Genomic DNA, 115,343 nt, shown 5'->3' on the forward strand with positions numbered 1-115,343 from the left:
TTTATAATGAAGAGGAGTTACAGAAGTTCAGAGATGGTTCCGACCCCTACGGTTATCCTAACACGGACTGGAACAAAGAGGTATTGCTCCCTCGCGCCTGGCAACAGATGCACAGCCTGACGGCAAGCGGCGGTTCTGATAAGGTGAAATATTTTGCAGGATTCGGCTATGTGAAACAGGATGCCCTCTATGGTGACACACGTACCAATGAATCGACCTCCGGTTTCAACCGATATAACGCACGTGTGAATATAGACGCCAACATTGTGGACAAATACCTGAATCTATCGGCAGATATGGCCTATCGCCAGGAAGACAGAAACAGTATTGCCGGCAGTACTTCCGATGTATTCAATAATATGCACCGTAACCCGCAGACAGATCCGGGACGCTTTCCGGACGGCAACTTAGGTAAAGTGTCACTGGGTGTCAACCCTATCGGTCTGGCTACCGAAGGAGGTTGGGTCAAAGATCGTAAAAGTGTATTAAACACACGCTTCATGTTGGATTTCAATGTCCCGGGACTCGAAGGCCTGAATCTGAAGGGTATTTTCTCCTACGACAAAATATTCAACAGCATCAAGAGATGGACCACTCCGGTAGACTTCTATGTGTGGAACAAAATTACAGGAGAATATGACGGACACTCACCGAACCGCGAAGGTGCGGAACTGAAACAAACGTACTCTACAAGTCAGGCCATAACGTTTGAGTTCCAGGCAGCCTATAATAAAACCATTGCGCAGGATCATCAATTGGGAGCATTATTTGTATTCTCACGTTCGGAAGGAGCCGACGAAAACTTCTGGGCCTCACGTACCAAATATCGTATTTATTCCATCCAGCAACTGTTTGCCGGACCAGACAAAGACAAGGATAATAGCGGCAGTGCTTCCGAAACCGGTAAGATCGGTTCGGTATTCCGTCTGACCTACAACTATAAAGAGAAATACATGCTGGAAGCGAACGGACGCCTCGATGGTTCGGAAAAATTCCCGAAAAACAAACGTTATGGCTTCTTCCCTTCTGTATCGGCTGCCTGGCGTATATCGGCAGAACCTTTTATGGAACCCTTCTCGAAAGTGCTTAGCAATCTGAAACTAAGAACTTCATGGGGACGTGCCGGCACAGACAACATCGGACAGTTCCAATATATGTCTGCTTATGGTACAGGCGGCGATGCCGTATTCGGCGGTCAGAATCCGGAAATCGCTCCGGGATATACTGAGACCCGTTTCCCGAATCCTAACATTACATGGGAAACTTCTGAAATGTTCAATATCGGTATAGATGCCTCGTTCTTCAACGGAAAACTCAATCTGGAAGCGGATTGGTTCTATAAAAAGACAAACGACATCCTGCGTGAACGTACAGATATGCCGGCTATCCTGGGATATAAATTACCGGCTGCCAATGTAGGTAAAGTAGACAACAGAGGTATCGACCTGAACATTACGCATCGCAATCATCTGCGCGATTTCAATTATTCCGTTGCAGGTAACCTGACCTGGGCCAGAAACAAAGTGATTGACCTGCTGGAACCTGCCGGAGAGAAAAACAACCCGAGACAGCGCAGTACCGGACACTCCATGAGTCAGTACTTCGGTTACGAAGCACTGGGACTGTTCCAATCTGACGAGGAAGCCAATAACTGGCCTCAACCGCAATTCGGCAAAGCCAAGGCAGGCGACATTAAATACAAAGACCAAAACGGAGATGGCATCATCGACGCAGAAGATAAAATAGCTATCGGACGCAGCAATTATCCGGAATTGGTATACGGACTAAACCTGAATGCCGAATGGAAAGGTTTTGATGTAACCTTCTTCTTCCAGGGGGCAGCGTTGGCAGACTTTTACTACAATGGTTACCTGGCCTTCCCATACATAGAGGGACGCGGAGGAGCTTTGCTTGAACATCACATCGGTAACACCTGGACACCAGAGAATCCGAAAGCGGAATTTCCACGCCTGTATTACGGAGGCAACGCCAATAACCAGTTGTTTTCTTCCTTCTGGATGCGTAATGGTTCATACCTCCGCCTGAAGAATGTAGAAATAGGTTACGACTTCAAGAAACTGCTACTGTCCAAGGTATCCGAAATTCAAGGATTGCGTCTTTACTTCAGCGGTTCTAACCTGCTGACCTGGTCGCAAATAAAATATTTCGACCCTGAGTTGCGCTCTACTGACGGAAGTGCTTATCCTCAAATGAAAACCTTTGTGTTTGGTGCTAACATTACATTCTAAACTTAAAAATTGAAACGTGATTATGAAAAAGATAAATACAGCCCTGTTCTGCATATTTGTATTGCTCTTCTGTTCGTGCGATGTATTGAACAAAGCTCCACTGGACGAAATCGCCGACGATTCTTTCTGGTCGGACGAAACACTGGTGAAATATTACGTAAACGATCTATATAGTGAAATTTCCGTAGACGGACTGCAATTACAGGAAAACCGAAGTGACAATTCTGTCTCAGCACAACGGGATAAATATCGTGCAAGCTGGTTCAAATTCAACTATGATATGGTCAGCGCTTCCGACCCTCAGGATGACGATGTATGGGAAGATTATTACGTAAAGGTACGTAAATGCAACCGTTTTTTCGAACGAATCGGTACGTCTACCATCGAAGAAAGCGAGAAGTCAAGACTTACGGGAGAAGTTCACTTCTTGCGTGCCATGTTCTATTTCGAAATGGTAAAGCGATATGGCGGTGTCATTCTACTGGATAAAGTACTCACCATGGAGGATAACTGGGAAATTCCCCGTTCGTCCGAGAAAGAATGTTATGACTTCATTCTGGACGACCTCAAAAAGGCAACCGAAATGTTGCCGGCGTCTTATGGTTCAAGAGAAAAGGGACGTGCCACCAAAGGTGCTGCTTATGCACTGAAATCAAGAGTGGAACTGTATGACAAACGCTACGAAGACGTGATCAAGAGTTGTGCCGAAGTATACAAACTGGGATATGAACTGGTAGATGGCACTACTCCGGAAAAATACCGCTCTATCTGGTGGACTACCAACAAAGATAACAAAGAAATCATCTTCGACATCCAATACAAAAGCCCGGATGTCTACAACAACATGATGGTGTGCAACATGGTGACGTATATCAACGATAAATATGGTGATCGCGGATGGGGTGGCCTCGGCCCGACCCAAGAACTGGTTGACGCATTTGAAATGGCAGATGGCTCACCTGCCACGCAATACTCACAGGCTCCCGCCGATCAGGTATTCGATATCAATACTTGTGGCATCTATGAAGGACGTGAACCAAGATTCTATGCCAACATCGTTTTCCATGGTTCCCAGATTTTCTTCAATGCAGATAAAGGTGCTGTAACTGTAGACCGCTATCTGATGGATACTCCTGATAAAGGCGATGGTTCACTTACCGGATACAATGTTTGGAAATGGATCGATTATGATAACTATAACTATCCGTACGCAGGCGCCAGCAGTCCGGACTTCAGTACCAACTGGATCATCCTCCGTTACGCAGAGATTTATCTGAATGATGCAGAAGCGCGCCTTGAAACCGGTGATGTAGAAGGTGCACGGAAAGCCGTCAATGTGATTCGTCAACGAGTAGGCTTACCTGCGCTTACCGAATCCGATCCGGCAAAATTGCGTGAACTGATTCGGAAAGAGCGCCGCATCGAGTTTGCTTTCGAGGAACAACGTTTCTACGACGTACGCCGCTGGAAAGTCGGTCCCGAAACCCAAACGACCCTGCATGGAGTGCGCTTTGTCTCACCGACGGAATTTAAGATAACCAAAACAGACATCCGTACCTGGAATGACCGTTTGTACCTGACACCGATTCCTCACGACGAGATTGTCCGCTCCAGCGTACTGACACAAAACCCGGGATATTAACGATTGATTTCATCACATTTTAAATATAGCATGATTATGAATAAAATAATTTCTATACTGATTTGCTGCTTTGTTGCCGGCTGCCTTTTTGTCTCGTGTGAACAACCCGACATACCGGACGTACCGAATTATGACAAAACGGAAATATTGACTTTTAAAGTGTATAACCAGGATAAAGAAGAGATCGGTACCCCTGTTATTCTTTCGGATGAAGGTATCGTCTCCATTACCGTAGAAAACGGCACTGACCTGTCCAACGTCTTTGCCACCTGCACACTCTCTTCCGGAGCCACCCTGTCTCCTTCACTCGGAGGCTATCAGGACTGGAGTGGACTGAGCAAAGAGTTTACTGTAATTTCGGCCAGTGGTAAACGTTCAAAACCATGGACCGTGACTTTCAAAACCAAATAAATTCATAATGAAATATGTAATAATATTCATCCTCTGCATCTGCTGCTCCCTGCAGATGCAGGGTAAACTTCCTGCCTCAAAAGGCGGGAAGTCTAATCTCGCCCTCTGCCTCGACGGGAAAGACAATAACGTACGGACAGGTATGGGAATTCTGGAACCTTCGTGGACCTTGGAGTCCTGGATTAAAGGTAACGACTGTAAATGGGACAGTCTTGAAGTTATCATCGGAGGAGGTGAATACAGTGAATTGAACTGGGTGGACTATCTGCCTTTGGTCGTAAAAGAAGGCAAACTTCACTCTACCCGTGCCAATCTTTCGGCACCGGAAGCATTGGATGACCAATGGCACCATGTGGCACTGGCTTGTGACGGAAAGCAGACCATACTTTATCTTGATGGAAAACAAGTGGCCAAAGCCGATACGGCAATTTCCATCCTTCCCGGTGCTATCGGAGTTCACGATGTATATTATACTTTCGGCGGATTGATTGATGAAGTACGCATTTGGCGCAAAGCTTTACCGGAACAAACGATCCGTCAATGGATGAATCGCCCCGTAGAAGCCAGTCATCCCGCTTTTAAATCCTTGTGGGGATATTATAACTTCGACGACCTGAAAGAAGAAACATCCATCAATTGGGTAGGCAAAGGACATCAGGCTTACCATATCCGCAATGGGCGCAACAAATACAATGGAAAAGCTCCGCTGGCTTATGCAGTCTCTAACGATAATACCGCATTTAAAGAGTATGACGGAAAACAACAGTTATTCAATGCAGTAGTCATCCAAAGTGAATGGGATGTTGATCAAGGAAGCAAAGACGACCAGGCACTAAAACTGAGAATAGCCGTACAAGGTTCCCGGAAACCGCTGAAACTGACAGAGCTGAAACTCGATTTCACCGGCACGACCACTCTTGCAGATATTGAGCAAATCCATATTTATTCTACCGGAAGTGAGGCACGATCCGTGCAACGCAAAGAACTGTTTGGCAACGGGCATACCCCCGAACAGTCAATGACTCTCTGCCCGGAGCAGGGAGAAGAGATCCTGTTACAACCGGGGATCAACTATTTCCTTCTTACATTCGACGTCAGAAAAGAGGCAACTCCCGGACATACATTATATGCCTCCGTACCTTCTTTCCGCCTAAACGGAAAACAGTATATTCCCGAAACAGCTACCGAAGAGGTCCGTAAACAAGTGACTTGCAACAACCAAACACATTCCAATATAGTAAAAGTGCTTCAATGGAACATCTGGCATGGAGGTATTCATCTGGGTAACGAGGGGCAGCAGCGAGTATTCGACCTGATCCGAAGCACCCATGCAGACGTGGTCATGATGCAAGAAGCATATGGCATCCAACAAATGCTGGCAGATTCATTAGGGTATCATCTCAAAACCCATTCTCTTAAAGACAACCTGGCCATGTACAGCCGCTTTCCGTTGGAACCCATAGCATGGCGGGAACCCTTCAAATCGAACCCAGCCAAAATAACCTTACCAAACGGTAAGCGAATAATGCTTGTAGACTGTTGGCTTCGTTATGCCTACCGCCCGGAATATACAAGTGGTTACGCTGAGAAAGGACTGGATCCTTCTGTCTGGGTCGCTGAAGATTCCATATTGGCACTGCCCGATATCCGCAATATCTATACAAAGGATATTGTACCGAACCAGGAAACAGACATGCCGGTCATTATCACCGGTGACTTCAACTCATGTAGCCATCTTGACTGGACAGAACGAGCCAAACCATTGCATCACGGATACGGTCCGGTGGCTTTCCCCGCTTCCCGCTATATGTTGGAAAATGGTTTCAAAGATAGTTTCCGTGAGAAGAATCCTGACGAAGTTGCATATCAGGGAGGCACTGTTGCCGCCATCTACGGGCAAATGCAAATGTCCCGTATCGATTTCATCTATTATAAAGGAGGGCTGAAAGTATTATCATCCAAAATAGTACGTACGGCTCCCGAGATAGATTATGTGTGGGCATCAGACCATGCAGCGGTACTTACCGTCTTTGAGGTTGAATAAAATGATAGGCACGGATCGTGCAGATTCCACAGAATCAAGAGTATCTGTTTATCTGTCACATCCGTGCCTAAAATAAATCAATGCTGTAGAGCAGGCTACAATATAATGCGTTTATAGGGTTCCTTCTGATAATCTTTAATCTTTACTTTCCGCCAATCCCAGCTGCTTCCATTGCTTGGTGAAATAACTCCGGCATCCGGATATTTATTATAAAGATCGATTGTTTTTACTTTCTTTGGCAACTTCGGGAAAACGAGTGTCAACAACACAGAACGTCCTTCACAGCCTTCTACCCACAGTAATTTATTCATTTCAATGCCATGCGCCTCTTCCAGAATCGGATATTCATCACCTGTTCTGGAATCAACAAGACACAATCCCTTACCTATGACCAACCAATGACGGTCAAAATGAATAGGTATATTCAAGACAACCAACGTCTTCTCCGGTAAAGTTTCAATTTTCTGAATTCGAGACCTTCCGTTACCCCGGCGTGAAGAAACGGCTAATTGACTTGCATTAAGAGTTACTTCTTCCAATTTATCGGAACGCAGTGGACGCCCCTCTCTATCATACTCAGCTATTCGGGCGGCAGTCGGAAGGAAATCGTCAACTTTCAGATTCTCCAACCTCCATGAACTGCCATTGGGAGGTGTCAATCCCCTTTCTTCCGGGAAACAATCGCGGATACTAATCTTTTTTACCTTTCGGTCAAGAGGAGGAAAGACCAGTGTAAATTCCAGCATTTGCTTTTCTTGTCCCACAACCCAATAAGTCTGATTTAGTTCAATTCCGCGGGTAAGTGAACGAATCTTATAAACATCTTTCGTATCTTCGTCTACTATGGACAATCCCTTTTCGAACTGTAACCAGTGCCGGTCATAATATATCGGTATAGCCAAAGTAACGCGTGTATCTTCTTTCGTCCGTTCAATAAAGCGTACATATATACTTCGTTTATACGGTGCACGCGACAATACAACCTGATCTGCAGGTAAATCGACGCCAACAGTATAATCAGCCTCTTTTCCGTGCAGAGAAGTCTGATTCGGTTTCTCTTCCGAGAGCGTATCCAGCACTTTCGATACAGGAGTTGTAACCTTAGCAAGTAGTTGACTGGATCCGGATTTAACTAAATGCGCCTCTCCCGACTGTATGTAATGAACTATCTTTGGGGAGTCCAAAAGCAGAAAACACTTTTCATCACCTACGCTATCCATCTTTTTTTCGTTAGATACGACTTCGGGAGTTTCTGCTTTCATCGAAACAGATACCATCGGCAATACAGGTTCAATCAGAACCGGCTTTTCCGTAAAAGAAAATAAAGCCAATACACCCGCACACAAAGGAAGCAACGCTATTTTGCGCACTCCGGCGAAACGTTCTTTATATTGATGTTTCATCATGATAAATCGTTTTTTAATTAATGAATTATGAAAACCATTTGCAACCTTCGGGCTGTATCCCATCAACTCTTCGAATAAGATGCTTTGATATTCAAATAATTCAATCTCACCGGAAAGCAAACAACGGTCCACTTGAAATTCATGGAGAGCCCGCAGTTCACGCTTTACCAGCCAGACAAACGGATTAAACCAACATAAGATGGATAAACCTTCAATAAATAAAGTGTCCCGATAATGATGATTACGAATATGTGCCTTTTCATGGAGCAGAACTATACGCAACACTTCTCCTTCTAACTTCCGATTGATAAAGATCATCCGGTAAAACGAGAATGGTGAAACGACTTCATTGTTACGCACGATACAAATCCCATCAGCCTCCATCGTACAACTTCCCCAACGCTTCAAACGCCAGATACGTGCCATTTCGACCAATAAATGCATCAAAAGGACAAATACTCCCAATCCATATACGATCCAGACTATTTGCCAGTAATCCCACGAAGCATAAAAAGGTTCTTCCGCTATTTCTTCTTCCACTCGGGGTACAATTGCTTCACTAACCTCCGCCTGCACTGCTGCGAGCGTATCCGGTTGTATCCCATCATTTTCTACTTGTACCAATGAAGTCTTATCCATTTGTGTTTCTTGCTTTACAACCACCCGTTCCATCTTTATCGGCCGCACCACCTCCACCGGATAAACCGGGATGCGTACCACCGATACAGCTCCGGCCAGCAGTACCGAAAAAAGCAAATAATTCCGGCACTGGTTAAACGGGGCTTTCCGATCGAACAACAAGTAATAGCACAGCCATAACACAAATGAAGCTCCTATGAAACGAAGAATAGCCCATTCGCTACAATCAATATCGATCATACCTTATTCCTTTTTGTTTTCCTTCAACATTTCAATCAGTTCGTCGATCTCCTGTACCGACATCTTTTCTTTTTTGGTAAAGAACGAAACCATCGCCTTCACCGAACCACTGAAAAAGTTATCTACGACCCGGTTCATAAAACGATTCGTATAGCTCTCTTTTGAAACCAACGGATAATACTGATAATTCTTTCCGAAACTACGATAAGCTACAAAGCCTTTGTTTTGCAATACACGCAGTACGGTAGACACTGTATTATACGCCGGACGCGGCTCTTCCAGATCCTGTAAGATTTCATTCACAAAAGCATTTTCTTTCCGCCAAAGCACCTGCATGATCTGGAGTTCTGCTTTTGTCAATTCTTTCTGTTCACTCATACCAAGTAATTTTAGATTATACTTCTATTCATCAAGTATTTGGGATACAACCTGAATGGAATGGCACAAATATATAACTATAAATATAGACACAAAACTATATTTATAGTATTTCACATTAAAAAGCAAGTATTTAACAATAAATAGATCATTTTATCCACATAATAAGAAAAGGCCACCTTTAAACAAAGGTGACCTCTCCATTTTAATCGAGCATAAAACGCAATTACCCCATCATTTCTTCGGCAGCTCCTTCAACAAGCAATCTACCGCAGCTTTCAATTGTGCATCTTCTCCCTTCAACGAAGCAGAAGGTTCATTATAAATCAGCACATCCGGTTCGAGTGTCTGATTTTCCAGATAGTTACCCTGCATGTCCATGCAGCCTACCTGCGGAATACCAAATACAAGACTCGGATCAATCTGGCGTTCCCACCATACAGCTGTCATAGTTCCGGCTACAGGAGTACCTACCAGTTTACCGATACCTAATGTCTTATATACATAAGGAGTACCATGCGCATTACTGTAATTGTCTTCACAAACAAGCATACATGAGGGCTTCAGCCACTTATTGAACGGATCGCTACCTATATATTGTCCGCGAGGAACAAAACGCTGATATTCTTTGCCACTAAGGAGAGTCACCACATCGTCGTGCAACCAACCACCACCATTGTGGCGAACGTCTACAACTACGGCTTCTTTGTTACGGTAACGCCCCAACAGTTCGGAGTACATCTTACGGAAACTCTGACTATCCATGCCCTTGATATGTACATATCCCAAACGCCCGCCTGATAACTCTTCTACTTTCTTGCGATTGCGCTCTACCCATCGTTTATATAGCAATTCGCGCTGCGCACCGTAACTAATCGCCTTCACTGTCTCTTCAAAATGCTTTTTTGTAGCAGGATCGTAAACAGAAAGCAGCACTTTACGTCCTACTTTTCCTTCAAATAACGGGAAATAATCTTCTCCTTTTTTGATTGGAGTACCATCTACTTTTTCAATGATACAACCCGGCTTTACATCTGTTTTCTTCAAAGTGAAAGGACTCTGCTCTATGATTTCCTTTATTTTCAACCCGTCACCGGTATAAGTATCGTCATAAAATACTCCCAATGAAGCTGTAGGTAACGCCCCTCCTACACCAGAGTACCGAGCTCCGGTATGTGAAGCATTCAACTCTCCGAGCATCTCGCTCAGCAGTTCGGCAAAGTCATAATTATTGTTGATATGTGGCAGGAACTTTTCATAAGTCTTCTTATACAAAGGCCAGTCTACTCCCTGCAAATCCTTCACATAGAACTTATCGTCTACCTGCTGCCAAACATGATCAAAAATGTAAGCACGTTCACCACCCGGCTGATAGTCGAAGAAAGATTCAAATGCGATAGGCGTTGTCTTGCTACCGGCTATTTCAATTTTCTTCATACCTCCACCGGTACACATAAAGATATTCTCACCTTTCTTATCGGGCAACAGCGAACCGCCTCCGACACCTTTCAACAGAATCTTTGTTGAATTCTCTTTCAAATCGTGTTCCCACAAATCATAACCGCTTTCAAACGCTGCCAGATAATAGAGCTTATCACCTTTCGGAGTCAAAACAGCATCACCCATGAAAGAAGAGTTGACAGTCAGACGCACAATACGATCGAATCGATTATCAAGATCGAATTTCAGTGGCTTCACTTCCTCCTTCTTTTCTTCCTCTCCATCCTTCTTACCTTTGGCGTCTTTTTTCTTATCACCTTTTTTATCTTCTTTCTTTTTCTTCTCAGCTTTTTCTTTCTCAGCCTTTTCCGCTTTCTCGGCTTCTTCAAGCAAAGCAAGGTCTTCCTTATTCATGCGGAAACGATCGTAAGCATCTACATCAAAAAACATGATGTAAGCGTCATATTGAGCACCCCAGCTGCCATGACTACGGTATCCGGCACGGTCACTGAACCAGACCATTGCTTTGCCACCCAGAACCCATTTCGCATTTCCGTCTGAGTAACCGCTTTCGGTCAGATTATGCATTTCTCCCTTACCGTCGGCGTTCAGCAGCACAATATCTTTATTGTTCCAGCCACCGATACCAATAAATTCGGAAAGAATCCATTTACTATCCGGACTCCACTCAAACCACTGGTCACCATCACTGTACGAATACTGATACTGGGCATCCATTACCGTACGTACCTTCTTAGTTTTGAGATTGATGACGCGAATTGCCGTACGGTTTTCAAGGAAAGCAACTTCTTTTCCGTCCGGGCTATACTTCGGATTGAACGAAGCTATATCCGAATTGGTCAGACGTTCTTCTTTTAACTCTGTAGCATACGTGAACTGTTTCTCATCTTTCCGCACGATACTTGAAGTATAGAGCTGCCAGAGTCCGCCACGTTCCGAAGCATACACCAAGCTACGCCCGTCGGGTGCAAAATCGATTCCACGTTCCTGGCAAGGAGTATTCGTTATCTGTTTTGTCGTTTTATATTCTACCGAAGTCACATACACATCTCCTCTCAAAATGAAAGCAACCTCTTTACCATCAGGAGATACAGCCATTTCAGTAGCCCCACTGGTCTTTATCTGGCGAATCAAATCTTTATCATTTCTGTCTGACAGAATTTTCACAGATACTTTCTGCGACTTACCACCGGGAGTCAACGTATAAATCTCACCATCAAAACCATAACAAAGATTACCATTGGAAGCCATACTGAGGAAACGTACCGGATGCTGCGTGTGATGCGTCACCTGCTTGGATGCATTCGATCCCGGAATACGCTGGTAGATATTGAACGAACCATTCTCTTCACTCAAATAGTAGAACGACTTTCCGTCCGGTGCCCATACCGGTTCACGGTCTTCACCGATGAAAGTGGTTTGTTTTTCATAGCGTGGAGTCTGTCCAGGCTGAAGCATCCATATATCACGGGCAATCGGTGACTTCTGGTGCTTACGCCAGTAATCCTCATATCCTTTTTTATCTTGATAAAGAATAGCCCCTTCCTTATTAATGGAGATGCACTCCATCGGCATAGATGAAAACATCACAGGACGTCCTCCTGTAACCGGAATCTGATATATCTGCTGGAATTGTCCGTTCGAAGGAAAACCGGCATCTTCGGCAGAAGGCATGATGTCGGCAGTAAATAAGAGCTGTCCCGCATCACTGAAAGCTACCGGAGTTTCACTGCCCGAGAAAGTGGTCAGGCGGCGAGGCTCGCCTCCTTCTTTCGACACAATGAATACATCCAGACTTCCCATACGGTCGGACGCAAATGCAATCTGTTTACTATCGGGACTCCAAATCGGGGTTGTATCAAAAGCCGGATTGGTAGTGATCTGTGTAGCTTTGCCACCGGACACCGGTACTGTGAAAATATCACCTTTATAGGTGAAAGCAATGGTAGTTCCATCGGGAGAGATAGCACAATGACGCATCCACAACGGACCCTCTTGTGCCCAAAGTGCTCCGGCAAACAAAAGGGCCGCAGCACTCATGAAGAGTTTTCTCATAATGTATTATTTAAGTATATTAAAAAGCAAACCTCACAGCCCTTTTGAAAAGAGTTGTGAGGTCCGCATATTCTATTTTCAGATTAAGAATCCGGCATTCAAATTAGAGAGCACCAACTTCTTTCAGAGCTGCGTTAGTTCCGTGAACAGCCTTTGCGCTTGCCGCAAATTTTGCTTTTTCGTCAGCAGTCAATTCCAGTTCAACGATTTTCTCGATACCGTTCTTACCCAAGATTACAGGAACACCGATACAAAGATCAGATTCACCGTATTCACCTTCAAGCATTACTGAGCAAGGAATCATCTTCTTCTGGTTGTGGATGATAGATTCTACGACATAAGCTCCTGCCGCACCCGGTGCATACCATGCAGAAGTGCCCAGCAACTTAGTCAGAGTAGCACCACCTACCATAGTAGAAGCAACTACTTCGTTCAGTTTTTCTTCACTCAGCAATGTGCTGACCGGCTGTCCTTTGTAAGTGGCCAGACGAGCCAACGGAATCATAGTAGTGTCACCATGACCACCGATCACCATACCTTCTACTTCGTTTGCGTTGCAACCCAAAGCCTGAGACAAGAAATATTTAAAACGTGAGCTATCCAAAGCACCGCCCATACCGATCACACGGTTTTTCGGCAATCCGAGTGATTTCAATGCCAGATAAGTCATTGTATCCATCGGGTTAGAGATAACTACGATAATAGCATTCGGAGAGTATTTCAAAAGATTTTCTGCTACTGATTTCACGATACCGGCATTTACCCCGATCAGTTCTTCACGAGTCATGCCCGGTTTACGAGGAATACCAGAAGTGATCACAACCACGTCAGAGTTAGCAGTCTGAGCATAATCATTTGTGCAACCAACGATTGTTGTGTCGAAACCCAACAACTGAGCAGTCTGCATCATATCCATTGCTTTACCTTCTGAAACGCCTTCTTTTACGTCCAGCATTACTACTTCGTCTGCCACTTCATTGAAGGCCAGTACATTTGCACATGTAGCACCTACGTTACCTGCGCCTACTACGGTTACTTTTGACATAATACTTATATTTTAATAAAGTTGATAATTAGTTCGTATCGTTTTCGTGACGGCAAAAGTACAACGATAATCGAAATTAAAGAAATTTTTCCATAATAATTTTAGTTAAAGAAAAGTGAATAGACTGTGTTACTCTGTATTGAAATGATTACTTTTGCAGCGTTTTATCATTCAACCTTATAGAATATGAATAAAAAGAATCTGCTGATCATTGCCGTATCTGTTCTGGTGCTCGCGCTCATCGGTCTTACTTATCTGTTATTCTCCGAAAAACAGACTAACCGTGAACTGGTTCAGGAATTCCAATTGGATAAAGAAGATCTTGAAAATGAGTACACTCGCTTTGCACAGCAATATGACGAACTGAAACTGACTGTATCGAACGACTCTTTGGCAGACTTGCTGGCTCAGGAGCAGGTCAAGACGCAACGCCTGCTTGAAGAACTCCGTACGGTAAAGAGCAGTAACGCCACAGAGATAAGACGCCTGAAAAAAGAATTGGCAACACTGAGAAAAGTAATGATCGGTTACATCAATCAGATTGACTCGCTGAATAAACTGACCGCCCAGCAAAAACAAGTGATAGCAGAAGTAACGCAGAAATACAATGCGGCTTCACGCCAGATCAATAATTTGTCTGAAGAAAAGAAGAACCTTAATCAAAAAGTTACATTAGCTGCTCAGTTGGATGCAACCAATATCTGGATTGAACCTCGCAACAAACGTGGCAAAAAAGCTAAAAAAGTAAAGGATATCGTAAAACTGGCCATCGGTTTTACGATTGTCAAAAATATCACTGCCGAAACCGGAGAACGGACACTCTACATCCGGATAACGAAACCGGATAACGATGTATTGACCAAAAGCCCGTCAAACACATTCCCTTATGAAAACCGTACGTTAGGCTACTCTATCAAAAAGTACATCGAATACAATGGGGAAGAACAAACTATTAACGTATTCTGGGATGTGGAAGAGTTTCTGTATGCCGGCGACTATCGGGTAGACATCTTTGCTGACGGAACGATGATTGGATCGCAGAAGTTCACATTGGACTAAAACTTTAAAACCATATACTTTAAAAGAGGATGCGCCAGAATGGTTACTAAGTAACCGGCTTCTGGCACATCCTCTTTTTTATTACTTCAATTCTATCTTATTGAATGTTTTCCATTTCAATAACTCATGATAGTGGTGATACGATTATTTTGTTCCCTTCCACTATGAATCTCGCAATTTGCAAATCATTCAAAACATTTAATATTTCCCCGACAGGAAGATGACGACTGGCAGAAAAATAAATCCGTTCCTCCAGCAAAGAATGGGAACGGAAAACAATATTTGTGTTATACCATGCCCCAATTTCCTGCATAACATATCTCAGAGTGACATTATCAAAGATAAATAGACCTTCTGTCCAACTCTTTTGCATACAGATATCAGCCTGAGAAATACAGATATCACCTACTCTAGCCAGATAAACCTGTTCACCCGGCTTTATCTTACAGACTTGTGTGCTGGCTTTATCACTGACTTGCACCGAACCTTCATACAGGACAACTTTAGAAGTAGTACCACATCCATAAGAATCAACATCAAATACCGTACCCAATACACGCGTCTGTAAACTCCCGGTCTCTACAATAAAGGGATGTAGAGCATCTCTTTGAACATTAAATCTCGCAGCACCTTCCAACATTACCTGCCGAAGATCACCGGTAAACACTTTCGGGTATTCCAGGCGGCTATTGGCGTTCAACAGCACTTCAGTACTGTCGGGCAAATAAATGGTAACAGTGGTAGCGGGTGGTGTTCTGACTGCAATGATCCCTTTAGCCTCTGTCATCATCAATTTATCAGGCGAATTTACAGAAGCAAACACTTCGACTTCTTGTGATAAAAAGTTTTCCCGGGACAAACCCAAAAACAAAAGTAATGCCACGGAAGCAACTGCTGCAAAGCCGAATAACAAAGTTCGGACTCTCTTCTGCCGTCGGCGAGAGGCAAATGCCTGCCAAGCGATTTCTGTCTCTTCGACAGAAGGCAGGTCACCAAGAGCCTCTCCGAAAAGATTTTCGAGCCTACGGGGGGCTACATCGTTTTTATTATCCTCTCTCTGTTCCATTTGTTTCCTCCTTTCCGTTCATTTCATTACGTAAAATCCGTAAAGCTTTCGATATATGTTTCTTCACCGTATCCGGACTTATTTCCAACCGTTCTGCCACTTGCCTATAGGTCAGTTTCTCCCAATAACAAAGTCTCAAAATGGTACGCGTCGGTTCGGGCAGGCTGCAAGCAATAGTTTCCGCTTGCCGTAACTGTGCCTCATGCTGTCGATATCCGGTATTCACATCCATCCGGGTAACCTCACGTAAAGCATCCAAATGCTGTTGTTCCACGCGCAGATGCTTTAACCGATTCAAGCACGTATTACGTGTAGCTGTATAGAAATAAGCATTCTGCGTTTCTGCTTCCAGTCTATCAAAACATTTCCAAGCCTCTTCCATCACTTCGCCAACAATGTCCTTCGCTTCTTCCCGATCGCCCATTAACTGAATGGCATAACGCACCAGACGGGGATATATCTCCACAAACAATTGCCTGAAGCGTTCTTCCCGTGAAACATGTCCACGAAACCGGAATATCGTTAATTTTGCCATAAGCCGACAAAATTAGCAATAATTCTTTTATCAGGCAGATTAAAGGCGCTGCTTTTCACTCTGTCCCGCACCGGTACCTTTATACTTACTCTTGGTTGCATTAAATTTATAAGATATCTGAATACCCAAACGTTGATTATCATTATATGAACGGGTCAGTATATGACTTCTGACTCCATATCCATCCATATAATGATAACGGGTATGAAAAATATCATCGGCTGTAAGTGTTATCATCAGAGCATCTTCCAGAAATGATTTCGACAGACGGGCATTTACCGTACCCTCTCTGTGGCTCAAAGAATAACTTTGTTTGGCTGCTGTCGAAATATTCCCGTTCACATTCAAAAACCAACCATCAGGAAAAGTAAAACTATTGTCAAGCTCAAAATAAAACTGAGGTTCGTTCCAATGCTGGGTTATCCCCAAAGAACGAACATCGGCATCATAAAAATACATGCCTCCATTCAATTGCGGCTGCCAACACCCGATTTTAGGAGAAACATTAAAATTCATTCCATAAGTATCTGTAGTAGGTATGGAGGCCATGGTAAACAACAACACCCCCGGATGGGTTTCATCATTATAAGGTTTGAGGAACCTCGTATATAAATCCAATGTCCTATCAAAAAAGAGATTTACAAACGCCCATCTCGATCCGGCATCCAATATAAAGACATGGTGTTTTTGTGGAACCAGTAAGGGATCTCCGCTACGATACATATATTTACTTGAATATGTAATTGAGCTTGAAAGCATGTGATAGTCGGGATTATTCCTTATTAAGCGATAAGAAAGGGATGCATGCCAGCCTTTATCCTCATATCCTACTAAAGCGACAGGAACTATATCATTATACACCGGACTTTGTTCATCTTGATGAACCCCATATTCATAATAATCCGTTTTTTGATGTTCATAACGCAGCCCCACATCAAAATTGAATTTATCCAAGTGCAGCGAGTAATCGGCAAACACAGAATAAATAGACTGTTTGATATGATCATCGGCGTTGTCAGAAAAACCACTTTGAACAAATATGTCGTGTCTGTTCGTAAACGTTTCCTCCGTACCCAACGACAATGTCCCTTTTCTGAAAGAGCGTTTTACAACCATACGCATAGCATACAAATAGTTTCGGACTTCATTTTCTGATTGGGCAGCTTTATCATCGTTGTTGAGAACTTCATTTGTGGAATTATTCTTTCCCAATAAATAATCAGCATTGAAATCCACATTCCATTGACCGAACGCTCCATTATAGTATCCATTCACCGAATGAGTCCAGGTAGGATAAGTATGTGCATACTGCGAAGAAGATATTTCTTCTGTCTTTTCACCATCCTTATACACAAAATTGTTGCCAAGGTTAGTCTGATTCACAGAACCTACATTCGTACCCGGCATATAACGAGCACCCAAAGAATTCTTGTCATCTAACTCATAGTTGAAACCTACCTCACCGGAGAAATAAACGGCTTTACGAAAACTGGTAGTTCCTCCTCGGACCTCCCATCGGGAAGAAGCGTCAGTTTCCTGATTTAAAATTGATTCCTGGTAATAATTTCCATGTTTCAAGTCACCTTTCACAAATAGATCCAATCCACCCGTACGGTAATTCAAATATAGATTCTCACTGGCATTATAGTCATGTCCCTGAGAAAAAACACCTCGAAAGCCGCCGCTTATCCCTTGTCCTCGCTGACGGATCGTACGGATACGAATGACTGAAGATACATCCGAACCATATTCTACTCCTGGTGTAGTAATCACTTCCGCCGATAAAATATCGTCAGCACGCAAACGTTCCAATTCTCCCTGATCACGTACCTTACGGCCATTGATATAGATAACAGGAACTCCATGTCCCAGAACCATGTATTCCCCCACCCCTCCCGTTACAAAAGGGAGATGGGATATCATTTCCGCAGCAGAGCCCATTTTAGCTAAAGGAGTACCAACGACATTAGCCAATAAACCATTATCTTTATGTACTATTAAAGGATGATCGACACTAATAACCACTTCTTTCATTAATTGGGCATCGGAAAACAAACATACTTTATTCATTGCACCGCAAGGTTGGACTTTGGTCTGATAACCTATATAAGACGTTTTCAAAAGATAATCTTTCCCTTCTTCACCCGGTATCCGGAACGAACCATCCTGATTCGTAACCACTCCGCTCACAAATGTGGAATCAATTCTATTCAGCAGTAGCACATTGGCGCAAACCAAGGGGTTATGTTCCTCGTCATTAACCGTACCTTGAATAATTACCAGACGTTTGTCTATCCCTGCTTTCTGAATGACAAAATAGTTTTCTCGTTCTTTATAGATGAACGGGGTACTTTTCAGAACGATGGAAAGTGCTTCCGATTCGTTTTTTTGATGAATAGAGGCAGTAACATGGTAAGTCTCAGTCTCGTTATAGGAAAAAATAATATGCTTCTCCCCTGCTTTCTCAATCAATTTCAAAACAGCAGGCAGTGGCTTGTCTCTAAGCTCCAACGTGATTTGACCGGCATTCTGAGCCGAAAAAGGATATGCGCACAATAATAATATCACAGCCATCCAGCCTCTTCTGTCGTGTATTCCCCAATTCATTGTTTTTCTATTTTTTAATTAGTTGTTTATTATACTACAACCAAAGTATGCAATCGGGTACGCAATATTACGAAAAAAATAAAGTAAGCGACAATCGTACATAAATTAGAATATTCCAAGATGTTTCATAGCCTTGACAATGTTCCTCAAACCGGTTTGTTTCGGAGAATGTTCAAGTATCAGTTTCATTGACAGTACATGCATTCCTGCCATCCATAACAGGAGACAATATTCCATGAAAGTATGCAAAGACATAGCAAAAAAAGGTAAGAGTACAATGGGGGCTATATCGGCTTTAAACTTCATTTATTGTGTATGAAAGAGGAGAGATTGTCAACGTTGTGCTGACCGGGGCCAATGTTGACGATCGAAACAAAAATGTAATTGATACGCTGACAAACAAGATGTTTGGAAAGCTTTATACCGACAAGGGGTCTCTCTCTCAATCACTTTTTGGGAAACTTTTTAATGATGGCATTCATATCGTCACCGGTCTTCGTTCAAACATGAAGCAACGCTTGATTTCGATTTATAACAAACTAATGTTACGTAAACGGAGTATTATCGAATCACCCAACGATACATTGAAAAATAAAAACAATTTATACACATTCACCACCGTAGCGTACATAATTTTCCGATGAACTTGCTTTCTGCAATGGAGGCATATTGTTTTTTCAATGTCAAGCCGGAGGTTAACTTCGACTTTGACATAGCCCCATCAGACGGACAGCTTACCATTTGGAATTAAGTCAGTAAGACAATAAAGATTCGGGCGGTCAAAGTATGGTCGCCCGAATCTTTATTGTCTTGTGATTTTGAGGATTAAAAGGAAATCTTAACCCGAACTCGCGTTCAATAGGGAGTTTACGTAAAAAAACTGTCTTTATAATAAATCAATATTAAACCTGCTTCATATATATTGAAAGAATGATAAAATATTAACTTCTTTTTCATGTTTCGAGTTGAGTACGGTTTTAGTATGAATTGTATTATATGTAACATGAACTATTAGTTTTTAATAGATTCTAATTAAAAACAAACGAGTGATTGTGATTAAGAAAAATATTATAAACAGAAAAACAGACATGAAAAAAGTGAAAATCAATTTATTTTTATTTCTTTTTTTCTCTATCATCTTAGAAGCATGCTCCGACGATTATGCAACTTACAACAACGAACCCACTAAAAATGTAACAACAAGAAACGTCAAAAGCAAAGAACAATATATGGAGCGATTTGCTGAAATATTATCAAAAGCCGTTTTCGAAGAACAAAGTGTCAGGCACTTTTTAAAAGAGGAAGCTTTAAAGAAAATAGATAACGGATACAATATTTTTTATCCCATTGCCAAAGATGGGCAAATAAACAATTGTTCTTTCCGAGGTATATTAATAAAGTACGCCAAAGATAAAGAGGAAATAGAGAACATCGAGGCAAATGTACCTTTACTAAATATCCACATACCAGAATACGGGAATCTTTTAATAAAAGACATGGATGATGGAGACTTTGAAGTACCGGTTCTATTAGATAGGACATTATACTATAATGGAGTCATAGTAGATACAATTGCTGCTAATGAAATACCTGGATTTAATTTGTTTGTAGTTTGTGAAAGTGCCAGTATAAGAAAAAAACATATACAAACTCGAAATCTTTCAGCTTACCCTTTAAATGAAAATTATGAATTTGTTGATCAGTCTTTTGATCCTACATACTCCGAGAGGACTGCAGGAGTAACACGTGCTTCGGCATATGAAGAGCTTAGTGAAAAATATAAAGATGAAGGCTATGTCCCAATAAAAGATATAGATCCATTGTTGGTGGCAGCCTATAATAAATCCTCCCAAAAGCCCAGGGCGACGAGATCACTTATATACTATGGCTTAAATAGTATAAGCGAAACTCCCAAAGAAATTCGTCCAGATATCAAAGATTGTATTTTTAGATTTAAGATTGCAGCAGATGCGTTTTCTCGCTTGGAGGATATAGCAACAGGGCAAAACAAGCCATTATTCTATGATAAAGTACAGCAGAAAAAAGGCTCTTTAAGCAGAGAAGAAGTTTTAGGACGTATCTTAACGGGAAGAGCTTTCTGTTTTCTTTTCAGGATCGAAGGAAGTGTAAACGGAAACAACGTAATATCTGAAGGAATGAAGATTTATGTTACCCCTGAAAAATTATTCAATCTTAAAATCAATGAACATAGAAGACATAAAACGATGTTTAGACGTACAAAGTATACCTATACAATTGATAGAAATGGTATTAAGTCCAAATGGTTCTATCCTTTAGATTACGGACACGATACAAGATTGAATGAATGGAACATAGCTAAAGATCCCATTAACAAAAAGGTTGTAGTATATCTTATTAACCCGGATGAAGGAACAACCGCAAAAATCACAGAAACATATTCTTTAACTTATATATCCAATAAAGGAATAGATGGAAGCATTTCTGCTCCAATCATTAAAGGAATCACCCTAGGAATAAATGGAAAATTAGATAATACAACGACAACTCAAAAGACAGTAACAACAGAATATTCTATCACCCAAAGTAATGAACGTATTGACGAGTTCTACTTTGATTTTTTTAATGACTATCCCATTGAATCTGTTTTATCCAATAACGAGTACGTAATTCCTATTAGAAAAGGTAAAGGAATAATAGAAACAAGTATTTTACCAATATCAAATAGTTTCTTTACATTTAAACGATTTAAAAGATGAAAAAACAAGTAACTTTCTTTATCTGCACAATTATTTTGTTGACTTTGTCGTCTTGTCATAAGGAAGCAGATTATTCTTTAAATAATTCAATCTGGATACATCAATTTCAAGCTGAAGAACGGGTAGAAGGTGGTGTAAAAGCAGTAGGACTTTTCTTCGGAGCAAAAACAATTGAAAAGTATAGCCTTGATAAAGACTACAAAGCATTAAAACTTTTGAACACATTTAACTATGTAAAGGAAGGTAATGAAATTATAATCAATGGTGCATTCAGACAAACAGTGGGAGATAATTATCTTACTTTTGGTGATGGAATGTACTATCGTTCAGAAAAAAGCAAGGGCTCTTTTTTCCAAAAGTAATAAAGAAGGAGGGAGCAATTAAGAATAGGTATTGAAGGAGCAGAGAATAAATAATTCCTCTGCTCCTTTTAATTAAATATTCGTACTACTGCCACTTTTGATCCGAACCATATCAGTAAATCGGGTAAATACCCTCTATTGGGTTGCTCCCGGTCCAGTTATGCGAAGATGCTCAAAACGCAATCTGGAAATCTCCAGATATAAGAATAAAAAGGTTATTGTCTACTATTGCCACGAAACTTTCCTTTCTGCTTCTCTGTTCGTGTTATTGAAAAACAGAAACCTTAAATAAGGCTTTTGAACCAGTAAGCTAAATACCAATTCGCAATAGTTGTTTATTATACTACAGCCAAAGTATGCAATCGGATACACAATATCACGAAAAAAATGATTCGGAAAGACAGGATCAATCCATAGTTGATAGATAAGCAAGTATACAGGTTTTCAGCCCGCTAAGTCTTATTGGATAGAAAAAGACACGATGATACTTAAACAGATGAAAGACAAGACATTCAAAGTACTAAACTCTCGCTGGGAAAAGACTTGCTTTAACACAGTGTTAAAGCTTGCTCTTTAGATTCAAATAACAAGTCATTTAAATGCAAAAGGCTTGTTATTTGCATTTGGAAAAGAAGAAGCCCCAGGATGCGATTAACAATGTTAATTGAAAAAGCGAGAATACATCGCCCGGTATTCAAACATCAGGCCTAAATAACAAAAAAAATTAAATCGTTTTGCTTTTTAAGATTAACCCTTTATATTTGCATCGTTGTTTATGCAATTATTGTTTCTTGTCCTAACAAGGATAACAAGAACAAAACCGGATAAACAAACAACCCGCAAGCATTGTTCTTTAAAATGAAGTATTACCTTTATAATGTATAAGATGCGATGAAAAAAATCCTGTTTCTGTTTTTTCTCCTGACAACTACTTTCTCTCTGAAATCACAGGGAATCCTATCCTTAGATAGTTGCCGTGCATTGGCCATTGCCAACAACAAAGAGTTGTTGATAAGCGGAGAGAAAATAAATGCTGCACACTATCAAAACAAAGCAGCTTTTACGAACTACTTACCCAACTTCTCTGCTACAGGGGCCTATATGCGTAACCAAAAAGAATTCTCGCTGCTCAACAGTGATCAGAAAGCTGCCCTATCGGGCTTAGGAAACAGCATAAGCGGACCACTGCAGCAGGCTGCACAAGTCATCGGACAGCTCCATCCTGAACTGGCCCCGGCTTTGTCGCAACTGGGAGGGGCTATCGTACCGGCCTTGAACGAAGCCGGAAGTTCTATTGTAGACGCATTCCGTACCGATACCCGCAATGTATATGCAGGAGCCATCACCCTGACACAGCCATTATACATGGGCGGCAAAATCCGGGCATACAACAAAATCACTAAATACGCTGAAGAGTTGGCTCGCCAACAGCACAATTCGGGTATGCAAGAGGTGATTCTCAGCACGGATCAGGCCTATTGGCAGGTTATCTCGTTGGTCAACAAGAAAAAACTCGCGGAAAGCTACCTGAAGCTATTGCAGAAACTGGACAGTGATGTAGAAAAGATGATTGCCGAAGGGGTAGCCACTAAAGCGGACGGACTCTCGGTTCGGGTGAAGGTAAACGAAGCCGAAATGACACTGACAAAGGTTGAAGACGGGCTAAGCCTTTCGCGGATGCTACTGTGCCAACTGTGCGGCATCGACCTGAGTACCCCCGTCGTATTGGCCGACGAAGACATCGACGACATTCCTTTAATGCCTGTTACTACCGACTTTGAGGTTGAAACAGCCTATGCCAACCGGCCTGAAATACGGAGCCTGGAACTGGCAACCAAAATTTATCAACAAAAAATAAACGTAACCCGCTCCGAGCATCTTCCGTCTTTAGCACTGATGGGAAACTATATGGTTACTAACCCTTCCGTATTCAACAGCTTTGAAAATAAATTCAAAGGAATGTGGAATGTAGGCATCATGCTCCAATTACCCATCTGGCACTGGGGAGAGGGCCTCTATAAAGTAAAGGCAGCCAAAGCAGAAGCACGCATCGCCCAGTATCAACTGGAAGATGCCAAAGAAAAAATAGAGTTGCAGGTCAACCAATCGGCTTTCAAAGTGAACGAGGCAGCAAAGAAACTGACCATGGCGAAAAAGAACCTTGAGAAAGCTGACGAAAACCTACGCTACGCCACCCTTGGATTCGAAGAAGGAGTAATTGCTCCAAGCAACGTACTTGAAGCCCATACTGCCTGGTTGTCGGCCCAATCGGAAAAGATCGATGCACAGATTGATGTGAAGTTAACAGAGATCTACCTGCAGAAGTCATTGGGAACACTGAAATAAAATGAATAAGTAAATTTAGAGAAAGCCAATCTCAATCGTAAATCGTAAAATCGTAAATAAGATGACATCACAAAAATCACAGAACAGCAATATGCTGCTTGCATTCCTCACTCTGCTGGGAGTTATTGTACTGGTTGCAGTTGTCGGTTTCTTCATGCTCCGCAAAGGTCCGGAAATTATTCAGGGACAGGCCGAGGTGACCGAATACCGCGTTTCGAGCAAAGTTCCCGGACGCATTCTGGAATTCCGTGTGAAAGAGGGACAAACAGTACAAGCGGGAGACACTCTCGCCATACTGGAAGCTCCGGACGTAATGGCAAAAATGGAACAGGCACGTGCAGCTGAAGCCGCTGCTCAGGCACAAAACGAAAAAGCAATCAAAGGGGCACGTCAGGAACAGATCCAGGCAGCTTATGAAATGTGGCAAAAGGCGATAGCCGGTGTCGATATAGCAGAGAAATCATACAAGCGTGTTAAAAATCTGTTCGACCAGGGAGTCATGCCTGCGCAAAAGCTGGACGAAGTCACTGCGCAACGTAATGCAGCCATCGCTACAGAAAAAGCAGCAAAGGCCCAATATACCATGGCTAAGAACGGTGCCGAACGTGAGGACAAAATGGCTGCCGCCGCTTTGGTAGACCGTGCCAAAGGAACTGTTGCCGAAGTGGAATCGTACATCAAAGAGACTTATTTGATTGCTCAGACAGCCGGAGAGGTTTCTGAGATATTTCCCAAAGTGGGCGAGTTGGTAGGCACAGGTGCACCGATTATGAACATTGCAGTGATGGATGACATGTGGGTGACATTCAATGTGCGCGAGGATTTATTGAAGAACCTGACAATGGGATCTGAATTTGACGCTATCGTGCCCGCACTGGACAACAAAACGATTCGCCTGAAAGTATACTACATGAAGGATCTGGGTACTTACGCTGCCTGGAAAGCAACTAAAACTACAGGACAGTTCGATCTGAAAACTTTCGAAGTAAAAGCTACTCCGGTTGAAAAAGTAGACAATCTGCGTCCGGGAATGTCAGTCATCCTTAAAAAATGAAAGAAAGAGAAAAGAAATATATAGCCCTCTGGCTGGTCATGAAGCGCGAATGTCGCCGTCTTGTGTCCCGTCCGCTCTATCTCTTCTGCATGGTGATAGCCCCGTTATTCTGCTATATTTTCTTCACCACGCTGATGGACTCGGGGCTACCCACCGACATGCCTGTCGGCGCTGTCGATCTGGACAACTCAACCAGTTCGAGAAATATCCTCCGCAATTTGGATGCCTTCGGGCAAACGGCTATCGTGGCCCGTTATGGAAGTGTGAATGAAGCCCGCACTGCAATGCAGGAAGGCAAAATTTATGGGTTCTTCTATATTCCCAAAGGGTTGTCGGCCGATGCTCAAAGCCAACGACAACCCAAGATATCTTTCTATACCAACAACTCGTACCTGATTGCCGGCTCACTGCTTTTCAAAGACATGAAGATGATGTCCGAGCTTGCATCAGGGGCAGTCAGCCGTTCGGTACTGTACGCTAAAGGTGCAACAGAGGACCAAGCCATGGGATACCTCCAACCGATAGTCATCGATACACACCCGATACAGAATCCATGGTTGAACTACTCGGTCTACTTGTGCAACACCCTTGTACCGGGAGTACTTATGCTGATGATATTCATGGTAACGGTATTCTCCATCGGCGTGGAAATCAAAGACCGTACCGCACGTGAGTGGTTGCGTCTGAGCAATAACTCCATTTATATCGCATTGGCAGGTAAACTTCTTCCACAAACGGTAGTGTTCTTCATCATGGGTATATTTTATAATGTATACCTGTACGGATTCCTGCATTTCCCATGCAACAGTGGCATCCTCCCTATGCTGCTGGCCACTTTGTGCCTTGTACTGGCTTCACAATGTTGTGGCATCGTGATGATAGGCACTTTGCCTACACTCCGCCTCGGATTGAGTTTTGCATCATTATGGGGAGTCATCTCTTTCTCCATATCGGGGTTCTCTTTCCCGGTAATGGCTATGAATCCGGTATTGCAGGCATTGAGCAACCTGTTCCCACTACGGCATTACTTTCTCATTTACGTAGACCAGGCACTCAACGGATACAGTATGGCTTATTCCTGGTCCAATTATATGGCGTTATTGATTTTTATGTTACTTCCTTTCTTCGTGGTTCACCGGTTGAAGGAAGCTTTGATATACTATAAATACATGCCCTAATGAAAGATATAAAATTAAAAGATAAAATAGCACAAGGAGTCAACGACCTGTTTTATATCTGGAAACGGGAGTTTGGAACCACCTTCCGTGACCAGGGAGTATTGATTTTCTTCGTACTCGTGCCATTGGTATATCCGTTGATTTATAGCTTCATCTATACCAACGAAGTGGTGCGCGAAGTGCCCGCAGTGGTAGTAGACGATTCACGCTCTTCACTCAGCCGCGAATATCTGCGCAAAGTGGACGCCACTCCCGATATAGAAATCGTAGCGTATTGTGCCGATATGGAAGAAGCCAAACAAATGCTGAAAGACCGTCTGGCTTATGGTATCATTTATATTCCGAAAGAATTTAGTGATAACATAGCACAAGGTAAACAGACTCAGGTAAGTATTTATTGTGATATGAGCGGACTGCTATATTACAAAAGTATGCTTCTGGCTAACACAGCCGTATCTTTAGACATGAACGAAGATATCAAAATAACCCGTTCGGGCAATACCACCGACCGCCAGGATGAGATCACAGCCTACCCCATCGAATATGAAGACGTGGCAATGTTCAATCCGACTAACGGTTTTGCCGCTTTCCTGATACCGGCAGTACTAATCCTGATTATTCAGCAGACTTTACTGTTGGGTATCGGACTTTCTGCCGGCACCGCCCGCGAAAACAACCGCTTCAAAGATCTGGTGCCCATCAACCGGCATTACAACGGCACGCTGCGTATTGTAATGGGTAAAGGACTAAGCTATTTCATGGTCTATTCGCTCGTATCTGTTTACGTACTTTGTGCGGTTCCCCGCATGTTCAGCCTCAACCAGATCGGACAACCGGGTACATTAGCGTTATTTATCCTTCCCTATCTGATGGCTTGCATCTTCTTTGCCATGACTGCGTCCATTGCCATCCGTAACCGGGAAACGTGCATGCTGATATTCGTCTTCACGTCTGTTCCGTTACTGTTTATTTCGGGAATCTCCTGGCCGGGAGCAGCCATACCGCCGTTCTGGAAATATTTCTCTTATATATTCCCGTCTACTTTCGGCATTAACGGATTTGTGCGGATCAATAACATGGGGGCGACACTGAGTGAGATCCCATTTGAATATAAAGCATTATGGATACAAACGGGATTCTACTTCCTGACTACCTGTTGGGTATATCGCTGGCAGATCATCAAGAGCCGTAAGCATGTCATTGATAAATACAAAGAAATGAAAGGCAAAGGAAAACCTATTCTTTCATAATCACATACACATATTTATTCCGGATTTATCCGGAAATACCTGCTATTGCAATTCAACCCGAAAATATATCGGACAGCTATTGTCTGAAACAAAGATAATTAGTACATTCGAGGCGTTTATATTTTCAAGTGGAAGATGTAAACACAACACATACAATAATAAAACACATGTTATGAAAAGAAAAATGATGTCCCTTTTGCTCGCATTGGCAGTAATAAGCGGAAATAGCGTGTACGCTAAAGTGATTGACATAATGTCTCCCAACGGAGCCATTAAAGTATCGGTAGATATCAAGGACCGAATCTACTATTCAGTGTCTTATGATAACAACCAACTATTAAAGGATTGTTATCTCAACCTCCAACTGCAAAATGAAACACTGGGGGACAATCCCAGGCTGCGGAGCACGAAACGTGGAACCATTGACGAAAGTGTGAAACGTGAGATACCTTTTAAAAATGCTATTGTAAAGAACCACTGTAACACGCTGAGGATGAACTTCAGCGGAAACTATGCCGTTGAGTTCCGGGTATTCGATAACGGTATGGCTTACCGTTTTGTTACAGACAAAAAAGAGGATAACATTGTAATGGGAGAAGATTTCGCAATTAATTTTCCTGCCAACTACAAAGCCCACTTATCACAACCGGATGGTTTTAAAACCTCTTACGAATATCCATATACTCATATAGATACGGAAAACTATGCTGCCACCGATCGTATGAGTTACCTGCCCGTACTGATAGAAACGGACAAAGCATATAAAATCCTGATATCCGAAGCTGACCTATTCGATTATCCTTGTATGTTCCTCAAAGGCACCGGCAAGAATGGGATGCAATCTCTTTTCCCAAAAGCACCTTTGGCATTTGGCGAAGATGGTGACCGTAGCCTCAAGATCACTAAAGAAGCTGATTATATTGCCAAAACAACCGGAAAGCGTTCATTCCCCTGGCGAATGATGGTAATCTCAAAAGAAGACAAAGAGATTATTGAAAACGAAATGGTATATAACCTTTCTACTCCTTGTGTCCTTGAAGACTACAGTTGGATCAAGCCGGGGCAGGTGAGCTGGGAGTGGTGGCACGATGCACGTCTCTATGGGGTAGATTTCCGTTCCGGCTACAACATGGATTCGTATAAATACTACATTGACTTTGCTTCCAGATTCGGCATCCCCTACATCATCATGGATGAAGGCTGGGCCAAAAACACACGTGATCCGTTTACTCCCAATTCTACTATCAACCTCCCTGAGTTAATTCAGTACGGAAAAGAACGAAACGTGAAAATCGTACTCTGGCTACCATGGCTTACTGTCGAGAATCACTTCGATCTCTTTAAGACTTTTGCCGACTGGGGCATCGCGGGAGTAAAGATAGACTTTATGGACCGCAGCGATCAGTGGATGGTAAACTACTACGAACGTGTAGCCCAAGAAGCAGCTAAACATAAACTATTTGTGGATTTCCATGGTGCCTTCAAGCCTGCGGGACTGGAACGGAAATATCCGAACGTACTCTCTTACGAAGGTGTATTGGGCATGGAACAAGGTGGCAACTGCAAACCCGAAAACAGTATCTATTTACCCTTTATGCGTAATGCTGTGGGTCCGATGGACTTCACTCCGGGGTCAATGATTTCCGCTCAGCCGGAAGACAACCGTTCTACCCGCGCCAACGCCATGGGCTCAGGAACACGTGCTTTCCAAATGGCTCTTTTCATCATCTTCGAAAGTGGTCTGCAAATGTTAGCCGACAACCCGGTTTACTATTACAGGGAACTTCCCTGTACCGAATTTATCGCAAGTGTTCCCGTCACCTGGGATGAAACCAAGGTCCTTTATGCTAAAGTAGGTGAAGCAGTCGTCGTAGCCAAACGAAAAGGAGAACAGTGGTTCATCGGAGGTATCACCGGCAATCAACCACAAAACATCGAGATCGACCTTGGATTCCTTCCGGCAGGACAATCATTCACGTTAACCTCATTTGAAGATGGCATTAACGCTGACCGTCAAGCAATGGATTACAAGAAAAAGGAGTCTACCGTGAACAATCAAACCCGCATGACATTGAAAATGGTACGCAACGGGGGATGGGCCGGAACAATTAAAATGAAATAGAATATAAATCAAGTTCACCACAGAACACACAGAGTCTTCATCTCTTGCTAATGGAATATTTATGAAAAAAGTTTCTCTGTGGGACTCTGTGTCACTCTGTAGTGATATAGCATATTACAAAAATGAAAAAACAAATAATACACCGCTGGATGCTGATGGCTGTCTTCTGCCTCGGAGCATCATTTATAGGAATCAATGCCCAAGAAAAAGACTGGGCCAGCCTGCAACGCTATGCGCAACAAAATGCCGAACTCCCCAAGCCGGAGAAAAATGAAAAGAGAGTAGTCTTCATAGGCAATTCCATCACGGAAGGATGGGTTAACACACATCCTGATTTCTTCAAAAACAACGGTTATATCGGCCGGGGCATCGGTGGACAGACTTCTTACCAGTTCCTGGTACGTTTCAGAGAAGATGTGATCAATTTATCCCCCGCATTAGTAGTGATCAATGCCGCCACCAACGACATTGCCGAGAATACAGGAACGTACCATAAAGACCGGACTTTTGGCAATATCGTTTCGATGGTGGAACTGGCAAAAGCCAACCATATAAAAGTGATATTGACTACCACTTTACCGGCTGCTGGCTTTGGCTGGAATCCGTCCATCAAAGATGCACCACAAAAGATAGCCTCACTCAATGCACGCCTGAAAGCATACGCCAAAGCAAACAAGATTCCGTTTGTAGACTATTATTCATCGATGGTAAGCGGTAATAACAAAGCTCAGAATCCGGTCTATACTAAAGATGGAGTACACCCTAATTCTGAAGGGTACGACGTGATGGAAAAGCTCATCCAGCAAGCCATAAACAAAACGATACGCTAACCATTGAAATTAAAATCATGAAGTCATTTGTCTCCTTCTGCCTTTTATTGAGTATCTGCATAAGTAAACTATATGCGCAAGACATTAACATAGTATACATAGTTTACATCATTTAACACACTTCGCTTTGTTTAGTTACGACCGTTTCGTAGCTTTGTGATATAAACGTAATTAAACATACTCCATGGAAAAGTTGACAATGCAAGAAGAAGAAGTGATGATTTACATCTGGGAACTGGAAAGTTGCTACGTGAAAGACATCGTTGCCAAATTTGAGCAACCCGTACCTCCTTACACTACGGTGGCCTCCATCGTGAAGAATCTCGAACGGAAAAAATATGTAAAGGCACAGCGCGTAGGAAATACGTACCTATACACTCCGGCTATTAAAGAAAGCGAATATAAACGAAGTTTCATGAGTGGAGTCGTAAGGAACTACTTTGAGAACTCTTACAAAGAAATGGTTTCTTTCTTCGCAAAAGACCAGAAGATATCGACCAACGACCTGAAAGAAATCATCGACATGATCGAGAAAGGAAAAGAAAACTAATCGCTAATACCCTGAAAAACATGACTCCCGAACTGGCATACTTCCTGAAGATAAATATAGCAATTGCTTTATTCTACGCCTTCTATCGGTTGTTTTTCTACAAAGACACCTTTTTTCAGTGGCGACGGACTGTATTGCTTTGCTTCTTTGTCATTTCTCCACTCTACCCGGTGTTGAATATTCAGGAGTGGATCAGATCGCACGAGCCTATGGTAGCAATGGCCGATTTATACGCAACCATTGTATTGCCCGAAATTGAAATAACTCCTGAAGTTGCGACTACGGATTGGCAAAACATTATTTTATCTACAGTAAATATCATCTATTGGGCAGGAGTCGTATTACTTTTAATACGCTTCGTTGCCCAGTTTGCCAGTATTTTGCGGTTGCGTTTTCATTGTCAGAAAGATCAGATAGAAGGAATTCCTGTCTATTTGCTTGACAAAGAAAGTGGTCCGTTCTCTTTTTTCCATTGGATCTTCATTCATCCGCAAGCACATCCGCACAATGAGTTAAGCGAAATCCTTACTCACGAAGGAACGCATGCCCGGCAAAAGCACTCCATAGATGTTATCATCAGCGAACTGATGTGTATCGCCTGTTGGTTCAACCCGTTTGCATGGTTGATGAAACGGGAAGTACGGAACAACCTGGAGTACATGGCCGACAACCGTGTACTGGAAGCCGGGCATGATTCAAAATCTTATCAGTATCACTTATTGGGATTGGCCCATCAAAAAAGTACAATCACTCTCTCCAACAGTTTCAATGTGTTGCCACTGAAGAATCGCATCACAATGATGAATAAAAAAAGAACCAAAGAGATAGGACGGACCAAATATCTGTTATTTCTCCCGCTGGCTCTTGCCCTAATGATAGTAAGCAACATTGAAGCCGTGGCACGTACTACTAAAAACATCGCAAAAGAAATGATGCAAACAGTAGAAGAGCAGATTGAACAGAAAGTTCCGGCTGAAGAAAATACCCCATCCCATACGGCAGATGCTCCGCAACCTCAAACGGACAATACAGCCGGACAAACAACCTCCCAAAAACCAAAAGAACAAACTGTCTTTGAAGTAGTTGAGCAAATGCCGGAATTTCCGGGAGGAGTGACAGAAATGAAAAGGTTCATCAGCAGTCACCTCCGCTACCCCGCTATCGCTCAGGAAAACGGAATACATGGGCAAGTCGTTACCCAATTCATAATCCGGGCAGACGGAACGATTACCGACTGTACAGTAGCAAAAAGTGTGCATCCAATACTGGACGCCGAAGCATTACGTGTAATAAAAGAAATGCCTAAGTGGCGTCCCGGAAGACAAAGAGGAATAGCTGTAGCCACCAGAATGACCGTCCCGGTACGGTTTCACCTGATAGATGAGGCGCCCGATCCGGCAAGTACTTCCGATAAGAATCTTGAAAATAAAATTTTTGATGTAGTTGAACAGGCTACGGAATTCCCCGGTGGAATGAAAGCTTGTTTAGCATATATGTACAAAAATATAAAATATCCTACAGCTGCACAGGAAGCGGGCATACAAGGGCAGGTTGTCATACAGATGATTGTTGATAAAGACGGGCATATAAGAGACCCCAAAATAGTGCGGGGAGTATCGCCGGAACTGAATGCCGAGGCACTCCGCATAGTAAGCGGTATGCCCAAATGGATACCCGGGAAACAAAAAGGCAAGAACGTAGCGACCCGATTCACACTCCCCATCCGGTTCCGTCTGACCTAACCGTACTCCCAACCTGAAAATCACTTTAATAAAAATAGTATGAGAAAAATCACATTTATTGCCATTCTCTTGTTGTGCATCTGCAACCTTGCAAAGGCCAAAGAAAAAGTCATAGAACAGCCGCCATTCATAGCTTGGAGCAGTACCTCGATTCAAGTAGAAAAAGTCGTCCTCAGCGACACGGCTACAGTACTTTATATCAAAGCATTCTATCAACCCAAACAATGGATCCGGATTTCCGGACAAAGTTTCCTGAAAGACAATAACGGGGAAACCTACGTTTTACGTTCGGGGATCGGTATTAAACCCGACACGGAATTCTGGATGCCCGAATCCGGTGAAGCAGAATTCCGTTTAGTTTTTCCGCCAATACCGGCCTCAGCCACTTCTATCGATTTCTCCGAAGGGGACAATGTTCAAGGGGCATTCAAGATATGGGGCATTCAACTTAAAGGAAAAGCTCTCCCCGAACTTTTGTTACCCCAAGAAGCCATTGTGCAGAAAGTAGATATAAATAATACATTGTCCGAACCAAAATTCGAATACAAGGAAGCCACTTTCAAAGGAAAGATTCTGGATTATCGCCCGGGACTCATCTCCAAAATAACACCGATTGTATTTGACCCGGTAAAGGGTGCCTACGAAGGAGCGGAAGTAAAAATAAACAATGACGGCACATTTACCACTCAAATAAAAGTACCTGCCACTACTTCGGTCGCCCTCCGTATTTTCGGTAAAATGATCTCTTCCTACGTGGTACCGGGCGAAGAGAGCAGTATCATTATCAATACCCGCGAACTATGCCGGCAACAATCCAAGTTCCATAAGGACGACAAACCTTATGGCGAAGCTGTTTACTTTGGCGGCGCATTAGCCGGGCTGTCACAGGAATCTTTTAAATGTAACCTAAATCCTTCCGTTATGGATAATTACCGTCAACTATTCCGTGACATAGCAGGAATGGATGCCCAAGCCTATAAAGACTTTATTTATGGCAAACGGGCTACTATTCTTGAATCCATACAGAAAGCCCCAATCAGTCAAGCACTCAAAACGGTATTAATCAATCAGGTAGACGCCGGTACTGCCCAGGCTATCTCTTTAACGGAAATGGCCATCAAGCAGGCTTATGCCATGGAGCATAAAATGAAAAACGAAGAAGCCAGGGAATACTTTAAAACGACTCAAATAAAACTGCCTGAAAACTATTACGCGGATGCTTTCAGACCACTTGGCTCCCTCAACACCATGGCATTACTTTACAATCCCCGGTTGACCGAACTGGTTCCGTATTACCTGCGTCATTGGAGAGATGAACTGGTTAAAGCATGGGGAACCGACAAAGGAGTTTATTTCGATATTAATAAAGCAAACGAACTCTATTCATCTATCAAAGACTTTACACCCCTGACCGCCGAACAGGAAGTCCTGCTTGCCACTCTTCCACCCGCTTGCCAAAATGAACTGCGGGAGGGCAATGAACAACTTCTGAAAACCATTGAAGCCAATAAAAAGAAAACCGGATATACTATTCATGAAGTAGGGGAAGTCAGTGATGAAAACCTGTTTACATCCATTATCTCTAAATTCCGGGGTAAAGTAATCCTGGCCGATTTCTGGGCAACCTGGTGTGGCCCGTGTCGCATGGCCAATAAAGCAATGCTGCCGCTAAAGGAAGAGTTGAAAGGAAAGGATATCGTTTACCTTTACATTACCGGCGAAACTTCACCCCTGAAAACATGGGAGAACATGATTCCGGATATCCACGGTGAGCATTTCCGTTTAACGGATGCTCAATGGAGTTTCTTAGGTGATAAATTCGACATAAGGGGCGTACCCACCTATCTCATCATCGATCGGGAAGGAAATGTCAAACACCAAAAGACAGGATTCCCGGGTGTAGCCCAAATAAAAGAGGAATTGATGAAAGTATATGATTAACCCTCCGGACAACAAACAATAAACAAAGAACGATCGGCTCCTGCCTATGGGACAAGGAACCGATCGTTCATCATTTAAAAGCGCTTATCGTTACTTATGCAACTCTACAATCTTCGTGGGAGCCATTTCCACATTCCGTTTGTCCACCTGTCGGACTACACTGGCAGCCAACGAAAGAAATGCACGGCCGGTAACCGTATTCTCATCCAAAGCAACAGGGGTACCGTTATCGCCGCCCTCGCAGATACTCTGTACAATCGGAATCTGTCCCAACAACGGAACATTCATCTCTTCAGCCAGCTTCTTGGCACCTTCTTTCCCGAAAAGATAATACTTATTCTCCGGAAGTTCTGCCGGAGTGAACCAAGCCATATTTTCCACCAGACCAAGAATAGGAACATTCACCTTATCATTAGTGAACATGTTGATCCCTTTACGTGCATCGGCCAAAGCCACAGCCTGCGGAGTACTAACCACAACGGCACCGGTCAAGGCCAATGTCTGAACTACGGTCAGGTGAATGTCACTTGTTCCCGGTGGCAGATCGATCAGGAAATAGTCCAGATCTCCCCAGGCAGCATCTCCGATCAACTGCTTCAGCGCATTGCTCGCCATCCCCCCACGCCATAAAGTAGCTTGGTCAGGATCGACAAAGAAACCGATAGAAAGTAATTTTACACCATACTTTTCAACAGGAATAATCATATCGCGTCCGTCTATTTTTTCAGCGTACGGACGGGCATCTTCTACCTGAAACATTTTCGGCATGGAAGGACCGAAAACGTCGGCATCCAGTAAACCGACTTTATAGCCCAACTTAGCCAACGCTACAGCCAGATTGGCCGACACGGTAGATTTACCCACCCCTCCTTTACCGGAAGAGATACCTATGATATTCTTTACCCGGGGTAACAATTTACCGACTTCGGGACGTGCAGCCTGTACGGTTTTCACACTGATATTTCCAGCTATCTCCACGTCTTTGCTCACATGGGTAAGAATAGCTGTTTCAGCAGCCTTTATCACCGACTTCATAAACGGATCGGTCGGTTTTTCAAAAATCAGGGAGAATGAAACCTTCATTCCCTCTATACGAATGTTATCCTCCACCATACCGGCCTCCACAAGATTCTTTCCGGTTCCGGGATAACGCACTGTAGCCAGTGCATCGAGTATCAATTTAGGATAGATTGTCATAGTTTGTATTATTTAGATGTCTGCAATCCGCTCCGCTTGCTACGGTTATAGCTCCGGTACGAATCGAGTTCAATTTCAATATCCGGTTCTCTCAATTCTCCTTCCTGCGGTAACAGGAATTTGATGTATTTAATGCTTAAACCACGATCGAGCCATTGTTGTTCATAATAGGTCTTGATGCCCAGAATGTCATCAACGAGATCGGAGTGATAAAGATCTTCGGTGATAAACTCCACCGGCAGTTTGTTCTCCTCAATCATATATTTGGTATAAGTGAACATAAAGTTACTGTCTGTCTTCAGATGGATAATTCCGTTGGACACCAAAAACTTACGATAACGTTCCATAAAATAGGTAGAAGTCAGGCGTTTGGTCGCTTTCTTCATTTGCGGATCAGAGAAAGTCAGCCAGATCTCACTCACTTCGCCTTCCGCAAAAAAACGGTCGATGATCTCAATGTTGGTACGCAGAAAAGCAACGTTCTTCATGCCTGCCTGAAGAGATTCGGTGGCCCCCGTCCACATGCGGGCTCCCTTAATGTCTACCGCAATAAAATTCTTATCAGGGAACATCCGTCCCAGTCCGACGGTATATTCGCCGCGCCCGCAACCCAACTCAAGTACAATCGGGTTATCGTTCTTAAAAAACTCTTTGTGCCATTTTCCCTTCATGTCAAAAGGCACATTGTCCACTGCCGAGTAAGGATACTCAAAAACATGCGGATAACTTGCCATATCGGCAAACTTCTCTAATTTATTTTTTCCCATTCAAAAAAGTTAAATCGTTTCTACCCAACCGGTATAGTTATAAAACACCCGGTCGTTAAATTGCTGGCGGAACAACGCATATTTGTCAATGCCCGTACAATGGCAGACTCCCAGACGTTTGGGAAGCTTCATGCCCAGAAAAGCGGAAATCACATTGAACTTTTCTATGCCTGCATTATGGATATGAAAGCCTCCCATCACCAGTTTCAGTCCCAATCCCGGAAATGCAGTCTGCACGGCACGAATAATATTGGTAATCCCCCGGTGCGAACAGGCGCTCAGCACTGAAAGGGATTTTTCACTCTTCAATATCAATGCCAGTTCATCTTCAAAGGTATCGGGACGCATCTCGCCTCCTATCTCCACGAAGAAATGCTCAAAGTGCGTGTCGTTCCTGTCTACTATCCTGACATCCGGAAACGCAAATACACCCGGTACAATCTCCGTAGTTTCGTCGATCAGCCAAAAGCGGGACTTATCCAATGCTTCGGGATGCAACATTCCGTTTTCACGTTCATTCTTGAACTTCCTGCGGAACACTTCTTGTTTACATACCACCTTTGCCCTGCTGTTCATTTTCAGGAAAGTATGCAATCCACCTGTATGGTCACGATGTCCGTGGGACAGTATTACAAATTCCACATCGGTCAGATCGACTCCCATCAAACGGGCATTCCGGATAAACAAATCCGAAGCACCGGTATCAAACAGCACCTTGTGTTCCCCCGCTTCAACAAGCAGGGAAAGCCCATGCTCTCCCTGTAATCCCTTACCGTAAACACTGTTTTCTGCGAGGGTTGTTATTTTGTAGTTCATTTATCGAACGTTTATTCTACAATGGTCACCCATCCGTGAGTGTCGGGCTCGTCACCGTACTGGATACCACGCAGCTTGTTGTAGAGTTTCTCACAAACAGGACCCGGCTTTCCGTCTTTCGAAATTACGTATGATTTACCATTCTCAAGGTCATCGATGCGTTCGATCGGACTGATGACAGCAGCAGTACCGCAAGCTCCTGCTTCTTCGAAAGTGCTCAGTTCTTCTTCCGGTACAGGACGCCGCTCTACTTTCATGCCCATATCTTCTGCCAACTGCATCAGGCTCTTATTGGTGATGGAAGGAAGGATAGAAGTAGACTTCGGTGTGATGTATGTATTGTCTTTAATACCAAAGAAGTTGGCTGCTCCGCATTCATCAATATATTTCTTTTCTTTGGCATCCAGGTAGAACTCACAGGAGTAGCCCAGATCGTGCGCTTTTTTGTTGGCACGCAGGCTGGCTGCATAGTTACCACCAACTTTGTAGATACCGGTTCCGTGGGGAGCGGCACGGTCGTACTCGCGGATAATGACATAAGGATTGGTAGAAAAACCACCTTTGAAATAAGGGCCTACCGGTGTGACAAACACGACAAACATGTATTCATCTGCCGGATGAACCCCTACCTGGGCACTGGTTCCGATAAGCAACGGGCGAATGTACAAGGACGCCCCACTCTCATAAGGCGGGATGAAGCGTTCGTTCAATTTCACTACTTTCAGAATAGCTTCCTTAAAACGTTCGGTCGGCAATTCTGCCATCATGATGCCCTGACAGGTGGATTGCAGACGTGCGGCATTCTCTTCCAGACGGAAAATACGTACCTTACCGTCTTTACCACGGAAAGCTTTCAAGCCCTCGAAAGCCTCCTGGCCATAGTGAAGACAAGTGGCAGCCATATGCAGATTCAGCACTTCGCTGCTGCTTATCTCAAGTTCACCCCATTTGCCGTTACGGAAATTGATTCTCACATTGTAATCTGTCTTCATATAGCCGAATGACAGATTGGCCCAGTCTATTTCTTTCATATCGTTAGTTATTAGTTATTTTCGATTGAGCAACAAAAATAACCTTTATTCTTCAGATAGCCTCCTTTCTTGCAGTAATTTTTCAATTTCCCGATCCGCCTTTGTCAGCTTTCCGGCGCAGAAAGCTATTATTTCATTGGCTTCTTTTATTTTTTCACTCAGTTCGTCAATCTCCAGTTCGTTACTGTCAATCTGGCGAACGATCTTTTCCAGACGTTCCATGGCCTGTGAATAGGTTTCTTTTTTCTTTGCTGGCATATTTATCATTATAAAGGAATACTTTCTACTTTCGATTTCACTTCACCTTCGTAAAGACGGGTAATCAACTCGTCTCCCGGTCGCAGACAGGCAGCATTCTTCACCGCCTTCCCCTCTTTCAGCGTTATGCTGTATCCCCGTTTCAGTAGTTTTTGTGGTGAAGCATCCGCAATGCGGTTTTGTAAAAGTTCCAACCGATGATGCTGACGGGCCAATAAGGTCTCAGCAGCATGAGAGAGGTTGCTCTTTGCCATTTGCAACTTTATCCGCGATTCCGAAAGCTTGCGCATCACTTGTGAAGGAATGCGCGACTGTAACAGTGAAAGTCTCTTTCGCTCTTGCTCCAAACGGTGATAGATGCGGGCATGCAATTCTCCGGCCAACTCTTCAAGCCGATCCGCGGCCTCTTCCATCCGGTTGATTAACAATTCGGCCGCAGCTGTCGGAGTTTTCACCCGGGTATGTGCTACGGAATCGAGCACGGTATCGTCCCGTTCGTGCCCGATTCCCGTTATAACAGGCAGCGGAAACTGGGCACAGGCAGCGGCCAGCAGGTAGGTGTCGAATCCGGAAAGATCGGAAGTTGCCCCTCCTCCACGAATAATGACAACTACGTCGAACTCTTCCATCCGGGCATTTACTGCATCGAGAGCGGCCAATACGGACTCTTCCACCTGATTGCCCTGCATCAGAGCGGGGAAAAGTTCCGTATTGAAGTAAAATCCACGGGAGTTGTGCTGCAATTGATGGCAGAAGTCACCATACCCCGCAGCCGTAGCCGAAGAGATGACCGCAATGCGTTGCGGCAGCAAAGGCATTTCCAGTTCTTTGTTCAGCGTCAACACTCCTTCTTCTGCAAGTTGCCTGAGTATTTCCCGGCGCCGGCGTGCCATATCCCCCAATGTATAGGTAGGATCGATGTCCTGCACAGTCAGACTGTAACCGTACAATTCATGGAAAGCAACGGTCACTTTAACCAGCACCTTAATGCCGGAAGTAAACGACTGCCCGGTGGCTTCTTCGAAATAGGGCTTCAGCAGCCGGTAGATATTGGCCCAGATCGTTCCCCTCGCTTTGGCTATCAGATTATTGCTGCGGGGATCTTTCTGGACAAACTCCAGATAGCAATGGCCCGTACTGTTTGTACGGACATCGCTCAACTCCGCCTGTACCCAGTATTCATCGGGCAGGCACTGTTCCAGGCTCCGCCGGACCAAAGCATTCAGTTCGTGAAGAGAAAGGGTGTCTTGCATACTTTATTTTTTCTTAGAAGCAGATTGATAGGCCTTCCACAGATCGGGCACTCCGTATCCATAGATGTTATCGGGGAAATCCACCCGGTCGCCGGATTGGCGCACCAGTTCGATGATTTCCTTAGCAGTCAGTTGCGGACAAGCTTGCCACAGGCAAGCCACCATGCCGCACAGGATCGGTGAAGCAAACGAAGTTCCGCTCGCTTTGCGCAAATTACCGTTTGTCCCCATCACATCCGAGTTCAGTCCCACGGCAACCACATCGGGTTTCACGCGATTATCGGCTGTGTTGCCGATAGAAGAAAACGAAGCCAACACACCTCTACGGTCGATAGCACCTACCGTCAGCACATTCTCCGCATCACCCGGTGCCGTGATCTTCTTCCAGGAGGAGGCGCCCGAGTTACCGGCACTGCATACCAGTACGATTCCTTTATCTGCCATTTTCGACGCCTGGCGGGACATCAGTGCATGGTGTCCGTCCAGGTCACGATATTTATAGTTCTTGGTAGAATCATCGAAAGTGAAATATCCCAGCGAAGTATTCACCACATCCACTCCCACACTATCGGCAAACTCTACGGCCGCCGCCCAATAGTCTTGCTCTACCAGGTGTTCGGACGCTTCATCTTCACTGCGAAGCAGCCAGTAGGAAGCTTCGGGAGCCGTACCCACCATCACGTAAGGTTCGTTCATTGCCATGCAAGACAAAACGGCCATCCCATGCGAGCCTTTGGCATAGATATCGCTTCCCGGTTCGACAAAGTCCTTTGTACCCAGGATACGGATATTCTTCATCGCATCAATCTTGTCTACGTTATGGTATCCGGCATCGATCACGGCGATGGTCATGCCTTGCCCCTTGAATCCGGCTTCATGCAGTTTCTCGCCATTGCTGGTCTCTATTTGCCGGAAAGCGGGACCATAATAGGCTTCGCTCCTGGCCGGACTGTTCACCAGAGAGTCGCGTTTATCTTCCGCAGCAGGTTTCGACGGGGCAACCCACACCTTCTCCGTAGCGCGCACAAAAGGCAGCACAGCTATTTCGCTTATCACAGTACTGTCGTTGCAAGATACGGTGACGAAATTATCCCATTTTCCAGTGACTACGATCTTCACTCCCTTGTCGCGGATGGCATCCACATACTGACGGCATACCGGCAAATCAGTCGAATCGATGGGCAACTGTTGACGTTGGCGGCGGGCAATCGCCTTTTCTGACAGAAACTTCTCGGGATGCTTCAGTGAGTAGGTTGTGGCAGCCTTATCTTTCAGGCTGATGCGATACTTCAACGTATCCTGTTGTGCCGATGCCTCCAAGGCTACGAAGGCTAAGGCAATAAGTGCTAATTTTTTCATTTCGTATTTTTATTTTTCCGTTTTTATTCCCAGTTTTTGTTTTGTTCTATCACCAATCCGATGCCGCGTTGCGAAGCGATAAATGCTCCACCTATCACTCTCCGTCCGTCATAGAACACGGCCGACTGTCCCGGAGCAATCGCCGAGGCTTCTGCAAGAAAACGAACCAAAAGGCGTCCGTCTTCAAGCCTTTTCACCCGGCAAGGGATCGGACGGCTACGGTAACGGATACGTACTGCGAGTTCCGGGCACGAAAACAGTTCGTCCTCATCCACAATATTATCTTGTTCCGCCACCATATATCCGGCTTTCAACTGTTCGGCATCCCCCAGCATGACAGTGTTCTTCTGCGGATTAATTTTCAAGACATAAGCCGGTTTGCCCAGTGCGATCTCGAGTCCTTTACGCTGGCCGATGGTATAATAAGGAAAACCCCTATGTTGCCCCAGCTTCACGCCTTCGGAACTGACAAACCATCCCGGACCGATCTCCGCATCAAGTTCCGGGCACTGTTCACGAAGAAAGTCCCGATAATCACCTTTAATGAAGCAGACTTCCATGCTTTCCCCCTCTTTCGACTTGGCTTCGTAACCTTTCTCACGCAGATAGTCGCGCACAGTCTGCTTGGTGTAGTTGCCCAAAGGAAAGATACAGCGTCGCAGGACGTCCTGCCCCAATCGCCAGAGGAAATAGGACTGGTCTTTCTTTTCATCATCACCGGCAACAATATAGATGTACCCGTTCCGTTCTTCCAATCGGGAGTAATGTCCGGTGGCTATCCAATCGCAGCCCAGTTTGTCAGCCCATTCTATCAACATGCGGAACTTAAATAACGGATTGCACATCACGCAAGGGTTCGGCGTACGTCCCTGCCGGTACTCGTCTATAAAGTTTTTGACAATAGTATCTTTAAAAGGAACACGTTCGTCGGCCACATAATGTTCTATCCCCATACGTACCGCCAACTCTCTGGCGTCCTGCGGCTCATCGCCCCAGACACGCATGGTGACACCTACTATCTCGTATCCCTGCTCTTGCAGCATCAGGCAAGTGGCGGTACTGTCTATTCCCCCGCTCATGCCGACAAGAACACGTTTATTGGATTCTTTCATATTCATTCTCTTTTTACGAAGAATGCAAATGTACGAGATTCCCGGCAGAATACAATCAATTGGACAAGTTAGTATACAAACTTTAAAACTAAAGGATGTATGATCAATGCGATACCATGAGGGTGTGTCGAAACTTCTTTCACCACGGAGTAACACAGAGTATCACAGAGTCTTTTTATTGATAATCAACAACCTAAAATCATCTCTGTGTACTCTGTGGTGAGTTTTGACACAGTCCCCTTTTGTCTGTTTGTCAAATTGATAACAGAACCTCTCCACGTTTCAGTTTTTCGAAGCTCCGGCAAGGTTCATGGAGAAAAACGGCTTATTTCCGGTTAGGAGATTATCCTTTTAGCAGGGAATCAGGAAAGAGGTAAGCCGTGAGACAGAAAAAGAAATAAAACCGGAACATAAGGACAGTGTAACAAGAGATACAGGTTCTTTTTATTACTTCAGTAAGTTCTCTTTTCCACTGACAACCAGAGAAGATTCAAACACTTCGGAGGCCAGATTCCGGCACAATAGGAGTTATTAGGAAAAACATATAGAGATATTTGGAAAACATATAAGCATTTTCGAAAAATGTAACCGTCTTTTGGAAGAAATGCTTCCTTCTTTTCCGGAAAACCAACCGTCTTTTACCCCCAAACCCCGGCTCTAATCTTTCAAAACCCCGGCTTTCCGTCATCAAAAGCACCGTTCTTCCGCCCCGTCCCCTCCAGTTTGCAGTTCCGGAAGGAAAGGGCTGTTAGCAAAAACAGCATTATCATTACTTTTTGCACACAAAACAGGCTGAGATATATCAAAATCACAATTTCATTTAATCAGCGCAGACAATGGTCCTCTTCTCCGTCATTTCCATCTGTCACTGCCGTGAAGCTCCAAAATGTTATTACATTATCTTCACTCTTTCCGCAATAATAAAAGAGATACAAGAAATACGAAGAATAAAAAAAACAGCTAAAACCATTTGCTTTCTTCAAAAAGAATCTGTATATTTGAGTAATAAGAAGCTCAGATATGGCAAACCCAAAACTACCGGGAATACCCGAAGCTGAACAAGCTCTGTTGTATGCCAAGCTGAATGAATACAACCGGGGCCGCATGTCCTACAAAGAGGCAGGAGCCTACTTTGTGGTTCTGCCGAGACCGGGACATCCCACCTATTCGGTTTGGGTTTACTCTCCCTCACTTGAAAAGAACAGACTTCTGTTTATCCACGAGCTTTCCGCCGACATCAACGAATCATTACGGATGGCAAGTACACTGTTTTTCTTCTCCAGACGCTGTCTGCTGATCGTGGAATACAATGAAAAGAGAATGCAAAGCAATGGAGACGACATTATATCGTTCGGCAGATATCACGGACATTATTTACACGAAATCCTGAAAATCGATCCGGCTTACCTGAGTTGGATAGCCTACAAATACACTCCTAAAATCCCGAAACAGGAGCGTTTTGTTGCAATCGCACAAGTATACCACTCGGTGCATCTGGACATCATGCAACGAAAAGCACGCCAAAAGCGCGAAACCAGCCGCTTTCTGGGTAACGAAGGGGAAAAATTAGAGAGTCTGAATCTCAAAGTAGTGAAGGTACGGCTTGAAGACGATCCATATAAAACAAGAGTCGTGGGAAGCGCCGTTCAGTTCTTTGTACGGCAGATAGTGACACTGACCGACCCATCGGGAAATCTGGTGATCATGAAGATTTCCTCAAAGACACCCAGTCCTGTATCTTGTCAGCTCCCGGCCCTGGAACATGAGTTCCGTCCGGGTGAAATAGTCCACATCGCCTCGGCAAGGGTAGCGCGCACTTACGAAAGTTACGGCTCAAAGTATACACGTTTGAGCCATGTGAAGTTTCGTCAGGTAAGTTAACGCTTTGTCCAGTCGTCTTTTACATAACTGGACGGATAGGAAGTAGAGTCTACTATCCCGCCTTTCTGACGAATCCAGGTATCAAACGTACGGCTACCTTCGTTCAACACAATAATGCGCGCACCATTAGGCAAATGATTGTACTCTGTATTACCACCGGTAAAACGACCGTAGGCCAAAAGGATGTTCTTCCACATCACAGCATAATCGTTATCGTGATCGTGTCCTACGAAAACACCCATCACATCGCCCGCCTCTTTCATGGCAGCAAACATACCGGTATTCAATTTCGGTGCGCAGGCTTTCTCCATACGGGTACCACGAAGAATGGCATTTTCATTGGCAGCAGCTTCATTATACTCCGGAAGGGGAATATGGAAAAAGGCCAGTGCCGGATAAGGTTTGCCACCGTTCTGCGCTGTATAAGCGGCGCTTTGATCACGATACCACGAGATCTGACCGAAAGTCAGCCATGCATATCCGTCTACATCCTTGAGTGAAGAGTAAGAATGTGAGTCCATACAATAGAGCAATGCGGCATCCTTTACGGCATCGGCAGAGGATTTCACTGTCAGTACATAGTCGGGCGAAGGAGAAGCGCCACGATCGGGCAACAAATTGCCGGGTACACCACGAATCAGGTCATAGAGTTCGGCACGGGTCTTTCCCTGTTCATTATCATGGTTGCCAAAAGTAACAACGAACGGAAGCTTACGGCGTTCCACTTGTTCAAGTACCTGGAGCATACCTTTATCGGCAGGAGAAGAATAAACAACATCACCGGTGAAAATTACGAGATCGGGATGTTCGGCATCCAACACTTCCCCTATACGCTCGAGGGCTATATCTGAGGCCGGGTTGCCATACTTAAAATGTACATCGGTAAACTGGACGATTTTAAATTTACCGTCTTTATTGAATCGTAAGACGGAACTTTGGGCAACACCATCATTTATTGCCATGAAAGAAAACAAAACGGCCAATAAGGTCCCAAGAATCTTTTTCATACTATATTACGTTTAGGAGTTGAATTTAATCACACGCGATTGATCAGCACGGTTGCATAAGCGGAGATGCCTTCTTCCCGCCCGGTAAAACCGAGCTTCTCGGTAGTAGTGGCTTTAATCGAGATATCATCCGCATCAATGCCCATCACTTCGGCAAGCACCTGCTGCATAGAAGGGATATGGGCTTTTAGTTTAGGACGCTCCGCACAGATCGTTGCGTCGATATTACCTATTTGGTACCCCTTGGTGGCGATCAGTTCCACTGTTTTCTTCAATAAAATCTTGCTGTCTATATTCTTATACTCACCGGCATTGTCGGGGAAGTGATAGCCGATATCGCGCATATTGGCAGCACCCAGCAAGGCATCGCAAATAGCATGTACCAGTACATCGGCATCCGAGTGTCCTAACAACCCTTTTTCATGTTCCAAAAGAATGCCCCCCAACCAAAGTTCACGCCCTTCTACCAACTGGTGGACGTCGAAACCAAAACCTACTTTTATTTTCATAAGAGTTATTTTTATAGATGAATAAAGGAATTCCCGGATTTACCGGATATAGAAATCGAGCAACTTCTCTGCTTCAAGATACCCCTCCAAGTGCTGGCCGATACTGACCGGACCCACTCCCACAGGAGTCCCGGTAAAGAGCAAATCGCCGATTTTCAGGGTCACAAAACGACTGACATAAGCAATAATATCATCTATCTTAAACAGCATATCAGCCGTATCCCCCTGCTGCACGGTGTTTCCGTCTATATCCAGATGAAAACGGAGATTCTGCACATCGGCAAAGCGTTCTACCGGTACAAATGTACCAATCGCAGCGGAACTATCAAAACCTTTGCACAACTCCCAAGGATTGCCGGCTGCACGGAACTGACGCTGCAAATCCCTCGCAGTGAAGTCGATACCGACCGTTAGTGCATCGTAGTAACGATGAGCGAAGCGCGGAGCAATATTCTTCCCCAAGCGGTTGATACGTACCACCAGCTCGGTTTCATAATGCACTTCATTTGAGAAATCGGGAATAAAGAAAGGCTTTCCGTCTTTGAGGATAGCCGAATCGGGTTTCATGAAGATTACCGGCTCTTTATTCTCCAACGTATGTCCCAGCTCTTCGTTGTGCCGGGCATAATTCATTCCAACAGCTATAATCTTCATGATCTATTCTGTTTCATTAAAGTTCAAACGGTTAAACATGACAGCAAGATGGGCATAAAGTGACGTATTCTGCACCACAATATCTTCCGGGACGCGAATACGGAAGGGAGTAAAATTCCAGACGGCTTTAATACCACCGGCTACCATCGTATCCGTAATGCATTGGGCAATCTCGATGGGCACAGTCAGCACACCGATGTGTACACCATACTCTTTCATCTTCTCCAGAAAATCATCGGAATGGAAAATCGGAATGCCATTAAGCGTAGTACCTACCAATGTCGGGTTCACATCAAAAGCTGCCACAATCTCCAGACCGAAATGGCTAAGACCGGAGTCACGTAGCAACGCTCCTCCCAGACTACCCACACCGAAAAGGAAAGCCTTGTGCATATTCGTAAAGCCAAGAAAATCTTCCAGAACAGCAATCAGCGCATCTACCTCATAACCCACACGAGTACGGCCGGAAATATTAACATACGACAAATCTTTCGCAATCTGTGAAGCATCGATGTTTATTTCTTTAGATATCTGAGTGGAAGAGACATAGCGTTCGCCTTTCTGCTTCAGCAACTTTACATTCGAAAGATACCAAGGCAACCTACGTAAAGTAGGCTCCGGAACCTTTGTACTGTCTTTATGCTGTATCTGATTATTCATAGTCACTTCATTCTGCTTTTACATTAGCGATTGACAAAATTACACTATTTTTTCCGAAATGCCATAAGGATGTCATAGAAGCTTAACATAATTTCTACATACAAAAACGCCCGGGGACACTTAAGAGTTTGCAAGGTTCGGAACAATATATTATTTTTGAGCTTAATTAATAGACTGGAAAAATGAAGAACAGCGATTGGAAAGACCGGCTGAACGTGGTTTACTCCACTAACCCGGATTATAATTACGAAATGGATGATGACGAAGAGCAAGTAACCCTGGAACCGCCACAACAGAACTTACGGGTACAGTTGGACCGGAAGAACCGGGGCGGTAAAGTCGTGACCCTGATTACCGGCTTTGTCGGCACCGAGAACGATCTGAAAGATTTGGGAAAACTCCTCAAGACGAAATGCGGAGTAGGCGGATCGGCCAAAGACGGAGAGATGATCATACAGGGAGACTTCAAACAAAAAATAGTAGAACTGCTGAAGAAAGAAGGGTATACGAAAACAAAAGCAGTAGGAGGATAAATCCATTCACTTTATGTACAAAAGCACTGTCCCGGATTCTGTATAAACAGAGAACCGCAACATTATGGACAGCTACAAAAAAACGGCCGCTACAGAGTTTCTGTGCGGCCGTTTCTATATACTTGATTCCTTGAGATTATTCAGCTCTCAAAGTGAAACGTTTGAAGTCAACGACCTTCAATTCAGGATCAGCTTCTTTCAACACTTCTCTTACTGTCTTCTTGGCATCCATGATATCTTCCTGGTTCAGCAAGCAAACTTCCTTTAAGAACTTGCCCAAACGTCCTTTAGCAATGTTCTGAATCATTTGTTCAGGCATATTTGCAGCCTTTTCAGCAGAAACAGTAGCAATGATTTCTTTTGCCTTCGCAACATCTTCGGCTGTAATCCAGCCTTTAGCCATATTGCTTTCCATGTGGTCTTCGCTGTCCACATGAGTCGGATTGATATTAGCTTTCTTCAAAGCAGCTTCTACAGCCTTCTGTACCTGTTCAACTTTTGTCTTCTCAATGGCAACTTCGATTTCCTTCTGCTTCACTTCTTCAGAAACACCATCCTCGTCAACTGCAATCGGATTCATAGCGGCAACCTGCATAGCCACTTGCTTAGCCAGCTGTTCGTCAACATTCTTATTGAAAGCAACCATAGTGCAAAGGCCGTTTCTGTTCATATGGTTGTAAGCAGAAATTGTAGCACCTTCCAAAACCATGTAGCCATCCAGTTCCATCTTTTCACCGGTAATACCGCTTCTGTCTGTTACAGCCTGAACAACAGTAGCGTCACCCATCGGAAGAGCCAAAACTTCTTCCAGAGTTTTGCACTTGTTAGCTACAGCAGCGTCCAGAATATCCTGAGTAAGTTTCACGAAATCAGCATTCTGAGCAACGAAGTCGGTTTCGCACTTCAAAGCGATGATAGCACCAAAGCCATTTTCAACTTTTACCAGAACACAACCTTCAGAAGCTTCACGGTCAGAACGTTTTGCAGCAACTGCCTGTCCTTTTTCGCGAATAATCTTCATTGCTTTGTCGAAATCGCCCTCAGCTTCAGTCAACGCGTTCTTGCAGTCCATCATACCAGCACCGGTCATTTTACGGAGCTTGGTTATATCAGCCATTGTTACAGCCATAATATCTTTTATATTTTAAAATGAATAATCGTTTGAATAAACAAAATGTGCCAATCTGCCAATCAAAATGCCAACACCCTTACAGGTGCACCGGCACATTAGCAAATTGGCACATTATTATATTAAGCCTCTTCGTCTTCCTTCAGGAAAGCAGCAGCTTTAGCTGCATTGATTGCTTCTTCGTCAGATTTATCGAGTCTTGCCTTAGCTGATTTCTTCTTGCCTTTGTTAGCAGGAGCTTCACCGGCAGCTTCCATATCGATCTTCTCAGCTTTTCTTTCTTCCAGACCTTCGATCATTGCAGCGCAGCAAGCATCGAGAATAACTTCTACTGATTTAGTAGCGTCATCATTTGCCGGAATAACGAAGTCGATGTTTGTAGGATCTGAGTTAGTATCAACGATACCAAATACAGGGATGCCCAAACGGTTAGCTTCGCGAACAGCGATATTTTCTTTCATTACGTCGATAACGAACAGCGCAGACGGCAGACGAGTCAGGTCAGCGATAGAACCCAAAGTCTTGTCCAACTTAGCACGCTGACGAGAAATCTGAAGAACTTCTCTCTTAGACAAATTTGAGTAAGTACCATCAGCTGTCAGCTTGTCAATTGTAGTCATCTTCTTCACTGCCTTACGGATAGTAGGGAAGTTAGTCAACATACCACCCGGCCAACGTTCGATAACATAAGGCATGTTTACAGATGCAGCTTTTTCAGCAACCACCTGTTTAGCTTGTTTTTTAGTAGCAACAAAAAGGACTTTCTTGCCTGATTTTGCAATCTGTTTCAAAGCTTCTGCAGCTTCGTCAACTTTTGCAACAGTTTTGTGGAGGTCAATGATATGGATACCATTGCGTTCCATGAAAATATAAGGAGCCATTGCAGGGTTCCACTTTCTTTTAAGGTGTCCGAAGTGGCAACCGGCTTCCAGTAATGTATCAAAATTTGTTCTTGACATCTTGTTTTTTCTTTAAATCGTTTACTTTCTTTTTTGTTTTTTCTAAACCAACCGCCGGGTAGCCTGTTTAAGAGTCCCGGTAGTTTAGATACTAAACATATTCCGTCAGACAGCCCATTAACGCTTGCTGAACTGGAATCTTCTACGAGCTTTCGGCTGACCCGGTTTCTTACGTTCAACAGAACGCGGATCACGTGTCATGAAGCCTTCCGAACGAAGAGCTGACTTATCTTCAGCGTTGATCTTAACCAGCGCACGGGCAATAGCTAAACGCAAAGCCTGAGACTGACCAGTGAAACCACCACCACACAGATTAACCTTAATGTCATACTTCTCAGCAACACCAAGTTTGTTCAATGGTTGTTTAACAACATACTGAAGAATAGTTGATGGAAAGTACTCTGCAAGGTCTCTCTTGTTAATAGTAATCTTTCCTGTACCTTCGCTTACGAATACGCGTGCAATCGCACGTTTACGTCTGCCTAATGCATTTACTACTTCCATTATATCTTATTTAAGTGAGTTTATATCAATTGCTTTCGGGTTCTGAGCGTCGTGCTTGTGTTCGCTACCAGCGTATACATACATATTGCTCAGCAACTTAGCTCCCAATCTGTTTTTAGGAAGCATGCCCTTCACTACTTTTCTCAGTAATCTGTCTTCACCGTTAGGTTTGGCAATCAAACGAGCAGGAGTCATTTCTCTCTGACCACCGGGATAGCCAGTGTAAGACAAATAAACTCTGTCATTCCATTTATTACCACTTAATTTTACTTTGTCTGCATTGATGATAATAACGTTATCACCGCAGTCTACATGAGGAGTAAAGTTTGGTTTATACTTTCCTCTCAACAGTTTCGCAACTTTTGCTCCCAGACGACCTAATGTTTGGTCTGTAGCATCAACGATAACCCATTCTTTGGTTACAGTTGCCTTGTTTGCAGAAATGGTCTTGTAACTTAAAGTATCCACTCTTAATTTGTTTTTTAAATGTTACTACTAAAAATTTTCTTCACCACTTATCAACCTTCCCCGGACAAAGGAAGATTAACTTGCTATGAATTAATCTCTTATCCTTTTGAGATAATAATCGGCTTGCAAAAGTACGGCTTTTCTTTGAATTGGCAAACTATTTCTGCCTTTTTTTGGATTTATCCGATTGATAACGAGCACCAAGCTATCGACTATGAACAGCAGCCGGCAGACAAAAAAAGAGACTGCAAGTAACAATTCACCACTCAATCAACGCCACAAGGCATAATCGGCAGCTTGCTACCTGCAGTCCGTAAATCCGTTGTTATAATCTGAATTATCTTACAATATCATCCGGGAATTTATCAGGCATCTCAATGCGTTTCCAGGTTTCATTATACCAGCAGTTCAATTCATTGCCATTCAGGTCCTTCTCTATAAAGTATTTAAGATGCAAGATTTTATCATCGATAAGTTCAAAAGTAAGAACGTTATCCTGATTATCGAGCATCGGCAAATGAATATTCTTTTCAATACTTTCAGCATAAGTATGGTCTGACAACTGTTCATAGTTGCCATAGCCGGTTATAATAGCATCCGATCCCGGACGAATCGTAAAGTTCACAATTCTTCCATCATCACTCAGCACTTTGAAAGTGTTACTCGGTTTAAGCACTCCCGGAGCATCCGGACTCTCTGAAACATAATGGCACAATTGCCAGATTCCTTTCAGATTAGCAGGTTTAAAGTTACCTTTTTGTGCCATCACATTCGTTACCGCAAACAGCATTGCCGCCAGCATGGTAAAAAAATAAAGTTTTTTCATATCTGTACGATTTTAGTTAACACTTTAATTCGTCTGTCTGTCACAAATATAAAGATTTCTTTTATAAAATAAGCAATCTTAAGACATAAAAAAACTCGCATAATCAAAAGAATATGCGAGTTTCTTATCATTTGTATGAATATTCAGGTATGATTCATCAAAAATCGGCATTACGCGGAGTACGCGGGAATGGAATTACATCACGGATATTAGACATCCCGGTTACAAAGAGCAATAAGCGCTCAAATCCCAGTCCGAATCCGGAGTGCGGACAAGTACCGAACTTACGGGTATCCAGATACCACCACATATCCTTCATCGGAATATGCATCTCTTCGATACGTGTCATCAACTTATTGTAATCCGACTCACGCTCCGAACCACCGATAATCTCCCCGATCTTCGGGAAAAGCACATCCATGGCGCGTACAGTTTTGCCGTCTTCATTCTGTTTCATATAGAATGCCTTTATTTCCTTTGGATAGTCGGTCAAGATCACCGGACGTTTAAAGTGGTCTTCCACCAGATAACGTTCATGTTCAGAAGCCAGGTCAACTCCCCAATAAACCGGGAACTCAAACTTATGTCCTTTGGCAACAGCTTCTTCCAGGATCTTGATACCTTCCGTATATGGCAAACGCACAAAGTCTTCTTTCAGTACACCTTCCAGACGTTCTATCAGCCCCTTATCGAACATATCGTTCAGGAACTTCACATCGTCGGCACAGTTATCCAAAGCCCACTTCACACAATATTTAATGAACTCTTCAGCTAAATCCATATTCTCCTGAATTTCATTGAAAGCCACTTCCGGTTCGATCATCCAGAACTCGGCCAAATGGCGCGGAGTGTTAGAATTTTCTGCACGGAAAGTAGGACCGAACGTATAGATGGCTCCGAGAGCAGTGGCAGCCAATTCGCCTTCAAGCTGACCAGAAACAGTCAAGCTGGCCTGTTTGCCAAAGAAGTCGTCATCGTATATGATAGAGCCGTTTTCATCTTTTTTCAGGTCATACAAGTTCATGGTAGTCACTTGGAACATCTGTCCTGCACCTTCACAGTCAGATCCCGTAATGATGGGGGTATGAAAATAGAAGAATCCCTTTTCATGAAAGAATTTATGGATGGCAATAGCCATATTATGACGAATACGGAATACTGCTCCAAAAGTATTGGTACGTGGACGCAAATGAGCAATCTCACGCAAGAACTCCATTGAGTGACCTTTCTTCTGTAGCGGATATGTATTGTCACAAGCACCCAGCACTTCAATCTCACGAGCTTGCACTTCAGCCTTCTGACCGGAACCTACCGACTCCGTCAATACACCGTTCACGCTCAGACAAGCGCCGGTAGTGATTTGCTTCAGCATCTCTTCATTAAAGTTTGCCAGATCGACTACGACCTGCACATTATTTATTGTAGAACCGTCATTCAGTGCGATAAAGTTAACTTGTTTGCTACCTCTGCGGGTGCGAACCCATCCTTTCACATTGACCATAGCGCCAAAATCTTCACGCTTTATCAGGTCGACAATTTTTGTTCTACTAATCTTTTCCATAAAACTATTTTATATACATTATTATATATAGTAGTCAGAAGCCAGTAGCTGGAAAACAACAAACACCAGACTATCGGCTTCCGACTACCATCTTTTAAATTCCTTTATTATTCAAAAGATCCCATCCGGAGGAAGTTTACTTCCTGTTCCGTAAGGTAACGCCACTCACCGCGACGCAATCCTTTCTTAGTCAGTCCGGCAAAGAATACACGGTCGAGTTTCACCACCTTGTAGCCTAATGATTCAAATATACGGCGTACAATACGGTTCTTTCCCGAGTGGATCTCGATACCCACCTGATCGCGTTTCACTTCATCTGAATAACTGATAGCATCTGCATGAATCTCGCCGTCTTCCAACTGGATACCGGCTGCAATCTGATCCATATCCGCCTTTGTCAGGTTCTTGTCCAGATATACATGATAAATCTTCTTCTTCAGGTATTTCGGATGTGTCAACTTCGATGCCAAATCACCGTCATTGGTCAGCAGCAATACACCTGTTGTGTTACGGTCCAGACGTCCTACCGGGTAAATACGTTCAGCACAAGCTCCTTTCACCAGATCCATAACAGTCAGACGAGCCTGAGGATCATCCGAAGTAGTCACACAATCTTTCGGTTTATTCAGCAACACATACACTTTGCGTTCAATACTGACTGTTTCGTCATGGAACTTCACCACATCGGCACGCTTGATCTTTGTACCCAATTCTGTAACGACTTCGCCATTAACAGAAACCACACCTGCTGTGATAAACTCATCTGCTTCACGACGAGAGCAAACTCCCGCATTGGCCAGAAACTTATTCAGACGAATCGGCTCATTCGGATCAACAAACTGTTCTTTGTATTCAATCTGTTTCTTCTTACTGTATTTGGCATTCGGATCGTAATCTCCCGTACGGCGCACCGGACGTGAGAACCCTTGCGATCTGTTATCGTTATTGAATCTCGGACGATAAGGACGGTCGCCACCTTCACGATTGTATGAAGGACGTTGCGGACGGTCTCCATAAGAACGCTGCGGACGGTCGCCACCTTCGCTGTTAAAGCGCGGACGGTAAGGACGGTCGCCACCTTCACGGTTGTATGAAGGACGTTGCGGACGGTCGCCATAAGAACGCTGCGGACGGTCACCACCTTCGCTGTTAAAGCGCGGGCGATAAGGACGGTCGCCACCTTCACGGTTGTATGAAGGACGTTGAGGGCGGTCGCCATAAGAACGCTGCGGACGGTCACTACCTTCGCTGTTAAAGCGCGGGCGGTAAGGACGGTCGCCACCTTCACGGTTGTATGAAGGACGTTGGGGACGGTCGCCATAAGAACGCTGCGGACGATCTTCACTATTACTATTAAATCTCGGACGATAAGGACGGTCGCCACCTTCACGATTGTATGAAGGACGATTGTATCCACCTTCTCTGTTATAACTTCTGTTACCATCACGGCCGGCGTCTGTATTCTCGCTCTTGGAGTCTTCGCGCCATTCTTCGTTTTCTGTGCTCATTTTCTTATTCGAATAAAAATTAAACTTTTGGCCTCACGGCCTGATTTCAAACACTTATATTATATATAACAATAATCACCCTTAAATTCCCGTATACGAATGGGGAGTGATTACTCTTAATTCTTTTTTTATTTCTTCACTGACATCCAGTCCTTCGATAAACTCCTTGATCGAAGCTTCTGTGATAGCCTGATTGGTACGAGTCAATGCCTTCAGGGCTTCGTACGGATGCGGGTAAGCCTCACGACGAAGAATAGTCTGAATAGCCTCAGCCACTACACTCCAACAGTTATCGAGATCACGGCAGATTGCGGTCTCGTTCAGCAACAGTTTGCGCAATCCCTTCAACGAACTCTGGATAGCGATCACAATATGTCCGAACGGAGTACCTACATTACGCAATACGGTAGAATCCGTCAAGTCACGCTGCAAACGTGATACGGGAAGTTTCACTGCGAGGTGTTCCAGAATAGCATTAGCCATACCCAAGTTACCCTCCGCATTTTCAAAGTCAATCGGATTCACCTTATGCGGCATTGCGCTCGATCCTACCTCTCCGGCCTTGATTTTCTGCTTGAAATATTCCATTGAGATATATTGCCAGAAGTCACGGTTCATATCAATCATCACCGTATTAATGCGTTTCATGGCATCGAAGATAGCCGACAGGTTATCATAATTTGAAATCTGTGTTGTATATTCTTCGCGTTCCAATCCCAGTTTCTCTGCAACAAAGCGATTTCCGAATGCTTTCCAATCATATTCGGGATAAGCTACATGGTGTGCATTATAATTTCCGGTTGCACCACCGAACTTGGCTGTTACAGGACATGCCTTCAGAGTTGCCAACTGGCGTTCCAGCCGGTAAACAAAAACCATGACTTCTTTACCCAAGCGTGTCGGAGATGCCGGCTGACCGTGAGTTTTGGCAAGCATCGGAATAGTTTCCCATTCGGCAGCATATGTCTTCAACTGAGCAATCAGTTCCTCAATCAGCGGATAATAAACCTGCTCCAACGCCTCTTTGATAGAGAGAGGAATTGAAGTGTTGTTAATATCCTGCGAGGTCAGTCCGAAATGGATAAATTCCTTGTATTTGTCCAACCCGCCTAACTTATCAAACTCTTCTTTCAGGAAATACTCTACGGCCTTTACATCGTGATTAGTCACACTTTCAATATCTTTAATGCGCTGTGCATCGGCTTCCGTAAAATTACGATAGATATTGCGTAATGACTCGAACACACTCTTATCAATTCCTTTCAGTTGCGGCAACGGAAGTTCACACAAAGTAATAAAATACTCTACTTCTACCTGCACGCGGTATTTAATCAACGCATATTCGGAAAAATATGCCGCTAAAGCTTCAGCCTTGCCTCTATATCGGCCGTCAATCGGAGATATGGCCGTAAGTAAATCAAGTTTCATATTGTCGTTTAGATAATTATCAGGTTGCAAAATTAACTCTTTTTCCTGAGTTATAAGGCATAAGGAGTGAGAAAGTTTGTATAAAAGAGACTAAAATAACGATGAGTGATCTATGACAAACGGTGAACAGCCCGCATTATAATATTGCCGCAAGCAGTTCACCGTTCCTCATTTATCGCTGATCACTTATTATTCCGTGTCGATCACAGTCCGTCAATCATTCATCATCAATTATTCAGTTTCATCAGCACCGGTGTCTTCACCGTCTTCACCTCGGCCTGAGGAACTTCATTCAATTGTTCAAAAATAACAATCTTATTTGTTCCTTTCTTCAACCATACTCCCGGGATATAAAGGGTTTGCTGCGGTCCCACCTTCCAATAGCGCCCGATGTTGACACCATTTACAAAGATGATACCTTTTCCCCAATTTTCCATATCGATAAATGTATCTCCGACGTTATCCAACGTAAAGGTCCCTTCATAAAGCACCGGACAACCTTTCAGTTTTGCGGCCTCAGCAGGCACATTCGCATGTGCATCAGCTTTCAGTTTTGCCAGGTCGGGCATTTCGCTCATCGGCAACTGATACATATCCCACTCACCTGTAATTTCCTTACCCGCTATCTTGACCGGACTAATGATACCCTTGGTATTATGCACAATTTCACTACCATAATTAATACGTCCCATATTTTCAACCAGTATCTGCAAAGTAGCGTTAAACGGCACCTCAATCTCCATTGAATAAGTCTTGGTATTCCGGTTCAACACACCTACCTGCTCTCCATCCACATACACAACCGCATAGTCACGCAGTCCCGGTATCTCAAGCGTTCCACTGATAGGTTGATTAAAATGACGGGTATATAACACATATCCATACCCTTGATTCAACTGCTCAAAAGTCAAAGGAGTATCGGCCGACACCGGCTTTTGCTTTTCGGCGAATGCCAATACATCAGCAACTTTGGTCAATTTGATAGAGGGGATCTCAATAACCGGATTTGGAGCCGGAGCCTCGGGGACCGTGTATTTAACGTATTTTCTGATCACGTTACGGATTGAATCATACTTCGGAGTCACCCAACCAGCTTCACTGATAGGAGCATCATAATCATAACTGGTCAAATCCGGCTGAATATCACGTTTCTTATCATAATTAGCACCACTTGTAAAGCCGAAATTAGTTCCTCCATGCACCATATAGAAATTGAAAGATACGTCATTCTGCAGATATTTCTCGGTCTGACGAGCAATTCCGGAAGCACCCACCTGTGGAAACGGTTCCGCCCAATGCGACAACCAACCCGGATAGAACTCAGCAACCATATACGGTCCCTTACCATCATGATATTGATTAACCACCTTTTTCAAGTTCTCAATATCACTTTCGCCATTCGCTGTAGGCAAGGCACCCGGTGTAGCTCCGCCTTCGAAAAGCCAGCTGCCATCAGAGGTAAACAAGGGTACATTAAATCCTGCATCAGCCAATTGCTGTTTAATTTTGGCATTATAAGCACGATGCTCTTCCAAAGGTATATCTTTTCGTTGGGCAACGTACGAACCAAACTCGTTCTCACACTGCACCATCACGATCGGGCCACCTTTTGTGCACTGCAAATCGCCCACTTCCTTATAAAGCCGGTCAATATACGCCTTTGTATATTTCAGAAACTCCGGATTATCTCTCCTGATTTCCATTCCTTTCACATTCTGCAGCCACCAGGGATAGCCGCCAAATTCCCACTCGGCACAAACATAAGGACCGGGGCGTAAAATAACCATCATTCCCTCTTCACCGGCTGTTTTTATAAACTCGGCCAAATTCTTATCACCGGTAAAATCCCACTTCCCCGGCTCCGGTTCATGAAGATTCCAGAAAACATAAGTCGCAACCGTATTCAACCCCATACCTTTCATCATCTGTAAACGATGACGCCAATATTGATGAGGGATACGGGCATAGTGCATTTCACCAGAAAGAACAGGTGTCACTTTTCCATTACGATAGAAATGTCCGTCTTTGATTTCAAACGCAGACCTTGACTGCGAGAATGCACATAATGGCATGATAGCCAATAGCAAAAGTAAATAAATAGATTTTGTTCGCATGGTAGCATTAATAGGTTTGTTGATGAAGCAAAGTAAAGAAATAAATCACTTTTTCACCAACTTTCCCGTCGTTTTCTTATAAAAAATAACTTGAATTAATACACCGCAACCAGATCAGCCATAAAAAAGAAAGTCCTCACAGAAATATTCTGCAAGGACTCTATATTGTGGGCGTTGACGGATTCGAACCGCCGACCCTCTGCTTGTAAGGCAGATGCTCTGAACCAGCTGAGCTAAACGCCCGATGTATCTTTCTCAAAGAATATATAGCAAAATTGAATCTCTTTTCAATGTGGGCGTTGACGGATTCGAACCGCCGACCCTCTGCTTGTAAGGCAGATGCTCTGAACCAGCTGAGCTAAACGCCCATATATTCTTCTTCGAAAGTGTTCGGCTGTGGGCGTTGACGGATTCGAACCGCCGACCCTCTGCTTGTAAGGCAGATGCTCTGAACCAGCTGAGCTAAACGCCCGTACACTTTCCTTTTAAAAGCGATGCAAAGGTATCGCTTTTCTCGAAATCTACAAATTATTTACGATCTTTTTTTTCAAAAAGTTTCCAACATCATCAGTAAGTCTCTGTTTTTCAAACAATAGAATCCATTTTGTTTTACTTCGTTTGTTTTCTCAGTAACTATAGGATTCTTCTTCAAATTAGGTGGTAAATTCTTTATTTCTTTATTTTCAAGTTGATAATTGTCCTTTTTGCTTGCTTTAATAGGAAAAAACAGACACCGGCTGAAGTAAGATTGCTCAAGTCTCGGAAGTGAATTTACGCCGTCCGGACCGATATCTTCATCCTTATACCTTTCTTCAATTAACATTGTTAACGCCTTTTGCAGGTTGTCAGGTTCTTATGCGCAAATAATAAGTCTTTTGCATTTAAAAGAACTTGTTATTCATATCCAAAGAACAAGCTTTAACTCTGTGTTAAAACAAAGTTTTTGAGGATAGAAATCTTACTTTTTAAAGATATTGATTTTCAGATGGTTTATTCTAAAATTCGCTTTTTCATCTCACGGATGGACTCTTCGGAGGAAAGCCGGAATACTTGCTTTTTTATCAACTATAAACGAGGGCTTACACTTCCGAAAACTGAATTAGATTTCCATGAGTAAAAGAAAACTTACCACCAAATTTTGAAGAAGAACCTAACTTAGGTTATCCGTCCGATGCCTGCCGCCGAATAACACGTGCGGGATTGCCTACCGCCACACAATCATCCGGTATATCTTTTGTAACCACGCTACCGGCTCCAATCACGCAACGGTCACCTATCGTCACCCCAGGGCAAATGACCGCTCCGCCCCCAATCCAGCAATCTTCACCAATAGTAACCGGATAAGCATATTCCTTGGGATTACGGCGTTCCAGATAGTCCATCGGATGATGTGGAGTATAGATTTGCACACACGGACCTATCAGTGTATGACTTCCGATAGTGATGAATGCTCCGTCAAGGAAGGTACAATTGGCATTAACAAATACATGTTCGCCCAGACGGATGCCGTCACCATGGTCACAATGAAAAGGCGGGCAAATAACAGAGGTAGGCGGAAGGTCGGGCACCAGCTCCTCAAGTAACTCCCTGTAAGTATCGTCATACGTACTCAGTCCCCGCATCTGTGCCAATAACTTTTTAGCATGCTCAAACCGTACCTGCAACTCGGGTGCTGACATATCAGCCAGTTCGCCACTACGCATTTTTTCTATTTCAGTCATTTGGATTATTCTGTTTTTCCGTTCGTAAATACATATTTCTTTTCATCCGAAAGCTGTTCGTTGAACTCAAATCCTTCCCAAGCAAATGTTTTCAACTGGTCAACGGATTCTATCCGGTTTTTCAGGATGTAACGGGTCATCTCTCCCCTCGACATTTTAGTGTAGACCACTACTGTAGCCAGTTTCCCGTTTTTCCAGACGTGAAACTCAGGAGTCACCACACGGACCTCTCTCTCCACCCGTTTCCAATCAAAAAGTCCCCGCATCTCGTCACTCGCCAGATTACAAAGTATCCCACCGGCTTTTTTAATATCTTCTATAAACAAGTCGGTAAGAACCGGCTTCCAATACTCAAACATGGTTCGGGTACCGGGTTCGGGCAATCGGACATCTCCTTCGAGCCTGTAAGGTCGAATCACGTCGAGAGGACGCAGCAGCCCATAGCAAAACGAAGTCAACCTCAAATGGTCCTGAGCATATCGGAAATCTTCATCCGAAAAATCTTTGGGAGAAAGTCTTTTAAAAACAATCCCGGTATAAGCCAACAGCGCAGGCAGCTCCCGAGTCGCTTCGGAATGAAAGTCCTGATAGCGCTTATAATTCTCAACAGCAATCTTAGCATTTACCCGCAACAGGCGCTCCAACTCTCCGACAGAGAATTGAGACATTTGCAAAGCGACCTCCGCTGCCTCCTTCCGGAAGCGGGGAAATGTGGTGAGAGGCGTTTTCACTTTCGAAACGTCACTCATGGTTTTGGCGCAAGATAAAAGTATCAGCATAGGCTTCTTTCCTTATTTCAATGTTTCAAAGGAACAAAATTAATAGAAAAACGGGAGTATACACTTTTTTTCTTACTTTTGTACTGTCACTAAAACCTGAAAAACTAACATTTTACCTAAAATGAAGATTAAACGACTCTACTTACTGGGAGCCTGGCTCCTTTTGGGCGTCAGTGCTTCGGCCCAGAACACAAGTATTCAACCACAACCACAACAGATTCTTTCGGAAACGCAGGCTCTGAGTCTGCCGGATACCTATCTGATTGTCGGAGAAACAGAAGCAAACCCGCATGCCGTCAGTGCACTGAAAGCTTTACTTGCCGGAAAAAAGACAGATAAGGACGGAATTCGCATCTATATCGGTGAAAAAGGGGATAAAGCTATCCGTAAATTCGCCCGGCAAATTCCCAATCAGAAAGAAGGATATTATTTAGCTGTCAACGACAAAGAAATCGTATTGGCCGGACAAGACGAACGGGGAACCTTCTATGCTTTGCAAACCCTATCACAACTGCTGAACAATAACCAATTGCCTGTAGTTGAAATCAAGGACTATCCTTCCATCCGCTTCCGCGGTGTAGTCGAAGGATTCTATGGAACTCCATGGAGCCACGAAGCCCGTCTCCGTCAGTTGAAATTCTACGGAGAAAATAAGATGAATACCTATATCTATGGTCCTAAAGACGACCCGTATCACAGTTCCCCCAACTGGCGTTTGCCTTATCCGGAAAAAGAGGCGCTTCAGTTACAGGAGTTGGTAAAAGTGGCCAATGAAAACGAAGTGGACTTTGTATGGGCCATTCACCCGGGACAAGATATCAAATGGAATCAGGAAGACCGTGATCTGCTGCTGGCTAAATTCGAGAAGATGTATGATCTGGGAGTACGTTCGTTCGCAGTATTCTTCGATGATATTTCGGGGGAAGGAACCAACCCGAACAAACAGGCTGAACTACTGAACTACATTGACGAGAAATTTGTAAAGGCCAAACCGGACGTTACCCCGCTGGTCATGTGCCCTACCGAATATAACAAAAGCTGGTCGAACCCGAAAGGTAATTACCTGACTACTTTGGGTGAGAAACTGAACCCTTCTATCCAGATTATGTGGACGGGCGACCGTGTGATTTCCGACATAACCAAAGATGGTATTGCCTGGATCAACAAGCGCATCAAGCGCCCGGCGTATATCTGGTGGAATTTTCCGGTATCCGATTACGTACGCGACCATTTGCTGCTCGGACCGGTTTACGGCAACGACACCCAGATTGCCGATCAGATGTCAGGCTTCGTCACCAACCCGATGGAACATGCCGAAGCATCTAAAATAGCAATTTACAGTGTAGCCAGTTATGCATGGAATCCGGAAAAATATGACAGCGAACAGACATGGAAAGATGCCATACGCACCATTTTGCCGAGTGCTGCGGAGGAACTGGAATTCTTCGCCGCACACAACTCTGACCTGGGTCCGAACGGACATAAATACCGCCGGGACGAATCGGTTGAATTACAGCCTGTAGCTAAGCTTTTTCTCGACAGCTATCTGAAAAACGGCTCGTATACCGAAGCAGATCTCAACTCCTTGAAAGCAACCTTCGGCAAGATGACAGAGTCCGGTGATATTCTGATGACCAACACCGAAAACCAACCTTTGATTGCAGAAATGATGCCCTGGCTCCGTCAATTCAAATTATTGGGTGAAACCGGACAAGAAGTATTGTCTATGGTCAAAGCTTACAAGGAAGGCGACAACTCACTTTTTATCCGGAAGTACCGCCATGTGAAAGCACTGCAACAACAGATGTTCCAGGTGGACCAGACTTATAACCAAAACCCTTACCAGCCGGGTGTAAAAACAGCAACTAAAGTGATCAAACCACTGATCGACCAAACATTCACTACGGTGACCGAACGCTATAACAAGCAAAACGGTACACAGCTGGATGCCGCAACGGACTACATGCCTCACAAACTGACGAGTGACGTAGAGCAACTACGCAATCAGCCGTTACAGATCAAAACGAACCGTATATTGGTATCGCCTGCCAACGAAGTAATCAAATGGGGAGCGGGACGTACGTTGACCATCGAACTGGATCAAGCCTATCCGGGAAAGAGCTTGGATATAGATTTCGGCAAACCGGATGTAAGCGCCTGGGGACGACTTGAAGTTTCAGCCGATGGCAAAGAATGGCAAGAAGCTGACTTCAAACAGGAAAAGAACCGGATCACGCTTAACCTGAAACAAGCTCCGGTGAAAGCTGTCCGTTTCAGCAATACCGGCAATACGGAACAAGAAGTTTATCTTCGCCGTTTTATCATTACTCTGGACAAATAAAAACTTATTCAATCTGTGTAAAAAGCCCCTTCCGGTATTTTCGCTAAAATACGGAAGGGGCGCACACAAACAAAACAAACAATAATTCATCAACAGCCTTCACAGGCTATACCGATGAATATCACTAAAGATAGCATACAAAGAGTATGCTCGTGAAAAAGCTGCCTTTTCAAGGCTACAGAGGATAAGATTAATCATTCAGCATGTTCATTTACCTTCGTACAAGAGCTTTCTCTTTCCTGTAATACACGAAATTTCATTTGCTGCTGTTCCCGCCAGTAGTAAAAACCTCCACACGAAATTTTGCATAAAACAACATATTCAGTTTTACGCTTCCGCATCAGACGCAATAGAGGTGTACATAAAAACTTATCCGGTTCGGAAACACGCACCCTGATTGTTTTTCGTCCGGAAGTAGTTCCGTCCGGACAGGGCAACCAGTCTATATCAAGTATGCCCAGAAGAGAATAACAATAAAAGGCAGAATGTTCATAGGCATACCATGCTCCTTCTTCCTGATACAGGAAAATACAATCAACATTCTGTGCTTCTATTTGCAATATCTCTTCCAGGGTCATACTACCGCAACGTTCTATTGAATAACTACTATCTTACGGGCTACAGTTTCCCCGCCGGAGGCGGAAGTCATCAGTACAGTCCCTCTCCTGTTCGCTCCGAAAGCTACGTGCAAATAAGCATGCGAACTATATTTGCTACTGAGTTCCGACACCATACCGTCTCCCGGAAATGCTCCGGGAGATGCGGCGGATGGGTGCAGAAAGAGCCAGCCGGCAGACGTCGGATTCAATACCCGGACCGTCCAGTTACGGTCGGTTGAACCAACCAAATCGAAAACAAACGAATCGGTATCTTTCTGGTCCGATATAATGGGATTCCAACTGACACGAACCGGCTGAGACAGATTATCACACGTCATAGTCAAGGTTGTAGATACGGCACTATTGGCCGGTGAGGTAAAATCCCCTGTTATTTTATACTTATTACTTCCTAAAGCCTGTGCAGACAGATTGGTCAGCCAATTACAATCGGCAGGTAGGGTCAGAACCGGCTGAACACCACGGCTGGAATATACGATACAAATATCTACACCCGTCGCCGATGTAGTCACACCTGTTTTTCCATATAGGCTGAATACATTATTAGACGATGCCATACGGTATTCACCGTCGGCCACAATACAGGGCAAATCCGTGTCTTCATCCGTCAACTCCACTTTCAGAGCATTCGAAGGTGCAGAAGCCACAGCAATATCCGGATTTTCATATCCCGGACCATTGACGCCCACCACCGTAACAATATAACGGTGGTTACGTACAATGTTCAGAGGAGCTCCGTTGTTACCGGTCATTACTACCTTATAATAGCCTTTTTTTCCCTTATACCGGGCTGCAATGACTACTCCCATATAGTCGGAAGCCGAACAATTGCGCTCATAAATGTATAAAGATGGTTCCGCACCATTAACCCAGCCCTTACGATAATCCAGATAGGTTCCACCGGTAACCGGATTTGCGGTAACGGGAGTGTTAACTTCTCCTGTGCAATCGGTCGGAGCCAGGAAGCCATGACAGGCTCCCTGATGGACGGTAATTCCTTCGATGACAAAATCATCCAGTCCGGTATTTACACCCCCACTACCCTTCTTCACTTGTATACAGGCAGTGGAACGCAACAGTTTCACACCCTCTGCTTTCGTCACGATATTGATTCCGTTGAGGGCAAAACGTCCCCACATGACCAAAGGCATCACATGGTTTAACAATGTGCTCTCTCCTTCATCCACATGTTCGAGCGAGGCTGTCTGCAAAGAAGAGATAGCCGCATTTTCCGCCATACCCGGAGTTATATCACCAAAGTTCAAACGATCCGAAGAGCCATCAGCACTCCGCCCGTTTGCAACCAGATGAATGATACGCCGTTCCGAAGTAGCATCCAAACGGACTGTGAAATTAATCCCCGTTCCGGTAACAACCAACCTGTCATTCTCTACTTTGACACGCTCCATAAACTTTGCGTCTTTGTCGAATATCAGCAAGTCTACGTTCTTAATATCGGTATCCGTACACAGACCACCGGCACGAGTAAGCGCATTCACTGACTCCGGCTGCGGCAAGGTTACCGAAACAGCAACATCTATCTTCCCATAAGCGGGTTTCTGTTCCTCTTCCTCATGACTACACGAGACAAACAGAAAGGCAACCAGTATACCTATTATATATTGTATTTTCATACTATAGCGCATTTTCATTGTTTACACTAAAATCTATTTCCTCTCCCCCTGATAATTATCGGAATAGGTATTCACGATTACGGGAGTCCAGAAGGGCTTTTCTTCCGGTCGGAACGGCACCTTTACCGAATGAGATGAGCGAGTATTGGCAGGGGCAGCAGCAAGTACTGTTACAGATGCCGAATGTTTAATACGGTCATATACAATTGTTGCAACTTTTGTATAACCTCCTTGATCATACGTTCCATTACCTCCGGTAGTAGTAATAAGTACCCGATAAGTATCATTATACAACCTTTCACCACCTTCATTATAATAATTATATTTATTATAATCCCCGGTTTCAGCAGTTCCTTTAGACATTGTTCCTCCTTTATAGGCAGTCATTTCAAAAGTCATAGGAGCAGGTGCTATCCCTGAACTATACCATGTTGCATAAACATCCAATTTTATTTTTCGGGGAGAGTTTACATCGCCTTCCAATACAGGGGCATTAAAAAATGCAGTTTCTCCCTGTCCTTGACGTGCATCACCACCCCACTGTAGCAGCAGTTTGCCATTATAATTAACAGTCTGATTCTTGCTCCATCCAACAGGCTTTTTATCATAAGAAGAATTATTACTTCCATCACCAGATACATTATTACCTTGGAATTCAACCGCAATATCCACATCAGACCTATCCCACATAAATTTAACAACAAAATAGTCGAAAGGAGGAATTGTCACTATAATATCCTGGTGTACTTTAACCGTAACCTGATAATCCGGGCAATCGGCATGATGGAAAGTTAATGATCCGTCACGAGCCTCATCGGAAGGTTCACGGTCGGTTGTCATAGTCAGCACTTGCGTTAACGGATTCCATCTCAAATCACTATGAATCCAGGACTCCCATGAATCGAAAATAATATTTCTACTACCACCCAACACAGTCACATCTTGTGAATTAGTAACTGCAGTCTGCGCTGAACCTGTTGGAGCAAGTGCATTTATTACCCCATCATCCACATGGATATAGCAGTTCATTAACGAAATCGTATCCGTATCAAGCGTTGTTTTATTCTTCACAACAATCTGACCATCTCCATAACAAGTATCAAAATCATCCGGCTTAATCGTCGAAGTACGTGTAAAGTTGACTGTGGTATTTCCTTTCACCCCACTCTGTATGTCTGAAGTCGCTTTGGGACTACTACCTAAGAATATCCAGTCACCTCCAATACTCTTAACCTCCACCGAGCGATTTTCATGTGCTTTAGGACAAAATATAAGTTTATGTTCACTAACTTTGATTGTACCTCTATCCGGTCTTTGTGTAACCGGTATTTTCTTGGTCACATTATTTGCTTTAATGGTAATATACGAAGTACGCGGATGATTATCCACATAGCTATCCAGATCAGCAGTAATTTCCACCGCATTCCCATCCAACTTTTTCACCGAAGTAATCCACGTGGCCTCAGGTGCCTTCTCCACTGTATATTCCCGGGCATTGGTATTTACATGTATCGTGTCTTTGAATGCCAGCCCAACGGAAGCTTTATCCGTATAAAGCTGGGTCTGTGACAAATCGGCTTCCAACTGTGTATCTTGCCAGTTCAATATCTCAGTAGAGACATCGAGCTTTCCACCAAGGAAAATGCGTACCAACAAAATTCCGTTTACTCGTGGAACCCGAGGAATTACCACATCCGTCTTCTCGAAACGTGTACCTCCTTCACTGGCCAGATCGACACTCAGTTTAAGATGGCTGGTAGTCGTGTCTGTCGGAAGCGCATTCAGATAATCAGTTCCTTTATGGGCCGGCACAATAAACCGAAGCGTATCACTATACTGATGACCCGCCATTGCAGTATTATTATGTATAGTAAAGGTACCGGTCATAGGTTCCGCACTCACAGTAGGGTTGTTTTTATTGGGGTATAACCCTCCTTCCCAATTAAGAGTCGTAGGCACGTTGCTCAATTTCATGGTGTGGGTACCATTGATATCCAGTCCTCCGGCATCAGCTATCACGACTTTGACCAATGCAACGTTCCGTGAAAGTAATGCTGTTTCGGAAGCGACATTATCCTGACCGGCAATAACCTGCTGTCCGGTAATATAAGCCGTACGCAACTCAGGCATAGACGGCAAATTTCCACCGGAGGAACGGGTTTCCCACATTTTCAGTGATGAACGCCCCTGGCCACGGACAGGCTGAACCAATTCACTGTTTATATCCCTGTCGGCACTGACCAACGTAATATCCCACGTACCTGCCGCAACCGGCATGGTAAGACGGTCTGCAGCGTAAGTCACATCCGGCACTTTCTGCCTGAACTGTCCGGCAGCAGCCCCATCTCCATCAAACAGATAGACTTGCGTATTATTGATAATATCAGCAGAAGCTCTCGTCATCCTGAAAACCAATGAAGGATTACCATTGGTTCCCCCTGGCGATTCCCTGTCATCCGTACAAGCAAACGCCAGAAAAAGCAGCAAGCCCATCAACCCTGTATATATTCTTTTTCCTGTCATAGTTCTTTTTTCATCCATTTTCTTCTGATCAGACAAGAAGACCTTGCATTTGAAATGCAAGGCACTCTTATCCCTAAGAATCATTTTATTTCCGGATCGTAAACTCTGCCATACGTTCTGCGTCAGACACACTGATCGGCTGTGCACCTGTAGGCTGGTTTACAGATTTGATTTTCAGTTTCACCTGTTTTTCCAAAGCATCCGTACTGAACAATACCACTCCATTCACATTGGCCGAACTATGGTTGCCGTCTCCACTGATGCGTAGGTCATGCAGATTGGTAAAGACAAAGTCTTTTCCTTCTTTTGCCGTAGCATCGGGCAATGTCACACAGTTAACAATAATATCACTACCTGTGGCATTAGTCAGTAAGGCTCCGTCTGAAGCACGCAACAGCGAAACGGTGAAGAAGCCCGACACCACATTATTATTTACTCTGTGGTCGCCAAGTGAAGTTATGGCCAGGCGTGCCGGCTGATCAACAACAATTCCGCTGCAACTCAACAATTCACCATCAAAAGCGACATTGGAACCACTCAGGCTATGTACTTTATTGAAATTCACCACCACGGTTTTAGGAAGTTCATAGCGGGTATCCTCCAATGTTCTGACATTAAAAGATGACTTTTGCGAACCATTGGCAAATATCACTCTCGGCGTCAATCCCATATCGAAATCAAGCGCATCGGCTGTGCCTTCCCCATAAATGCCATCCACTATAATATTGGCTCCCGTTGCATTAGTCAAAGGAGTTCCGTCGGTCTTAAATAATCCCAGTTCATATAAAATATCTTTGGATCCCTCTTCTCCGCGCTCCGTACGTACCAACTTTACAACCGCCTGCTGATCTTCGATAACCGCTTTTCCTACAGGCTTCACCAGATAACTCTGCTGAACATCCGACAATAGCAATTCAAAGTCCTTCACACCTTCGATCAGATCATTCGCCTTTACCGGAACCTCAATATCCTGTTTCACCAGATAGCGGTCAGCCGTTCCGCGTGAGGGAGTGAAAGAGAGCTTTCCCTTCACCGGAGTAAAGTTATTGGCCGTTGTAGCCGATGCTTCGCGAGTGGCATAACCTACACTCACAGGAACAGGCGCTCCCTCTTTCGTGGTGGCATATCCGGTCAGTGTCACAGTAAACACAGCGGTAGCTGTTCCGTTTACCGGCTTGGTTATTTTCACGTCCGAGACATAGAGTCCATGTCCGAGCTTGACAAGACGGCTACCACTACCCAGAAAAAGTAACTCCCCGGATGATGCAGTCAAGGCCTGACGGTAAATGGTAGGTTTATTATCCGTCACATAACGGTCAAACTCTTTCTCACCCGTAGCAGAATACATACAAACCCGGCCCTCATCCGAAGACAGCAGCAACACTTCACCGTTGTTAGTCACCTTAATCTTATCAAAGTTACCATCAATCGTTCGGTCAAACTCAGCTTTTCCTGTCGGCAATATACGGACAAATGTTCCTCTGCGTGCGTTGACGTCATAAGTGGTTACCACTGATTCGCCGGTAGTCCGGTTCATACCCACACCTCTCACATTTCCGTTCGAGGTACCCGAGTACAAAGCTGTTCCGTCATTTCGCAATAAAGCGTAATATCCTTTATTACCACTGCCTCCTACTAATATATTACCATTGCGGGCCACCCGTAGATGGTTGAGCGTTGCCAATCCCTGGTTGGCAGGTATCAGTGTTTTAGCAAAAACAATATCACCTTCCGGACGAATCTTATAAATAATACCTCCATCTGTCGATGAATTACCGGTAACAATCACCGAACCGTCATTGATATTGGCGTTCAGGCCTGTCACTATAAATCGTTTAGCCGGAATGGCAGTCACATAATAAGGTTTCCCTTTATCATCTAACCGGACCACCACCGTCTGTTCTTTTTCTCTGTCTCCGGAGAAAGCCGCACAGATATATTCAGTCGTGTTGCCCAACACCTCAAACTGGTCACAATAGCCACTTCCGGTGTTCTTATACTGATAAATCACTCTACCCGATTTATCTATTTTCAAGAGAATACCTTGCCGACCGCTTCCTCCTTTCGGCTCCATACCGGAAAGTATCAATGATCCGCTTCGTAGCAAGGCACCTTTCAGAAGCTCGCTTCCTTGTCCTCCCGCATAAATATTGGTAACAATATGACCACTACGGTCTAATATGACCGCTCGTCCGCTCAGCGTCACATTATCCTTTCTGCCTTTTGTATTCATCACAGCAGATTGTCCGACAAGCAGGATACGATTGTCCTCCAACTCTGTCAGCTCATTAACAGCAGTAAACCCGGCCAACGGTAACGAAAAGAGTACCTCACCTTCTCTTCCTATCCAGGTCAGATTGTACTTCTGTCCCTCTTTGCCTACCATAGCCACTTCGTCACCGGCCAACGGGCATACCAGTTGTATCTGGTTCTTATCGCCATATTTCTTATCGAAAACCACCGGCATATATTGGGCTCTCACCTGCAGACAGGCTATGACGCTCAGCAGGAACAGTCTCCACACTCTATGAATTCTTGTCTTCTTCATATATCGTTTACTTTTTTATATTTCTACCTCTTATTATATATTTCGACACGCCTTGCCCGACGGTTCACTTGTATCCAGTCGATACCTCCCTCCGGCCAGCGATGATACTCAATTTCCTCTTTCACCTCTTCCGGAGAAAGTTTTATCCTACCATGGGCCTGTATACCGAAACGTACATTTAAACCATGATTGCGCAGGAACTCTGCAACACTCTCTGCCCTTCGTTCTGACAATGAATAGTTATAACTGTCACTTCCTATCTCATCGGCAAAACCATCAAACCTCAGTTCCGAAAACCGGTAGGTACCCATTTCATTGATAAACTGCTCAAGCCTCCGTACAGATTCATCGGTCAGTTCATCCGAATCGAAATCAAAATAAAGAGTCATCAGCAAACCTTCAGGTGCATATTGCTTCAATGCAACAGACTCCGGAGAAACTGTTTCCGTAGCTCCGTTCAACAACAAAGCGCCACCCAAAATCGCATTCTCCTCACTCATCCCGTAAAAGGGCATCCCCTGCTGAGTACCTAAATCTTCTACCGTACGGAGGTAATAAATATCATCTCTCGAAGCCATCTCACGATCGGATACGAAATAAGCAGTTCGCAAATCGAGCGGGCACATATAATAATCGTTGAAGACGGAATTTACCGGATGGGGAAAATGACTGATACTGCCCGGCACTACCCCATCCTTATCATAATAAGCACTGAACAGGTCATAACCACCGAATCCCGGCAGCCCGTTAGACGAAAAGATGAGACGTCCTTTATAGATTACAGGAAAGATCTCATCACCTTCCGTGTTGACATCCGGTCCCAGATTTACAGGGGTTCCCCATGTCCGGGCCTCGTCATCCCAATGAACAACATACAAGTCGAACCCTCCGTATCCTCCCGGCATGTCGGAAGTGAACAATAATGATTTACCTTCATTGAATAAGTAAGGATGGGCATACGAAGACATCTCCTCCTGTGGAAAAGCCGGAACGTACTTCGTAAACCGTTTCTTTTTATTCTTTAGCACAGAATAGAACAACTTTGTACGGAAAGGGCGTAGTTTCCGGTCTGCCATTTCCACTGTTGTCTTCTCTTTATCGTACTCAATGACTGTAGCTACCATTGACTTCATATCCGGCGAAAAGGTCACCGGACCATTCTGCAAGTCAGCAGGTATCTTCCGGAAATATCCATAATATCTCGGAGGTTTCTGAGCCTCGGCACCGGGTTCACCGGTTTCGTCAAGTGCATAATAGTGAGTACGATGAAAGAACAACTTTCCCGGATCATTGAATTTACTGTAGCTAATGGCATAAAACGGCTGCTCACCATAATTTCCAACCCAAAATTCAGCATTCGGTGTATTCAGTGATAAACGTTTTGCCGAAAATCCGGGGTCTTCCTGAACCGAATGGCGCATGGCAAGTGCCTCTAACGTATTCTGATAACGCTGATAGCGACTATATATATCCTTATAGGCATTATCCAGGCAGATAGCTTCTGCTTTGCGGGCCTGTCCCTGAAAGCGCAAGGCATCTATATAGTCACAGACATCATCTACCCCGAGCAGATCCGGACGCAACCCCATTGCTTTATCATAATGTTCTGAGGCGCGACCGTATTCCCTCACCATAAAATACAAACGTGCTGTTTTGAGATGAAGCGCAGCCTGACTGTCCTCATCTTTTTCACGCCTGATAGCCGTTTCGTACTGGGCCATCGCTTTATCAAATTTCTGCCTGATAAAATTACGGTCTGCCCGCCGTTCTATCCGCCCTATCTTCCGCTCCTGCGCAACGGAAGGCATAGTTCCTCCCATTAAAAAAAGGAATGCGGCAGCCGACAGGAGAATCTGTATCTTCTTCTTTCTCATTTCAGCAACTTTTTATCAGTAACATTAGCGGAATATATTATAAGTAAGATTTACACCAAACTTAGTCGGACCAATCCATCTCTTGGTTTTCTTACGTTCCAAAGGGAAATTTACATACTCTCCGCCCAAATAATATTTATTATATTGGAGGTGCGCATATCCCAGCCCAATATTCAGATCCAGCCCCCAACGAGAGTTGAAAGCAAATTTATATCCGGTTGAGATACCACCTGACACTCCCCAGCCTTTACGACGATAACTCTGTAACGGATCATTATGCTTCAACAAACCAATATTAAAGTTACCGTACATGGCATAAGGGCCTATGTAAAATCCATCCCACGAATCATTAGTATAGAAGTTACGCGGATTCACATAATAGCGCAATTCAACACTGCTCTGGAGTGCCCGAAACACTTCTTCATGTTTCTTGAATAAATACGGCATCCATAGCACTTCACCGTTCACCGTGAGTTGCCTCGTCAATGTATACTCAAAGCCAACGTTAGGCGAACCGGTCAGCCAAAAAGGAATATTCACTTTGACACTTTGTGCCTGTACTCCGCTGATTAAGCAAAATAAAACGGCGACACTCAAAATATGTCGTATAACTGATTTCATTCTAATTCTCTTTTATATGTATATATGTATCATTCCATGTCCGTATCTCCACTCTCGATATCTTCGTTCCATCCTACAACCGATATCTTAATAACGGTATAAGATTCGATTTCAATAATTATACGTTTACCATGCAATAACCGTAACGGCAATCCTGTCTCCCTTTCCGTAACTTCCACGGGCAAATGGTTGACAACTGCTCCATTTTCATCGAGAAATGTATAATTCAACCTCATCGGTTCATTCTCCACAGAAGGAATAAAACGATGATCTACCTCTAATACATCGGCTTTCTCCTGTACGGGTAATGTTCCGAAATGAAACATTTTATCCTCAGGAGTCAATCGACCGGTCAGAGTATCATTTTTGAGGTATTGCATCACAGGTGCTCCTTCCGCAAGCAATTGTACCTTCTTTATATGCGACACATCACCGGGAAATTTCTTAAACCGAACCGTTATACGTCCGGTATAGCGTTCCAGTGCTGCGGTATCGGTCTGTAAAATGCCCGGATGTACAATTGCGGGTACGAACTTCTGGAATAATATATCCGAAGGCTGTACATATCTGTTCGGTCCGGTAGAACTGCTTTTCAGAATAAAAGCAGAAGCATCCAGATGTTGCCCGTCCACAAACGTAAGACTGTCCGTATTGGTATAACAGTATACTTTATATTCGCCGGGAGTTAACCTAAAACTAAACAAGCCCGCCTCCATGCGCGGATCTTTATCCCATGGAGAGGTTGCATAACGTGCGCCGACCAATGTTCCGGCATCGTTATAGACCAGCACTCGACAATCACTGACAGTCTTGTTCAGAACCTCGGGTACAAAAACCTGATAATTCGTTTCATCTTCAAAATAATCATATGTACACGACGCAAGCGAAAGTAAGACTGCTACACCAGTAAATAATACTATGAGAAGTCTGTTTTTTCTCATGTTCTATAGTTTATTTCATTATCCTCCCCCCGAGGCTCTCGGGAGCAGCAAGCGTTTCTGCCTATTCTCTGCTCCCGGACCATGATTCCAAGGGGAGTAAAAAGAAAGTTTTTACATTATAATATCTGAATTTACAATATTGCTATCCCAAGGTGTAGGAGCTCCTACAGTAATTGTCAGGCCACCATATTCCGTAGGAGTTACAGGTACAGTCGTACTTCCGCCGGTACGTAAAGTCAGGTTTACTTCACGAATCACATTCGGTACAAAATTCTCTTTAACCACTCCGGACCAATAAACGGTAGCTTCATCGGAAAGTGCAGTACCATCTCCCAAAATATGTCCGGCTTTACCACGTCCTGATACCACTATAAAATACTGACGCTGTCTGTCAGCCGTACCGGTAGTTGCAGAATCATTAACGCGTCCACCATTATTGGGGAATACAACCACATCTCTCCACATCGTAAAGTTTCCGTTTAAAATCGTTCCTCCAGGGTTATAACCGGATCCGGGCTCAGCCGTTTTAAAGACTTCACCATCCGAAATAGACAATATATTAGTAGCAGTCGAGGTAGCACTTACTCCTCCGTCATTCCCTGCCATCACTTTCAGATAATCCGGCAAGCGATAAATCATAATAGAAGCATCCTGTGCAAAGTCAACGCCATTCGCAGTATTCTCATTATTCGTATTTCCTTCTTTATCCTTTACGTTCAGACGGACACGCATCAAAGAGACTTCACGTTTCAAAGCAATCGGAGATGGAGTTGCAGTAGCATCCGAAGAAATGACTACACCCGGAACAGCTCCCATAAAAATCTCGGCAGGTTCCGTATAGGCCGTATTGCCTGCCAAGGCAGCAGAACAAAAAGCAGGGAATGCACCTGGCTTATATTTCATCACCATGTTCTGCACCTGTTTCTGACGTACATTCCACATTCCCCACTCTACAGGAGTTGTGCCCCCATCCAAATAGGTATTGATAGCATCCGCTGAACTTTTCGCATTTGCTATAGCAACCATCGTATATGTACCAGCAGGCACATCTGTATAAGTAAAAGTAGTATTCCCGTCTGTTGGATTAACTACATCTGAAAACCGCACGATATTGCTTGCGTCATACAGCAAAATCTGCACCTGACGGATTTTACTCCACGATGTTTCCGGCACTGCAGTAGATTGCGCAGCTCTCGTCTTACCTCCTTGTTCCATACTTGTTCCTTCAAAGTTCAACTTAACTATAAAGTTAGTCTTCGAGTTCCCACCAGGAACTTCTCCTGAAGGAAGTTCATTGTGCTCTGAACAAGCACTCATGGCCATTGCAGCGAGCAAAGACCATAAAAACACAGATTTCTTTTTCATAAATAATTCACTTTAGTTTCTACTTAATATTTGATTCAGACAGAATGTTGGTTTCTTATCTCAATCGATCTGCCCGTTACTTCGTAGGTAACGGGTCTACACAAATTCCAAGACAAAGAGGCGTCTTTCAAGGAGTTGTTTTTACTAAAATGAATCTTTACGGTCTCAAAAAAGACAATAAAATCCTTTCCCATCTTTCAACCTGAAAAATGGAAGAATCTTTTGTTGTCTTTTTCGAAGAACAACCCAATAAAAATGTTCAGTTATTTAATATCTATTGCAAAAATAATTGTTTTATTATGCGTATTTCAAAAAATATATTTAAATTTGCCGCCGATATCACCTTCCGTTACCTACGAAGTAACGGATAATATTTCAACTAATAATCAACTGATTATCCTCTAATGTTTTTATCTGTTCCTCTTTTCTTCTTCGATAAAATATATGTAATAAGAGAACGATTCATCCGGTTTACCTCATCATCCCTGTAAGGTTGAAAATAAGTCTCAGTCACTTTCACCGAAGAATGCCCCATAGCATTACAAATCAAACTTGAATTATAATTCTGCCGAAGTGCCGTAGTCGCCCAGGTATGACGTGCCACATAAGTACTTAGCCGTTCCCTGATTCCCAAGGTATTTGCCACCTGTGTCAGGCGATGGTTCAGAAGACGCAACATACGGGTATATTGCCCATATTCATTCTCACCGGGATTTTGGATAATAGGAAAAAGATAAGGTGAATCCGGAATCGCATACATATACCTCCGTATAATTTCCATTGCCTCTTTGCCCACCACCACAGTCAGTTTACGACTGGTTTTGCGCCGGTGATACGTAATTACATTTCCCTGTAAATCGCATCTGCGCAAAAAAGCAAGATCTACAAACGGCATCCCGCGAAGCAGAAACAAAAGAACAAACAAATCCCGGCTGAAAGCTAATTTTTCCGGCAATTGTTTCTGGTCCGTCATCAGTTTACATATCACCTCCGGCGAAACAGCCCTTTTTACGGGACAGTCAATTCCGGTATGCACTTTATTGAAAAGACGTGGCACATAAGTTGCCACTCCCCGCTCCAGCGCCTGATTATACACAGATCTCAGCATACGCATGTAAGTAGAAATAGTGTTCCATTTAAGTTGATCAGCCAGCAGTTTCTGTTCAAACAAAGCTAACCATTCGGGAGTCAGTTGGCTAAAGGTGATTTCACGTCCATTCATAAATTTTTTCAGTCGATTTAAAGTGCTCTGATACACATGGGCAGTACCATTACGTTGCTCTTTTTTCAGTTCGACTATTCGCTTCTCCATAAATCGAGTCAAAAGTTCTTTTTTCATTTTAAGTCTGTTAAGATTACAAATTAGATTATTGCAAGCTTTTGCTTATCCATTTCATATATCAGACTGATATTTCAACAAATTGCAAAAAGCGTAGTGCCATAACAAACCAACTGCATAATTATCTCTTTTTTTTAGATAACTTTGCAGCCTTCGAAAAACTTTTAACCACAATTGGAATAGACAAAACCGATTCTTCTCAAGAAGCCGTTTCAATCATTTCTCAGTATTCACAGTCTCAGGCTTCGCAACCTGACTTGTCACAAGTGTATTTTTCTCAGTAGTATTACAAGTACCGTTAAATCTGGCTTTCGATTCTATTTCAAGTTTACATGTATAAACATCGCCATTCATTGTACATCCCGATTTCATAACCAAATCTTCTGCCACCTGAATATCTCCCTGTAACATCCCGTGTAACACAGCACCGGTACACGTCACATTTCCTTTGATTCTTCCCTGAGGACCAATCACTACTTTCCCTTTACAGGAAACATTTCCTTCTATTATTCCATCTAAACGCAAATCCCCTTCTACCGTGATTGCTCCTTTCACCATTGTTCCCAATGCTATTGTAGTCAGTTTATCAATACCGACTTTCACAGTCTTTACAGAATAATCTTCATTCTTTTTCTTTCCAAACATATTAAAATCTGAATTATGTAAATTAAAAAAGGACGAACATTCTTCTGATACCAAATATTAAGTAGATTACAAATATAAGTTAATTATAAGACAGGCAGAAGAAAAAGACGAGAAAAAGACAACAGGTCACTATAAAAAGGGGAGAAACTGTTTCCAAGTTTCCCCCCTCTCCCTTATTATTTATCGCTACGGACAGTACTATTTATATTCCTGCCAGCTCTTTATCTGAATATCTTCAAGCTTCAAATCACAGAATGCTTCGATAAATGCACTCGCCAGACGCGCGTTGGTTATCAATGGAATATTATGATCGATCGCGCCACGACGGATACGATAACCATTTGTCAGCTCACGTTTCGAATGATTCTTGGGAATATTCACAATCAAGTCGAACTTATGGTCAGCAATCATCTTCATCACATTGTTCTCGGCCCCCGGTTTTTCATCCGGCCAGTAAACCGGAGTAGTATCTACACCATGTGCATTCAGAAAAGCAGCAGTTCCGGCTGTTGCATAAATCTTATATCCCTGGTTGAACAACATGCGGCTTGCTTCCAGCAAATCGACTTTCGACTTCATTGCACCTGAAGAGAACATCACTCCCTTTTCAGGAATTTTAAAGCCGGTAGCAATCATTGCATTCAGCAGTGCTTCAGAAAAGTCGTCACCAATGCAGCCCACCTCACCGGTAGACGACATATCTACACCTAAAACCGGATCGGCTTTGTGCAAACGTGAGAAAGAGAATTGAGAAGCTTTCACTCCAATCCAGTCGATATCAAATGCCGACTTATCGGGACGGCTGTATGGAGCGTCGAGCATAATGCGGGTAGCAGTCTCGATAAAGTTACGTTTCAACACCTTAGAAACGAACGGGAAACTACGTGAAGCACGTAAGTTACATTCGATAACTTTAACTTCGTTGTTGCGAGCCAGGAATTGAATATTGAACGGTCCCGAAATATTAAGCTCTTTCGCAATCTGGCGGCTGATTTTCTTAATGCGGCGCGCTGTTGCAAAATAGATTTTCTGTGCCGGGAATACCAGCGTAGCATCACCCGAGTGCACTCCGGCAAACTCGATATGTTCTGAGATAGCATATTCTACCACTTCTCCATTCTGTGCCACTGCGTCGAATTCAATTTCCTTGGTATTTTCAAGGAACTGAGAAACAACTACCGGATACTCTTTCGATACCTCAGCAGCCATCTTCAGGAAGTTCTCCAACTCCTCGTCATCATAGCAAACATTCATCGCAGCTCCCGAAAGTACATAAGACGGACGAACCAGTACCGGATAGCCCACTTTCTCTACAAAACCTTTCACATCTTCCAGACTGGTCAGCTCCTGCCATGCCGGCTGGTCGATACCCAACTGATCAAGCATTGCAGAGAACTTATTACGGTTTTCTGCCCGGTCGATAGAAACAGGAGAAGTACCCAATACCGGAACAGACTGACGATACAGTTTCATGGCAAGATTATTCGGAATCTGTCCACCTACGGATACAATCACACCGCGAGGTTGTTCCAGATCGATCACGTCGAGCACACGTTCGAACGAAAGTTCGTCGAAGTACAGACGATCACACATATCATAATCAGTAGACACCGTTTCGGGATTATAATTGATCATAATCGATTTATATCCCAGTTTGCGAGCAGTCTGCACAGCATTTACCGAACACCAGTCGAACTCAACCGAGCTACCAATGCGATAAGCACCCGATCCTAACACAACTACTGACTTTTCATTTTTATAATAGTTCACATCATATCCCTGAACCGCATAAGTCATATAAAGGTAGTTTGTCAGTTCCGGATGTTCGGAAGCAATGGTATTGATGCGTTTCACGGCCGGAAGGATACCCAGTTCTTTACGACGGGCACGTACCATCAGGTTCTCTTTCTCCATATTTCCTGCCGGATTCAACACAAAGCGCGCAATCTGGAAGTCAGAGAAGCCCAGCACTTTGGCCTCCCTCAATACGTCTGCAGGAATATCCTCTACCTTATCATAAGCAGACAACTTCGCTTTATAGTCAACGATATTTTTTAGTTTGTCCAAGAACCACGGGTCAATCTTTGTCAGTTCATGGATACGCTCTATCGTATAGCCATCTTCCATGGCCTGAGCCAGAGCGAAAACACGTAAATCCGTCGGGTGAGAAAGCTCCTTATCCAGATCCTCAAAATGCACATCGTCGTTACCGACAAACCCATGCATACCTTGACCGATCATGCGAAGACCTTTCTGGATAATCTCTTCAAACGAACGGCCTATCGACATGATTTCACCAACCGATTTCATGCTTGAACCGATCTCACGAGATACACCGGCAAATTTAGTCAAGTCCCAACGAGGAATTTTACAAATATAGTAATCAAGTTGTGGAGCCACATATGCCGAGTTGGGAGTGCCCATCTCACCTATCTGATCGAGTGTGTAGCCTAATGCCACCTTAGCGGCCACAAATGCCAGCGGATAGCCGGTTGCCTTCGAAGCCAAAGCCGAAGAACGGCTCAAACGTGCATTCACCTCAATCACACGATAATCATCCGTATCCGAATTGAATGCATACTGAATGTTACATTCACCTACAATACCCAGATGGCGGATACATTTAGTTGAAAGTTCCTGCAACATTTTCAGTTCCTTGTCATCCAATGAGCAAGTCGGAGCTACCACGATCGATTCGCCGGTATGGATACCCAGCGGGTCAAAGTTTTCCATGCTTGCTACCGTAAAACAGTGGTCATTCGCATCACGGATCACCTCAAACTCAATTTCTTTCCATCCTTTCAACGACTCTTCCACCAGAATCTGTTTAGAGAAAGCAAATGAGCTCTCAGCCAATTTGAGGAATTCCTCTTCATTGGCACAAATACCACTTCCGAGTCCTCCCAGCGCGTAAGCCGAACGAACCATCACCGGATAACCAATGCGACGTGCAGCAGCAATAGCATCTTCCATGCTTTCTACAGCCTGGCTGACCGGAGTTTTCATATCAATCTCGTTGAGCTTCTTCACAAACAGGTCACGGTCTTCCGTATACATGATAGCCTCAACCGAAGTACCCAATACTTTCACACCATATTTATCCAGAATACCTTGTGTATAAAGCTCTGCACCGCAGTTCAAGGCAGTCTGTCCGCCGAATGCGAGAAGAATGCCGTCGGGACGTTCTTTCTTAATAATCTCCTCTACAAAATAAGTAGTCACGGGAAGGAAATACACCTTATCAGCAATTCCCTCGGAAGTCTGAATGGTTGCGATGTTCGGGTTGACCAATACCGAATTGATGCCTTCTTCTTTCAAGGCCTTCAGTGCCTGTGAACCGGAATAATCAAACTCTCCGGCTTGTCCGATTTTGAGTGCGCCTGAACCCAAAACAAGGACTTTTTTCATTTCCTTTTCCATTTCTTTTATTGTCATTATAAGTTGTTATTTCTACGTATCCGCACAAAAAAAATGCGTTACCCTCAATAAAGGACTAACGCATTACCAAAGAACTAAATATCGTTTTTGGAGAAAAGAGAAGAAGTAGGCTGATTCCGGGTGAAATACACTCGAACGGAGATAATACTTGCTTCTGATTTCCTGTTGATTCATTGCTATTTCAAAGTTTGTGCAAAGTAACGACTTATTTCTATAATTACAAAGGAATCTGGTAAGAATATTCGTTTTATTTGTTACTTCAGCTGATTCTGACTATCTTTGTCCTTCGATTAAAAATAAAAATAATGGGAAAAGAAAAAATCATATTGACAGGTGACCGTCCTACCGGAAAACTCCATATCGGACACTACGTAGGTTCACTGAAACGAAGAGTCGAACTACAGAATTCCGGCTTGTTTGACAAAACTTTCATCTTCATCGCCGATGCGCAGGCATTGACCGATAACATCGATAACCCTGAAAAAGTACGCCAAAACGTAATTGAAGTAGCCCTCGATTATCTGGCTTGCGGACTCGATCCGGAAAAGTCGACAATCTTCATCCAGTCCCAGATTCCGGAACTGTGCGAATTGACATTCTATTATATGGATCTCGTCACCGTATCACGCCTGCAACGTAACCCTACCGTGAAGACGGAAATACAGATGCGCAACTTCGAAACCAGCATTCCTGTAGGTTTCTTCACTTATCCCATCAGCCAAGCTGCCGATATCACTGCCTTCCGTGCCACTACAGTACCGGTAGGTGAAGATCAGGAGCCCATGATCGAGCAGGCCAGAGAAATTGTCCGCCGTTTCAATTATATCTACGGAGAAACATTAGTCGAGCCGGAAATCCTTCTACCGGACAACGCAGCCTGCCTGCGCCTGCCGGGTACCGATGGAAAAGCCAAAATGAGTAAATCGTTAGGCAACTGCATTTACCTTTCCGAAGAAGCGGACGAGGTACAGAAGAAAGTAATGAGCATGTTCACCGACCCCGATCACTTACGGGTGCAAGACCCGGGAAAAATCGAAGGTAATACCGTATTTACATATTTAGATGCCTTCTGCCGTCCCGAACATTTCGAACGTTATCTGCCCGACTATCCGAGCCTCGATGAACTGAAAGCTCATTATCAACGCGGCGGCCTGGGAGATGTAAAGGTGAAACGCTTCCTCAACGCTATTATGCAAGAAGAACTGGAACCTATCCGTAATCGCCGGAAAGAATTTGAGAAAGACATTCCTGCCATCTACGAAATGTTGAGAAAAGGCTGTGAAGTGGCAAGAGCTGCCGCTGCCGATACGTTATCCGATGTTCGTAAGGCCATGAAGATAAACTATTTCGATGATGCCGAACTGATCAACGAACAAGTAAAGCGATTCAATAAATAAAAAAAGAAACGCCCTGTTACCAGTCTGGCAACAGGGCGCTTTCTTTTAAAGAAGGTTGAGTCTGAATTTATTTAGCAGACTCTACTAATACAACGCGGTTTAGGTAAATAGGTTTACCGAATTTATCCACACCACCTCCGGCATCAACTTTCAAGCGGCTGGAATCTACTCCGTATTTCTTAACCAATGCATTGACAACAGCCTGAGCACGTTTCTGGCTCAACTCCTTATTGAATGCAGGAGTACCGGTTGCCGAGTCAGCATATCCGTATACGGTATATTGTGTATCCGGGAATTCTTTCATCTTAGCAGCCAGATAAGACAAGTTCATCTCTTCACGCGGAGACAGTTCAGAAGAACCGATTGTGAAGAATACAGTACGCGGAGCAATATTAGCATCCGTTACAACTACTTGTTCGGCAACTTCTGCCACCGGCTGGTTCTGTGCATCAACCAACTGCTGTTGCAGTGACTGGTTGGCAGCAGCCATTTCATTCATCTGGCGACGCATATTGGCCAATTCTATTTCAGAGATAATCTGTGGCATCGGACGGGCAAATCCACGGGCCGGGAAGCGGTAAGTCAGACCTGCAGTCAGGCTGGCAACGCCATCATACCCATGTTTTCCACCAATTTCTCCGTCAAACTTATCTTCAGCCAGCATACCACCGATTTCGATATTGATATCTACCGCACTCGATACGCGGAAACGGTTGATAATACCTGCGTTCATAGCAAATGCCTCACGATGAGGTTTAGAGTATGAATGAGTAAAACCCGCTCCCAAATAAGGGATAATTTCATATACACGGTGAGAGTTGTATCCGCCAAACAGAGCATTCAAATTGAACATCACGTCACCGTGAAGATTCATATAGTTGAATTTCTGTTTATAATACCCATTGGCCAGTTTACCACTCTTCACAAAATCGGCTGTTTCCGAATGGGCAAAGCCGCGCCCCTGCAAGCCACTGTACTGCAATCGCAATCCCAACCCGGGAGTAAACCATTTACCGACAGCCACATTCAATGTCGGACTGATACGGTCTCTGAACTTTCCGGCATGGTCGTTGTCACCAAACATGGCTTCGGCACCGCCACCGATAGAAAAGAACCAGTTATCCCAGAAGGAGTTAGTGATCACTTGATATTTGTCTTGTACCTGGATAACTTCGTATCCCGTAATCGTAGTTTGTTGCGCTGAAGCAACAGATGTAACGCCGGCTAAAGCCAGCAGCATTAGAATCTTTTTCATATACCTTAATAGTTAAAGTGGTTATTACAAATCTTCCTATTTATTATTGAAACTATTTAAATAACACCAACGAAACTAAAAGGTTTTGGATAAATGAAAATTTCCGAAGCATTTTCTACAAAGATCCGGAGATACACCTTATTATATATAGCTCCAAAGCTACTTTGACCTATTTTTGTTCCATGAAAATTTTTCGTAGCGGCATAATCAATCTTTCCAGCAGCCGAAGATCGTCCGTGATAATTTCCGCACTTCCCTTCATCTCACGAGTCAACGGCAGCATCTTTCCATAGTTGGTTGTCAACCCATCCGGCAAAGCAATATCGACCACATACATGCCTTCCGCCGTCGGCAGAGGCGAAACACTTCTCACCTCCCCCCTTACATAACCAAACTCCTGGTCCGGATAATTATTCAGACGCAAATTCACACGCTGTCCGGCCTTTACTTTACCCGATCCCTGTAAAGGCAGCAATGCCGTCCCTACAGGCAAGGATTCCTCTTTCGGGGCAACCACAAAAACGGTAGCCCCCGACTCCACATACTGATTCACGCTCCACACATTCAGAAAAGTAACTTTTCCTCCGACCGGACTTCGAAGCAGGTAATGTTGTTCCCACGCCGCAAGCTGACCCAACAACTGATCCGTAGCATTTCTCAGATTCACCTCCTGCGTCTGCTGCTCTTCAAACGCCTGTTTTTCCAGATCAAGCAATGCCTCTTCCGATTGCTCTATCTGCATATCTACCTGAGTTAACTGCATACGGGCCGATTCCTTTGACTGAAGGCTTTGCAAGTAGCGACTGCCGGACTGTTCAAACTCCGTAATAATCATCGCCTTACGATGATAAAGAATCGAATCTCTTGCATATGAGGCATGAGCTAAAGCATATTCTTTCTCTATCAGAAAATATTGCCTCCGAACCTGATCATAATATTTCTTCTGTGTAGCCAGCAATTCTTTTTGTGACTGCAACTTCTTTGCATAATATCCCAACTCTTTCATACGAACCACCTCGGAGAGGGTACTCACAAATCCTGCATAAGCCGACTGTATCTCACCCAGCCGCCAGCGGTCGGTCTCCGAAAGCAGAAAAAGGCTTTTCCCCGATTCCGGTGTATATCCTTCCTGCTTCCACTTCTGCATCTTCCTCTTCAAAGAAAACACATCCACTGCACGAGCCGTATTCTCTATTACACCCAGATTCATATCCGGCTTCACCTCCTGGCCGTTCTGTACATACAGGTCCGCCAATCTACCGGCCGAACGTGCCATTACATAAGATGGAGGCTCCTGTGTACTCACCGTCACCTCCGCAGTTATCACATCCGGATATTTAAACCAATAGCTGCCTGCCACCAACACCACTACGATGATAAACAATACCGTAATGCCACTACGCAGAATCCACGCCGGAACACGGTTCATCACCTCCTGTACCTCTTCACTGCGAAGCTCGATTTCTTTATGTGTGTGCTCCTTTTCCATACCTAACTTCCTAACTCCAGCTGATTCTTCACCAACTGATAATACAATCCTTTCTTCTCCGTCAGTTCCCGGTGAGTGCCCTCTTCAGCCACAGCACCTTTATCCAGCACCACGATCTTATCCGCATCACGAACCGTACTCAAACGATGTGCTACCACTACAACCGTCTTACCCCGATAGAATGTATGGAGGTGTTCCATAATCTCACGCTCGTTATTGGCATCCAGTGCATTCGTCGCCTCATCGAAAAACAGGAACTCCGGATTCTTATAAACCGCACGGGCTATCAGCAGGCGCTGTCGCTGTCCCTGACTGATGCCGTTCCCCTCCATTCCGATCTTCGTATTATAGCCCAAAGGAAGAGAATCGATAAAATCACGGATATTGGCAACCGTCACAGCATGGCGCAAACGTTCCACATCCACCTGCTCCTCACCAACAGCAATGTTGTTCGCAATCGTATCAGAGAAAATAAAGCCATCCTGCATCACCGAACCACTCTTCGCACGCCAGAGATGCGGATTCACCACATCCAGAGGAGTCTCACCTATTTTGATATCCCCCTTATTCGGAGTATAAAAACCGAGCATCAACTTAATCAGTGTAGTCTTACCACTACCACTCGCCCCCACGATCGCTGTCACTTTATGTTCGGGTATATCCAGATTCACATCCTTCAGCACATAGTCACGGTCCGCCCCGTCATAGCTAAACGACAGATTTTCAATACGAATATCACGCCGATCCGGAAGAACCGTCAGTTTTGAAGTGATATCCTGTTCTTCATCTTTCTGACCGTGAATCTCGTTCAAGCGTTCCAGACTGATCTTTGCATCCTGAAGTTGTTGGGCAAAGCCGATAAAAGAGCCGATGGGGCCACTCAGCTGACCGATGATATACGTCAAAGACATCATCATACCCAGAGTCATATCCCCTTCCACAACCGATTTGGCAGCAATAAAGGAAATTACGATATTCGTTGTCTGATTAAAAAACACAGAACCCACTTGCTGAACCTGCCCCAATGCCAGTCCCTTCACGCTGATCTTGAAAAGCTTCACTTGAATGCGTTCCCACTGCCAGCGCTTTTGCTTCTCGCAGTTGTTCAGCTTGATTTCCTGCATGGCAGTCACCAACTGAATCAAACTGCTCTGTTCGCCCGCCGCCTGGGCAAAACGCCGGATATCCAGTTCGCGCCGGTACTTCATGAACACAAGAATCCAGCAGATATAGAGTGAATTGCCTACCAGAAAGATGGCAAGAATACCCAGATTATAATAAGCCAGCACAAAAGCAAAAATAAAGAAGTTTACGAAAGAGAAAAGCGTACTGATGGACGAGCCTGTCAGAAAGCTCTCGATGCGCCCGTGGTCACCGATACGCTGCATAATGTCACCGATCATCTTCGTATCGAAATAATGGAGCGGTAGTTTCATCAACTTTGCCAGGAAGTCAGAGATCAGCGAGATGTTGATACGTGTGTTCATGTGAAGCATGATCCAGCTACGGATAAACTCGACCGAAAGTTGCGAAACGGAGATCACCAGCTGTGCGATCAGGATCAGAGTGATAAAGTTCAGGTTACCGTCACGGATACCCACATCCACCAACGACTGTGTCAGAAATGGGAAGATAAGTTGCAGCAAGCTCGCTGTCAGCATTCCCAGAACCAGCTGTATCAACTGTTTACGGTAAGGAGACAAATATTTAAGAAAGAAACGAAGACTGCGACTGCCGGATTCTTCTTCGTCTCCCTGCCCTTGGAATTCCGGGCCCGGTTCAAGAGCAAGTGCAGCCCCTTTCTCCTCTCCGTTCACCTTGGTAGACAACCAACACTTTTTAAATTCTTCCTCACTGTACGAAATCAACTGACGTGCCGGATCAGCGATATAGAAACGGTAGCCACTGCGCTTCTTCTTTATATCATAACAGACCACAAAGTGATTCTGGTTCCAATGCAGAATGCAAGGTAACGGTACATCCTCTTTCAGTTGCTCCAAAGAGATACGGACTCCCGAAGTACGGAAACCGATGGATTCCGCCGCATCGCTGATGCCCAGCATGGAAACTCCTTCACGGGTAATAAAAGAACGTGCACGGAGAGTTTGCAGAGAATAACTCTTACCATAGTACTTCGCAATCATGCGAAGGCAGGAAGGGCCGCAATCCATAGCGTCCAACTGGAGGTAATGAGGAAAAGAACTTAGCTTCATCATATCTTAACAAAAACAATGACAAGACATTTGAAATTTTATTTAGGATTACTTTCTATGTCCTCTTTAAAACAGCAAAAGTCCAACTTTTATTTCAATCAAAAAAACAGAATAACAAATATAGTAAAAAAGTCACTCTAATCATATCTCAGATTATTTATTTTTTGAAATATCTATTTCAAAGACTATCCAAGAAAACTAATTCGCGTCTATATAGCTCAAAGCATATTCAATAAGTTCTCCTAAACCTGCATCTTTTCCCTCTTTTACAGAAAAAGGAACCGCTTGATCGATTTTTACTCCATTTGGATAAGTACAATATCCGTCCAAGTAATAAGCCCCAATATTTGTATACCTTGTTGCATTACCTGAAGTAAAAGGAGCAACGACCGTATTTCCCCAAACACCTCCTGTCATCATTCCTTTACCAATCACATGCCCCTTTGGAGACGCTCCCATTATACAGGCCAATTGCTCTGCTTTACTCATAGTGCCACCACCTACAAGCACAACAACCTTACCTTTATAATAATCAGGGTTTTGTTTACCATAATAAAACATATTTGGATTTTTACGGAAAATACCGGGATGTTTTAGATCTGCATATGTATAATAAAATAAGCAAGCTGGTTTAGGGTAAAGATAGTCAGCCAATACTTCTGCACTATTTTGATCGAAAGGATACCCCTGCATATCAAATATAATTCCTTTAGAATCTTTAATCGAATCCAATTTCTGTTTTAGTTCTAAACTGGTTATTTGAGAAAGATTAATATAAAAAAACCCATCAGCAACCTCCATCAGCTTCATAGGAGCAGTTCCATCATCAAGAACAGTTCTAGCATATTGCTTCCAATTTCTTATAAAAAGAGTCCTTTCAATACCATGTCTTTTAATATTTAAAGTCACAGAATCTCCATGAAATGCTGTGTAAACGATAGGGATTTGATTTGCATTATCATTAGCGAATTGTAGATATCGATCTTTTTCTTGACGAATAGTAGAAATACTACGTCCATTTACATGAGTTATACAATCACCAACTTGAAGCCCCATATTTACCGCTTCAGCAGTTAAGAATTCAGTAACAAATAATTGATTATCAATCAATTTAACATCAATCGGCAATATTCCATCATCATAGATTCCTTCTCCAAACCCATAAAGATTAGTCTTGAATCCATAGAAAGTTGTATGGGTATCTTTTAATTCACAAGCTAACATTGCACATGCTTTATCAAAGTCATTTAATTTGCGAGCATTAGCAAACAGACGAATATATTGAGGCAGAATAGATAGCCAATGATCCTCTTTTCGTTCCATATAAGGATGGAAATAATACATCATATTCCAAAAACGAAATAAACATAAGATTCGATAACCATCATCGGAAACCGGAATATTGTCATAATCAGTTTCATTTCGAAAACAGATTAAGCGCTCTTTGTTCTGAGGAGAATAAGGACCAACAGCATAATTAAATCCACTTCGCTCCAGCTTTTTTATTGGAAATAACTTCTTTTGAAGTTTACTTCCTAACTTTTTGGAATCTTCCAACCAAAGCATTTGAATTTGGGAAATAATAGAGTCATTACACAAGTCATTACTCTCCTTCTTCAATCCGGCAATAGAGGGTATAAAACGACATAGATCATTAAAAAAATTATTATTATCAGAATGTAATGTAGCTAAAATAATACGGAATAGCTGGTAATTCCAATCATAATCTCCTTGAGCTATCGAAGGATGATAATACTTTAAAAAGCCCCAAATTTTACAAATTAAAGCAAGTCTATCTACCTCTTCATATGATAGATTTCCTAAATTAATCGGAGTGCCATCATCAAACTCATGATCTTTATTAGCCAAAGGCAAAGGACATACCTCATCAATGGGAAGCTCATCAATAAAAACATTCATATCAGCAATCTCCGCACTCCCCTTACCATTCCCATAGATATCCAGTGATATAACAACAGACTTCTGATATATATCATTAGAATAAGGAATAGTACATCTAAACGTGTTCCAGTTCCCTTGGGAATTAAGTTCTATAGAATCTCTTTCACTTCCCTGAGTTATGGAGCAATAAGCACCAAATTCTCCTTCTAATTTAATTCTGCCGCAAAAGGAAATAGAATCTCCCGTAGAATACAGCCCTTCAAAAGGATGATAAATCATAAAACGAGTTTCACGATCATTTGATTGCTTAACAAAATACTTTCTACTGTTAGTAGGATCCAACTTATACATGGGATTTCCATCTATATAATAGTTCCATGTTCCATGATCCATCATATTAGCAAATGACTCAGTAAAGTAATTATCCAAACCAATCTTTTCTTGCAAAGTAATCCGGTTTAGCATTTCAAAAAAATCAGACCGAACAGCTTTCTGCGAAAAGACAGGTAATAAATCAATAAACAAAACTATACACAAAATAATTTTACGTAAATTCATGATCAAGAAATAAATCTATTTATTTTCTCAAAATTATAATAATTATGCAATATTTCAAAACACATATCCACAATCGTATCATCAGAAACATAACCTGCCACATTATATTCACATAATAATGATAAAATAATATTCATTTTATCATTATTAGGGAAATAATTTGATTATATCAAGAAATTAAGAACCTCATTCTGTATTTTATAAGAAGTAACTCTTTGCTCTTCACCATAAACACAACTTTAAAAAAAACGATACATTCTCTTTCAGTTGCTCCAAAGAGACACGCCCTCCGAAGTACGGAAACCTATGGATTCCTCCGCATCACTGATGCCCAACATAGAAACTCCTTCACGGGTAATAAAAGAACGTGCACGGAAGGTTTGCAGGGAATAAGTCTTACCATAGTACTTCGCAATCATGCGAAGGCAGGAAGGATCGCAATCCATAGCGTCCAACTGAAAGTAATGAGGAAATATCTTCATAATCAGTTATACAATTGAATATTTCAAACGTGCTATTCTGCTTAAATAGACACGATTCAAAAAATTATATACAATCAATTCGAAGGTTCGATTCCTCGATAGAAAAAAACGATTCATCATCATGTGTATATAGCTCTCCATTAAAGATTCAAATGTATTATTTTTATCTACTTTTTTCATATCATTAATAACCTTACTTATATCTCTGGATCGTCTTTTTAATATAGATAGTAAATGGAATAACTCTTTCGTATCTCCACTTTCATTAACAACAAAATCGATTTCCATAGAATACTTTCTATACATTGCATTAAGCTGTTTCACATTAAACTGATTAAAACCAAATTCCATCTTAAAGGAAGAATCCATTTTGTCTAAAATACGTTGCTTCTCAAACAAATTATATCCAAAGTCATCTAATAACGCATCTATCATTTTCATTGAAAAGATCCAATGCATATTTGATTTTTGGGGTGTTTTTTTTAACACTCTTAAAATTTCTAATGTATATGTACTGTCTATATAAAACAGGGACTCTGTCTGTTCTATCAAATTAACATGATATCTTTCCAGTTCTCTATTATAAGTATCCAGTTGAATTTTCCAAATAAGTTGACAAGATACCATCCTATTTAACTTAACATAAAATAGTTTCAAAACATCTCCCCATAATGAAGTGTTTTCTAAAAGTAATCTAATCCTCAAATGGAAATCAGTATCCATATATCGAACAAAAAACCACTTTTTAATTTGTCTCTTCCGTACTAAAACAGAGACAATACCAGCAATTATGTTAACTAGAATCCTATCAGCAGTGGTACTTCCTGTATATATTTTAATATACAGCCATTCACTTCCAGGAATATAAGTTCTTACCATTATTTTACTCATTTCCCCTCCTATAAAAAGGTATAATAAACTCATTAGTATATCCTCCCTCTTCACCACATACCGTCCACTCCTCTCCACTAAAGAAGAATTCCGTTATAATAAACGACCTTCTTTTCTTTACTACAGAATAAAGCGCTTTTAAACTGATTACAGAAGACATATCCACAAATAATTCATTATCACCATCCGCTAATATTACATATTTAGGTATAGCTCGTGACACTCTCCAGTCACTCATCCTTTCCAATAAATTTTCTTCATCCAACAGAAAAAAAGAATTAATTTCTTTCAAGTTCACAGTCCAAGAGGCCAACGATAAAATCATTTTACGATATCGTATTCTTGGACGAAAATCCAAAAGATTCCCCAAATTTCCCCAATTAAAGTTATATATATTTCTTTCGTTATAATATTGCATATCCCCCAAAAAACGATAAATCGGTAAAGTATCAAGATAATAGTTATGGGCATTTGTTAAACGGGGAAATACTCTCTTACCCATCTTTTTTGACCGTAAAATTAATTCTCCCCCATGACAAGACAACAACAAGTCCGATACATTCATCTGACGGTTTTCTGGTAAATCCGAATGAGCCAGGTATACGATTTCACAATCGCGTATATGAGGACGAGACAATATATTACCCACTCTTGAATTTGGTAGATGAACCAATTCAGCCAATATTCCTTCAGATGTTAACTCTTGCTCTTTACGAGTAATCTCTATAACTAAATTTTCTAACTCAGGACAGAGATGAGAAAACCGTGATAATAAATTGGCAGCAAAAGCTCCAATTGATTTCACATTTAACAAAAAGTCATTAACACCATTCTTAGCAATCTGTACCATAGCATAAATTGTATTCGGCAATTTCTCCATAGAGCCTTCCTCCCCTTTTAAATCATCGGGAGTCAATACAATCTCTTTCTCACCAGATTGTTGCATTTCCAACAACTTGCCCAATAAGAGTGAAGATACATCCATGGTTGTAGAGGTAAACTTATCGCTTTTTAGAGGCAAAAATAATTGTTCAATTAATGGAGAAATATCCGCAATTCCATGACTAACAGGATAACCAATTCCTAACTCTGGATCAAGCACAAGAGCAAGAGGTACCTCTTGCTCTTCATATCGATCATAAAACGCTCGTTGAAAACTGTTCAATGTCGCATTTTTTTCATTAGAATTTATTTTAAGTAAGAATGAAATAAGAGATTGCAATTCTTCATAAACTTCTCTCCCTAATACAGCTACCTCATTTTCTCTGCCCAAATCTACTTGAAGTAATTGCCCCTCCACAAATGGTACAGGGAGAATCGTAGCCAATGAAGTTATTTTCTTATAATCGTCTAAAATATGACTTTCGATCCCCTTATTCTTTTTTTTCAAGATATTATCAATCTCGATCAAAAATGTTTTCAAATTTTTATTTTCAGGAGGAAAGTATATATCATTCAATCTTTTTGCTAATTGATCAAAATAAAACTCTCCTGTAACATTAGGCTCCAATTCACTAACAAGTACCCGTGAATTTATTAATTCCATAACAAACTTCTCCGTTTCATCCACTCCAAATCCTGATTTCTTAAAATAAGATTCTATTTCAGGAATAGAGATACCTGTTTTTGCTTTTTTAAGAACCCAATCAAGAGAGGCAGCCCCTTCTATAGAAGCAATAGAATGCATCCTCCTACTATTCAAATAACGATATGAAATATATCTGTATCCACGCCCAACTTTATACAATGAATTATTAGAAAAATATTTCAATTGCCGCTGCACCTCCGACAACCCAGAAAGATACTGAGCCAGAGAACAAAGATAGAACATATCGAGTCTTGCACACCGCTTCAAGCCATTTGTTACCTGAAATCTTGTATGAGAACCGATACAACCTACAGAGCAACTAGCAAATAGTCCAAAAGGGGTACAGCGGGTACACATCCTACTATAATATTTTACAAATGATAAAATGATCCTTTCCTTTTTCTTTGAATCCTCTACTTTACCTAAAAAATATTTCTCTATTTCTGCGTGCAAAACAGGAGAAGCTACATATATAATATCTCTAATACGCTTATCCGCCATTAACTGCTCTGGTGTTTTCGAATAAGATAGCATTTCAACTAAGTAAACAAAAGGTAAAGCAGGCAAGCGAAAAGCATAACTCTCAAAAGGCGTATACATACTTTTTCCTTCTAGTTTACGACAGGTTGAACAACATACCCCTGCTCCCTTAATAGCTCAATAATCCCGTCTTTACCAAGAAGATGCGCTCCGCCTACAGCTATTAAAGTAGAAGCTTTCTTGATCATCTTTTCTATTTTTCCTATCCAATCTTTATTCCGTTTTATACCAATCATATAGGTATATTCCTTTAGATAAGTTGAACCTAAAGCAGCAAAAACAATTGAATCGGGTACAGACATTTTATTTAGCATTTCTTTTAATAACAATTTATTAGAAAATACAGATAGTTTATGCTGTCGATATAAAGAATCGACCAAAACAGCATACCCCTCCAAAGGCTCCCGACATTTTATTAAAAATAATAGCTGTTCCGCTTGCATACGTAAATTCACATTACGATTTAACTGCCACAACATAGCTTCACGTCTACTAATGTCTTCAACACTCTCTAAAGGTACGATTTTCTTAGAATTTTGATAAGAAACTAGAGTCAGATGTACATCCATCCCTTTCTGGCTCCCTCTCCCTTGAGTCATTATTTCATTCCCATAACTCCGTACCCAATACAAAGGAATAAATTTTTCATAAAAAGAAGTATATCTTTTAAGAACAGAATCCACTAATTGAAAATCCTTTGTATCATATAGCATATTATAAGTAGTATCCAAAGGCATCAAGAGGTATCTCTCACGCTGATTAGTTTTTGGCCTTTTCAACTGAGAAAATTCCGATGATAACATGTCGCATTCAGGAGCAAATTGCTTTACAGCCTTAAAAATTCTTCTAAAACCAGGGATAGTAACTAAGAAAGCAGGATCAACATCATGCTTTGTTCCTAGCACGTATGAACTCTGTTGTAAACCATTTCCGGAGACTTCCCACAACAAAGCATCTTCCACTTCAACTGTTTTAACAGATGATGAACAACCTTGAATTCCCACAGATAAAAGACAGAGAAATAAAACACCACACATCAAATTCATTTTACACTTTTCTTTTAATATTCATAAACAACCTTACCAAAACGCTCTTTTAAGAACGTTTTATCAAAAAACATTTTAATATCTGTTCCTGTATAAACAGAATCTACTCTTATTGAAAACTTTCCTTCCATATAATCTAAAATGGCATTATTCAAATCATTCATATCCCCTAAGCAGTTTCCAATTAAAGACAAATTTAATGTAATGCATATTGAATAGATCGAATTCGTTTTCAAATCTTCTTGAATGCTTTTAGATACAAATAAATCGTTTTGTCGATAAAATCCACAAAAAATATATTTCGCCCCCCAATTTAAAAATCTCGAAATTCTATTTATATACAAATCAATAAAAGGATCAAAGACCACATCAAATTTAATATTTTGTATTGCCCCTACATTCGCAGACATGTCTTCAACAGTAAAAACATCTTTTACTCCCATCTCTAATAGTTGTTTTCTCACAGAAGTAGCTTTTGAAGAAATTGCATATACGTTCACAGGAAAACTTTTCAGCCGTTCTATAATCGCTAATGAAGTATTTGATGTTGCCGCCGTAAGCAAAACATTCTCACCACCGCTCAACTTTGCCTTCCGTACCATACTATATGCCGTCTGTGCAGAGAGAACAAAAGCGGCTGCAACCACATTCGACATACAATCTGGGATTTTTCGTAACTGACATTCTTTCAACAGCAGTAATCTCTGAGAAGCATAATTCGTTACAACACCTCCTATCTCTCCATTTTTTCTAAAAGGAAAAGTCATATCTCCCATAACTCGATCTCCAATCTGAAAGGCAGTCACATGACTTCCTCTTTTAACTACCACACCAGCAAACTCCGACCCAATTGGAGAATAGAAGTATTTCCTGTCACCGCTTAACCGACGACACTGCGATGAGAAATAGTGTATTAGCGAACGATCCCGAAAATTACATGAAAAAGCATTTACCTTAATCAAAATTGATTTTTCATCAAAATAAAGATCATAATCCGTCTCTTCTACATCCAATAGTGATATTAGGACCTCCTCGCCATCTAGAAAATACTTTTCATAAAAATGGTTTGGAGCAGCCTCCTTCATACATAAATTACAAATTGCAACTGTATTCATCATTAACTATTTTATAAGTTCAACTCTATTTTTAAATATACAAGATACTATAATAAAAGACATTTTGTCCATTCTGTATATTCTGTCTCCCATGTCAATAATGCCAAAAAAGGGCCAGAAACACCCATAAACAAGGAAGGGTTCTCCATAAAATCACGAAAGGCTCTTTCCTTCTCATATTTTCTTATCTTAATATCAAATGACGACACCGCACTGTTATACCAAAACAAACTGCTTTGACAAAAAGATTCATCCTTCGTCATTTCATAAATTTGTCTATAAATATACATCAAAGAAGAGTATCCATGACATAAGCATAAATCATCTTTCATGTAATCAGTGCGATTATTCAATTGCAACAGCATCCAGAGTCCAACTTCAGTATAATAAGCATTATTCATTAGTAAGCCCGCTTTCAATATTCCATAACAAGCCATTATATCTCCATAGCACCAAGCTATTCCGCTTTCTTGCTTCATGCCATCCTGTTTTATCACAGAAGGGAAAAATGAACATTTTTTTTTCGTAAACCGATAATTTAGTAACAAGTTACAAATGCTAGTTATAATAGTTTCAAGAGGGATATGACATTTCTCTTTAGCAATTAAAAGAATAAGTAAAATGCCTGTAATTCCATGAGGAGTTCCCAAATTAGTCACCATAACTGGCATACCCCTTTCTTCAAAAAATGGGGTAAGCCAGTCGTGCTTTTTCCAATTCATCTCTACTCTCTTTTGATAAGCCATTACTAAAGAGTCTAAATAAACATAATTTTGCTTTTGCAGAAAATAAAAAAGATAACCAGAAGCTCCATGATAATAATCTAAATCATTTTTATCCAACATTAAATAATACTCCTGTTCAAGCATTCGGTCTACTTCCTCCATCTGATCATTCACAAGATACCCTAATCCTAACCAATGAAGAGTCAAACACAGCCCCGCAAGCCCGCTACCTAAGCTCAAACTTGTATCTTCTTTTTCAATCATTTGATTAGCAAGCTGATACATTTCATTCCGATACCTATGTTCACCTGTCAATTTATACAAATAATACAGACAAAAAAGTGCACCAATCTCTCCCGAAACGATCCCTCTCTTTTCTAATTCTACATTTTTGTGGATTTGGTCATAGCATAAATCAAATCCTTTTAATAGGCTATCATTTATCATCTTTATGGAAATATAGAAAAATGTACTTGAAACAACAATCGCTTACATCCTTTTACTTACTTTAGAGCGAAATAATCAGCTATCATTAGAAGACACACTTTCACAGATAAAACCTTAAGTTACTAATCAAAATTAAGCAGCATAATGGCTAAAGTTAATATTCAGTTGTGTTCCTATAGCTGCCAGCGCCCTGTCTGTGGCATAAAAAGCGCTTCCGTAGTGGCATAGTCCTGTGGTCTGAGCCATTTCCCTTTCATAATACGCCAAAGAGTCTCCACTATGTTTAGATGAGGAGAATAGGGAGGAATGTAGAACAGAAAGAGGCCACGTTTTTCCCACATGGGACGCATTCGTTTTATTTTCTCATTACGGTGCACACTTGCATTGTCAAGCACGACAAATGTCTTTCTGTTGAGTTTGAAAGAGAATCTATCGAGAAAATCAACAACTTTCTCTGCATCGACAGATTCGCAGGTACAGCCCCCTTCAAAGCGGTTATTCCTGTCAATCATTCTAAAGATGTTAAGTCGTTTGGCCTTTTCGACAGGAATGTAGACATCTTCTCCGGAAAACTGCCCCCCGTAAGGGACATATCCTTCTGTGCAGATATGGGACTCGTCACCATAGAAGAGGTCGATTGCTCCTTTTTCAAAAAGCACTTCAAGTTCTTGCTGCAGCGAGGGCTCACCCTTAGGACATTTCCTTATACATCTATATCTTGCGCCAATGCGGATAAAAAACGTTTGAACGTCGATTCGCTCGCTTCCTTGCCCGAAGCATTCTGCCAAGCTTCTTGGGCTGCACGGACACTCTGTCGGTCTGATTCGATGGCTTTGCACACAACTTCCTCGTCCGAGCAATCCCTGATGGCTTTGCGACCTTGTCCAGAACGTGTATATAATCCCTTGATTCCTTGGCCTTCGAAACGTTTGCCCCAACTGCCAACAGTTTGGGCTATCATATCCGTTTGTTTGCCCACTTGGGACGCACTCAGACCGTCCGCTTTGAGTAGTATGGCACGGCAACGCATACGAAAACAATGGTTTTCGCCTGTGCGGAAACCTATCGTGAGCTGACGACGTTCGGAATCGCCCAGGGTTAATTTCCTGATTTTCAGTCATCCCACATTTTTGTTCGAGACGAAGATAAGGCAATTTATCCATATGTAAAATAATTATAAATAACTACTTACTTAATTACGGACGATATCCATAAACATTAATTTCTGGAAATTCACAAGCACGGCTACCATCTGGCAATTGTACTATTTTTTGAGATAGATCAGACATACAATTTGCTTGATTAGAATAATCGCAGTTCCACCAACTATTATCTTTTCCCCCATTGTAAATATCCGTACTCACCATATAAGATAATGCACTCACTGCTGTAACTGAAGCAACACATCCCCATGAAGATCCACCTTTCATTTCCTCCATTTGGTAGTCATTTAAATTAACGATTTCTTCTTTCTTAAGAACCAATCGCTTGATTTTCTTTTTATTTTCCATAAAATAACATATTTAGTTAATTCTACAATTATATATATCACAAGCAGGTCTACTTTTTACCCATTTTGAGATTAACTCTTTTTTAACTTTATGGCCAGAACAATTACTTCGTTCTCAAACCAATTAAATTATCATGAATTACAAAGATAACTTAATCAAAGCTATTTTCAAATAATCATATGTCACAAATCTGCACATATTTGACTTATATTTGAGCACCTATAATTTAACAAAATTAAACAAAAACTTCCTTCCTATACCTCCACACCTCATAACTAGTATATCTTTTGCATTTCACACTTAATGATATCATATTCTTTATAGATTGTTTATCTGATCATTTAATATGTCTTTTTCTGAAGACAAAGCTGTAGAAAGCACTAAACTTGCACTATATAAACTATTGTAAAAAGACTTATATTTACTATTTTCTCCACGTGGATGTCCTAAATGAAACATAGGGCCTTCCGCACGTAAAGACCTGTATCCTAAAGCCCTCCATCGCAGTCTTCGTTCAAAATCTTCATTTCCCCATCCATAGAATCTTTCATTATCTTTCCCACCATCCAAATAAGCGTTTCTATTATAGAAAATAGCTCCACCAACCAAATTTACCCTATCATACAAGACCCTCATTAAGGTTACATTTCTATCCAAAAACAGTAGATCTTCACTCTTAGCATAGTATTCACGAAGCAACATGGGGACATCAAGAACCTTTCCATTATAAGGATAAGCAACTTCTGCTCTATTTTCTCTTAATTGTTCTACTGCATAAATTATTTTTTCAGGATAAGCGATGATATCTGCCTCCCAAATAGCAATATAAGGTGTACACACACCCTCCACTAAAATATTCTGGTATTTAGTACGATGATATATATTATCAGCATCTTTAATAAATCTGTAATCTACATCATCCAATAAGTCTTCCAATATATGACTATTATATCGACCAGTTTCTAATATTTTTATTTTCGTACGAAAATAACGTTGTAAAAACCTGACCGATAATATTAGATTCTCCAGCCTACCTACAGAGTCTATCTTTATAGGAATAAGAAAAGTTACATCAGAAAGATCTTGCTTTATCATTACGATATCTTATAATAGTTGTTATTTATATTAAACAAAATTTCTTCTCTCGTCTCAGATAAAGTTTTCTCCAACTCTGTATAGACTCTTTGTCGATGAAAATTTGACATATAGCCGCTATTCCCTCCCTGAGGATGAGTTAAATGAAACAATACACCTTTGCTACGATATATGGAATAACCTAAATTTTTCCAACGAGCAAAGCGTTCATTGTCTTCCATACTCCAACCATAAAAATGTTCATTTTCCATACCAGCCATAATATAGGCGTCACGAGCTACTAATACAGCTCCTCCCACATTCTCACAAGAACCATTTAGCAATTGCATTTTATCAACATTTCGCAGTAAAAAGCCAATATCTCTATTTTCAAGGTATTGAGCACGTAAGATATCCGAAGTTTCCATAAACCAGCCATTGTATGGATATGCAACATGATATTTATTATTTCTTAATTGCCAAACAGAGTCTAATACCTGAGTAGGCGGAATAATAACGCCTGGATCCCAAATAGCCAAATACTTTGTTTCAGATTGCAATGCCATCCGATTTAGGTACTTTGCCCTATAAAACACAGCATCCTTATCTTCTACAAATTCATACCTTACATTAGCGCACAAACGCTCTACTAAAGATCTATTATACCGATCCGACTCCAACAAAAAAATCCTACAACAAAAATTAGATTTCAAAAAATTAATTGTTAATTGTAAATTTTCTAACCGAATCATTGAATCAATCCTAACTGGCATCAAAAATGTAACATCCATTATGTCTTTTCTCATAGCTTACAATATTGTTCTTTCCACATTCCATAAAGAGATAACGATAATACGATGCCACATGGGCCAGAAACTGTACTTAAAAAATAATCTTCCTGTTTTATGTTTCTAAAAAAAGAGGAACGCTCTATTTTTTTTACAATTTTACAACAAAGATCTTCTCTAAATTTAAATTTTTCTGTTTCCAGTGTAGATAGTAACATCAGCAACCCACTCACACCATTATTTAAAGCAATACCTTTATCTTTAAATTCATAATCTAACATAGCATCGACATCAATACTTCGTTCTAATATTTCAACATGCTCTTCCCATAACGGTATAGGTTTAATATTCAAAAGATACCTAACAGAAGAAATTAAATAGATACGATTTGATATTAATCTAGGGAATGAACTTAATATAAATGCAGAGAGACTATCAATAATTCTATCCAATTTATAATTGTAAAAATTTAATTTATATATTTCAGTAATAATATATATATAAATAGGAAGTTTATATAAGTTCATATTAAAAACAAAAGGTTCATTATTGATTTGAATATATCCATTTTGATCATTTGATGATTCTATAGCATTTATAATCAAAACAACAAGTTCTTTCTTCAACAACACAGATTCGTCCTCAACGCTTATATAAAAATGAATACTATACAATAAGTAAAATAATATACCATACAATAAAGATGTGTAATTTTGGAGTTCTTCCATTGTTTTTGAAGATACCCATCGAAAAATGCAATCATCTAATTCTTTCAAAACATTATTCGGTTCGATATCTATATATTTATGTTTGGCCAAATAAGTAAAGCCAAATGCTATACCGGCTAAACCTGTTTCAAAATCAATTTGATTTTGAATAGACATCCTTTCGCAATCTTGACATATTTCATCCATTAGTAATTCAGCTTTTTCCAATATAGATTTGTCTTTCAAAAAACGAGATGCCACAAAAAGAGAAAGGCAAGCTCCCATCTTCCCATTAAATATATCAAACGATACCCTCAAATAATCCTGAGGTAAAATATCTTTTATTATATTTCTAATTATTTGTTTTTCATCCATAAAACGAAGAATTTAACACGAAGTTTATATACTATTTTAAAATTCACATTTCCCGATATTCCCTTGAATACGCTTCTAAAATATCTGAAAAAAAATCATATTTAAGTGCCTTTGATACAGCAAAAAGTGTATCAAGGTCAATAGTAGAACTACCAAGAATATTATATATTCGTCCACGCGAGCAATTAATACGTTTTGCCAATTCTTTTTTAGACATCCCAGATTCTTCCAGTTTTTTTTGAATTAAAATTCCAATACAAAAGTTCATCATAATCATCTAATATTTAAGTTTATATATTCAAAATTATCATATTATATATAATCCAAATCCTAATAAGGATATACGGATAAAAAGCAAGGACAATTAATCAAGCAAGAACAAACTGTATATACTCTTAACACCAGTCAGCTTATTCTCTAATAAACAGACAGTCCCGTAGCTAAAGAGTAGTCATCCAAACGCCTGACATCATATTCCATCACTTTCTTATCAATCTTATTCCGTTCTTCATTGCCGACATCTTCCACAAATCCCCTCCGGACAAGATATTCCACCCCCCAACCTATGCCAGCCCATCCGAAAGACAAACCGACCGGCATCCCTAAGCGGACACTCTCCACCACTTCATCCAGCAATTCTCCGGCCATTTCCTCAAACGCCCTCAATTCAGTGACACGTGAATAATCAAAAAAGAAAAGACAAGATCCCATCTTTCCATAAAACAGCCCTATGTCAGTTTGTCTGTAGGAGAAATAAAGTGATTTTGCTATCTTTTCTATCTGTGCATCCATAACATTTCTTTTTTAATAACTGACAGGTATTTCATAGTCGAGGCGATAAAGTTCTTTTATCCGTGCTATCTGTTTTTCATCTCTCAGTTCAAACTGAACGGATGTCGCATTCGACCTCTCCTCAGGTATATCAACTCCTTTCTCTTCTAAGAAACAGTTTAATTTACTGAGCGGTACAATACAATCCACCTCTGCAGAAGTATAAAAATCAGATTGCCTGCGTATATGTTCATCCTGCCACAACGGATTTGTCTTCCCCAATTCAAACTCAACAAACGAAAGAAAGCGTTCAAAAGAATGATCCTGATAAAGATTACACATATACATATAACGGTTAAAAGTACGTTCAAGTATAAAATATTTATAAGCAGAAATCAGTCTTTCCACCGGATCCCTCCAAACAGCTACCTTCAAATACGATTTATGCTCCCTTTCATAACCGGACATCTCAGAAACCGGTACCAAAAAACGTTCGGGTTTTACCCGGGCGATATAAAAATGAGTCTGATCTTCCGTATCAGGAATCATACCTATAGACGCATAGATAGCTATATTCTCCAAAAAAGTGAGTCCACATTTCGAAATAAGGACAAAAGCCATACGATGCTTCTCTACAAGACAAAAATTACATCCGAAGAAGTCTAATGGTGCTTTGTTTAGCATTGCAATATCTTTCATGATATACTACGATTTTCGATGTCCAACATACATACAATAAAGTGATTCAGTTCCCTGCCATAGCCCCTTATCCTTCCATCGTCTGGAGCCGGTCATAGTACAGTTTCATCCTGTTCAGTATCTCCTCACTATACCATCTTCCAAGAGACTCTTGCCGACTGAGTTCCTCACAAACACGAAGCATTTCTCCCGCCCTATCGTACAAAGTAGTATAAGTTCCGTCCGGATGCAATGTACAGGCGGTAGAATATATCTGCAGCAACCTTACATAGAGCGCTTCTTTTGCCTCTCTATGTTTTTTCTCAAACAAATGTTTACGGCTATATTCCAGTAACTTCTCAATAATCAATTGAATGGAAGCAATCCGCCTACCCGCTGCTGTCGCTGTCATAATCGATCCTTCCCGTTGCCGGTAATAATAAAAATCAATATCGGCAACCGTCATTTTCTGAGCGGTTGTCAGCACCTGCGGAGTCCATAATTCATCCTCATGAATCAGCCCCGGCTCAAAGCGAAAACCGTTTTGCTCAATAAAATCTCTCCGATATAAATAGTTGTACACCATAGGGACATAACATCTGCAATCCATCACTCTTGAGAAATACGTACTTCCAGACACCACGGTTCCCGTCGCAAACAACTCCCTGCTCCTTCTTTCCCAACTTCGCACCTGCCCATCCGGATGTACTGCCAATGTATTTCCTGAGACAATGTCTGACCGGGTCTTCGCAGCTATAGTACAAAGCACCTGCAAAGCATTCTCTGCCAGCCAGTCGTCACTGTCCAGAAATGCCAGATAATGCCCGGATGCATGTTCTATTCCGGTATTCCGTGCAGCAGAAAGTCCTTGATTCGCCTGTTCCACATAAACGCAACGAGCATCCTTACCCGCATACTCCCGCAGCAACTCTCCGGAATTATCCGTCGATCCGTCGTTCACCAGAATGATCTCAATATCCGTCAAAGTCTGCTTCTCCAAAGAGTGCAGACATTCCTCCAGAAAAAGTTCCGTATTATAGACCGGAACCACCACCGAAACTACCGGTCTTTTTACCTCCTTCATATCCCTCTCAATTTTAGTTCGTGTATTTTTGGGGAATCAATATATCCATCCACCATCTATCTTTTATCAAGCTGCGAAACACATTTATCTGCCACTACTCGTCCTCCCCCTTTCAACATCCTCCACGGAATCCTTCCTTTACCCGCCATAAAGAAATAAGCGAATACCGGTTCCGCCCAACGTACGGCAACAAAAGGTTTATATCTCTGTTGTAAACTCCTGTACGACAGCTTCACAAAGGTCCCCAAAGGTATAAACCGCTCCGGATGTTTCCGGTAAGACTGCCGATAGCCCTCTTCATGCTCCTTCATCAGGGCACGCAAATGAAACCAACAAAAACCGGCATCCAATATTTCATTCGGACAGCGCATCACTTCCAGTCCCCGATGACGGCCATCCGGCTTCGTTTCCGTCACATACCTGAATATCCGGTCCGCAGACACCTCAAAAAAGAAAGTATCACGCACGCCATTAAACGGAGGGAGTATCTCTTTGCTATCAGGCTCCGGATGTTCCTGCCCCAACCCTACCATCCACTCCCGGTCTTTCCGGAACAAGTTAATGCCCGACATCGAGACAGGCACTTTATACCGGATGATCATCTTCTCCAGATAAGAAGCATACGACGCATGTGTCCACAACGCAATTCGTTCCAGCCACCTGAACGGTCGCATCTCTATACGGTTGAAAGAGTCCAGATAAGCCCGATACAGGTTGTAAGAGATGCATTCCGTCACGTTGAACCGCACTTTTTTATCAGAACGGTAAGCATCACAGATATGTTTCAGCCGATCCGTAAAATAAACCTGATCGGCATCGATCTTCACTGCGTACCGATAGCTTGCTTTCGACAATGCATAGTTGCAATAACCTGCCAGCGTATGGATAGAGTCGGGCGACAACAGCTTTGCCTTCTCAAACTCCTCCTCATCCAGATCGATCGGATATACAGACGGCCGATACTCAAAGACCCTGATTTTATCCGGATATTGTGCCGCCTTCTGCCTGAGAATCTCCGGCGTACGATCCGTACAATCATGATAGACAGCTATCAACTCATCCAATCCATCGATACACGAATCAATGCACATCTCCAAAAAATCCTCACAATTCTTACAGCGCAATAACCCCGATACCCCGACGGGCCGTTCGCGTGTCAACGTATCCGCATCAACCACATAAATCTCCTTCAACGTAACAGGAGGCATTTTTTCTTTAATAAACCCTACCATATTCCGGAGAGTTTCTTCTCCTGTTGCCTGAAACCACAGAGGTTGCCCCTTCTCCATCCTCTGTTCAAAATCTCCATAATTCTCCAGTATCCGGGACAAACCACCGGTCAACTCCTCTTTCGTTTTCGCTATCATCCCCAGCCCCTCGGCTTCCACATCCGGAGAATACCGCGATCCCTCAGTCGGATCGTACACCAACGGGACAGCACCGTGTGCCACTCCCTCCATCAAAGAAGAAGAATAGTGTGCCACCCCTACCCGTGTGCGGGCAAATACCTCTGCCAGCTTTTCATCCGTTACCATTTCTATATTGGGAATCTGCTCCCATTCCATGCGTACCTCCTCACCTATCCTGAACTCGGGATGTTCACGCACCAGAAACCGCCGGGCGGGAAATTCCGCGGCAACCGTCCCTATCAGACGGATCATCTCTTGAAGATACTTTTTGTCACTCAGAAAAAAAGGTCCCTGCAAGAAAAAAGTAACACACTCCTTTTTCGTTTCATTGCGTGGTTCCACCTGATACATATAGCCCGTCGGAACAAAGTCCGGCAGCGGATTATGCTTCTCCCACAAAGTCCGGAAACCTTCCCCCCACATCAGATAGTACCGGTAAGGCATCCTCCTGAAAGCAGTGTGCATCAATGACGGCCATCCCTGCTGGATACACAAGGTCGGTATTCCATAATCACGTCCTATGGTGGCAAGCAATAACTGCTGGTAATGGCAGCCTTCCAGAAAAATCAATCCTTTAGGTTGCAAGATCCTCATCAATATATCAAATGTATTCGCATATTGAAAAATCAAAGGGAACCACTCTTTCAGGAATGGATTAACCAATGGAGCTGTTTTGGTAAATTCAAGAGTAATGGCTGTTACAAAGTCCGGCAACTCCGTTTCATCCGGAATCTCATATTCCGACAAGAGCAACACCGGTTCTTCCAGACGTTCAATCAACGGAGTCAGATAAGCCAATTGACGGGCATTATAAATATAGATCACCAACTGCCCGCCATAAGGTGCCAGTGCTTCATACCATTCATGGTCGTAGATTTTGTATTCCTCTTCCTGTCGCTCCCATTCTTCCACCTGCTTATCGGCCAGTATCTCCTTTACGCTACCCAATGCTTCCCCACAGCTCTTTCCTTCTTTACGTAACCGGTCGTACTCCTCTCTATGCCATGTGAACTGCCAGAATAGTAAATTGATCAAAGGCACGCCCACATCATGCCTCCCCATTTTCAGCCAATACTCTTTCTCTTCCCTCAAATGGTTCACGTAGTCAGACAGCACCCTATCCAGTACTTCATAATACTCCACATAATAGTCCCGTCTATCCATATCTTTTTTTATTAAAGCCCGGTTTCAATACAATGTTCAGCCAGTCTCCAGTCCGCTTCTTCATCGATATCTATCATCCCTGCGGGACCGATCTCCACCACCTTCACAACTCCCGAAAGAAGCTGCCCGGAGTCCAGTATCCTCCCCACCGTAGAAGCATAGAAAGCTCCCGACTCTATCAGAAAACCTTTGTACTCCTGCCGGCGAGGTTTGGTTTCAAATGAATAGTCCAAAGGTCTCCCCTCATCACTCCAACGAAACTTCTTCAAACGGCAACAGGCAACATAGGAATCCGCCTCACCCCTTTTCATCTCTTCTGCAAGCCCCCTTAGTTCTTGTGCAGTCGTAAAAGGAGAAGTAGCCTGTAACAAAATAAAATCATCATTCCGGTCCGGCTTACAAAAATAGAAAAATTCCTGTACAACTTCCAGACTGGGAGCCTCATCCCTTGCACTCCACTCACTGCGCCTGAATATCCGTACAACTCCTTTGTAACGGCCTCGTATAAGACTTTCCATTTCATCACAATTTGTCGCTACACATACCTCGTCCGCTATGCCGGAAGCAAGGATGGTATCGATAATCCAACATACCAGAGGTTTATCTCCCAGCATACGCAGGTTCTTACCGGGGATACCTCTACTCCCTTTGCGAACCGGAACAAAACAAAAAGTACGATTCATAAGCTATTATCGTTTATGGTTTCACATGACAGAGGTTCGGTTTTCCAATAGCTAATTCATAATTAGAGGGCGAAGGACACAGCCATTGGTAAATGCAGTCACAGCAAGGTTTTTGATTGCGAATACGAAGCCAGGAATGACCTTCGGTCATCTCACGATAAACAATGGTGTATAAACTCTCATCAATCGTACCAATTGCAGGTTCATTTATGTCACCAGAATAAACTTTTCCATCCGGACCAATCGTCAAAACTCCAAAATAATTAGTATTTATTACTTGATGAGCGAATATCTCTCTTTTAGAAAGATTTATATTTAAGAGTTCTTCTTCTGATAAATAAATACAATTTTCAAAAAATGTAAGGTTTTTACCAGTACATATAGGTATCAAACGGTAATTTTCCAGACAATACTGCACTATTAAAGTTTCTGCAGCCTCATAATCTTCCTCTGAGGAAAGAATAAAATAATAGCAAATTTGAGGGTCTTTAATCAATCGATTATCGGATATATAGTTATTAATCAATATGTAAAATGAAAATTTGCTATATATACTCTTAAGATCTCTTCTCATATAAGTAACAAAATCCCTCTCTAAACAACAAATTGATATTGGAGTAGACAACTCACACAATTGCTCTAACAATTGCTTCTTTTCAGCATACTCCCATATACATCCTACCAGAACAATCTCTGACAAGAAGTGTGGATACCCCATACTATATAAGAAACGAAAAAAAGAAGCCCTATCCAAATCACAAACTCCTAAACTCTTTGGAAACAAGATTTGTCTTGCCCAATTATTATTTCCTAATTGCGCTCCATTTAAATGAACTACTAATTTGTGTAAATTACTCATAATACACCCATCGGTCTGTCTATTATGAGTATATTTATAATACGATAGATTGTCCTGTACCTTTAGCATTGGCATCAACGACACTGCGACCTCTTTATTCTCTTTAGTTATTGGAATAAGTTTTGCACACCCCAGCGACAAAAGTTCTTTAACCCAGCCATGAATTTCGAAATCAGATAGATCTTTATCGGTCAGCATCGTTCGATACAGATTATCTATTTGCAGCAAATCCGTCACTAAAGCATTTAACTTTTTTGTTACAGAAAATCTCATTATTCTATGCTGTATAGTACTATAAGCACAAGCCTTACTTCCTTTGACCCATAAAAAAGTACCTGGATCTAGCACTAACCAATATTGTTTCATAATTTTTCATCCTCTAATTGTCACTTCTTGCAATATCCTCCTATAAAAATCCGGATATTTCTCCAAATAATTTAATGCCACGGATCTCCATTCCTCTAAATTGCGTTTTGTACTATAAGCGTTGCATTTCGCATTTTCTTTTCCTGTGTCATCCAATAAAAAAACACATTGCCCACAGTGGCATCTAACAGAACAATTCTGACATTGACGCTGATACTTTTTCACATATCCGTTATATTGCATTGCAGCTTGTTCCAAGTCCATAGTGACACCATTATCATCAACATATCCCAAAGCATATTCATGATGTATCTTCTCACACTGTAAAATTTTACCTTTAACGGTAACAAACATTTTTTTCGAGAAAGGAAGACATGTACCGGTAGGATGATACCACAAATTATCAGAATCCAGCAACAATTGTGAATAATTACGATAAACATTTCCACTATACTTACGAATATAATCCATCAACAAAGCCGCATGAGGCCCTCTAATAAACATCTCTTTCTCTAAAATCTCACAATTAGAAGACTGCCCAATACTATCAGACAGACTACGATAAGTCTTCTCAAATTCTTCACGTTTCTCCTTACGCACTCCAGAACTATTTAGAGGTGAAAGCATCGGCTCTTTCCCTAAATGCCGCTTAATGAAACCATAAATCATCTCCACATTATTTCGATTATGTAGCACCGAGTTAAAATTCACATTCGTATCGAAATAAACCGGATGCCTCTCCCGCAAAAATTGAATATTAGAATAAACCCGCTGAAATGAGTTCTTTCCCGCTAAATCGACTCTATAACTTTGTCCCTGATCATCTCCATCCAGACTAATCAACAATTGAAAATCCTTAGCAACAAGAAAATCCATATGCCGATCCAATAACATGGCATTTGTTGTCATCCCATATCTAAAAAGTATACCGCTTTCAGGCAAACTCTCTATATATGCAATCACTTGTTGGACAAAAGGCATATTCAACAAAGGTTCTCCACCATAAAAGCTGATTAGTACCGGACGCCTAATTCCTTGATAAAAGGCCTTTTTCCAATATGCATATAGATAATCAATGATTAACTTAGCATGAAGAAAGGGGAATTTTAAATTCTCTCGTTCATCATAGCCCTCATATAAATCAGCATATCCACAATACTTACACCTTAGATTGCATGCATCTGTCACTTCAAAAATCAATTGTTTAAGATGAACCAGATTATAAATAATCTCTTTGGGGGTTATAGTAGCCAGTTCTTTCATATTATTTATATTTATAAAGGACTAAAACATTATTATCATCTTCTTTCAACTTAGAAGCTATTTCTTTTAACTCTCCTCTCAAGCCGCCATTCTCGTTCCACCGTATCAGATTAGATGCGGAATAAGTCCACATGCCATAGTTACTCTCTACAAAAGTTTGATTCATATTACTTGGTAAATAAATACCCCGAGTCTCAGATTCAATAATATTCGAATCATAAATAGACGGTCTTACAATCTCTCCCGTATGTCTATTTAGCGAAAAGCATGGCATCTCCCATTCTGCTACCTGTCGAAAAGTAGCCCGATCATACTTCATCGAAACAAGACGGAAATAGAGATAGGAATCAGTATATAGGATAGGACCAATATTCATCTGAGGTTCACCCATAGTGACAGAAGGTGAACGAACAGCAATAGGAGAAAGTTTATCATCAGCCAAATTATAAAGAGTATCTAACCCTATATCTGTTATCAGAAACTCAGAACCATTATTCAAAACAGGTAATAAGATATAACTATCCGCATCCATATAAGCGATTCCGGGCAAGGTGACTATTTCTCTATGAAACACTCTGCGCCCCCGATCAGTCATTGTCAAACGAGGGTCTACCGGAACCAGTTGCCCACTTTTCTTATGAATGAAATAGTACGGATGCAAATCCTGATCTCGCTTTTCATGAAATGAATCGGCATTATACCCTATCAAGTATTTGTCATTGTAATCAAAAAGGTATTCAAAACGATACATCCTCTTCGAAGGGAAACGCAAAAGCCGCTTAAAATCGCCTTTAAAGGAATAGACAAATATTTTTTGATCATTATAACTAAACACATAGTGCTCTTCAGCCGCAAAGTCAACAGCCAGGCTGGATATTCTGTGATATTCTTCCGGTCCTCCCCCTCTACGATTTACAGTCCAAAGATACTTGCCGGAACGATCAAAAAGCAGGATATCTCTTCCATCTTGGAATAAAACAATATATTTATCAGATACGTGATATCCTTGAATAACATAAGTCGCAACCAATGACTTTTTTGTAGTTTCCAATGGTATATACTCTACATCAGCTACTTCACGTATTTCAATACGTTTCACAGGATAATCACGGGCTTTATCAATGTCAATCACTGGTAAAGAAGAGACAATTGGCTGAGGAGAAGGAGAAGAACACCCTAATAAAGCTAAAAAGGCTAACACGAAATAAATTTTACTTATCATAAGGCAAAGTCATAAAATTTTCAAAAAACTATTGCATCACAAAACCTTAAAATATTACCAAGGTTTTATGGGATCAGGTAGTTCTGTATTACCTATATAAACTCCTGCTACAGGAGAATTAGTAGAATCTGAGGCACCACCACCTATATATGAGCCCATAGCACTATTGCTTGTAGGAAAATTACCAGAAATATCCTCTTTACAGATACACGCATCATCCATGCAGACACTTGCACAAGCACAAGTATATCCGCCTCTAACTAAATTTTGTTCTCTACTTGCCATCTCAGCTTGGCTAAGATTATGCAAACTAATTTTATTCAGCTTCTTCATACTATTTATTTTTCAAAATTATTAATAAACGAATTATATGTGATACAATAGTTTTATCTTTTCCTGAAATCTATCAAACGAATACTCTTTCAAAAATCTTAATCGTCCAATATCTCTAAATCGCTGATAAAGTTTAGGATACAGTAGCCATTCAACCAATACTTCCAATAACTTCACCGATTGATGTTCCACTGTCCAATTGACCAGTTGCCCAAATTCCCCATTAGCTGTTACTTCTAATAACCCCGTAGCATTGCTGCAAATTACAGGTAATCTGTGCATCATCATCTCTATAGGTACATAGCCCAACTCTTCATGTAAAGAAGGAACTACACCTATATCAGCTATGGCATACATTTCACCTAATTGCTCTTCTGTTAAGAAACCCGTAAAGGTTATCCGGCCCCAATAAGGCGCTGATACAACCAAATAGCGATTAAAGTCTCCATTACCAGATATTATCAAACGTACATTTTCATCTTTTTCAGATAATAATCTGAAAGCTTGAATTAATTCACACAGGCCTTTCCCATCACTCAAACGCCCTACATATAAAATCAGTCTATCCGTTTCTGTAAACAAATACTTCTTCCTTATCCGTTTCAGTTCCGCCTCACTCCTTTTAATATATTTATCTTTTAGACCAAGAGGGATATGCACCAACTTAAAGTCAGGAATTCCATAAAGCGTTTGCAATAATTTAAGCGTATGTTTAGAAATTGTGATAATAGAATCGCAACAATCAGCCATAAATCTTCTTTCATTTTTAAATTGATTCACGATTTTTTCTTCTTCCCTATCGGTAGGGTTAGACAAAATAGACAATAATTTTTCACTATTTCCTAACAAATCAAAGCTCCACTCCATGTAATGAAGCGTAAAAAAAATCGTAACATTCAGCTTTTCTTTTAGCAATCGTGCAAGTTCATAGTCACGAGCAAAATTGAAATGACAAAACACTTCTCTATCATCCGGAATCAAAGAAGCCAACCAGTAAAATACCCCTCTATAATACAAACGCTCTTTTTCTAAATCCCATTCATTTACATATACAGGCAGAGAGATCTTCGAATAAAAGACTCCGTCCTCTTCCTTATAAACATATCCTTCCACACTGGCATTCAATTCTACCACATGGATACACCAAAGAGAAAGATCAAAGCACTCTATCAACTGACGGATATAAGTGCCAATCCCAAAGCGTGCTGCCCGACTCTCTTTCGATATGATAAATAATTGCTTCATACCCCTTGCTGTTTTAAAATACATAATCCTTCTCTCCAGTCATACCTCTCAAAAGATATATCTTGAAAAGAGTTTAGCACTTTCACCCATACCGACTGTAGCCCATATTGCTCACCCGTCCAAGCTATTTTGTGTTTCTTACACACGCATACTAATTCCTCAAGATAGTCGGCATCAAATGGAGAAGAAGCAGCAACTCTAGGAGTGTGCAATCTAGTGTAAACATAAGCCACAATACCCTCCAGACCTGTTTCAAACGAAATATCTGATATACGCCTCAAATCACGCTCCATAACCTTAGAATCAATGTTTATAAGAATTTCATCAGTGTTTCCTTCAACATAGCCACTCTGTACCATAAACTCTATCGCCCAACCTATACCACATAAACCATCAACAAACGTAATAGGGATATTTATATCCAAACCATTACAAACATCTTCCAGAAGTTCACCCGCAAACTCTTCATACCAATGATTAGAAACATATCGCGCGTAAATGAAGAAAAATAAGGAGATCCCCATTTTCCCTTGAAATAACCCGGAGTCCTGACAAAAGCCACTTGACAAGATCCGATGACTTGCTATTTGATGCAAGAAATATTCTCTTTCCATATTTTTCTTTTTCATTTCCTCCATGAATTGATATACTCTACAAGTTCTTCTCTTTCCATGTTACACACCCTAATCAGTTCAACCCGATTAGCAAAAGCCAACTCCTCACTGATAAACCAAGAATTCTTTCCTCGAGGATGCCACAAGTGAAATAGAGGGCCGCTATTCACCCAATATACAGGATAGCCCAAAATTCCCATACGATGAATCCGCTCCACATCTTCCGGTCCCCAGCCATAGAGTTTTTCATTATTTCCTCCACATTTTAAATATCCTTCTCTATTAACCACTAGAACCCCTCCGCACGAACACTTCCCCATCATTTGCGAGTAGCATTGAGTCCGATTTAATAGATAAAAATAACCTTCTCCCGATTCCTCATAATCAATGCTTTGCTTCGCATTCAATGTCCAGACTATTCTATTATATGGAATGCTCACAATATATCGCTGTTCAACAATTGCTTTCACAGCAGTTTCCAACTGCTCATAAGGCAATATGATATCCGCATCCCATATAACCACTATCGATGTCTGACAATACTCCAACAGTTGATTAATATAACGCGTCTTATGAAAAACGGCATCCGGATCATAAACAAATAAGTATTCTAAAGTCTCTACCTCTTTACATTCCATGCAGCAGGCCGAAGTATCAGCTTCAAGAAGCACAATTCGACTCTCCAATGGCATTAGATGTCGGAGTAATAATGTTAAATTACGCTTCCTTTGTGAGCTGTCAGCCCTAAAAGGTATAGCAATGGTCACTTGATCATGATAACTTAAAAGCATATATTTTTATTTATCATCCAGTTAACTCCTTGTGGTTCAGAAATAAGCCGTTTTAATATTGAACGAACCTTTTCTTTGTAGAAGCCCCAATCATATAATTCAGATAGTAAGTCCAAAACATCTTTGATTCCTTCTTCTTTGTATAACAGCAATTCATCAAGCCAGTCCACCCAATAAATCAGATATTCCTTTAGCTTAGCACTGCAATAAGTATCCTTCACACCATTCCCCCAATGGATACGCCCTATTAAGTACTTCCCTATCCCACAAAGCCCTTCTTCAAGATCAATCTTAGTTATTCTCCGCAAGTGTATCATAGCTATCACAACCCGATCTATCTCTTCTAAAATAAGATCCGCATCACCTTCAATGTACTTTTGACGAATTAAATATTCAATTCCCCAACCAATGCCACATAATCCGTCACCAAAAGATACAGGCATTGAATAATCCAGACGCTCACAAACTTCATCGAGCAACTCTCCGGCTATCTCTTCACAGACCGCCTCACCGGAAAGGCGGGCATAGCGGAAAAGAGCAATGGCAATCCCCATTTTTCCGTTGGTAAGTCCGAGGCAGGACGTAGAACGTCCTGCCTGAACTAACTCCCTAACCAAAGAGTTGTGCATAATGAACTACACTATTACTCTAACTGAAAATTTCCATAAACAGCAGTCCCACGTGGGGTAGTCAACTTCAAAGAATACTCACCCGCTCCCCAAAAGGTTAGATCGAGTGTCTCTATATCTCCGGAAGATACCGACAATGACTTCTGTATCACCATCACTCCATCTTTATAGAGCGTAATGGTTATATCCATTATAGGAGCTTCAAAACTAAGAACCAAGAATTCAGAGCCTGAAATTTCAGCTCTAATGGGAATATCTTCAACAATCGATTTCTGGAGCTTATCATTAAACAAACCTTTTAAATCAACTGGGCTCGTGCTTCCGTTTGTCTTTGCCATCATTTGAAGCGGCAAGACTACAAGTAATAATGTAAATAGCATACTTTTCATAATCACTAGAAATTGGTTAATATCACAAACATAAGTTTTTGTTTTCATAAAAACAAACATCTCAGGACTTATTTCGGAGGTTACCAGATTATGATAAGACATATAAATCGCCTATAAAATATGCCATAAAGCAGAAATACATCTTTCCACGAAGACGTATAATTAACATAAAAAAAGGTATTAATATTTTAAGTCAGAACTTCGTCCGCAAAAAATCTCCCAAAGAATTTATATTCTTTTTTAAATCCATTTTTGCGTCCAATTTCTCTCTTATTCGGAAAATTGCTTTATTTAGGGTATTCTTGCTTTTCCCTAATTTCTGTTCCATTTGTTGGGTGGAAAGATGTTCATAAGAGAGTACACAAAGAAGCGATTCATAAGGGGTAAGCTTCAAATGGGGATCACGCAGGAAAGCAACTAATGGAGCATTGAAAAGTTTATAGATAGTGACCACAGCTTTATAACAATCCTCCGAAATCACTCCCTCAGCATCAAAGTAACGGTAAACGTCCAATTCTGCCAATAGTTCTGAACGAGCGTCATCAACCTTCCGCAACTGTTCTTGTAAAACAAGTAAGTCTTGTTCCATTTTGTTATTAGTTTGACTCACATCATCAGCTCTTTGTTTAATTAGAGCGAATTGCTGTTCAATGCTCTTTTTTTCATCAGTCAAATCAATCAGACTTTTATTATAATCCTCTTTCATTGTAGATGCCTCTTTACGGATTCGTTCAATCTGATCATTCATCTCTTTTATAACCTGCTTCCCTTCATCCAACTCTGCTCTCTGAGTAATAAGTTCGCGCTCCTTCGTCCTTTTATAACGTTTGTATACATGAAAAACGTAAGCCAAAGATATCACAAGTAAAA

Annotated in this window: 94 protein-coding genes, 3 tRNA genes and 3 pseudogenes (2 of these 100 only partly in view); 23 read left to right on the forward strand and 77 right to left on the reverse strand. The window is 42.3% G+C overall.

Translation table 11 applies throughout. The features are described 5' to 3' along the window. The 4 genes in view from G7Y45_RS00760 to G7Y45_RS00775 are tightly spaced (at most 36 nt apart) and all read left to right on the forward strand, a layout consistent with a single transcriptional unit that may run on beyond the window. Positions 1-2,249: the 3' portion of a TonB-dependent receptor gene (locus G7Y45_RS00760; RefSeq protein ID WP_165017116.1), read on the forward strand. Its footprint begins 1,192 nt before the window's first position; the window shows 2,249 of its 3,441 coding nt (coding positions 1,193-3,441); its start codon lies beyond the left edge, outside the window; its stop codon occupies positions 2,247-2,249. A 22-nt stretch (positions 2,250-2,271) separates the two neighbouring features. Next, complete coding sequence (locus tag G7Y45_RS00765) at positions 2,272-3,891, forward strand: RagB/SusD family nutrient uptake outer membrane protein (protein WP_005811120.1); 1,620 nt, start codon at positions 2,272-2,274, stop codon at positions 3,889-3,891. Between the two features lie 36 nt (positions 3,892-3,927). Further along, positions 3,928-4,302: a hypothetical protein gene (locus G7Y45_RS00770; RefSeq protein ID WP_005811122.1), complete on the forward strand. Its 375-nt coding sequence runs from the start codon at positions 3,928-3,930 to the stop codon at positions 4,300-4,302. 7 nt (positions 4,303-4,309) lie between these two features. Continuing rightward, complete coding sequence (locus G7Y45_RS00775; RefSeq protein ID WP_165017113.1) at positions 4,310-6,346, forward strand: BNR-repeat neuraminidase N-terminal domain-containing protein; 2,037 nt, start codon at positions 4,310-4,312, stop codon at positions 6,344-6,346. Positions 6,347-6,441: 95 nt separating this feature from the next. Here G7Y45_RS00775 and G7Y45_RS00780 read toward each other — a convergent pair whose 3' ends face one another. The 4 genes from G7Y45_RS00780 to mdh all read right to left on the reverse strand — a co-directional run bounded on the left by G7Y45_RS00780 (position 6,442) and on the right by mdh (position 13,570). Then, positions 6,442-8,631 (reverse strand): M56 family metallopeptidase, encoded by a 2,190-nt coding sequence (locus G7Y45_RS00780; RefSeq protein WP_165017110.1) that lies wholly within the window; start codon positions 8,629-8,631, stop codon positions 6,442-6,444. A gap of 3 nt (positions 8,632-8,634) precedes the next feature. Continuing rightward, complete coding sequence (locus G7Y45_RS00785) at positions 8,635-9,009, reverse strand: BlaI/MecI/CopY family transcriptional regulator (RefSeq protein ID WP_005782501.1); 375 nt, start codon at positions 9,007-9,009, stop codon at positions 8,635-8,637. Between the two features lie 234 nt (positions 9,010-9,243). Beyond that, the gene (locus G7Y45_RS00790) at positions 9,244-12,525 is read right to left on the reverse strand and encodes a S41 family peptidase (protein WP_032541177.1); all 3,282 of its coding nucleotides are present in this window, start codon (positions 12,523-12,525) and stop codon (positions 9,244-9,246) included. A 103-nt stretch (positions 12,526-12,628) separates the two neighbouring features. After that, entirely contained in the window at positions 12,629-13,570 is a 942-nt protein-coding gene (gene mdh, locus G7Y45_RS00795; RefSeq protein ID WP_005782497.1) for a malate dehydrogenase, read from the reverse strand. 186 nt (positions 13,571-13,756) lie between these two features. Here mdh and G7Y45_RS00800 point away from each other — a divergent pair, with 186 nt between their 5' ends. Then, positions 13,757-14,629: a hypothetical protein gene (locus G7Y45_RS00800; RefSeq protein ID WP_005782494.1), complete on the forward strand. Its 873-nt coding sequence runs from the start codon at positions 13,757-13,759 to the stop codon at positions 14,627-14,629. Between the two features lie 124 nt (positions 14,630-14,753). Here the strand turns inward: G7Y45_RS00800 and G7Y45_RS00805 are convergent, their stop codons facing one another. The 3 genes from G7Y45_RS00805 to G7Y45_RS00815 are packed head-to-tail and all read right to left on the reverse strand — an operon-like array spanning position 14,754 to position 18,837. Beyond that, entirely contained in the window at positions 14,754-15,695 is a 942-nt protein-coding gene (locus G7Y45_RS00805) for a FecR family protein (protein WP_032531347.1), read from the reverse strand. Beyond that, positions 15,676-16,230 carry an RNA polymerase sigma-70 factor gene (locus G7Y45_RS00810; RefSeq protein WP_032531348.1) on the reverse strand — a complete coding sequence of 185 codons (555 nt, stop codon included), beginning with the start codon at positions 16,228-16,230 and terminating at the stop codon, positions 15,676-15,678. The genes G7Y45_RS00805 and G7Y45_RS00810 overlap by 20 nt, the downstream gene beginning before the upstream one ends. Positions 16,231-16,269: 39 nt before the next feature. Continuing rightward, entirely contained in the window at positions 16,270-18,837 is a 2,568-nt protein-coding gene (locus G7Y45_RS00815) for an outer membrane beta-barrel family protein (protein ID WP_165017108.1), read from the reverse strand. A 139-nt stretch (positions 18,838-18,976) separates the two neighbouring features. Between G7Y45_RS00815 and G7Y45_RS20075 the strand changes: the two genes are divergently transcribed. From G7Y45_RS20075 to G7Y45_RS00880, 13 genes are all read left to right on the forward strand, one after another. Beyond that, positions 18,977-19,156 carry a transposase gene (locus tag G7Y45_RS20075; protein ID WP_080546323.1) on the forward strand — a complete coding sequence of 60 codons (180 nt, stop codon included), beginning with the start codon at positions 18,977-18,979 and terminating at the stop codon, positions 19,154-19,156. Positions 19,157-19,178: 22 nt separating this feature from the next. Continuing rightward, positions 19,179-19,481, forward strand: coding sequence for a transposase (locus G7Y45_RS20080; protein ID WP_050496877.1), 303 nt, complete (start codon positions 19,179-19,181; stop codon positions 19,479-19,481). Between the two features lie 408 nt (positions 19,482-19,889). Next, positions 19,890-21,575 carry a hypothetical protein gene (locus G7Y45_RS00830; RefSeq protein WP_032541904.1) on the forward strand — a complete coding sequence of 562 codons (1,686 nt, stop codon included), beginning with the start codon at positions 19,890-19,892 and terminating at the stop codon, positions 21,573-21,575. Beyond that, the gene (locus G7Y45_RS00835; RefSeq protein WP_005782482.1) at positions 21,572-21,937 is read left to right on the forward strand and encodes a hypothetical protein; all 366 of its coding nucleotides are present in this window, start codon (positions 21,572-21,574) and stop codon (positions 21,935-21,937) included. Before G7Y45_RS00830 ends, G7Y45_RS00835 begins: the two co-directional genes overlap by 4 nt. Positions 21,938-22,828: 891 nt before the next feature. Beyond that, complete coding sequence (locus tag G7Y45_RS00840) at positions 22,829-24,283, forward strand: TolC family protein (RefSeq protein ID WP_122130748.1); 1,455 nt, start codon at positions 22,829-22,831, stop codon at positions 24,281-24,283. Between the two features lie 61 nt (positions 24,284-24,344). Further along, positions 24,345-25,337, forward strand: a complete 993-nt coding sequence (locus G7Y45_RS00845) for an HlyD family secretion protein (RefSeq protein ID WP_165017105.1) — start codon at positions 24,345-24,347, stop codon at positions 25,335-25,337. After that, positions 25,334-26,515, forward strand: coding sequence for an ABC transporter permease (locus G7Y45_RS00850; RefSeq protein WP_005782473.1), 1,182 nt, complete (start codon positions 25,334-25,336; stop codon positions 26,513-26,515). The genes G7Y45_RS00845 and G7Y45_RS00850 overlap by 4 nt, the downstream gene beginning before the upstream one ends. Next, positions 26,515-27,765 (forward strand): ABC transporter permease, encoded by a 1,251-nt coding sequence (locus tag G7Y45_RS00855; protein ID WP_005782471.1) that lies wholly within the window; start codon positions 26,515-26,517, stop codon positions 27,763-27,765. Before G7Y45_RS00850 ends, G7Y45_RS00855 begins: the two co-directional genes overlap by 1 nt. Before the next feature lie 172 nt (positions 27,766-27,937). Next, positions 27,938-29,887 carry a glycoside hydrolase family 97 protein gene (locus tag G7Y45_RS00860; protein WP_022011314.1) on the forward strand — a complete coding sequence of 650 codons (1,950 nt, stop codon included), beginning with the start codon at positions 27,938-27,940 and terminating at the stop codon, positions 29,885-29,887. A gap of 122 nt (positions 29,888-30,009) precedes the next feature. Beyond that, the gene (locus G7Y45_RS00865) at positions 30,010-30,717 is read left to right on the forward strand and encodes an SGNH/GDSL hydrolase family protein (RefSeq protein ID WP_165017102.1); all 708 of its coding nucleotides are present in this window, start codon (positions 30,010-30,012) and stop codon (positions 30,715-30,717) included. A 184-nt stretch (positions 30,718-30,901) separates the two neighbouring features. Then, the gene (locus tag G7Y45_RS00870) at positions 30,902-31,267 is read left to right on the forward strand and encodes a BlaI/MecI/CopY family transcriptional regulator (RefSeq protein ID WP_005782465.1); all 366 of its coding nucleotides are present in this window, start codon (positions 30,902-30,904) and stop codon (positions 31,265-31,267) included. Between the two features lie 20 nt (positions 31,268-31,287). Then, entirely contained in the window at positions 31,288-33,009 is a 1,722-nt protein-coding gene (locus G7Y45_RS00875; RefSeq protein ID WP_032531440.1) for a M56 family metallopeptidase, read from the forward strand. A 39-nt stretch (positions 33,010-33,048) separates the two neighbouring features. Then, positions 33,049-34,950, forward strand: a complete 1,902-nt coding sequence (locus tag G7Y45_RS00880; RefSeq protein ID WP_165017099.1) for a thioredoxin-like domain-containing protein — start codon at positions 33,049-33,051, stop codon at positions 34,948-34,950. A gap of 90 nt (positions 34,951-35,040) precedes the next feature. Here G7Y45_RS00880 and G7Y45_RS00885 read toward each other — a convergent pair whose 3' ends face one another. Genes G7Y45_RS00885 through mnmA form a run of 8 tightly spaced genes read right to left on the reverse strand, consistent with a single transcriptional unit; the run spans position 35,041 to position 42,743 of the window. After that, a complete protein-coding gene (locus G7Y45_RS00885) occupies positions 35,041-36,147 on the reverse strand; it encodes an Mrp/NBP35 family ATP-binding protein (protein ID WP_005782459.1) in 1,107 nt (368 codons plus the stop codon). 8 nt (positions 36,148-36,155) lie between these two features. Beyond that, entirely contained in the window at positions 36,156-36,914 is a 759-nt protein-coding gene (gene trmB / locus G7Y45_RS00890) for a tRNA (guanosine(46)-N7)-methyltransferase TrmB (RefSeq protein ID WP_005782457.1), read from the reverse strand. Positions 36,915-36,923: 9 nt separating this feature from the next. Further along, positions 36,924-37,730, reverse strand: a complete 807-nt coding sequence (locus G7Y45_RS00895) for an MBL fold metallo-hydrolase (RefSeq protein ID WP_005782455.1) — start codon at positions 37,728-37,730, stop codon at positions 36,924-36,926. An 11-nt stretch (positions 37,731-37,741) separates the two neighbouring features. Next, positions 37,742-38,761, reverse strand: coding sequence for a branched-chain amino acid aminotransferase (locus tag G7Y45_RS00900; RefSeq protein WP_005782453.1), 1,020 nt, complete (start codon positions 38,759-38,761; stop codon positions 37,742-37,744). A gap of 45 nt (positions 38,762-38,806) precedes the next feature. Continuing rightward, a complete protein-coding gene (gene xseB, locus G7Y45_RS00905; protein WP_005782452.1) occupies positions 38,807-39,019 on the reverse strand; it encodes an exodeoxyribonuclease VII small subunit in 213 nt (70 codons plus the stop codon). An 8-nt stretch (positions 39,020-39,027) separates the two neighbouring features. Continuing rightward, complete coding sequence (gene xseA / locus G7Y45_RS00910) at positions 39,028-40,272, reverse strand: exodeoxyribonuclease VII large subunit (RefSeq protein WP_032542426.1); 1,245 nt, start codon at positions 40,270-40,272, stop codon at positions 39,028-39,030. A 3-nt stretch (positions 40,273-40,275) separates the two neighbouring features. Beyond that, positions 40,276-41,631, reverse strand: coding sequence for a S8 family serine peptidase (locus G7Y45_RS00915; protein ID WP_165017096.1), 1,356 nt, complete (start codon positions 41,629-41,631; stop codon positions 40,276-40,278). Positions 41,632-41,654: 23 nt separating this feature from the next. Continuing rightward, positions 41,655-42,743, reverse strand: a complete 1,089-nt coding sequence (mnmA, locus tag G7Y45_RS00920) for a tRNA 2-thiouridine(34) synthase MnmA (protein WP_005782449.1) — start codon at positions 42,741-42,743, stop codon at positions 41,655-41,657. Positions 42,744-43,763: 1,020 nt separating this feature from the next. On the opposite strand from mnmA, the gene G7Y45_RS00925 reads away from it, so the two are divergent. Continuing rightward, positions 43,764-44,624 carry a hypothetical protein gene (locus G7Y45_RS00925; RefSeq protein WP_165017090.1) on the forward strand — a complete coding sequence of 287 codons (861 nt, stop codon included), beginning with the start codon at positions 43,764-43,766 and terminating at the stop codon, positions 44,622-44,624. On the opposite strand, the gene G7Y45_RS00930 is transcribed toward G7Y45_RS00925, so the two are convergent. From G7Y45_RS00930 to G7Y45_RS00945, 4 genes are all read right to left on the reverse strand, one after another. Next, the gene (locus G7Y45_RS00930) at positions 44,621-45,586 is read right to left on the reverse strand and encodes a metallophosphoesterase family protein (protein WP_175413959.1); all 966 of its coding nucleotides are present in this window, start codon (positions 45,584-45,586) and stop codon (positions 44,621-44,623) included. The two genes, G7Y45_RS00925 and G7Y45_RS00930, sit on opposite strands and share 4 nt — an antisense overlap. 74 nt (positions 45,587-45,660) lie before the next feature. After that, positions 45,661-46,140: a 2-C-methyl-D-erythritol 2,4-cyclodiphosphate synthase gene (gene ispF, locus G7Y45_RS00935; RefSeq protein WP_005782445.1), complete on the reverse strand. Its 480-nt coding sequence runs from the start codon at positions 46,138-46,140 to the stop codon at positions 45,661-45,663. Positions 46,141-46,179: 39 nt separating this feature from the next. Beyond that, complete coding sequence (locus G7Y45_RS00940; RefSeq protein ID WP_005811159.1) at positions 46,180-46,794, reverse strand: fumarylacetoacetate hydrolase family protein; 615 nt, start codon at positions 46,792-46,794, stop codon at positions 46,180-46,182. Positions 46,795-46,797: 3 nt separating this feature from the next. Beyond that, complete coding sequence (locus G7Y45_RS00945; protein ID WP_005811161.1) at positions 46,798-47,460, reverse strand: redox-sensing transcriptional repressor Rex; 663 nt, start codon at positions 47,458-47,460, stop codon at positions 46,798-46,800. Positions 47,461-47,636: 176 nt separating this feature from the next. On the opposite strand from G7Y45_RS00945, the gene G7Y45_RS00950 reads away from it, so the two are divergent. Continuing rightward, the gene (locus tag G7Y45_RS00950) at positions 47,637-47,987 is read left to right on the forward strand and encodes a translation initiation factor (RefSeq protein ID WP_005782442.1); all 351 of its coding nucleotides are present in this window, start codon (positions 47,637-47,639) and stop codon (positions 47,985-47,987) included. Positions 47,988-48,123: 136 nt separating this feature from the next. On the opposite strand, the gene tsf is transcribed toward G7Y45_RS00950, so the two are convergent. The 4 genes from tsf to rplM all read right to left on the reverse strand — a co-directional run bounded on the left by tsf (position 48,124) and on the right by rplM (position 51,047). Next, positions 48,124-49,116, reverse strand: a complete 993-nt coding sequence (tsf, locus tag G7Y45_RS00955) for a translation elongation factor Ts (protein ID WP_165017087.1) — start codon at positions 49,114-49,116, stop codon at positions 48,124-48,126. A 122-nt stretch (positions 49,117-49,238) separates the two neighbouring features. Further along, the gene (rpsB, locus tag G7Y45_RS00960; protein ID WP_005782438.1) at positions 49,239-50,075 is read right to left on the reverse strand and encodes a 30S ribosomal protein S2; all 837 of its coding nucleotides are present in this window, start codon (positions 50,073-50,075) and stop codon (positions 49,239-49,241) included. A 117-nt stretch (positions 50,076-50,192) separates the two neighbouring features. Then, entirely contained in the window at positions 50,193-50,579 is a 387-nt protein-coding gene (gene rpsI, locus G7Y45_RS00965) for a 30S ribosomal protein S9 (protein WP_005782436.1), read from the reverse strand. Between the two features lie 6 nt (positions 50,580-50,585). Then, positions 50,586-51,047, reverse strand: a complete 462-nt coding sequence (rplM, locus tag G7Y45_RS00970) for a 50S ribosomal protein L13 (protein WP_005782434.1) — start codon at positions 51,045-51,047, stop codon at positions 50,586-50,588. 18 nt (positions 51,048-51,065) lie between these two features. On the opposite strand from rplM, the gene G7Y45_RS00975 reads away from it, so the two are divergent. Next, positions 51,066-51,302: a hypothetical protein gene (locus G7Y45_RS00975; protein ID WP_005811169.1), complete on the forward strand. Its 237-nt coding sequence runs from the start codon at positions 51,066-51,068 to the stop codon at positions 51,300-51,302. An 82-nt stretch (positions 51,303-51,384) separates the two neighbouring features. Here the strand turns inward: G7Y45_RS00975 and G7Y45_RS00980 are convergent, their stop codons facing one another. The 11 genes and pseudogenes from G7Y45_RS00980 to yaaA all read right to left on the reverse strand — a co-directional run bounded on the left by G7Y45_RS00980 (position 51,385) and on the right by yaaA (position 60,984). Beyond that, positions 51,385-51,873 carry a DUF4488 domain-containing protein gene (locus G7Y45_RS00980; protein WP_005782431.1) on the reverse strand — a complete coding sequence of 163 codons (489 nt, stop codon included), beginning with the start codon at positions 51,871-51,873 and terminating at the stop codon, positions 51,385-51,387. Between the two features lie 157 nt (positions 51,874-52,030). Further along, a complete protein-coding gene (gene asnS / locus G7Y45_RS00985; protein WP_005782430.1) occupies positions 52,031-53,434 on the reverse strand; it encodes an asparagine--tRNA ligase in 1,404 nt (467 codons plus the stop codon). A 107-nt stretch (positions 53,435-53,541) separates the two neighbouring features. After that, the gene (locus G7Y45_RS00990) at positions 53,542-54,942 is read right to left on the reverse strand and encodes a pseudouridine synthase (protein WP_165017084.1); all 1,401 of its coding nucleotides are present in this window, start codon (positions 54,940-54,942) and stop codon (positions 53,542-53,544) included. An 81-nt stretch (positions 54,943-55,023) separates the two neighbouring features. Further along, a complete protein-coding gene (gene purB, locus G7Y45_RS00995; protein WP_005821980.1) occupies positions 55,024-56,370 on the reverse strand; it encodes an adenylosuccinate lyase in 1,347 nt (448 codons plus the stop codon). A 227-nt stretch (positions 56,371-56,597) separates the two neighbouring features. Beyond that, positions 56,598-58,484 carry a beta-galactosidase family protein gene (locus tag G7Y45_RS01000; protein WP_165017081.1) on the reverse strand — a complete coding sequence of 629 codons (1,887 nt, stop codon included), beginning with the start codon at positions 58,482-58,484 and terminating at the stop codon, positions 56,598-56,600. Between the two features lie 168 nt (positions 58,485-58,652). Then, positions 58,653-58,727, reverse strand: a tRNA-Val gene (locus tag G7Y45_RS01005). A gap of 50 nt (positions 58,728-58,777) precedes the next feature. Further along, positions 58,778-58,852: transfer RNA gene (locus G7Y45_RS01010), tRNA-Val, on the reverse strand. A 29-nt stretch (positions 58,853-58,881) separates the two neighbouring features. Then, positions 58,882-58,956: transfer RNA gene (locus G7Y45_RS01015), tRNA-Val, on the reverse strand. Between the two features lie 197 nt (positions 58,957-59,153). Then, positions 59,154-59,386 (reverse strand): annotated as a pseudogene (locus G7Y45_RS20085) (hypothetical protein). Positions 59,387-59,644: 258 nt separating this feature from the next. Continuing rightward, complete coding sequence (locus G7Y45_RS01025) at positions 59,645-60,205, reverse strand: sugar O-acetyltransferase (RefSeq protein ID WP_032541020.1); 561 nt, start codon at positions 60,203-60,205, stop codon at positions 59,645-59,647. Positions 60,206-60,210: 5 nt separating this feature from the next. Continuing rightward, positions 60,211-60,984: a peroxide stress protein YaaA gene (gene yaaA / locus G7Y45_RS01030; RefSeq protein ID WP_005811183.1), complete on the reverse strand. Its 774-nt coding sequence runs from the start codon at positions 60,982-60,984 to the stop codon at positions 60,211-60,213. Positions 60,985-61,105: 121 nt separating this feature from the next. Between yaaA and G7Y45_RS01035 the strand changes: the two genes are divergently transcribed. Next, the gene (locus tag G7Y45_RS01035; RefSeq protein WP_165017079.1) at positions 61,106-63,325 is read left to right on the forward strand and encodes a beta-N-acetylglucosaminidase; all 2,220 of its coding nucleotides are present in this window, start codon (positions 61,106-61,108) and stop codon (positions 63,323-63,325) included. Positions 63,326-63,519: 194 nt separating this feature from the next. Here G7Y45_RS01035 and G7Y45_RS01040 read toward each other — a convergent pair whose 3' ends face one another. The 11 genes from G7Y45_RS01040 to carB all read right to left on the reverse strand — a co-directional run bounded on the left by G7Y45_RS01040 (position 63,520) and on the right by carB (position 80,852). Beyond that, positions 63,520-63,903 (reverse strand): hypothetical protein, encoded by a 384-nt coding sequence (locus tag G7Y45_RS01040; protein WP_005782415.1) that lies wholly within the window; start codon positions 63,901-63,903, stop codon positions 63,520-63,522. Between the two features lie 14 nt (positions 63,904-63,917). After that, entirely contained in the window at positions 63,918-65,576 is a 1,659-nt protein-coding gene (locus tag G7Y45_RS01045; protein ID WP_165017076.1) for a FimB/Mfa2 family fimbrial subunit, read from the reverse strand. Positions 65,577-65,609: 33 nt separating this feature from the next. Continuing rightward, complete coding sequence (locus tag G7Y45_RS01050) at positions 65,610-68,246, reverse strand: BACON domain-containing protein (RefSeq protein WP_165017073.1); 2,637 nt, start codon at positions 68,244-68,246, stop codon at positions 65,610-65,612. Further along, positions 68,185-70,647, reverse strand: a complete 2,463-nt coding sequence (locus G7Y45_RS01055; protein WP_165017070.1) for a Calx-beta domain-containing protein — start codon at positions 70,645-70,647, stop codon at positions 68,185-68,187. The genes G7Y45_RS01050 and G7Y45_RS01055 overlap by 62 nt, the downstream gene beginning before the upstream one ends. A 23-nt stretch (positions 70,648-70,670) precedes the next feature. Next, positions 70,671-72,521, reverse strand: a complete 1,851-nt coding sequence (locus G7Y45_RS01060) for an OmpA family protein (protein WP_005821994.1) — start codon at positions 72,519-72,521, stop codon at positions 70,671-70,673. A gap of 24 nt (positions 72,522-72,545) precedes the next feature. Then, on the reverse strand, positions 72,546-73,142 hold the full coding sequence (locus G7Y45_RS01065; RefSeq protein WP_005811199.1) for a DUF3575 domain-containing protein: 597 nt from the start codon (positions 73,140-73,142) through the stop codon (positions 72,546-72,548). A 29-nt stretch (positions 73,143-73,171) separates the two neighbouring features. After that, positions 73,172-74,083 (reverse strand): FimB/Mfa2 family fimbrial subunit, encoded by a 912-nt coding sequence (locus G7Y45_RS01070; protein ID WP_005782402.1) that lies wholly within the window; start codon positions 74,081-74,083, stop codon positions 73,172-73,174. A 111-nt stretch (positions 74,084-74,194) separates the two neighbouring features. Further along, positions 74,195-75,448, reverse strand: a complete 1,254-nt coding sequence (locus G7Y45_RS01075; RefSeq protein WP_165017067.1) for a FimB/Mfa2 family fimbrial subunit — start codon at positions 75,446-75,448, stop codon at positions 74,195-74,197. 394 nt (positions 75,449-75,842) lie between these two features. Continuing rightward, positions 75,843-76,787 (reverse strand): Tsr15 family tyrosine-type DNA invertase, encoded by a 945-nt coding sequence (locus G7Y45_RS01080; protein WP_165017065.1) that lies wholly within the window; start codon positions 76,785-76,787, stop codon positions 75,843-75,845. Between the two features lie 216 nt (positions 76,788-77,003). Beyond that, positions 77,004-77,432, reverse strand: a complete 429-nt coding sequence (locus tag G7Y45_RS01085) for a polymer-forming cytoskeletal protein (RefSeq protein WP_005811209.1) — start codon at positions 77,430-77,432, stop codon at positions 77,004-77,006. A 198-nt stretch (positions 77,433-77,630) separates the two neighbouring features. Beyond that, entirely contained in the window at positions 77,631-80,852 is a 3,222-nt protein-coding gene (carB, locus tag G7Y45_RS01090) for a carbamoyl-phosphate synthase (glutamine-hydrolyzing) large subunit (RefSeq protein ID WP_165017122.1), read from the reverse strand. Between the two features lie 323 nt (positions 80,853-81,175). On the opposite strand from carB, the gene trpS reads away from it, so the two are divergent. Next, positions 81,176-82,267 carry a tryptophan--tRNA ligase gene (trpS, locus tag G7Y45_RS01095; RefSeq protein WP_005782386.1) on the forward strand — a complete coding sequence of 364 codons (1,092 nt, stop codon included), beginning with the start codon at positions 81,176-81,178 and terminating at the stop codon, positions 82,265-82,267. Between the two features lie 67 nt (positions 82,268-82,334). On the opposite strand, the gene G7Y45_RS01100 is transcribed toward trpS, so the two are convergent. The 32 genes and pseudogenes from G7Y45_RS01100 to G7Y45_RS01250 form a co-directional block, all read right to left on the reverse strand. Continuing rightward, positions 82,335-83,522, reverse strand: coding sequence for an OmpA family protein (locus tag G7Y45_RS01100; protein WP_005811214.1), 1,188 nt, complete (start codon positions 83,520-83,522; stop codon positions 82,335-82,337). Positions 83,523-83,691: 169 nt separating this feature from the next. Next, positions 83,692-85,011 (reverse strand): HlyD family secretion protein, encoded by a 1,320-nt coding sequence (locus tag G7Y45_RS01105; RefSeq protein ID WP_165017062.1) that lies wholly within the window; start codon positions 85,009-85,011, stop codon positions 83,692-83,694. Positions 85,012-85,013: 2 nt separating this feature from the next. Then, positions 85,014-87,224, reverse strand: a complete 2,211-nt coding sequence (locus tag G7Y45_RS01110; RefSeq protein ID WP_022011532.1) for a peptidase domain-containing ABC transporter — start codon at positions 87,222-87,224, stop codon at positions 85,014-85,016. Between the two features lie 198 nt (positions 87,225-87,422). After that, complete coding sequence (locus tag G7Y45_RS01115) at positions 87,423-89,684, reverse strand: S41 family peptidase (protein ID WP_165017059.1); 2,262 nt, start codon at positions 89,682-89,684, stop codon at positions 87,423-87,425. A gap of 252 nt (positions 89,685-89,936) precedes the next feature. Beyond that, positions 89,937-90,166 (reverse strand): annotated as a pseudogene (locus G7Y45_RS01120) (cysteine peptidase family C39 domain-containing protein); the annotation flags it as partial. Between the two features lie 6 nt (positions 90,167-90,172). Continuing rightward, positions 90,173-91,045, reverse strand: a complete 873-nt coding sequence (locus G7Y45_RS01125) for a thiopeptide-type bacteriocin biosynthesis protein (RefSeq protein ID WP_165017056.1) — start codon at positions 91,043-91,045, stop codon at positions 90,173-90,175. Between the two features lie 4 nt (positions 91,046-91,049). Continuing rightward, positions 91,050-93,245, reverse strand: coding sequence for a lantibiotic dehydratase family protein (locus tag G7Y45_RS01130; RefSeq protein ID WP_165017053.1), 2,196 nt, complete (start codon positions 93,243-93,245; stop codon positions 91,050-91,052). A gap of 11 nt (positions 93,246-93,256) precedes the next feature. Continuing rightward, positions 93,257-94,231 (reverse strand): TraB/GumN family protein, encoded by a 975-nt coding sequence (locus tag G7Y45_RS01135; protein WP_165017050.1) that lies wholly within the window; start codon positions 94,229-94,231, stop codon positions 93,257-93,259. A gap of 14 nt (positions 94,232-94,245) precedes the next feature. Then, positions 94,246-95,349: a zinc-binding alcohol dehydrogenase family protein gene (locus G7Y45_RS01140; protein WP_165017047.1), complete on the reverse strand. Its 1,104-nt coding sequence runs from the start codon at positions 95,347-95,349 to the stop codon at positions 94,246-94,248. A gap of 44 nt (positions 95,350-95,393) precedes the next feature. After that, positions 95,394-96,518 carry a lanthionine synthetase LanC family protein gene (locus tag G7Y45_RS01145; protein WP_165017043.1) on the reverse strand — a complete coding sequence of 375 codons (1,125 nt, stop codon included), beginning with the start codon at positions 96,516-96,518 and terminating at the stop codon, positions 95,394-95,396. Between the two features lie 173 nt (positions 96,519-96,691). Continuing rightward, positions 96,692-97,177: a transposase gene (locus G7Y45_RS19860; protein ID WP_241159049.1), complete on the reverse strand. Its 486-nt coding sequence runs from the start codon at positions 97,175-97,177 to the stop codon at positions 96,692-96,694. Between the two features lie 44 nt (positions 97,178-97,221). Beyond that, the gene (locus tag G7Y45_RS19865) at positions 97,222-97,548 is read right to left on the reverse strand and encodes a helix-turn-helix domain-containing protein (protein ID WP_241159048.1); all 327 of its coding nucleotides are present in this window, start codon (positions 97,546-97,548) and stop codon (positions 97,222-97,224) included. Positions 97,549-97,714: 166 nt separating this feature from the next. Continuing rightward, entirely contained in the window at positions 97,715-98,029 is a 315-nt protein-coding gene (locus tag G7Y45_RS01155; protein WP_165017040.1) for a class I lanthipeptide, read from the reverse strand. Positions 98,030-98,347: 318 nt separating this feature from the next. Next, positions 98,348-99,124, reverse strand: a complete 777-nt coding sequence (locus G7Y45_RS01160) for a galactosyltransferase-related protein (RefSeq protein WP_165017037.1) — start codon at positions 99,122-99,124, stop codon at positions 98,348-98,350. After that, the gene (locus G7Y45_RS01165; protein ID WP_165017034.1) at positions 99,124-99,909 is read right to left on the reverse strand and encodes a galactosyltransferase-related protein; all 786 of its coding nucleotides are present in this window, start codon (positions 99,907-99,909) and stop codon (positions 99,124-99,126) included. Before G7Y45_RS01165 ends, G7Y45_RS01160 begins: the two co-directional genes overlap by 1 nt. Beyond that, the gene (locus tag G7Y45_RS01170; RefSeq protein WP_165017031.1) at positions 99,906-100,973 is read right to left on the reverse strand and encodes a lanthionine synthetase LanC family protein; all 1,068 of its coding nucleotides are present in this window, start codon (positions 100,971-100,973) and stop codon (positions 99,906-99,908) included. Before G7Y45_RS01170 ends, G7Y45_RS01165 begins: the two co-directional genes overlap by 4 nt. A 43-nt stretch (positions 100,974-101,016) precedes the next feature. Then, on the reverse strand, positions 101,017-101,250 hold the full coding sequence (locus tag G7Y45_RS01175) for a helix-turn-helix transcriptional regulator (protein ID WP_165017028.1): 234 nt from the start codon (positions 101,248-101,250) through the stop codon (positions 101,017-101,019). Between the two features lie 152 nt (positions 101,251-101,402). Continuing rightward, positions 101,403-101,765, reverse strand: a pseudogene (locus tag G7Y45_RS01180) (hypothetical protein); the annotation flags it as partial. 12 nt (positions 101,766-101,777) lie between these two features. After that, positions 101,778-102,443, reverse strand: coding sequence for a sulfotransferase family 2 domain-containing protein (locus G7Y45_RS01185; RefSeq protein WP_032536216.1), 666 nt, complete (start codon positions 102,441-102,443; stop codon positions 101,778-101,780). Between the two features lie 67 nt (positions 102,444-102,510). Next, positions 102,511-103,506: a glycosyltransferase gene (locus tag G7Y45_RS01190; protein ID WP_005811226.1), complete on the reverse strand. Its 996-nt coding sequence runs from the start codon at positions 103,504-103,506 to the stop codon at positions 102,511-102,513. A 56-nt stretch (positions 103,507-103,562) separates the two neighbouring features. Further along, positions 103,563-106,079, reverse strand: a complete 2,517-nt coding sequence (locus G7Y45_RS01195) for a hypothetical protein (RefSeq protein ID WP_165017026.1) — start codon at positions 106,077-106,079, stop codon at positions 103,563-103,565. An 11-nt stretch (positions 106,080-106,090) separates the two neighbouring features. Then, positions 106,091-106,762: an acylneuraminate cytidylyltransferase family protein gene (locus G7Y45_RS01200; RefSeq protein ID WP_165017023.1), complete on the reverse strand. Its 672-nt coding sequence runs from the start codon at positions 106,760-106,762 to the stop codon at positions 106,091-106,093. Positions 106,763-106,775: 13 nt separating this feature from the next. Then, entirely contained in the window at positions 106,776-107,987 is a 1,212-nt protein-coding gene (locus G7Y45_RS01205; RefSeq protein ID WP_165017020.1) for a TIGR04150 pseudo-rSAM protein, read from the reverse strand. Between the two features lie 6 nt (positions 107,988-107,993). Beyond that, entirely contained in the window at positions 107,994-109,250 is a 1,257-nt protein-coding gene (locus G7Y45_RS01210) for a radical SAM peptide maturase (protein ID WP_005814434.1), read from the reverse strand. Position 109,251: 1 nt separating this feature from the next. Beyond that, positions 109,252-110,472, reverse strand: coding sequence for a 6-bladed beta-propeller (locus G7Y45_RS01215; RefSeq protein ID WP_165017018.1), 1,221 nt, complete (start codon positions 110,470-110,472; stop codon positions 109,252-109,254). Positions 110,473-110,526: 54 nt separating this feature from the next. Beyond that, on the reverse strand, positions 110,527-110,805 hold the full coding sequence (locus G7Y45_RS01220) for a TIGR04149 family rSAM-modified RiPP (protein WP_005814429.1): 279 nt from the start codon (positions 110,803-110,805) through the stop codon (positions 110,527-110,529). Between the two features lie 33 nt (positions 110,806-110,838). After that, on the reverse strand, positions 110,839-112,050 hold the full coding sequence (locus G7Y45_RS01225; protein ID WP_165017015.1) for a glycosyltransferase: 1,212 nt from the start codon (positions 112,048-112,050) through the stop codon (positions 110,839-110,841). Next, positions 112,047-112,679, reverse strand: coding sequence for a hypothetical protein (locus tag G7Y45_RS01230; RefSeq protein WP_032534545.1), 633 nt, complete (start codon positions 112,677-112,679; stop codon positions 112,047-112,049). The genes G7Y45_RS01225 and G7Y45_RS01230 overlap by 4 nt, the downstream gene beginning before the upstream one ends. Next, positions 112,676-113,356, reverse strand: coding sequence for a galactosyltransferase-related protein (locus tag G7Y45_RS01235; RefSeq protein ID WP_241159046.1), 681 nt, complete (start codon positions 113,354-113,356; stop codon positions 112,676-112,678). The genes G7Y45_RS01230 and G7Y45_RS01235 overlap by 4 nt, the downstream gene beginning before the upstream one ends. A gap of 89 nt (positions 113,357-113,445) precedes the next feature. Continuing rightward, on the reverse strand, positions 113,446-114,084 hold the full coding sequence (locus G7Y45_RS01240; RefSeq protein ID WP_165017009.1) for a hypothetical protein: 639 nt from the start codon (positions 114,082-114,084) through the stop codon (positions 113,446-113,448). A 14-nt stretch (positions 114,085-114,098) separates the two neighbouring features. Beyond that, positions 114,099-114,575, reverse strand: a complete 477-nt coding sequence (locus G7Y45_RS01245) for a DUF3244 domain-containing protein (RefSeq protein ID WP_165017006.1) — start codon at positions 114,573-114,575, stop codon at positions 114,099-114,101. A 91-nt stretch (positions 114,576-114,666) separates the two neighbouring features. After that, positions 114,667-115,343: the 3' end of a tetratricopeptide repeat protein gene (locus G7Y45_RS01250; RefSeq protein ID WP_165017004.1), read on the reverse strand. It continues 1,108 nt past the right edge of the window; the window shows 677 of its 1,785 coding nt (coding positions 1,109-1,785); the start codon falls outside the window, past its right edge — the gene reads right to left on this strand; the stop codon is at positions 114,667-114,669.

It is taken from the genome of Bacteroides sp. ZJ-18 (assembly GCF_011038705.2).
GTDB classification, from domain to species: Bacteria; Bacteroidota; Bacteroidia; order Bacteroidales; family Bacteroidaceae; genus Bacteroides; species Bacteroides hominis.

Coding starts and splice junctions, on each gene's coding strand:
- trpS (WP_005782386.1), top strand. CDS start 81,176: ATGGGAAAAGAAAAAATCATATTGACAGGTGACCGTCCTACCGGAAAA.
- G7Y45_RS01045 (WP_165017076.1), bottom strand. CDS start 65,576: ATGAAAATACAATATATAATAGGTATACTGGTTGCCTTTCTGTTTGTC.
- G7Y45_RS01070 (WP_005782402.1), bottom strand. CDS start 74,083: ATGAGAAAAAACAGACTTCTCATAGTATTATTTACTGGTGTAGCAGTC.
- purB (WP_005821980.1), bottom strand. CDS start 56,370: ATGAAACTTGATTTACTTACGGCCATATCTCCGATTGACGGCCGATAT.
- mnmA (WP_005782449.1), bottom strand. CDS start 42,743: ATGAAAGAATCCAATAAACGTGTTCTTGTCGGCATGAGCGGGGGAATA.
- G7Y45_RS00860 (WP_022011314.1), top strand. CDS start 27,938: ATGAAAAGAAAAATGATGTCCCTTTTGCTCGCATTGGCAGTAATAAGC.
- G7Y45_RS01035 (WP_165017079.1), top strand. CDS start 61,106: ATGAAGATTAAACGACTCTACTTACTGGGAGCCTGGCTCCTTTTGGGC.
- G7Y45_RS01040 (WP_005782415.1), bottom strand. CDS start 63,903: ATGACCCTGGAAGAGATATTGCAAATAGAAGCACAGAATGTTGATTGT.
- G7Y45_RS00870 (WP_005782465.1), top strand. CDS start 30,902: ATGGAAAAGTTGACAATGCAAGAAGAAGAAGTGATGATTTACATCTGG.
- G7Y45_RS01140 (WP_165017047.1), bottom strand. CDS start 95,349: ATGATGAATACAGTTGCAATTTGTAATTTATGTATGAAGGAGGCTGCT.
- G7Y45_RS01110 (WP_022011532.1), bottom strand. CDS start 87,224: ATGAAGCTAAGTTCTTTTCCTCATTACCTCCAGTTGGACGCTATGGAT.
- G7Y45_RS00765 (WP_005811120.1), top strand. CDS start 2,272: ATGAAAAAGATAAATACAGCCCTGTTCTGCATATTTGTATTGCTCTTC.
- G7Y45_RS00790 (WP_032541177.1), bottom strand. CDS start 12,525: ATGAGAAAACTCTTCATGAGTGCTGCGGCCCTTTTGTTTGCCGGAGCA.
- G7Y45_RS00990 (WP_165017084.1), bottom strand. CDS start 54,942: ATGAGCACAGAAAACGAAGAATGGCGCGAAGACTCCAAGAGCGAGAAT.
- G7Y45_RS01185 (WP_032536216.1), bottom strand. CDS start 102,443: ATGAAAGATATTGCAATGCTAAACAAAGCACCATTAGACTTCTTCGGA.
- G7Y45_RS01065 (WP_005811199.1), bottom strand. CDS start 73,142: ATGAAATCAGTTATACGACATATTTTGAGTGTCGCCGTTTTATTTTGC.
- G7Y45_RS01000 (WP_165017081.1), bottom strand. CDS start 58,484: ATGCGAACAAAATCTATTTATTTACTTTTGCTATTGGCTATCATGCCA.
- G7Y45_RS01195 (WP_165017026.1), bottom strand. CDS start 106,079: ATGGATAGACGGGACTATTATGTGGAGTATTATGAAGTACTGGATAGG.
- G7Y45_RS00785 (WP_005782501.1), bottom strand. CDS start 9,009: ATGAGTGAACAGAAAGAATTGACAAAAGCAGAACTCCAGATCATGCAG.
- G7Y45_RS00845 (WP_165017105.1), top strand. CDS start 24,345: ATGACATCACAAAAATCACAGAACAGCAATATGCTGCTTGCATTCCTC.
- G7Y45_RS01160 (WP_165017037.1), bottom strand. CDS start 99,124: ATGATAAAGCAAGATCTTTCTGATGTAACTTTTCTTATTCCTATAAAG.
- G7Y45_RS01145 (WP_165017043.1), bottom strand. CDS start 96,518: ATGATAAATGATAGCCTATTAAAAGGATTTGATTTATGCTATGACCAA.
- G7Y45_RS00925 (WP_165017090.1), top strand. CDS start 43,764: ATGGCAAACCCAAAACTACCGGGAATACCCGAAGCTGAACAAGCTCTG.
- G7Y45_RS01245 (WP_165017006.1), bottom strand. CDS start 114,575: ATGTCTTATCATAATCTGGTAACCTCCGAAATAAGTCCTGAGATGTTT.
- ispF (WP_005782445.1), bottom strand. CDS start 46,140: ATGAAAATAAAAGTAGGTTTTGGTTTCGACGTCCACCAGTTGGTAGAA.
- G7Y45_RS01215 (WP_165017018.1), bottom strand. CDS start 110,472: ATGATAAGTAAAATTTATTTCGTGTTAGCCTTTTTAGCTTTATTAGGG.
- G7Y45_RS01055 (WP_165017070.1), bottom strand. CDS start 70,647: ATGAAGAAGACAAGAATTCATAGAGTGTGGAGACTGTTCCTGCTGAGC.
- G7Y45_RS00815 (WP_165017108.1), bottom strand. CDS start 18,837: ATGAATTGGGGAATACACGACAGAAGAGGCTGGATGGCTGTGATATTA.
- rpsB (WP_005782438.1), bottom strand. CDS start 50,075: ATGTCAAGAACAAATTTTGATACATTACTGGAAGCCGGTTGCCACTTC.
- G7Y45_RS01190 (WP_005811226.1), bottom strand. CDS start 103,506: ATGAAGGAGGTAAAAAGACCGGTAGTTTCGGTGGTGGTTCCGGTCTAT.
- G7Y45_RS00950 (WP_005782442.1), top strand. CDS start 47,637: ATGAAGAACAGCGATTGGAAAGACCGGCTGAACGTGGTTTACTCCACT.
- G7Y45_RS00915 (WP_165017096.1), bottom strand. CDS start 41,631: ATGAAAAAATTAGCACTTATTGCCTTAGCCTTCGTAGCCTTGGAGGCA.
- G7Y45_RS19865 (WP_241159048.1), bottom strand. CDS start 97,548: ATGCGTTGCCGTGCCATACTACTCAAAGCGGACGGTCTGAGTGCGTCC.
- G7Y45_RS01130 (WP_165017053.1), bottom strand. CDS start 93,245: ATGTATACGCCTTTTGAGAGTTATGCTTTTCGCTTGCCTGCTTTACCT.
- G7Y45_RS01100 (WP_005811214.1), bottom strand. CDS start 83,522: ATGAAAAAGATTCTAATGCTGCTGGCTTTAGCCGGCGTTACATCTGTT.
- G7Y45_RS01165 (WP_165017034.1), bottom strand. CDS start 99,909: ATGAGAAAAGACATAATGGATGTTACATTTTTGATGCCAGTTAGGATT.
- G7Y45_RS00980 (WP_005782431.1), bottom strand. CDS start 51,873: ATGAAAAAACTTTATTTTTTTACCATGCTGGCGGCAATGCTGTTTGCG.
- yaaA (WP_005811183.1), bottom strand. CDS start 60,984: ATGCTGATACTTTTATCTTGCGCCAAAACCATGAGTGACGTTTCGAAA.
- G7Y45_RS00770 (WP_005811122.1), top strand. CDS start 3,928: ATGAATAAAATAATTTCTATACTGATTTGCTGCTTTGTTGCCGGCTGC.
- mdh (WP_005782497.1), bottom strand. CDS start 13,570: ATGTCAAAAGTAACCGTAGTAGGCGCAGGTAACGTAGGTGCTACATGT.
- G7Y45_RS01115 (WP_165017059.1), bottom strand. CDS start 89,684: ATGAATTTACGTAAAATTATTTTGTGTATAGTTTTGTTTATTGATTTA.
- G7Y45_RS00810 (WP_032531348.1), bottom strand. CDS start 16,230: ATGGCAAAATTAACGATATTCCGGTTTCGTGGACATGTTTCACGGGAA.
- G7Y45_RS01170 (WP_165017031.1), bottom strand. CDS start 100,973: ATGGATGAAAAACAAATAATTAGAAATATAATAAAAGATATTTTACCT.
- G7Y45_RS01205 (WP_165017020.1), bottom strand. CDS start 107,987: ATGAAACAATATTGGTTAGTGCTAGATCCAGGTACTTTTTTATGGGTC.
- carB (WP_165017122.1), bottom strand. CDS start 80,852: ATGGAAAAGGAAATGAAAAAAGTCCTTGTTTTGGGTTCAGGCGCACTC.
- G7Y45_RS01125 (WP_165017056.1), bottom strand. CDS start 91,045: ATGGTAAGAACTTATATTCCTGGAAGTGAATGGCTGTATATTAAAATA.
- G7Y45_RS00900 (WP_005782453.1), bottom strand. CDS start 38,761: ATGAAAGAAATAGACTGGGCCAATCTGTCATTCGGCTATATGAAGACA.
- rpsI (WP_005782436.1), bottom strand. CDS start 50,579: ATGGAAGTAGTAAATGCATTAGGCAGACGTAAACGTGCGATTGCACGC.
- G7Y45_RS01060 (WP_005821994.1), bottom strand. CDS start 72,521: ATGAGAAAGAAGAAGATACAGATTCTCCTGTCGGCTGCCGCATTCCTT.
- G7Y45_RS00875 (WP_032531440.1), top strand. CDS start 31,288: ATGACTCCCGAACTGGCATACTTCCTGAAGATAAATATAGCAATTGCT.
- G7Y45_RS00975 (WP_005811169.1), top strand. CDS start 51,066: ATGTTACTACTAAAAATTTTCTTCACCACTTATCAACCTTCCCCGGAC.
- tsf (WP_165017087.1), bottom strand. CDS start 49,116: ATGGCTGTAACAATGGCTGATATAACCAAGCTCCGTAAAATGACCGGT.
- G7Y45_RS00885 (WP_005782459.1), bottom strand. CDS start 36,147: ATGACAATCTATCCTAAATTGATACTCGATGCACTGGCTACAGTGCGT.
- G7Y45_RS01230 (WP_032534545.1), bottom strand. CDS start 112,679: ATGAAAAAGAAAAATATGGAAAGAGAATATTTCTTGCATCAAATAGCA.
- G7Y45_RS00855 (WP_005782471.1), top strand. CDS start 26,515: ATGAAAGATATAAAATTAAAAGATAAAATAGCACAAGGAGTCAACGAC.
- xseB (WP_005782452.1), bottom strand. CDS start 39,019: ATGCCAGCAAAGAAAAAAGAAACCTATTCACAGGCCATGGAACGTCTG.
- G7Y45_RS01240 (WP_165017009.1), bottom strand. CDS start 114,084: ATGCACAACTCTTTGGTTAGGGAGTTAGTTCAGGCAGGACGTTCTACG.
- G7Y45_RS01200 (WP_165017023.1), bottom strand. CDS start 106,762: ATGAATCGTACTTTTTGTTTTGTTCCGGTTCGCAAAGGGAGTAGAGGT.
- xseA (WP_032542426.1), bottom strand. CDS start 40,272: ATGCAAGACACCCTTTCTCTTCACGAACTGAATGCTTTGGTCCGGCGG.
- G7Y45_RS00865 (WP_165017102.1), top strand. CDS start 30,010: ATGAAAAAACAAATAATACACCGCTGGATGCTGATGGCTGTCTTCTGC.
- G7Y45_RS00930 (WP_175413959.1), bottom strand. CDS start 45,586: ATGGCAATAAATGATGGTGTTGCCCAAAGTTCCGTCTTACGATTCAAT.
- G7Y45_RS01155 (WP_165017040.1), bottom strand. CDS start 98,029: ATGGAAAATAAAAAGAAAATCAAGCGATTGGTTCTTAAGAAAGAAGAA.
- G7Y45_RS01220 (WP_005814429.1), bottom strand. CDS start 110,805: ATGAAGAAGCTGAATAAAATTAGTTTGCATAATCTTAGCCAAGCTGAG.
- G7Y45_RS01085 (WP_005811209.1), bottom strand. CDS start 77,432: ATGTTTGGAAAGAAAAAGAATGAAGATTATTCTGTAAAGACTGTGAAA.
- G7Y45_RS01225 (WP_165017015.1), bottom strand. CDS start 112,050: ATGAAGCAATTATTTATCATATCGAAAGAGAGTCGGGCAGCACGCTTT.
- G7Y45_RS00800 (WP_005782494.1), top strand. CDS start 13,757: ATGAATAAAAAGAATCTGCTGATCATTGCCGTATCTGTTCTGGTGCTC.
- G7Y45_RS00880 (WP_165017099.1), top strand. CDS start 33,049: ATGAGAAAAATCACATTTATTGCCATTCTCTTGTTGTGCATCTGCAAC.
- G7Y45_RS01080 (WP_165017065.1), bottom strand. CDS start 76,787: ATGAAAAAAGAACTTTTGACTCGATTTATGGAGAAGCGAATAGTCGAA.
- G7Y45_RS00805 (WP_032531347.1), bottom strand. CDS start 15,695: ATGGAACAGAGAGAGGATAATAAAAACGATGTAGCCCCCCGTAGGCTC.
- G7Y45_RS01075 (WP_165017067.1), bottom strand. CDS start 75,448: ATGAAAAAGAAATCTGTGTTTTTATGGTCTTTGCTCGCTGCAATGGCC.
- G7Y45_RS00775 (WP_165017113.1), top strand. CDS start 4,310: ATGAAATATGTAATAATATTCATCCTCTGCATCTGCTGCTCCCTGCAG.
- asnS (WP_005782430.1), bottom strand. CDS start 53,434: ATGGAAAAGATTAGTAGAACAAAAATTGTCGACCTGATAAAGCGTGAA.
- G7Y45_RS00850 (WP_005782473.1), top strand. CDS start 25,334: ATGAAAGAAAGAGAAAAGAAATATATAGCCCTCTGGCTGGTCATGAAG.
- G7Y45_RS01235 (WP_241159046.1), bottom strand. CDS start 113,356: ATGCCATTGGAGAGTCGAATTGTGCTTCTTGAAGCTGATACTTCGGCC.
- G7Y45_RS01135 (WP_165017050.1), bottom strand. CDS start 94,231: ATGAATTTGATGTGTGGTGTTTTATTTCTCTGTCTTTTATCTGTGGGA.
- G7Y45_RS00840 (WP_122130748.1), top strand. CDS start 22,829: ATGAAAAAAATCCTGTTTCTGTTTTTTCTCCTGACAACTACTTTCTCT.
- trmB (WP_005782457.1), bottom strand. CDS start 36,914: ATGGGAAAAAATAAATTAGAGAAGTTTGCCGATATGGCAAGTTATCCG.
- G7Y45_RS20075 (WP_080546323.1), top strand. CDS start 18,977: ATGTTCCTCAAACCGGTTTGTTTCGGAGAATGTTCAAGTATCAGTTTC.
- G7Y45_RS00780 (WP_165017110.1), bottom strand. CDS start 8,631: ATGATCGATATTGATTGTAGCGAATGGGCTATTCTTCGTTTCATAGGA.
- G7Y45_RS00895 (WP_005782455.1), bottom strand. CDS start 37,730: ATGAACTACAAAATAACAACCCTCGCAGAAAACAGTGTTTACGGTAAG.
- G7Y45_RS01175 (WP_165017028.1), bottom strand. CDS start 101,250: ATGATTATGATGAACTTTTGTATTGGAATTTTAATTCAAAAAAAACTG.
- G7Y45_RS00940 (WP_005811159.1), bottom strand. CDS start 46,794: ATGAAGATTATAGCTGTTGGAATGAATTATGCCCGGCACAACGAAGAG.
- G7Y45_RS01025 (WP_032541020.1), bottom strand. CDS start 60,205: ATGACTGAAATAGAAAAAATGCGTAGTGGCGAACTGGCTGATATGTCA.
- G7Y45_RS01105 (WP_165017062.1), bottom strand. CDS start 85,011: ATGGAAAAGGAGCACACACATAAAGAAATCGAGCTTCGCAGTGAAGAG.
- G7Y45_RS01210 (WP_005814434.1), bottom strand. CDS start 109,250: ATGAAAGAACTGGCTACTATAACCCCCAAAGAGATTATTTATAATCTG.
- G7Y45_RS00835 (WP_005782482.1), top strand. CDS start 21,572: ATGAAAAAACAAGTAACTTTCTTTATCTGCACAATTATTTTGTTGACT.